At 70.1% G+C, this 113,034-nt stretch carries 104 protein-coding genes and 2 pseudogenes (2 of these 106 only partly in view); 59 read left to right on the plus strand and 47 right to left on the minus strand.

Annotated elements, in window-relative coordinates; genetic code table 11:
* Nucleotides 1-961 carry the 5' portion of a class II fumarate hydratase gene (locus ACH4YP_RS07115; protein ID WP_398489742.1) on the minus strand. Its footprint begins 425 nt before the window's first position, so only the first 961 of its 1,386 coding nucleotides appear in the window; its start codon is at nt 959-961; the stop codon falls past the left edge of the window.
* A gap of 229 nt (nt 962-1,190) precedes the next feature.
* Nucleotides 1,191-2,858 (minus strand): fumarate hydratase, encoded by a 1,668-nt coding sequence (locus ACH4YP_RS07120; RefSeq protein ID WP_361061562.1) that lies wholly within the window; start codon nt 2,856-2,858, stop codon nt 1,191-1,193.
* 158 nt (nt 2,859-3,016) lie between these two features.
* Here ACH4YP_RS07120 and ACH4YP_RS07125 point away from each other — a divergent pair, with 158 nt between their 5' ends.
* Both ACH4YP_RS07125 and ACH4YP_RS07130 read left to right on the plus strand, forming a co-directional pair.
* The gene (locus ACH4YP_RS07125) at nt 3,017-3,718 is read left to right on the plus strand and encodes a DUF1707 domain-containing protein (protein WP_361061560.1); all 702 of its coding nucleotides are present in this window, start codon (nt 3,017-3,019) and stop codon (nt 3,716-3,718) included.
* Between the two features lie 163 nt (nt 3,719-3,881).
* Complete coding sequence (locus ACH4YP_RS07130; protein WP_361061558.1) at nt 3,882-4,259, plus strand: WhiB family transcriptional regulator; 378 nt, start codon at nt 3,882-3,884, stop codon at nt 4,257-4,259.
* Between the two features lie 102 nt (nt 4,260-4,361).
* On the opposite strand, the gene glpX is transcribed toward ACH4YP_RS07130, so the two are convergent.
* Nucleotides 4,362-5,393: a class II fructose-bisphosphatase gene (glpX, locus tag ACH4YP_RS07135; RefSeq protein WP_189837419.1), complete on the minus strand. Its 1,032-nt coding sequence runs from the start codon at nt 5,391-5,393 to the stop codon at nt 4,362-4,364.
* Nucleotides 5,394-5,518: 125 nt separating this feature from the next.
* Between glpX and ACH4YP_RS07140 the strand changes: the two genes are divergently transcribed.
* Entirely contained in the window at nt 5,519-6,037 is a 519-nt protein-coding gene (locus ACH4YP_RS07140) for a DUF4245 domain-containing protein (RefSeq protein WP_361061556.1), read from the plus strand.
* A gap of 92 nt (nt 6,038-6,129) precedes the next feature.
* On the opposite strand, the gene ACH4YP_RS07145 is transcribed toward ACH4YP_RS07140, so the two are convergent.
* The 4 genes from ACH4YP_RS07145 to ACH4YP_RS07160 all read right to left on the minus strand — a co-directional run bounded on the left by ACH4YP_RS07145 (nt 6,130) and on the right by ACH4YP_RS07160 (nt 10,071).
* Nucleotides 6,130-6,720: a malonic semialdehyde reductase gene (locus ACH4YP_RS07145; RefSeq protein WP_143636673.1), complete on the minus strand. Its 591-nt coding sequence runs from the start codon at nt 6,718-6,720 to the stop codon at nt 6,130-6,132.
* A 265-nt stretch (nt 6,721-6,985) separates the two neighbouring features.
* Nucleotides 6,986-7,231, minus strand: a complete 246-nt coding sequence (locus ACH4YP_RS07150; RefSeq protein ID WP_361061554.1) for an exodeoxyribonuclease VII small subunit — start codon at nt 7,229-7,231, stop codon at nt 6,986-6,988.
* Nucleotides 7,232-7,240: 9 nt separating this feature from the next.
* Nucleotides 7,241-8,461: an exodeoxyribonuclease VII large subunit gene (gene xseA, locus ACH4YP_RS07155; protein ID WP_398489745.1), complete on the minus strand. Its 1,221-nt coding sequence runs from the start codon at nt 8,459-8,461 to the stop codon at nt 7,241-7,243.
* Nucleotides 8,462-8,682: 221 nt separating this feature from the next.
* Nucleotides 8,683-10,071 carry an APC family permease gene (locus tag ACH4YP_RS07160; protein ID WP_398489746.1) on the minus strand — a complete coding sequence of 463 codons (1,389 nt, stop codon included), beginning with the start codon at nt 10,069-10,071 and terminating at the stop codon, nt 8,683-8,685.
* 97 nt (nt 10,072-10,168) lie between these two features.
* Between ACH4YP_RS07160 and ACH4YP_RS07165 the strand changes: the two genes are divergently transcribed.
* Both ACH4YP_RS07165 and ppgK read left to right on the plus strand, forming a co-directional pair.
* Complete coding sequence (locus ACH4YP_RS07165) at nt 10,169-11,185, plus strand: 4-hydroxy-3-methylbut-2-enyl diphosphate reductase (RefSeq protein WP_361070787.1); 1,017 nt, start codon at nt 10,169-10,171, stop codon at nt 11,183-11,185.
* A 29-nt stretch (nt 11,186-11,214) separates the two neighbouring features.
* The gene (gene ppgK / locus ACH4YP_RS07170) at nt 11,215-11,961 is read left to right on the plus strand and encodes a polyphosphate--glucose phosphotransferase (RefSeq protein ID WP_361070790.1); all 747 of its coding nucleotides are present in this window, start codon (nt 11,215-11,217) and stop codon (nt 11,959-11,961) included.
* A gap of 80 nt (nt 11,962-12,041) precedes the next feature.
* Here the strand turns inward: ppgK and ACH4YP_RS07175 are convergent, their stop codons facing one another.
* Nucleotides 12,042-12,608 (minus strand): DUF6542 domain-containing protein, encoded by a 567-nt coding sequence (locus ACH4YP_RS07175; RefSeq protein WP_361070793.1) that lies wholly within the window; start codon nt 12,606-12,608, stop codon nt 12,042-12,044.
* A gap of 163 nt (nt 12,609-12,771) precedes the next feature.
* Between ACH4YP_RS07175 and ychF the strand changes: the two genes are divergently transcribed.
* Nucleotides 12,772-13,860, plus strand: coding sequence for a redox-regulated ATPase YchF (gene ychF, locus ACH4YP_RS07180; RefSeq protein WP_361070796.1), 1,089 nt, complete (start codon nt 12,772-12,774; stop codon nt 13,858-13,860).
* Nucleotides 13,861-14,085: 225 nt separating this feature from the next.
* On the opposite strand, the pseudogene ACH4YP_RS07185 reads toward ychF, so the two are convergent.
* From ACH4YP_RS07185 to ACH4YP_RS07215, 7 genes and pseudogenes are all read right to left on the minus strand, one after another.
* Nucleotides 14,086-14,301 (minus strand): annotated as a pseudogene (locus ACH4YP_RS07185) (Uma2 family endonuclease); the annotation flags it as partial.
* Between the two features lie 134 nt (nt 14,302-14,435).
* Nucleotides 14,436-14,741 (minus strand): type II toxin-antitoxin system RelE/ParE family toxin, encoded by a 306-nt coding sequence (locus tag ACH4YP_RS07190; RefSeq protein ID WP_398489749.1) that lies wholly within the window; start codon nt 14,739-14,741, stop codon nt 14,436-14,438.
* A gap of 75 nt (nt 14,742-14,816) precedes the next feature.
* Nucleotides 14,817-15,953 (minus strand): hypothetical protein, encoded by a 1,137-nt coding sequence (locus ACH4YP_RS07195; RefSeq protein ID WP_361070802.1) that lies wholly within the window; start codon nt 15,951-15,953, stop codon nt 14,817-14,819.
* A gap of 220 nt (nt 15,954-16,173) precedes the next feature.
* Entirely contained in the window at nt 16,174-17,373 is a 1,200-nt protein-coding gene (locus ACH4YP_RS07200) for a serine hydrolase domain-containing protein (protein WP_361070805.1), read from the minus strand.
* 152 nt (nt 17,374-17,525) lie between these two features.
* Nucleotides 17,526-18,125: a hypothetical protein gene (locus ACH4YP_RS07205; protein WP_398489751.1), complete on the minus strand. Its 600-nt coding sequence runs from the start codon at nt 18,123-18,125 to the stop codon at nt 17,526-17,528.
* The gene (locus ACH4YP_RS07210; protein ID WP_361070811.1) at nt 18,113-18,331 is read right to left on the minus strand and encodes a hypothetical protein; all 219 of its coding nucleotides are present in this window, start codon (nt 18,329-18,331) and stop codon (nt 18,113-18,115) included. The genes ACH4YP_RS07205 and ACH4YP_RS07210 overlap by 13 nt, the downstream gene beginning before the upstream one ends.
* A gap of 9 nt (nt 18,332-18,340) precedes the next feature.
* Nucleotides 18,341-18,475 carry a hypothetical protein gene (locus ACH4YP_RS07215; protein ID WP_361070814.1) on the minus strand — a complete coding sequence of 45 codons (135 nt, stop codon included), beginning with the start codon at nt 18,473-18,475 and terminating at the stop codon, nt 18,341-18,343.
* 158 nt (nt 18,476-18,633) lie between these two features.
* Between ACH4YP_RS07215 and ACH4YP_RS07220 the strand changes: the two genes are divergently transcribed.
* Both ACH4YP_RS07220 and ACH4YP_RS07225 read left to right on the plus strand, forming a co-directional pair.
* Nucleotides 18,634-19,242 carry a rhomboid family intramembrane serine protease gene (locus ACH4YP_RS07220; protein ID WP_398489753.1) on the plus strand — a complete coding sequence of 203 codons (609 nt, stop codon included), beginning with the start codon at nt 18,634-18,636 and terminating at the stop codon, nt 19,240-19,242.
* Between the two features lie 115 nt (nt 19,243-19,357).
* A complete protein-coding gene (locus ACH4YP_RS07225) occupies nt 19,358-21,616 on the plus strand; it encodes a DEAD/DEAH box helicase (RefSeq protein ID WP_398490031.1) in 2,259 nt (752 codons plus the stop codon).
* A 136-nt stretch (nt 21,617-21,752) separates the two neighbouring features.
* Here the strand turns inward: ACH4YP_RS07225 and ACH4YP_RS07230 are convergent, their stop codons facing one another.
* Nucleotides 21,753-22,859, minus strand: coding sequence for a threonine synthase (locus tag ACH4YP_RS07230; protein WP_361070820.1), 1,107 nt, complete (start codon nt 22,857-22,859; stop codon nt 21,753-21,755).
* A gap of 226 nt (nt 22,860-23,085) precedes the next feature.
* Between ACH4YP_RS07230 and ACH4YP_RS07235 the strand changes: the two genes are divergently transcribed.
* The 7 genes from ACH4YP_RS07235 to ACH4YP_RS07265 all read left to right on the plus strand — a co-directional run bounded on the left by ACH4YP_RS07235 (nt 23,086) and on the right by ACH4YP_RS07265 (nt 32,102).
* Nucleotides 23,086-24,705, plus strand: a complete 1,620-nt coding sequence (locus tag ACH4YP_RS07235) for a S8 family peptidase (protein WP_398489755.1) — start codon at nt 23,086-23,088, stop codon at nt 24,703-24,705.
* Between the two features lie 413 nt (nt 24,706-25,118).
* Nucleotides 25,119-26,372, plus strand: coding sequence for a DUF4190 domain-containing protein (locus ACH4YP_RS07240; RefSeq protein WP_398489756.1), 1,254 nt, complete (start codon nt 25,119-25,121; stop codon nt 26,370-26,372).
* A gap of 147 nt (nt 26,373-26,519) precedes the next feature.
* The gene (locus ACH4YP_RS07245; protein WP_361068957.1) at nt 26,520-27,272 is read left to right on the plus strand and encodes a GntR family transcriptional regulator; all 753 of its coding nucleotides are present in this window, start codon (nt 26,520-26,522) and stop codon (nt 27,270-27,272) included.
* Between the two features lie 345 nt (nt 27,273-27,617).
* Nucleotides 27,618-27,800, plus strand: a complete 183-nt coding sequence (locus ACH4YP_RS07250) for an SPOR domain-containing protein (RefSeq protein ID WP_361068960.1) — start codon at nt 27,618-27,620, stop codon at nt 27,798-27,800.
* Nucleotides 27,801-27,842: 42 nt separating this feature from the next.
* The gene (locus ACH4YP_RS07255; protein ID WP_361068963.1) at nt 27,843-28,262 is read left to right on the plus strand and encodes a (deoxy)nucleoside triphosphate pyrophosphohydrolase; all 420 of its coding nucleotides are present in this window, start codon (nt 27,843-27,845) and stop codon (nt 28,260-28,262) included.
* Nucleotides 28,263-28,708: 446 nt separating this feature from the next.
* A complete protein-coding gene (locus ACH4YP_RS07260; protein WP_361069818.1) occupies nt 28,709-29,116 on the plus strand; it encodes an ATP-binding protein in 408 nt (135 codons plus the stop codon).
* A gap of 319 nt (nt 29,117-29,435) precedes the next feature.
* Complete coding sequence (locus ACH4YP_RS07265; protein WP_361069821.1) at nt 29,436-32,102, plus strand: SpoIIE family protein phosphatase; 2,667 nt, start codon at nt 29,436-29,438, stop codon at nt 32,100-32,102.
* A gap of 21 nt (nt 32,103-32,123) precedes the next feature.
* Here the strand turns inward: ACH4YP_RS07265 and ACH4YP_RS07270 are convergent, their stop codons facing one another.
* From ACH4YP_RS07270 to ACH4YP_RS07285, 4 genes are read right to left on the minus strand one after another with little or no spacing between them, the layout of a single operon-like run.
* Complete coding sequence (locus ACH4YP_RS07270; RefSeq protein ID WP_361069824.1) at nt 32,124-32,903, minus strand: succinate dehydrogenase/fumarate reductase iron-sulfur subunit; 780 nt, start codon at nt 32,901-32,903, stop codon at nt 32,124-32,126.
* Nucleotides 32,900-34,843 carry a fumarate reductase/succinate dehydrogenase flavoprotein subunit gene (locus ACH4YP_RS07275; RefSeq protein WP_361069827.1) on the minus strand — a complete coding sequence of 648 codons (1,944 nt, stop codon included), beginning with the start codon at nt 34,841-34,843 and terminating at the stop codon, nt 32,900-32,902. Before ACH4YP_RS07275 ends, ACH4YP_RS07270 begins: the two co-directional genes overlap by 4 nt.
* Entirely contained in the window at nt 34,843-35,664 is an 822-nt protein-coding gene (locus ACH4YP_RS07280) for a hypothetical protein (protein WP_361069829.1), read from the minus strand. Before ACH4YP_RS07280 ends, ACH4YP_RS07275 begins: the two co-directional genes overlap by 1 nt.
* Before the next feature lie 18 nt (nt 35,665-35,682).
* Complete coding sequence (locus tag ACH4YP_RS07285; RefSeq protein WP_055615711.1) at nt 35,683-35,973, minus strand: hypothetical protein; 291 nt, start codon at nt 35,971-35,973, stop codon at nt 35,683-35,685.
* Nucleotides 35,974-36,348: 375 nt separating this feature from the next.
* Here ACH4YP_RS07285 and ACH4YP_RS07290 point away from each other — a divergent pair, with 375 nt between their 5' ends.
* From ACH4YP_RS07290 to ACH4YP_RS07330, 9 genes are all read left to right on the plus strand, one after another.
* Nucleotides 36,349-38,937: an ABC transporter family substrate-binding protein gene (locus ACH4YP_RS07290; protein WP_398489760.1), complete on the plus strand. Its 2,589-nt coding sequence runs from the start codon at nt 36,349-36,351 to the stop codon at nt 38,935-38,937.
* A 201-nt stretch (nt 38,938-39,138) separates the two neighbouring features.
* Nucleotides 39,139-41,046: a translational GTPase TypA gene (gene typA / locus ACH4YP_RS07295; protein WP_361069835.1), complete on the plus strand. Its 1,908-nt coding sequence runs from the start codon at nt 39,139-39,141 to the stop codon at nt 41,044-41,046.
* Nucleotides 41,047-41,437: 391 nt separating this feature from the next.
* Nucleotides 41,438-42,481 carry an ABC transporter permease gene (locus ACH4YP_RS07300; protein ID WP_398489762.1) on the plus strand — a complete coding sequence of 348 codons (1,044 nt, stop codon included), beginning with the start codon at nt 41,438-41,440 and terminating at the stop codon, nt 42,479-42,481.
* A 100-nt stretch (nt 42,482-42,581) separates the two neighbouring features.
* Nucleotides 42,582-44,375 (plus strand): ABC transporter substrate-binding protein, encoded by a 1,794-nt coding sequence (locus ACH4YP_RS07305; RefSeq protein ID WP_398489764.1) that lies wholly within the window; start codon nt 42,582-42,584, stop codon nt 44,373-44,375.
* 100 nt (nt 44,376-44,475) lie between these two features.
* Nucleotides 44,476-45,453, plus strand: coding sequence for an ABC transporter permease (locus ACH4YP_RS07310; RefSeq protein WP_361069844.1), 978 nt, complete (start codon nt 44,476-44,478; stop codon nt 45,451-45,453).
* A 15-nt stretch (nt 45,454-45,468) separates the two neighbouring features.
* Nucleotides 45,469-46,530: an ABC transporter ATP-binding protein gene (locus ACH4YP_RS07315; protein ID WP_361069847.1), complete on the plus strand. Its 1,062-nt coding sequence runs from the start codon at nt 45,469-45,471 to the stop codon at nt 46,528-46,530.
* Nucleotides 46,531-46,543: 13 nt separating this feature from the next.
* Nucleotides 46,544-47,656, plus strand: a complete 1,113-nt coding sequence (locus ACH4YP_RS07320; RefSeq protein ID WP_361069850.1) for an oligopeptide/dipeptide ABC transporter ATP-binding protein — start codon at nt 46,544-46,546, stop codon at nt 47,654-47,656.
* Nucleotides 47,657-47,968: 312 nt separating this feature from the next.
* Nucleotides 47,969-48,343 carry a VOC family protein gene (locus tag ACH4YP_RS07325; protein WP_398490033.1) on the plus strand — a complete coding sequence of 125 codons (375 nt, stop codon included), beginning with the start codon at nt 47,969-47,971 and terminating at the stop codon, nt 48,341-48,343.
* Nucleotides 48,344-48,817, plus strand: a complete 474-nt coding sequence (locus ACH4YP_RS07330) for a GNAT family N-acetyltransferase (protein WP_398489765.1) — start codon at nt 48,344-48,346, stop codon at nt 48,815-48,817.
* A gap of 97 nt (nt 48,818-48,914) precedes the next feature.
* On the opposite strand, the pseudogene ACH4YP_RS07335 reads toward ACH4YP_RS07330, so the two are convergent.
* From ACH4YP_RS07335 to ACH4YP_RS07360, 6 genes and pseudogenes are all read right to left on the minus strand, one after another.
* Nucleotides 48,915-49,283: pseudogene (locus tag ACH4YP_RS07335) on the minus strand (Uma2 family endonuclease); the annotation flags it as partial.
* A gap of 79 nt (nt 49,284-49,362) precedes the next feature.
* Complete coding sequence (locus ACH4YP_RS07340) at nt 49,363-50,418, minus strand: ABC transporter ATP-binding protein (RefSeq protein ID WP_398489767.1); 1,056 nt, start codon at nt 50,416-50,418, stop codon at nt 49,363-49,365.
* Between the two features lie 60 nt (nt 50,419-50,478).
* Nucleotides 50,479-51,507 (minus strand): ABC transporter ATP-binding protein, encoded by a 1,029-nt coding sequence (locus tag ACH4YP_RS07345; protein WP_398489768.1) that lies wholly within the window; start codon nt 51,505-51,507, stop codon nt 50,479-50,481.
* 14 nt (nt 51,508-51,521) lie between these two features.
* The gene (locus ACH4YP_RS07350; RefSeq protein WP_398489770.1) at nt 51,522-52,505 is read right to left on the minus strand and encodes an ABC transporter permease; all 984 of its coding nucleotides are present in this window, start codon (nt 52,503-52,505) and stop codon (nt 51,522-51,524) included.
* A gap of 23 nt (nt 52,506-52,528) precedes the next feature.
* Complete coding sequence (locus tag ACH4YP_RS07355; protein WP_361070194.1) at nt 52,529-54,313, minus strand: ABC transporter substrate-binding protein; 1,785 nt, start codon at nt 54,311-54,313, stop codon at nt 52,529-52,531.
* 152 nt (nt 54,314-54,465) lie between these two features.
* Nucleotides 54,466-55,497: an ABC transporter permease gene (locus ACH4YP_RS07360; RefSeq protein WP_361070197.1), complete on the minus strand. Its 1,032-nt coding sequence runs from the start codon at nt 55,495-55,497 to the stop codon at nt 54,466-54,468.
* 347 nt (nt 55,498-55,844) lie between these two features.
* Between ACH4YP_RS07360 and ACH4YP_RS07365 the strand changes: the two genes are divergently transcribed.
* From ACH4YP_RS07365 to ACH4YP_RS07385, 5 genes are read left to right on the plus strand one after another with little or no spacing between them, the layout of a single operon-like run.
* The gene (locus tag ACH4YP_RS07365) at nt 55,845-57,482 is read left to right on the plus strand and encodes an ABC transporter substrate-binding protein (RefSeq protein WP_398489772.1); all 1,638 of its coding nucleotides are present in this window, start codon (nt 55,845-55,847) and stop codon (nt 57,480-57,482) included.
* Between the two features lie 54 nt (nt 57,483-57,536).
* On the plus strand, nt 57,537-58,460 hold the full coding sequence (locus ACH4YP_RS07370; protein WP_143636607.1) for an ABC transporter permease: 924 nt from the start codon (nt 57,537-57,539) through the stop codon (nt 58,458-58,460).
* Nucleotides 58,453-59,466 carry an ABC transporter permease gene (locus ACH4YP_RS07375; RefSeq protein WP_361070204.1) on the plus strand — a complete coding sequence of 338 codons (1,014 nt, stop codon included), beginning with the start codon at nt 58,453-58,455 and terminating at the stop codon, nt 59,464-59,466. The genes ACH4YP_RS07370 and ACH4YP_RS07375 overlap by 8 nt, the downstream gene beginning before the upstream one ends.
* Nucleotides 59,467-59,471: 5 nt before the next feature.
* Nucleotides 59,472-60,455, plus strand: a complete 984-nt coding sequence (locus ACH4YP_RS07380) for an ABC transporter ATP-binding protein (protein WP_398489774.1) — start codon at nt 59,472-59,474, stop codon at nt 60,453-60,455.
* Nucleotides 60,448-61,524 (plus strand): ABC transporter ATP-binding protein, encoded by a 1,077-nt coding sequence (locus tag ACH4YP_RS07385; protein WP_398489776.1) that lies wholly within the window; start codon nt 60,448-60,450, stop codon nt 61,522-61,524. The genes ACH4YP_RS07380 and ACH4YP_RS07385 overlap by 8 nt, the downstream gene beginning before the upstream one ends.
* 161 nt (nt 61,525-61,685) lie before the next feature.
* On the opposite strand, the gene ACH4YP_RS07390 is transcribed toward ACH4YP_RS07385, so the two are convergent.
* Complete coding sequence (locus ACH4YP_RS07390) at nt 61,686-63,842, minus strand: prolyl oligopeptidase family serine peptidase (RefSeq protein ID WP_398489777.1); 2,157 nt, start codon at nt 63,840-63,842, stop codon at nt 61,686-61,688.
* A gap of 176 nt (nt 63,843-64,018) precedes the next feature.
* Here ACH4YP_RS07390 and ACH4YP_RS07395 point away from each other — a divergent pair, with 176 nt between their 5' ends.
* The 9 genes from ACH4YP_RS07395 to ACH4YP_RS07435 all read left to right on the plus strand — a co-directional run bounded on the left by ACH4YP_RS07395 (nt 64,019) and on the right by ACH4YP_RS07435 (nt 73,016).
* On the plus strand, nt 64,019-64,213 hold the full coding sequence (locus tag ACH4YP_RS07395) for a hypothetical protein (protein ID WP_359719782.1): 195 nt from the start codon (nt 64,019-64,021) through the stop codon (nt 64,211-64,213).
* Nucleotides 64,214-64,235: 22 nt separating this feature from the next.
* Nucleotides 64,236-65,132: an N-acetyl-1-D-myo-inositol-2-amino-2-deoxy-alpha-D-glucopyranoside deacetylase gene (gene mshB, locus ACH4YP_RS07400; protein ID WP_398489779.1), complete on the plus strand. Its 897-nt coding sequence runs from the start codon at nt 64,236-64,238 to the stop codon at nt 65,130-65,132.
* A 40-nt stretch (nt 65,133-65,172) separates the two neighbouring features.
* Nucleotides 65,173-65,598 carry a DUF6113 family protein gene (locus ACH4YP_RS07405; RefSeq protein ID WP_361070218.1) on the plus strand — a complete coding sequence of 142 codons (426 nt, stop codon included), beginning with the start codon at nt 65,173-65,175 and terminating at the stop codon, nt 65,596-65,598.
* Between the two features lie 160 nt (nt 65,599-65,758).
* On the plus strand, nt 65,759-68,356 hold the full coding sequence (locus ACH4YP_RS07410; protein ID WP_398489781.1) for a hypothetical protein: 2,598 nt from the start codon (nt 65,759-65,761) through the stop codon (nt 68,354-68,356).
* Between the two features lie 135 nt (nt 68,357-68,491).
* Entirely contained in the window at nt 68,492-69,379 is an 888-nt protein-coding gene (locus ACH4YP_RS07415; RefSeq protein ID WP_398489782.1) for an ABC transporter substrate-binding protein, read from the plus strand.
* Nucleotides 69,380-69,518: 139 nt separating this feature from the next.
* The gene (locus ACH4YP_RS07420; protein WP_398489784.1) at nt 69,519-70,448 is read left to right on the plus strand and encodes an ABC transporter ATP-binding protein; all 930 of its coding nucleotides are present in this window, start codon (nt 69,519-69,521) and stop codon (nt 70,446-70,448) included.
* 59 nt (nt 70,449-70,507) lie between these two features.
* Nucleotides 70,508-71,248 (plus strand): ABC transporter permease, encoded by a 741-nt coding sequence (locus ACH4YP_RS07425; RefSeq protein ID WP_361073017.1) that lies wholly within the window; start codon nt 70,508-70,510, stop codon nt 71,246-71,248.
* Entirely contained in the window at nt 71,245-72,405 is a 1,161-nt protein-coding gene (locus ACH4YP_RS07430; protein ID WP_398489785.1) for a sensor histidine kinase, read from the plus strand. Before ACH4YP_RS07425 ends, ACH4YP_RS07430 begins: the two co-directional genes overlap by 4 nt.
* A complete protein-coding gene (locus tag ACH4YP_RS07435; protein WP_361072455.1) occupies nt 72,402-73,016 on the plus strand; it encodes a response regulator transcription factor in 615 nt (204 codons plus the stop codon). Before ACH4YP_RS07430 ends, ACH4YP_RS07435 begins: the two co-directional genes overlap by 4 nt.
* A 20-nt stretch (nt 73,017-73,036) precedes the next feature.
* On the opposite strand, the gene ACH4YP_RS07440 is transcribed toward ACH4YP_RS07435, so the two are convergent.
* Together ACH4YP_RS07440 and ACH4YP_RS07445 are read right to left on the minus strand one after the other, a co-directional pair.
* Nucleotides 73,037-73,888 (minus strand): transglutaminase-like domain-containing protein, encoded by an 852-nt coding sequence (locus ACH4YP_RS07440; RefSeq protein ID WP_398489787.1) that lies wholly within the window; start codon nt 73,886-73,888, stop codon nt 73,037-73,039.
* A gap of 17 nt (nt 73,889-73,905) precedes the next feature.
* Nucleotides 73,906-75,045 carry a GNAT family N-acetyltransferase gene (locus tag ACH4YP_RS07445; protein WP_398489789.1) on the minus strand — a complete coding sequence of 380 codons (1,140 nt, stop codon included), beginning with the start codon at nt 75,043-75,045 and terminating at the stop codon, nt 73,906-73,908.
* Nucleotides 75,046-75,186: 141 nt separating this feature from the next.
* Between ACH4YP_RS07445 and fdxA the strand changes: the two genes are divergently transcribed.
* Complete coding sequence (fdxA, locus tag ACH4YP_RS07450) at nt 75,187-75,507, plus strand: ferredoxin (protein ID WP_019058397.1); 321 nt, start codon at nt 75,187-75,189, stop codon at nt 75,505-75,507.
* 168 nt (nt 75,508-75,675) lie between these two features.
* Nucleotides 75,676-76,794, plus strand: coding sequence for a bifunctional succinyldiaminopimelate transaminase/glutamate-prephenate aminotransferase (locus tag ACH4YP_RS07455; protein WP_361072464.1), 1,119 nt, complete (start codon nt 75,676-75,678; stop codon nt 76,792-76,794).
* Between the two features lie 101 nt (nt 76,795-76,895).
* Here the strand turns inward: ACH4YP_RS07455 and ACH4YP_RS07460 are convergent, their stop codons facing one another.
* Nucleotides 76,896-77,303, minus strand: a complete 408-nt coding sequence (locus ACH4YP_RS07460; RefSeq protein WP_361072467.1) for an ATP-binding protein — start codon at nt 77,301-77,303, stop codon at nt 76,896-76,898.
* Nucleotides 77,304-77,667: 364 nt separating this feature from the next.
* On the minus strand, nt 77,668-78,693 hold the full coding sequence (locus ACH4YP_RS07465; RefSeq protein WP_398489791.1) for a heavy metal transporter: 1,026 nt from the start codon (nt 78,691-78,693) through the stop codon (nt 77,668-77,670).
* A gap of 85 nt (nt 78,694-78,778) precedes the next feature.
* Between ACH4YP_RS07465 and dapE the strand changes: the two genes are divergently transcribed.
* Both dapE and ACH4YP_RS07475 read left to right on the plus strand, forming a co-directional pair.
* Complete coding sequence (gene dapE, locus ACH4YP_RS07470) at nt 78,779-79,858, plus strand: succinyl-diaminopimelate desuccinylase (RefSeq protein WP_398489793.1); 1,080 nt, start codon at nt 78,779-78,781, stop codon at nt 79,856-79,858.
* Nucleotides 79,859-79,964: 106 nt separating this feature from the next.
* Entirely contained in the window at nt 79,965-80,723 is a 759-nt protein-coding gene (locus tag ACH4YP_RS07475) for a TIGR00730 family Rossman fold protein (protein WP_361072476.1), read from the plus strand.
* Nucleotides 80,724-80,992: 269 nt separating this feature from the next.
* Here the strand turns inward: ACH4YP_RS07475 and folP are convergent, their stop codons facing one another.
* On the minus strand, nt 80,993-81,853 hold the full coding sequence (folP, locus tag ACH4YP_RS07480; RefSeq protein ID WP_398489795.1) for a dihydropteroate synthase: 861 nt from the start codon (nt 81,851-81,853) through the stop codon (nt 80,993-80,995).
* Nucleotides 81,854-82,047: 194 nt separating this feature from the next.
* On the opposite strand from folP, the gene ACH4YP_RS07485 reads away from it, so the two are divergent.
* Both ACH4YP_RS07485 and ACH4YP_RS07490 read left to right on the plus strand, forming a co-directional pair.
* Nucleotides 82,048-82,401, plus strand: a complete 354-nt coding sequence (locus ACH4YP_RS07485; protein ID WP_055614046.1) for a DivIVA domain-containing protein — start codon at nt 82,048-82,050, stop codon at nt 82,399-82,401.
* On the plus strand, nt 82,398-83,009 hold the full coding sequence (locus ACH4YP_RS07490) for a DNA-3-methyladenine glycosylase I (protein WP_398489797.1): 612 nt from the start codon (nt 82,398-82,400) through the stop codon (nt 83,007-83,009). Before ACH4YP_RS07485 ends, ACH4YP_RS07490 begins: the two co-directional genes overlap by 4 nt.
* A 22-nt stretch (nt 83,010-83,031) precedes the next feature.
* On the opposite strand, the gene ACH4YP_RS07495 is transcribed toward ACH4YP_RS07490, so the two are convergent.
* Nucleotides 83,032-83,838 carry an enoyl-CoA hydratase-related protein gene (locus ACH4YP_RS07495; protein ID WP_361057328.1) on the minus strand — a complete coding sequence of 269 codons (807 nt, stop codon included), beginning with the start codon at nt 83,836-83,838 and terminating at the stop codon, nt 83,032-83,034.
* A gap of 370 nt (nt 83,839-84,208) precedes the next feature.
* Between ACH4YP_RS07495 and ACH4YP_RS07500 the strand changes: the two genes are divergently transcribed.
* Nucleotides 84,209-84,376, plus strand: coding sequence for a DUF3117 domain-containing protein (locus ACH4YP_RS07500; RefSeq protein ID WP_003966491.1), 168 nt, complete (start codon nt 84,209-84,211; stop codon nt 84,374-84,376).
* A 145-nt stretch (nt 84,377-84,521) separates the two neighbouring features.
* On the opposite strand, the gene ACH4YP_RS07505 is transcribed toward ACH4YP_RS07500, so the two are convergent.
* On the minus strand, nt 84,522-85,220 hold the full coding sequence (locus tag ACH4YP_RS07505; protein WP_398490034.1) for an O-methyltransferase: 699 nt from the start codon (nt 85,218-85,220) through the stop codon (nt 84,522-84,524).
* Between the two features lie 227 nt (nt 85,221-85,447).
* Here ACH4YP_RS07505 and sigE point away from each other — a divergent pair, with 227 nt between their 5' ends.
* The 5 genes from sigE (at nt 85,448) to ACH4YP_RS07530 (ending at nt 91,022) form a co-directional block, all read left to right on the plus strand.
* On the plus strand, nt 85,448-86,149 hold the full coding sequence (gene sigE / locus ACH4YP_RS07510; RefSeq protein ID WP_361057331.1) for an RNA polymerase sigma factor SigE: 702 nt from the start codon (nt 85,448-85,450) through the stop codon (nt 86,147-86,149).
* On the plus strand, nt 86,146-87,102 hold the full coding sequence (locus tag ACH4YP_RS07515) for an anti-sigma factor (protein ID WP_361057334.1): 957 nt from the start codon (nt 86,146-86,148) through the stop codon (nt 87,100-87,102). The genes sigE and ACH4YP_RS07515 overlap by 4 nt, the downstream gene beginning before the upstream one ends.
* A gap of 138 nt (nt 87,103-87,240) precedes the next feature.
* Nucleotides 87,241-89,286, plus strand: coding sequence for a trypsin-like peptidase domain-containing protein (locus ACH4YP_RS07520; RefSeq protein ID WP_398489798.1), 2,046 nt, complete (start codon nt 87,241-87,243; stop codon nt 89,284-89,286).
* Nucleotides 89,287-89,549: 263 nt separating this feature from the next.
* Nucleotides 89,550-90,014: a sec-independent translocase gene (locus ACH4YP_RS07525; protein WP_361057340.1), complete on the plus strand. Its 465-nt coding sequence runs from the start codon at nt 89,550-89,552 to the stop codon at nt 90,012-90,014.
* A gap of 351 nt (nt 90,015-90,365) precedes the next feature.
* Nucleotides 90,366-91,022: a hypothetical protein gene (locus ACH4YP_RS07530; protein WP_055610562.1), complete on the plus strand. Its 657-nt coding sequence runs from the start codon at nt 90,366-90,368 to the stop codon at nt 91,020-91,022.
* A gap of 284 nt (nt 91,023-91,306) precedes the next feature.
* On the opposite strand, the gene ACH4YP_RS07535 is transcribed toward ACH4YP_RS07530, so the two are convergent.
* Genes ACH4YP_RS07535 through ACH4YP_RS07545 form a run of 3 tightly spaced genes read right to left on the minus strand, consistent with a single transcriptional unit; the run spans nt 91,307 to nt 94,379 of the window.
* On the minus strand, nt 91,307-92,440 hold the full coding sequence (locus ACH4YP_RS07535; RefSeq protein WP_361057344.1) for an Mrp/NBP35 family ATP-binding protein: 1,134 nt from the start codon (nt 92,438-92,440) through the stop codon (nt 91,307-91,309).
* A 42-nt stretch (nt 92,441-92,482) separates the two neighbouring features.
* A complete protein-coding gene (locus ACH4YP_RS07540; protein ID WP_361057347.1) occupies nt 92,483-93,082 on the minus strand; it encodes a DUF1003 domain-containing protein in 600 nt (199 codons plus the stop codon).
* On the minus strand, nt 93,072-94,379 hold the full coding sequence (locus tag ACH4YP_RS07545; RefSeq protein ID WP_361057350.1) for a magnesium transporter MgtE N-terminal domain-containing protein: 1,308 nt from the start codon (nt 94,377-94,379) through the stop codon (nt 93,072-93,074). The genes ACH4YP_RS07540 and ACH4YP_RS07545 overlap by 11 nt, the downstream gene beginning before the upstream one ends.
* A gap of 201 nt (nt 94,380-94,580) precedes the next feature.
* Between ACH4YP_RS07545 and ACH4YP_RS07550 the strand changes: the two genes are divergently transcribed.
* Nucleotides 94,581-95,339 (plus strand): hypothetical protein, encoded by a 759-nt coding sequence (locus tag ACH4YP_RS07550; protein ID WP_398489800.1) that lies wholly within the window; start codon nt 94,581-94,583, stop codon nt 95,337-95,339.
* Nucleotides 95,340-95,512: 173 nt separating this feature from the next.
* Here the strand turns inward: ACH4YP_RS07550 and ACH4YP_RS07555 are convergent, their stop codons facing one another.
* Nucleotides 95,513-96,064 (minus strand): hypothetical protein, encoded by a 552-nt coding sequence (locus ACH4YP_RS07555; protein WP_398489801.1) that lies wholly within the window; start codon nt 96,062-96,064, stop codon nt 95,513-95,515.
* A 43-nt stretch (nt 96,065-96,107) separates the two neighbouring features.
* Nucleotides 96,108-97,217, minus strand: a complete 1,110-nt coding sequence (locus ACH4YP_RS07560) for a magnesium and cobalt transport protein CorA (protein WP_361057359.1) — start codon at nt 97,215-97,217, stop codon at nt 96,108-96,110.
* 515 nt (nt 97,218-97,732) lie between these two features.
* On the opposite strand from ACH4YP_RS07560, the gene ACH4YP_RS07565 reads away from it, so the two are divergent.
* Nucleotides 97,733-98,329 (plus strand): suppressor of fused domain protein, encoded by a 597-nt coding sequence (locus ACH4YP_RS07565; RefSeq protein WP_361057362.1) that lies wholly within the window; start codon nt 97,733-97,735, stop codon nt 98,327-98,329.
* 50 nt (nt 98,330-98,379) lie between these two features.
* Here the strand turns inward: ACH4YP_RS07565 and ACH4YP_RS07570 are convergent, their stop codons facing one another.
* The gene (locus ACH4YP_RS07570) at nt 98,380-99,645 is read right to left on the minus strand and encodes an MFS transporter (RefSeq protein ID WP_361057365.1); all 1,266 of its coding nucleotides are present in this window, start codon (nt 99,643-99,645) and stop codon (nt 98,380-98,382) included.
* A gap of 184 nt (nt 99,646-99,829) precedes the next feature.
* Between ACH4YP_RS07570 and ACH4YP_RS07575 the strand changes: the two genes are divergently transcribed.
* The 3 genes from ACH4YP_RS07575 to ACH4YP_RS07585 all read left to right on the plus strand — a co-directional run bounded on the left by ACH4YP_RS07575 (nt 99,830) and on the right by ACH4YP_RS07585 (nt 102,352).
* The gene (locus ACH4YP_RS07575) at nt 99,830-100,471 is read left to right on the plus strand and encodes a DUF6758 family protein (RefSeq protein ID WP_055610553.1); all 642 of its coding nucleotides are present in this window, start codon (nt 99,830-99,832) and stop codon (nt 100,469-100,471) included.
* A gap of 142 nt (nt 100,472-100,613) precedes the next feature.
* Complete coding sequence (locus ACH4YP_RS07580; protein WP_398489803.1) at nt 100,614-101,480, plus strand: PHP domain-containing protein; 867 nt, start codon at nt 100,614-100,616, stop codon at nt 101,478-101,480.
* Nucleotides 101,481-101,746: 266 nt separating this feature from the next.
* Nucleotides 101,747-102,352, plus strand: coding sequence for a MarC family protein (locus tag ACH4YP_RS07585; RefSeq protein ID WP_361057372.1), 606 nt, complete (start codon nt 101,747-101,749; stop codon nt 102,350-102,352).
* Between the two features lie 138 nt (nt 102,353-102,490).
* Here ACH4YP_RS07585 and ACH4YP_RS07590 read toward each other — a convergent pair whose 3' ends face one another.
* Nucleotides 102,491-102,643, minus strand: a complete 153-nt coding sequence (locus ACH4YP_RS07590) for a hypothetical protein (RefSeq protein ID WP_007384531.1) — start codon at nt 102,641-102,643, stop codon at nt 102,491-102,493.
* Between the two features lie 214 nt (nt 102,644-102,857).
* On the opposite strand from ACH4YP_RS07590, the gene ACH4YP_RS07595 reads away from it, so the two are divergent.
* Nucleotides 102,858-103,760: an NYN domain-containing protein gene (locus ACH4YP_RS07595; RefSeq protein WP_361057375.1), complete on the plus strand. Its 903-nt coding sequence runs from the start codon at nt 102,858-102,860 to the stop codon at nt 103,758-103,760.
* Between the two features lie 101 nt (nt 103,761-103,861).
* Here the strand turns inward: ACH4YP_RS07595 and ACH4YP_RS07600 are convergent, their stop codons facing one another.
* Entirely contained in the window at nt 103,862-104,743 is an 882-nt protein-coding gene (locus ACH4YP_RS07600; RefSeq protein ID WP_398489804.1) for an alpha/beta fold hydrolase, read from the minus strand.
* Nucleotides 104,744-105,065: 322 nt separating this feature from the next.
* Nucleotides 105,066-107,597 (minus strand): DEAD/DEAH box helicase, encoded by a 2,532-nt coding sequence (locus tag ACH4YP_RS07605; protein WP_398489805.1) that lies wholly within the window; start codon nt 107,595-107,597, stop codon nt 105,066-105,068.
* 479 nt (nt 107,598-108,076) lie between these two features.
* On the opposite strand from ACH4YP_RS07605, the gene ACH4YP_RS07610 reads away from it, so the two are divergent.
* Complete coding sequence (locus ACH4YP_RS07610) at nt 108,077-108,814, plus strand: ferritin-like fold-containing protein (protein WP_361057384.1); 738 nt, start codon at nt 108,077-108,079, stop codon at nt 108,812-108,814.
* A gap of 121 nt (nt 108,815-108,935) precedes the next feature.
* On the opposite strand, the gene ACH4YP_RS07615 is transcribed toward ACH4YP_RS07610, so the two are convergent.
* From ACH4YP_RS07615 to ACH4YP_RS07630, 4 genes are all read right to left on the minus strand, one after another.
* Entirely contained in the window at nt 108,936-109,205 is a 270-nt protein-coding gene (locus ACH4YP_RS07615) for a hypothetical protein (RefSeq protein ID WP_361057387.1), read from the minus strand.
* Nucleotides 109,206-109,385: 180 nt separating this feature from the next.
* Nucleotides 109,386-109,613, minus strand: a complete 228-nt coding sequence (locus ACH4YP_RS07620; RefSeq protein WP_055610545.1) for a DUF3107 domain-containing protein — start codon at nt 109,611-109,613, stop codon at nt 109,386-109,388.
* Between the two features lie 176 nt (nt 109,614-109,789).
* Nucleotides 109,790-110,431 (minus strand): TetR/AcrR family transcriptional regulator, encoded by a 642-nt coding sequence (locus tag ACH4YP_RS07625; RefSeq protein WP_361057390.1) that lies wholly within the window; start codon nt 110,429-110,431, stop codon nt 109,790-109,792.
* Nucleotides 110,432-110,626: 195 nt separating this feature from the next.
* Nucleotides 110,627-110,842: a hypothetical protein gene (locus ACH4YP_RS07630; protein WP_361057393.1), complete on the minus strand. Its 216-nt coding sequence runs from the start codon at nt 110,840-110,842 to the stop codon at nt 110,627-110,629.
* Between the two features lie 222 nt (nt 110,843-111,064).
* Between ACH4YP_RS07630 and ACH4YP_RS07635 the strand changes: the two genes are divergently transcribed.
* Nucleotides 111,065-112,054 (plus strand): alpha/beta hydrolase, encoded by a 990-nt coding sequence (locus ACH4YP_RS07635; RefSeq protein WP_361057396.1) that lies wholly within the window; start codon nt 111,065-111,067, stop codon nt 112,052-112,054.
* 842 nt (nt 112,055-112,896) lie between these two features.
* Nucleotides 112,897-113,034, plus strand: partial view of a DUF3152 domain-containing protein gene (locus ACH4YP_RS07640; protein WP_398489807.1) — the beginning only. 954 nt of this gene lie beyond the right edge of the window; only the first 138 of its 1,092 coding nucleotides appear in the window; its start codon is at nt 112,897-112,899; the stop codon falls past the right edge of the window.

Genomic DNA, 113,034 nt, shown 5'->3' on the forward strand with positions numbered 1-113,034 from the left:
GATTCACCTTGCCGGGCATGATCGACGAACCGGGTTGGAGGTCGGGCAGGCTGATCTCGGCCAGACCGGTGCGGGGCCCGGAGGCCATCCACCGAAGGTCGTTCGCGATCTTCGTCAGCCCGACCGCGATGGTCCGCAGCTGGCCACTGGTCTCGACGATCCCGTCCCGCGCCCCCTGCGCCTCGAAGTGGTCGCGCGCCTCGGTGAGCGGCAGCCCGGTGCTCCGCGCGACCTCCGCGATCACGGCGGCGGAGAACCCGGGCGGGGTATTGATCCCGGTCCCGACGGCGGTCCCCCCGAGAGGCAGCTCGGCAAGCCGGGGGAGGGACGAGTGAAGCCGCTCGATCCCGTACCTCACCTGGGCGGCATACCCGCCGAACTCCTGCCCGAGCGTCACCGGCGTCGCGTCCATCAGATGCGTACGCCCGGACTTCACGACGTCGGCGAACTCCTCGGACTTACGGGTGAGCGCGTCCGCGAGGTGCTCCAGGGCGGGGACGAGATCGCGGGTGACGGCGGCGGTCGCGGCGATGTGGATGGACGAGGGGAACACGTCGTTGCTGGACTGCGAGGCGTTCACATGGTCGTTCGGATGTACGTCCCTGCCGAGCCGTTCCGTCGCCAGCGTGGCGATGACCTCGTTCGTGTTCATGTTGGAGGAGGTCCCGGAGCCTGTCTGAAAAACGTCCACCGGGAAGTGCTCGTCCCACTTCCCGTCCACGACCTCCGCGGCCGCCTCCTGGATCGCCTCCGAGACGTCCTTGTCCAGCACCCCGAGCCCGGCGTTCACCTTGGCCGCGGCCGCCTTGATCCTGGCGAGGGCCTCGATGTGCGCCCGCTCGATCCGCTGCCCGGAGATGGGGAAGTTCTCGACGGCACGCTGGGTCTGCGCCCGCCATTTCGCGTCCGCGGGCACGCGGACCTCACCCATGGAGTCGTGTTCGATCCGGTAGTCACTCATGAGACGTACAGCGCCCCCGCCGCCCCTACCCATTCCCGTCCCCTGGAGGCTCCGCCCCCAGACCCACGCATCGGCCTAGCGGCCTCGTCCTCAAACGCCGGACGGGCTGAATTGGGGGCGCGGGGAACTGCGCAATCTTTTGGCGGGGGTTCGGGGGCGGAGCCCCTGAAAAGGGACGGGAATGGGTAGGGGCGGCGGGGGCGAAAAAAGTCCTGCCGTGACCAACCGGCTAGCCCAGCCCAGGCCCCCGCACAGGAATAGACGTGAACGTGGGCGCCGGCGCCGGATCCTTGAAGAAGTCGTTGCCCTTGTCATCGACCACGATGAACGCCGGGAAGTCCTCCACCTCGATCTTCCACACGGCCTCCATCCCGAGCTCCTCGTACTCGACGACCTCGACCTTCTTGATGCAGTCCTGCGCGAGCCGCGCCGCAGGCCCCCCGATGGACCCGAGATAGAACCCACCGTGAGCGTCACACGCGTCAGTGACCTGCTGCGACCGATTCCCCTTGGCCAGCATCACCTTGGACCCACCGGCCGCCTGGAACTGCGACACGTACGAGTCCATCCGCCCGGCCGTGGTGGGCCCGAACGACCCGGACGCGTACCCCTCGGGGGTCTTGGCCGGCCCCGCGTAGTACACGGGGTGGTCCTTCAGGTACTGCGGCATCTCCTCGCCCGCGTCCAGCCGCTCCTTGATCTTGGCGTGCGCGATGTCGCGCGCCACGACGAGCGGCCCGGAGAGGGACAGCCGGGTCTTCACCGGGAACTTGGTGAGCTCGGCGAGGATGTCGTCCATGGGCTGGTTGAGGTCGATCTCGACCACGTCGGACGCCTCGTCGAGGTGCTCCTCGGTCGTCTCCGGCAGGAACCGCGCCGGGTCGGTCTCCAGCTGCTCCAGGAAGACGCCCTCGGCGGTGATCTTCGCGACGGCCTGCCGGTCCGCCGAACAGGAGACGGCGATGGCGACCGGGCAGGACGCCCCGTGCCGCGGCAGCCGCACCACACGCACGTCGTGGCAGAAGTACTTGCCGCCGAACTGCGCGCCGATCCCGATCCGCTGCGTCAGCTCGAAGACCTTCTCCTCCAGCTCCTTGTCCCGGAAGCCGTGCCCGAGCTCGGAGCCCTCGGCGGGGATCTCGTCCAGGTAGTGCGCGGAGGCGTACTTCGCGGTCTTCAGGGCGTACTCCGCGCTCGTACCGCCGACGACGATCGCCAGGTGGTACGGCGGGCAGGCCGCGGTCCCCAGGGAGCGGATCTTCTCCTCCAGGAACTTCATCATGGAGGTCTCGTTCAGAACGGCCTTCGTCTCCTGGTACAGGAACGACTTGTTGGCCGAGCCGCCGCCCTTGGCCATGAAGAGGAACTTGTAGGCGCCGCCGTCGGCCGCGTACAGCTCGATCTGCGCGGGCAGGTTCGACCCGGTGTTCTTCTCGTCCCACATGGTGAGCGGGGCCATCTGCGAGTACCGCAGGTTGAGGTTCAGGTAGGCGTCGTAGATGCCGCGGCTCAGCGCGGCCTCGTCGCCGCCCTCGGTGAGCACGTTCTGCCCGCGTTTGCCCATGACGATCGCCGTGCCGGTGTCCTGGCACATGGGCAGGACGCCCGCGGCGGCGATGTTCGCGTTCTTCAGGAGATCCAGCGCGACGAACTTGTCGTTGCCCGACGCCTCGGGGTCGTCGATGATGCGCCGCAGCTGGGCGAGGTGCGCCGGCCGCAGGTAGTGCTGGATGTCGTGGATGGCCTCGGCGGCGAGCTTGCGCAGAGCCTCCGGCTCCACCTTGAGGAACGTGCGTCCGTCGGCCTCGAAGGTGGAAACACCCTCGGCGGTCACCAGCCGGTAGGGGGTGGTGTCCTCTCCCTGGGGGAGCAGATCGGTGTACACGAACTCAGGCATCTCGCCCACATTCCTTCATCGACAGACAGCGGCCGGCCTCCGTTGGCGGGCGCCCACCAGCGTAGAACCTGCTACTGACACCGAGCTTGTGAGGTAAGGCTCAGTTCGCCGTCCACACCCTCTAGTCGCGATCTATCGCGTTTGGGTACGCTGCTGTCGTGGACCTAGAGAAGCGCACCTCACCCGCACCCGACCTTCGGAAGCAGACCGACCTCCGGGCGTCCGACGCCGACCGCGACCGGACGGCGGACATCCTGCGCGAGGCCCTCGCCGAGGGCCGCCTCACCGCGGAGGAGCACTCCGAGCGGGTCGAGGACGTCTTCCGCGCCAAGACCGTCGGCGAGCTGGAACCACTCGTGGCGGACCTGCCGGTGGCCCACCGGTCCCACCCGGCGGCGACGTTCGCCCCGGCGCCGAACCGCCCCACCCCGGGCACGGTCCCCCCGGTCGCCGAGGAGAACGTGGTGGCGGTGTTCAGCGCGGCGGTCCGCAAGGGCCGCTGGCGCATAGGCCGCCGCACGCACGCGTACGCGATCTTCGGCACCGTGGACATAGACCTCAGCGAGGCGGTCTTCGAGCACCAGCAGGTAGTGATCAAGGTGATCTCGGTGTTCGGCAACGTCGAGATCCGCGTCCCGGAGAACGTGTCGCTGCGCGGCAACGGCGGCGGCGTCCTCGGCAACTTCGAGGTGGACACGCTGGATTCGCCGGACCACGACGCACCCGTGGTGTACGTGGACGGGCTGGCCATACTGGGAAATATCGAGGCAAAACCCAAGCGCGGCAAGCTGATCGAGGACATCCTCGACCGGGTCGGGGACCGGGTGAACGCCAAGTTGCGCAAACACCTCGGGCATTGACGGTCGCGAATTTCCCGGCGAGCGGAGGGTATTGGTCCAGTAGTGACGGTCCAGTGCCGGTCGGGATCTCCCGCGCTTCGGAACTGAGTGCATAGGCGCGCGTACAGCGGGTAGGCCTTGCTGCATCGTCTCTCGCTCGCGAAGCCGTCGTCAGGAGTAGACCGTGCTGCATCCGCCGCATCAGTCCCTGCAGGTCGCTGCCGTTCCGCCCCAGTCGGTGCCGGTGCGCGAGAGGGACCAGGACGCCCCTTGGCACACGGAGGCCGTGTGCCGCCGGGACGAGGCCGGGCTGTTCTTCGCGCCCTCGAAAGAACCAACCGCGGCCCGGCTGTCCCGGGAGGAGGCGGCCAAGCGGGTCTGCGCACGCTGTCCGGTGATGGTCGAATGCCGCGAGCACGCGCTGCTGCAGCCCGAGCCGTACGGGGTATGGGGCGGCCTCACCGCCGCCGAGCGCCGAGTGGTCCTGGCCCGGCGCCGCCGCCGCGACCTCGAACTGCAGAAGGCGGCCCGTGCCACAGGCCCGATAGCCGCCGCCGGCTGACTCTCACACCGATGGGGCGCCCCTCCGCACAAGGGGCGCCCCATCGGCGTACGAGAATCAGCCGTTGCCGTACAGCGCCGGTGAACGGCGCAGCCGGCGAACCTACTTGGCGCGATCGAAGTCGATCGCGCTGTACGCCCGCAGCTTCGCCAGCCGGTGCTCCGAGTTGATCTGCCGCACCGTCCCCGACTTGGACCGCATCACGATCGAGTCGGTCGTCGCGGTCTCGGGGCGATAGCGAACCCCCCGCAGCAGCTCACCGTCGGTGATCCCGGTCGCGACGAAGAAGACGTTCTCGCCGGAGACCAGGTCGTCGGTGAACAGGACGCGGTCGAGGTCGTGCCCCGCGTCGACGGCCCGGGCGCGCTCCTCGTCGTCCTTGGGCCACAACTTGCCCTGGATCGTGCCGCCCAGGCACTTCACCGCACAGGCGGAGATGATGCCCTCGGGCGTACCGCCGATACCGAGCAGCAGGTCGATGCCGGTGCCCTCGCGCAGCGCCAGGATCGAGCCCGCGACATCGCCGTCGGAGATGAGCTTGATACGGGCGCCGGTCTCCCGGATCTCCTTGATGATGCCGTCGTGACGCGGCCGGTCGAGGATGACGACCGTGACGTCCTCGGGCGTGACGCGCTTGGCCTTGGCGACCCGGCGGATGTTCACGGACACGGGCGCGTTGATGTCGACGAAGTCGGCGGCCTCCGGGCCGGTGACCAGCTTGTCCATGTAGAAGACCGCGGACGGGTCGAACATGGTGCCGCGGTCGGCGGCGGCCAGCACCGCGATCGCGTTCGTCATGCCCTTCGCGGTGAGCGTGGTGCCGTCGATCGGGTCGACGGCGATGTCGCACTCGGGGCCCGTCCCGTCTCCGACGCGCTCCCCGTTGTAGAGCATCGGGGCCTCGTCCTTCTCGCCCTCGCCGATGACGACGACGCCGTTCATCGAGACGGTGGAGACGAGGGTCCGCATGGCACGTACGGCCGCGCCGTCGGCGCCGTTCTTGTCGCCGCGGCCGACCCAGCGGCCCGCGGCCATGGCGGCGGCTTCGGTGACCCGGACGAGCTCAAGGGCGAGGTTTCGGTCGGGGGCCTCGGACGGGACCTCGAGTTCGGACGGCAAGTGATGCTCGGTCATCGGAGCGCACCTTTCTGATACGGCGACGGCCGGATGAGGGTTCGGCCCGACTCTATCCTCAGTCCGACAAAATGAGCAGGGGGGCCCACGGATGAGCAGACCAGTACACCTGCGACGATGGGGACGTGGCAGGTATGAAAGGCAAGCAGTCGGTCCGGGACATGGTGTTGTCCCTGGGCCTGATCGGCATGGTCGCGGGATTCATCTACGTCTTCATTCCCAATGACGACTCGGAGCCCCCTCTCAAGCGGGTCGACTACCGCGTGGAACTCCTCACGGCACGCCGCGCGGCCGCCTATCCGGTGGCGGCGCCCGAGGGGCTGTCCAAGGAGTGGAAGGCGACGTCGGTGCGGTTCCAGGGCGCCGACTTCGACGCGTGGCACCTCGGCTTCCACGACCCCGACGGTGAGTACGTGGCGATCGAGCAGTCGACTCAGAAGCCCGTCACGTTCATCGACGACGCGAGCCAGGGTGCCGAGGAGACGAACGAGACGCAACGCATCGGCGAGCACTCCTGGCAGCGGTACGAGGGCCCGAAGTACGACGCTCTCGTCCTCCAGGAGAAGGGTTCGACGACGGTGGTGACAGGCACGGCGTCCTTCGCTCAGCTGACGAAGATGGCCCAGGCCCTGAAGACGGAGTAGGCCCGCTGGGCCCGTACGCATGACGACGGCCCCCGGCGTTCGTGCCGGGGGCCGTCGTCATGCGTACGGAGGGGGTCGGACCGTGGAGAGGGTCAGACCGTCGTGATGACCTGGTCGGCCTCCAGGCGCGGGGAGCGCGGGAACCAGGCGTCCTCGGCCGGCCGGCCGATGTTGACCACCATCAGCGGGGTGTGGTCGCCGTCGAGGAACTCCTTCTGGACGCCCGCGAAGTCGAAGCCCGTCATCGGGCCGGCGGCCAGGCCGGCGGCGCGGACACCGATGATGAAGTACGCGGCCTGCAGCGCGGCGTTGAGGGAGGCGGCACCCTCACGGGCCGGGCGCTCGGCGAAGAAGACGTCCTTGGCCTGCGGGAAGTGCGGGAAGAGGTGCGGGAGTTCCTCGTGGAACTCGTTGTCCGCGGAGAGGATCGCGACGAGCGGGGCGGTGGCCGTCTTCGGCTGGTTGCCCTCGGCCATGTGCTGCACGAGGCGCTCGCGGGCCTCGGCGGAGCGGACCAGGGTGATGCGCAGCGGGGACTGGTTGAAGGCGGTCGGGCCGAACTTGACCAGGTCGTAGATCGCCTGCACCTGCTCCTCGGAGACCGGCTCGTCGGTGAAGGCGTTCGCGGTGCGGGCCTCGCGGAACAGCAGGTCCTGGGCGGTGGGGTCAAGGACGAGGGACATGAATCAACCTTTTCGGGGAGGGCGTCGAACCCCGTCGGGGGATCGCCTTGCACTCCCGAAGGTACGTCGGTGAAGTTTAGTGTTCAACCAAAACTGGAGCATGGTGATCCGATTCACAGGCGCGAGGGTTGGCGAAGCGGCTGTGAACGTGAGCACGAAGGGTGTTCTTGGGAGGGGTTTCCCATGGCTGACGGCCACCAGCTATTCGGAGCCGGAGCCGGCCACAGGACCCCGAGCTACCCGGAGCCAGCCGCGGGACCCCGCGCTACTCGGAGTCGGAGTCGCCGGACTCCTCCCCGGCTTCCTCCCCCGCTCCCGCCAGAGCCGCGTCGAGGCGGGCGCGGGCGCCGTCCAGCCACCGCCGGCACACCTTGGCCAACTCCTCGCCCCGCTCCCACAGGGCGAGCGATTCCTCAAGCGTCGTACCGCCCGCCTCCAGGCGTCGTACGACCTCGATGAGCTCGTCCCGTGCCTGCTCGTACCCGAGCGCCTCGTCCGTACTGCTGGTCATGCGCCCACCCTAGGGTCTGTCTCGGACATCGACTCGTACCGTGAACTCGCCCTCGGCGACCCGCGCCCGCAGGGACTCGTCCGCCGTCACCTCGTCCGGGGACCGGACCGCGTGGCCGTCGGACGTCTGCAGCACGGCGTAACCCCGCTTGAGGGTCGCGGCGGGGGAGAGGGCCACCACGCGCGCGTGCGTGTGCGACAGCTCCGAATCGGCTCGGTCGAGGAGGTGCCCGAGCGTGCGGCGGCCGCGGTCGAGCAGCGAGGCGACATGGTCGGCGCGCTCGTCGACCATCCGGTGCGGATCCTCTATCGAGGGGCGGGCCAGCGCGTGAGCGAGGCCTCTCTCCTCCCGGTCGATGAGGGACTCGACGCTGCGGCGGGCGCGGTCCCGCAGGAACTGGACGCGCTCGTACTCCTCGCCGACGTCCGGAACGACCTTCTTCGCCGCGTCGGTGGGGGTGGAGGCGCGCAGGTCGGCCACGTGGTCGAGCAGCGGGTTGTCGGGTTCGTGCCCGATGGCCGAGACGACCGGTGTACGGCAGGACGCGACCGCCCGTACGAGCTGCTCGTCCGAGAACGGGAGCAGGTCCTCCACGCTGCCGCCGCCGCGCGCCACGATGATCACGTCCACGCCGTCGAGCGCGTCCAGGTCCTTCACCGCCTGGACGACCTGGGGGACCGCGTGGACGCCCTGAACGGCGACGTTGCGCACCTCGAAGCGGACGGCGGGCCAGCGGTGGCGCGCGTTCTCCAGCACGTCCCGCTCGGCGGCGGAGGCACGGCCGCAGACGAGTCCGATGAGCTGGGGAAGGAAGGGCAGCGGCTTCTTGCGTTCGGCGGCGAACAGCCCTTCGGCGGCGAGGGACTTCTTCAACTGCTCCAGCCTGGCGAGCAGTTCACCCACACCCACCGGCTTTATCTCGGCGGCCCGCAACGACAACTGCCCACGCGGCGCGTACCACTCGGGCTTTGCGAGCACGACGACCCGGGCGCCCTCGCTCACCACGTCGGCGACCGCGTCGAACACCTGGCGGTAGCAGGTCACGCTCACCGAGATGTCGTACGACGGATCGCGCAGCGTCAGAAACACCACCCCCGCCCCCGGCCGCCGCGACAACTGGGTGATCTGCCCCTCCACCCACACCGCCCCGAGCCGGTCGATCCACCCCCCGATGAGCCGCGACACCTCACCGACGGGGATGGGGGCGTCCGAGGACGTGTTGAGAGCCATGCGGCGAGCGTAGCCGCCACCTCGGACATCGCGGTCGAGCACCTTCAGCCCGTCCGGCGTTCGAGGACGAGGCCGTTCAGCCCGATCGCCCACCCACCCCCGTCCCACCCAGCCCGTCCGGCGTCTGAGGACGAGCGCGTCAGCGCGATGCGGGGGTCTGGGGGCGGCAGCCCTCAGAAGGGACGGGAACGGGTAGGGCCGGCGGGGGCGAAATCCCCAGGTCAGCGATCCGCAGGCGCTCGCCCTCGCTGTGCCACCAACACCCCCACCCCGACAACCAGCCACACCGCCCCCACCACCTGCGCAGTCCCCGAAGCCTCGACGATCACGGCCACAGTGATCGCCGCCCCCACAACCGGCATCAGCACATGCCGCCACCACACCACAGCCCCACCCCGCCGCCGCACGGCGAACCACCCCACCACGCTCGCGTGCAGCAACGTGAACGCGGTCAACGCCCCGATGTCGACCACCGACACCAGATGGTCCATCCCGTCGTCCCGACGAGCGGCCCACACCGCGGCCACCATCGTGATGACGGCCGCGAAGAGCAGAGCCACCCGCGGCACCCCGGAGTCCGTCCGGGACAGAGCCCGCGGCAGCCGCCGGTCCCGGGACATCGCGAACAGCAGCCGCCCGGCCGCCGCCTGCCCGGCCAGCGCCGCGAACGCCGCCCCGATCGCCTTGCTCACGGCCACCAGATCGTGCAGCCACGTCCCGACGGAGGCGTCCACGGCGTCGTAGAACGCCGACCCCTGCTTGCCCGGATCGGCGGCGAGCTGCGCGGACGACAGTGGTTCGAGCAGGGCGATGAGATACGTCTGCGCGATGAACAGCACACCGGCGAGGGCGAGGCAGAACAGCACCGCCCTGGCCACCTTCTCCGAACTCCCGGTCACCTCCTCGGCGAAGGAGGCGATCGCGTCGAAGCCGAGATAGGAGAGCACGGCGATCGACACGGCCCCGACGACGGCGGACAGCGCGAACGCCCCCTGGGAGCCGTCCCCCGACAGCGGCGACAGCCACCCCCGCTGGGCCCCGTCGCGCGCGAGGACGACGACCGCCGACACGACGAAGACAAGGAGGACCACGATCTCCATCGCGAGCACCAGGAAACCGACGCGCGCGGCGGCCCGTACGCCCCACAGGTTGAGCAGTGTCGTGACGACGACGGCGAGTGCCGTCCACACCCACCGCGAGACCTCCGGGACCAGGGCGTTCATCGCGATCCCGGAGAAGAGGTACGCCACCGCGGGGATGAGGAGGTAGTCCAGCATCGCCATCCAGCCGGCGACGAACCCCGCCTCCTTTCCGAGCGCCGCGCGCGCGTAGGCGAACACCGAACCCGCCTGGGGGACCACGCGCACCATCTGGGCGTAGCTGAAAGCGGTGAACGCCATCGCGACCGTGGCGACGACGTAGACCAGCGCGACCGCCCCGTGCGACCTGGCGTCGAGGGTCCCGAAGATGCCGACCGGCGCCATGGGGGCGATGAACAGCAGCCCGTAGACGACCAGATCGCGGAAGCCGAGATTCCGCCGCAGGCTGTGTTCGTCGCGGTCGCCGTGTTCGTCGTCGGCCGCGCGGGCTGAGGCATCCGTGCCGGACATCCGTACCTCCCGAGAGTCGCGCCTGGCCCCACCCCTCCCAGCTCCCGACCAGTCTCCCCAAGGCGGCGATCTTTGACGCGCAGGGCGCGGCCTTACGATGGGACACATGACTGCTTCGACTGGCCGCCGTGTCCTCCTCGCCGCCCCCCGTGGCTACTGCGCGGGAGTCGACCGTGCCGTGATCGCCGTCGAGAAGGCCCTGGAGCAGTACGGGGCCCCGATCTATGTCCGCCACGAAATCGTCCACAACAAGTACGTCGTGCAGACCCTGGAGAAGAAGGGTGCGATCTTCGTCGAGCGGACGGCGGAGGTCCCCGAGGGGTCCATCGTGATGTTCTCGGCGCACGGCGTCGCCCCGGTCGTCCACGACGAGGCCGCGGCCGGAAAGCTCGCCACCATCGACGCGACCTGCCCGCTGGTCACCAAGGTCCACAAGGAAGCCGTCCGCTTCGCCAAGGAGGACTACGACATCCTCCTGATCGGGCACGAGGGCCACGAGGAAGTCATCGGCACGTCCGGTGAGGCGCCCGAGCACATCACGCTCGTCGACGGCCCCGAGGACGTCGCCAAGGTCGAGGTGCGCGACCCCTCCAAGGTGGTCTGGCTCTCCCAGACCACGCTGTCGGTCGACGAGACCATGGAGACGGTCGACGCCCTCAAGGACAAGTTCCCGCAGCTCATCTCCCCGCCCAGCGACGACATCTGCTACGCCACGCAGAACCGCCAGATCGCGGTGAAGAAGCTCGCCGAGGACGCTCAGCTGGTGATCGTGGTCGGCTCGAAGAACTCCTCGAACTCGATCCGCATGGTCGAGGTCGCCCTGGACGCGGGTGCCTCCGCCGCGCACCTGGTGGACTTCGCCGCCGAGATCGACGAGGCCTGGCTGGAGGGCGTCACCACCGTCGGCCTGACCTCCGGCGCCTCGGTCCCGGACGTACTGGTCGACGGCGTACTGGAGTGGCTGTCCGAGCGTGGCTACGGCGATGTGGAGACGGTGAAGACGGCCGACGAGTCGATCACGTTCTCCCTCCCCAAGGAACTGCGCCGCGACCTGCGCGCCGAGGCCGCCGCCCTGGTGGCGGAGCGCACCGCAGGCACCCCCTCGGCGGAGTGACTGTCCGTCGTACGACGTAACGTAGAGCCATGCAGATCTTCGGTGTGGACATCGGCGGCTCAGGGATCAAGGGCGCTCCCGTGGACCTGGACGTGGGCGACCTGGCGGAGGAGCGCCACAAGGTGCTCACGCCGCATCCCGCGACCCCCGACGCGGTGGCGGACGGCGTGAAGGAGGTCGTCGGCCACTTCGGCTGGACGGGCCCGGTCGGGATCACCTTCCCGGGCGTGGTCACCGGCGGCGCCACCATCCGCACGGCCGCCAACGTGGACAAGGGCTGGATCGACACGGACGCCCGCGCGCTGCTCGGCGACCGGCTGGGCGGACTGCCGGTGACCGTGCTGAACGACGCGGACGCGGCGGGCGTCGCCGAGATGCAGTTCGGCGCGGGCCGCGACCGCCAGGGCACGGTCATCCTGCTCACGTTCGGTACGGGGATCGGCAGTGCCGTCTTCGTGGACGGCGTCCTGGTGCCGAACACGGAGCTGGGCCACCTGGAGCTGAACGGCCACGACGCGGAGAAGCACGCGTCCACCAAGGCCAAGGAGGACCACGACCTCTCCTGGGAGCACTGGGCCCACCGCGTCCAGAAGTACCTCGCCCATGTGGAGATGCTCTTCTCGCCCGAGCTCTTCATCATCGGCGGCGGAGTCAGCCGCAAGTCCCAGAAGTTCCTGCCCCTGATCGAGGGCGTCAAGGCGGAGATCGTCCCGGCCCAGCTGCAGAACAACGCGGGGATCGTGGGCGCGGCGATGCGGGCGGCGAAGGCGGACTAGCGACCACCGTCGGCGACGCCGGGCGCCGACCGCCCCAGGGGGATCCAGGGAGATCCGGGGGGACCCAGGGGGCTGGAACCTCAGGCGGCTGCCCGGCGCCGCTGCGCCGCACGGCGGCTCATCATCCGTACCTTGCGCACGGTGACGATGAGCCCGGCGACCAGCGTGCCCCCGTACAGCCACCCCGCGTGCAGCGCGAGAGCGGTGACCAGCCCCATCACCCGCCCGAAGAATCCTCCACTGCTGTCCGCGATCGGCAGCAGCCCGACGGCGAAGGCGATCGGCACGGCGACGACCGCCGTGACGAGGTCGGCCCGCCGCACCCACACCGCCGTCAACGCGCACACGGGCAGGAACAGCACCCCGTAGACGACGAGCGAAGACCCGAACAGCAGTGCGTCGAGACAGGCCAGCGCGAACATCACCGCGGCACAGAACAGCCCGCTGCCCAGCCCGGTGAGCCGGGGGTTGGGGAACCGGCGTACGGCCTGCACCAGCGGTGACCCGGCCGTCGCGGTCCTCGGGACACCGGCCCCGGCCCCGGGCTGTCGGGCCGTGCGGGTCCCGCCCCGTCCGGCCTGCGGGGGAAGGGGCGTGCCGCGTCGCTGCGGCGGTGACTGAGGGGGACGAGTTCTGTGTTGCTCCACAGGTCCAACTTAGGTCGGGTTATGTGCGGAATAGGTCCCGGGACACGCGCTTTGGCCGACCTTGGCCAAGCGTTCGATACGTCGCCGGTACGGGGCGCGGAACGCCGTAGACTGGTGGATCGTCTGGATCGTCCTCCACCCTTACGTACCGGGAAGTCGCAACGTGTCGCTCACGATCGGAATCGTCGGTCTGCCGAATGTCGGCAAGTCGACCCTGTTCAACGCCCTGACCAAGAACGACGTGCTGGCGGCCAACTACCCGTTCGCCACGATCGAGCCGAACGTAGGCGTGGTCGGCGTCCCCGACGGCCGCCTGACCAAACTGGCGGAGATCTTTGGCTCCCAGAAGATCCTCCCGGCCACGGTCGACTTCGTGGACATCGCGGGCATCGTGCGCGGCGCGAGCGAGGGCGAGGGCCTCGGCAACAAGTTCCTCGCGAACATCCGTGAGTCCGACGCGATCTGCCAGGTCATCCGTGCTTTCAAGGACGAGAACGTCGTGCACGTGGACGGCAAGGTCTCGCCGAAGGACGACATCGAGACGATCAACACCGAGCTGATCCTCGCCGACCTGCAGACCATCGAGAAGGTCCTGCCGCGCCTCCAGAAGGAGTCGCGGATCAAGAAGGACGTCGTGGCGAAGGTGGCGGCGGTCGAGGCGGCCAAGGAGATCCTGGACGGCGGCCAGACCCTCTTCGCCGCGGGCATCAAGCAGGACTCGGACCAGGAGGCCCTCCTCCACGACCTGCACCTGCTCACCGTCAAGCCGTTCCTCTACGTGTTCAACGTCGACGAGGACGAGCTGACCGACGACGCCTTCAAGGCCGAGCAGAGCGCACTGGTCGCCCCCGCCGAGGCGATCTTCCTCAACGCCAAGCTGGAGGCGGACCTCGCCGAGCTGGACGACGAGGAGGCCCTGGAGCTCCTCCAGTCCGTCGGAGTCGAGGAGCCCGGCCTCGCCACGCTCGCCCACGTCGGCTTCAACACCCTCGGCCTGCAGACGTACCTCACCGCCGGCCCCAAGGAATCCCGGGCCTGGACCATCAAGAAGGGCGCCACCGCCCCCGAGGCCGCCGGAGTCATCCACACCGACTTCCAGAAGGGCTTCATCAAGGCGGAGGTCATCTCCTTCGAAGACCTCGTCGAAACGGGTTCAGTAGCCGAGGCCCGCTCCAAGGGCAAGGCCCGCATGGAGGGCAAGGACTATGTGATGCAGGACGGGGACGTGGTGGAGTTCCGCTTCAATGTGTAACCGCTCGCGTGCTTTGCGTTAATTGATTCGTTAAGCGTGCAGGTCAGAAGGGGTCGGGCTCTGTCGAGTCCGACCCCTTCCGCCTTCCCGTGCTGACTTGGTGCTGACTTGGACTCGCGATGTCAGTTCGACCGGCCCGGCGCGAGCTTGTCGAGATCAAGGCTGATCTCGAACGGCAGGGGCCGTTGGAGGGTGTGGCGGAAGATTCCTGCCGGCGCGTACGATCCGCTCGACTTCGATGCCGTCGGGGGCCTGAGCCGTGAGTGCCACTGTGAGGCCAGTGACGAGGCGGCCGTGCCGCGACCGCTGCGGGGACATCATGAAGACGAGTGCTCCGTCGATCAGCTCTGTGTGGCGTGGTGCCTCGGGGAGGTGGTCCAGGTCCTCCGCGAACCAGCCTTCCGCGCGTGGCGGGCGCATCCAGTCGGGCAGAGCGGTCATGGCTCAACCGTAGCGACTCGGGGAGGCCCGGGCCGCGAGATCGCCGACGGTGGAATCGCCCTCCTGTCCCCGCGCCGTCCGAACCGCTGCCGCCAGTGCTGATTCTGGGCGGGCGGCGGTCTCGTGCACGGTGCTCATGGCGGGTTCTGACCGACCGCATGTGCTCCTGGCGCAGTGGCAGGTGTCATGGAAGTGGAGCGGTGCCCGAGGTGCACGACCCGCACGACCCGCACACCGTCGTCGATTGTGTGGACGACGTGGTGGTCACCCACGCGTAGGCGGCGCCGTTCGGGCTGGGACACGAGTGTGGTGGTGTTGAAGCCGAGTGGGTCGCTTTCCAGCTCGGTCGGCCTGGTCAGGATGTGGAGCGCCATGTCACGGGGGATCTTGTGCGGCTCCGCCTGGACCTCGGGCCGGAAGACGGTGCGTTGCTCGCTCATCGCGCTCCGACGTCCCACTGATGGCCCCGATAGCCGCAGACTCCGGTGACCGGGACCCGGTGCCCCTCGGCTCGGCTACCGGATCGCCGGGTCCCGGTGCTCGCGGACCGTCCAGCCGATCGTGCCGGGCTGTTCGCCGGCGCGGCGGGTGACGGCCAGGCCTGAGGCTGCTGCGGCGAAAGCCGAGCCGAGGCAGAGCAAGGAGCCCAGGAAGCCCGTCACTTGGCCGAGCAGGGTCGGTGCGGTCAGTGCGAACGCGGCCGACAGCCACAGGAGTTGGCGTCCGTGCACGTCCTGGCGGAACTTCGCGCGGCCGGGCAGGGCGACACTCGGCCGGTCGGGGGAGGTGGGGTGCAGGTTCACGGCGGCGCCGTTGACGGGGTCGGTGAGGTACCGGCGGGCGGCGTCGCGGGAGAGCTCGCCCCACACCACGTGCCCGGTGGAGGCGACGAGAGCTGCGGGAAGCCCCTTCTCGATCAGCTTCCAGCGCGTCGGCAGGCACAACCAGGCCTCATGACCGGCGAGTTGGAGTCCGGCCTGAAGCAGGTCCGTGCTGGTGCGACCAATGCCGGTGCCGTTGCCCGCCGGATACATGGGGTAGACCCGCAGTTGGACGCCGTCCTCGATCGATGACACTTCGAGCCACTGCGAGTGCTCGGCTTCGATCGTGCCGGGTTTGTCGCCACGCTTCTCGTACCGTGTCCAGACGGGTGCACCGATCCGTACGCGCACGGCGTGCACCTGCCCCTCGGCGGCGTCCGCGAACAGGACGCGCTGGAGGGGCCCCAGCCGGTGCCCCAGCAGGTCGGTCGCGACGTAGACGAACATAAAGAGGCCGAAGCCCAGGGCGAGGATGCCGACGAAACCCGTCAGCGGTCCCTCGTGCAGGGAGAATCCGAATCGCAGCATGGCGATCGGAGTGACGATCGTCAGTGCGGCGCCCGCCGCCAGTCCCCAGTCATGGGGCGGTTTGCGCAGCGAGCGCGGGATGGAGGCCGGCTCCGGCACAGGCGACTCGGCCCGCACCGCGGGCGCCGCCCGGCACGCCAGTATCCATCCGCCGACGGCCAGGGCGGCGACCCCGAGTGCCACGACGACGTCCCACCGGGGAGTGGGCACGCCGAGCCCTACAAGGGTGAGACCGATCGCGACGGCGGCCGCGACGAGTGCGAAGCCGCCGCATAAGCGGGTCAGGACGGTGGTACGTCGCATGGCGCGCACCTTTCTCCGGGAGCTCCGGTGACTGTGCTGTCAGGGGAGTGGGGGGAGGGGCGCGCTGTTTCGTCTGGTTCAGGGGGTGAGACGACATTCTCGACGGGCCGACCTGCATAAGTAAAGGGTCGGCCGACCCGGACAAGCAGGGTCGGCCGACCTGAAGTGCCAGTCTCTTCGAATTGTTCTCTTCGACTCGCGGGGCTCTCGACTCGCGGGACTAGCGCGGCGGGACCGGGCGGTCGTAGATGTTCTTCGGGGTCACGATTTCGGTGATCTTCTGGGCGAGGACCGAGGACGGCTCCTTGCCCTCGTAGGAGATGTCGGTGTTGAGGAGGACCACCAGGGTGGCCTTCTTCGACGGCAGGTAGACGGTCACGCTCTCGTAGCCGGGGATGGAGCCGTTGTGACCGATCCAGCCGTCGGACTCGAAGATGCCGAGGCCGTAGTTCGTGCCGGGGAAGCCGGTCGGCAGGGTCTTGAGCCGTTCCTTCTGGGTCTGCGGGCTGAGCAGTGTTCCGGTGGCGACGACCTTGGCCCAGCGGCGCAGGTCGTGCAGGTTCGAGATCATCGCCCCGGCCGCCCAGCCCCAGCTCGGGTTCCAGTCCGTGGCGTCCTCGACCTCGCCGCTCAGCGTCTGGTTGGTGTAGCCGCGCGGGTGCGGCTCGGGGAACTCGGCGTCCAGGGGGAACAGCGTGTGGCGCAAGTGGGCCGGGCGGAGCACACGCTTGTCGATGAAGTCGACGAGGTTGTGACCGCTGACCTTCTCGATCACCAGGCCGAGGAGGACGAGGTTGCTGTTGGAGTACTGGAACTGCTTGCCCGGCTTGAAGGTGTTCCTGTGCTTGAAGCCGTACGCGAGCACCTCACGCGGGGTGAACGAGCGAGTCGGGTCGCTCAGCAGATCGTGCTCGAAGTCCGGGTCGGCGCTGTACGGGAACAGGCCGCTGCGCATCTCGGCGAGGTGGCGCAGCGTGATCCGCTTGCCGCCCGGCACGCCGTGGATGTACTTGGAGATCGGGTCGTCCAGGCGGATCCGTCCGTCGTCGACGAGCTGGAGCAGCGCGGTGACCGTGAAGGTCTTGGTCTCGCTGCCGATCCGCATGTACGGGTCGGTGGTCATCGGCCTGCCGGTCGCGGTGTCGGCGACCCCGGTCGCGCGTACGTAGCATCCCTTGCCCGGCATCCACAGTCCGACGATGACACCGGGGATGTCGGCCTCCCGGCGGACGCCCGCGATGGCCTTGTCCAGCCGGGCGTTCAGCTTGTGACCGAGACCGTCCGACCGGCACTCGTCCTTGTCGTGCCGGTCGACGCCTGTGGCGGGGACCGCCGTGGCGGGGATCGCCGTCATCGGCGCCAGTACCGACGCCACGAGGAGGGCCGCGGTGAACAGCCGGCGGGAGGGGGTACGTCGCATTTCGGGGCGCCTCTTCCAGGTCAGGGGCTCGGACGGCAACGTCACCATCCGGACCCCGCGCGGAGGTCCCTGTCCGGTAATCGTTCCGGCGAGTCCACTCGTTCGGCGCCACCCCGGTTTCCCGGGTGGCCCACCCCGGAGCCCCGCGGGCGTCAAACGGGGCCGGTCCGATCAGGGGTCGGATCAGGGGCAGGCCCCCTTCGTGCGGGTGCGGGCGAAGGCGCGGGAGAAGGCGTGGGCCGGCGTGGAGCAGGTGTCACCGGGGGAGCGGGCGGGGGAGGCGCCGGCTCGGCGAGGGTGTGCAGGATGGCTCTGCGGACCGCCGCGATCCTGGGGTCCCTGCGGTATCCGTTGTGCCGCTCCAGGGGCCAGAAGACGGGCTGTGCGCGGGTGCGGGCATGCGACCGCCCGGTGTCGAGGTCCATCGGTGCCACCCCGTCCTTCCACTCCTGGTCGACACCGACGACCCACTCCTGGTCGACACCGCCGACGCCGGTCGGGCCGGCCAGCAGGTCGGTCTCGCGGTGGATGTTGACCCACGTCCTGAGCAGGCGGGTCCTGTCAGTGTCGCTGTCGCTGTCGCCGTCGTCCTCGTTGTGGACCAGGGCGTCGAGGGACTCGGCCGTGACATAGCCGGGGTAGTGGCGTGCGAACACCGCGCCGATCGGGCTTCCCGTGGTCAACAGGCCGATACGAGGCCGCAGTTCGGGCGGGATCTGCCACAACGCGGCCACGGCGATCACCGACCCCATGGTCCGAGCAGCCGGGCCCCGAAGTCGTACAGCCAGCCCGACACCCTGCTGTGCCGCGGAAGCCGGGGCTGCATCCACGTCACCAGGTTGATCAGCAGAAAGGGCAGCAGGAGCAGCCACATCGCCCGGCCCGCGCCGCCGATCGTGAGCCGGTTCCAGTCGTACACCTGCCGTTCGACGGGCGGATCGGTGTCGTCCTCCGCCACCGCCGCGTATCAGCCGGCGGCCTCGTCCCCGCTGATCCGGTGGACGACCGGTGGCTCCAGCGCCTCCGTGCGGTCCACCGGACCGATGCCCGGCACGACCAGCTCGACCAGGCGGGTCTCCCACGCCTGTGATCCGTTGTCCATGGCAGATCACAGTGAGGTCATGGGCGCACGATCACAATGCGTAAAAAGTACGAGACCGAGAGTGGTCGTCGTGATTCCGCTTCGGCCGGCCGCGGGGCGGGAACCGGGCGGAGCCTTCCGTGCGTTGAGGAGTACACGAGGGAAGCCAGGAGGTTCTCATGGCGTACGGGCCGTACGGCGTGGCTGTTCCCGCTCCGGCGTCGCGCGGTGAGCGGGTCAAGAACGCGGCCCTGCTGACGGGCGGCTGGGTCGCCCTGCTCTGGGTGATCGAGGCCATCGACGTGGCGACGGGCCACGCCCTGGACACGTTCGGCATCACGCCGCGCGAGTTCGGCGAGCTGCGGGACATCGTGCCCGCCGCCTTCGTGCACTTCGGCTGGGACCATCTCGCGGCGAACAGCGTGCCGTTGCTCCTCCTCGGCTTCCTCGCCGCGCTGTCCGGGATCCGCCGCTTCCTCGCCGTCGTCACCGTGACGATCCTCGTCAGCGGCCTGGGCGTCTGGCTCACCGCGTCCGAACATTCCATAACCGCGGGCGCGTCCGGCGTCGTCTTCGGTCTCTTCGGCTATCTGCTGGTCCGCGGCTTCGTGGACCGCCGGATCGGTGACGTGGTCATCGGGCTCGTCGTCGGCGCGGTCTACGGCTCGATCCTGTGGGGCGTCCTGCCGACGACGGCCGGAGTCAGCTTGCAGGGGCATCTCTTCGGCCTCATCGGCGGGGTGGCCTCGGCGTTCGTGTTCCGCCGCCCTCGCGAAGCCCGCGCATAGCCGAAGTGCCTCGGCGGACCGGGCGGCCGACCGGCCCGTTCGACGTCCGGCGCGACTGTCGGTCCCCCGTGGAAGGATGACCGCTCATCGCGGCGTACGGCACACGAGGGGCGTCATGGCGGAGGGTGAGGGGGCGGCCGACAGCCCCGTACCGGTGGGGCGGAGGACCCGTACGGTCGTCGGGCGGGCCGAGCGGCTGCGCGGGCTCGCCCGAGGAGTGCTCGACGATCACGCGCGGGCCGTCGACCAGGTGCGTACGGCCCTCGCGCCGGTCCTCGCCGAGCTGGTCGCCCAGGAGCTGGAAGGCATCCCGGTCTCCCGCCTGAAGGACGTCACCGAGGGACGGCTCAGGCTCGGGGCCCTTGAGGCGGCGGGGCTCGGATCGGTGCGCGGCGTGTTCGACGCGAGCCGGTACGAGCTGCGGCAGATACCGGGCGTCGGAGCCCAGACCGCCGACCAGGCGCTCGCCGCCGCCCGGCAGATCGCCCGCGCGGTCGAGGAGACCGTGTCCGTACGGATCGACGTCGACCACCCCGAACCGCGGACCACCGCCCTCGTCATCGCGCTGCGCCGGCTCGTCGAGGCTGGACCCGAACTGCGCCGGGCCGTGGACGCCGCCACGGAGCTCGACCGCGGGTTCAAGACGCTTCTCCCGGCGGCCCGTCCGGCCACCGGGCGGCTGCGGATGGCCCTCACGGGCCGGGTCAGACGTGAGAGCGCCCTCGCCGCCGTCGCGGAACTCCGCGCGCTGACGGGCGACGCCGTCGCCAAGGGCGTACCGCTGCTGCTCACCCAGGCGTCCACCGACCTGCTGCGGGAGTCCGCGTCCGACGCCGAGGCGTGGGTGGACTTCGAGCTGCGGTCGCCGGAGTACTACAGCCAGCTCGCCGAGATCGCCGGGAGCGCGCCCGATGTCGAGGCCGCCGAGGGGTTCCTGCCTGCCGAGGTCGCGGACCGGGTGCACGCGCAGGGGCTCGACGACACCCACCGGAGGGTCTCGCTCCGCGGATACCAGTCCTTCGGCGCGCGGTTCGCGCTCGCCCAGCGCCGGGTGGTCCTCGGTGACGAGATGGGGCTGGGCAAGACCGTCCAGGCCATCGCCGTGCTCGCACATCTCGCCGCCGACGGGCACAAGCACTTCCTCGTGGTGTGCCCGGCGAGCGTACTGATCAACTGGACGCGCGAGATCCGCTCCCGCAGCACTCTGCGCGCGGTCCCCGTGCACGGCCCCGACCGGCTCGACGCGTACGCAGAGTGGCGCGAGCGCGGTGGCGTCGCGGTCACCACCTTCGACGTGCTGCACAGCCTGCCGGACCCGGACCCGGACCCGGACCCGGACCCGGCGAAGGGTGCGCGGGGCGGGAAGAGTGCGAAAGGCCCGGCCGGGGTCCCCGCCGCCCCCGCCGCGCTCGTCGTCGACGAGGCCCACTACGTCAAGAACCCCGACGCCCGTCGCTCCCGGGCCGTCGCGCGCTGGACCGACCGGTGCGAGCGCGTCCTGTTCCTCACGGGTACGCCGATGGAGAACCGCGTCGAGGAGTTCCGCACCCTCGTCCGCTACCTCCAGCCCGAGCTGGTGCCGAGGATCCAGGGCAGCGACGCCGTCGCGGGCCCGCACACCTTCCGCAGGTCCGTCGCTCCCGCCTATCTGCGGCGCAACCAGCAGGACGTGCTCACCGAACTGCCCGCGCTCGTCCAGGTCGACGAGTGGGAGGAGTTCAGCGCCGCCGACCAGGACGCCTACCGCGAGGCGGTCGCCGCCGGGAACTTCATGGCGATGCGCAGAGCCGCGTACGCGCACGCCGAGAAGTCGGCGAAGCTCCAGCGGCTGCGCGAGCTCGTCGCGGAGGCCGCCGTGAACGACCTGAAGGTGGTGGTCTTCTCCTACTTCCGGGACGTCCTCGCCACCGTCCAACAGGCCGTCGGCGAAGGGGTGTTGGGGCCGCTGGCGGGCGGTGTGCCCGCCACCCGGCGGCAGCAGCTCGTCGACGAGTTCACGGCCGCGTCCGGGCACGCCGTGCTGCTCTGCCAGATCGAGGCGGGCGGCGTCGGGCTCAACCTCCAGGCCGCGTCCGTCGTGATCCTCTGCGAGCCGCAGGTCAAGCCGACCCTGGAGCACCAGGCCGTCGCCCGCGCCCACCGCATGGGCCAGGTCCGCTCGGTCCAGGTGCACCGGTTGCTCGCCACGGACAGCGTGGACGACCGGCTGCTGCGGATCCTGGAGAGCAAGTCCCGCCTCTTCGACGCGTACGCCCGTCGCAGCGATGTCGCCGAGGCGACGCCGGACGCGGTCGACGTGTCGGACGGGACGATCGCTCGGCGGATCGTGGAGGAGGAGCAGGAGAGGTTGGCTGCGGGGCGCCCCGCGGGGTGAGTCGGGGTTGGGCGGAGGTTGATCTTCAGGTGCGGGTGGGTCGGGGTTGCTCGCGCAGTTCCCCGCGCCCCTGAAAGACGGGGCTGCGCCCCTGTTTCAGCCCCCACCCCCCGCACCTGAGCGGCGACCTGAAGCCCTACGAATCCGCGAGCCCCGTTTTCAGGCCCGCCCCGCACAGGGGCACGACAGCTGTGCGCGCCCCCAGCGCCCCCTCCCGTACCGCCGCCCAGCACGCCACCCCCGTCGACTCCACGTACAGCCCCTGCGAGGCCAGGTCTCTCTGGGCGTGGCGGAGTTGGTCCTCCGTCACGGTGAGGAAGGTGCCGCCGGACTCCCGGACCGCGCGCAGGATCTGCCGGGCCCGGGGCGGCCGGGGGATCGCGATGCCCTCGGCGAACGTGGGGGCCGCCGGGGTGACCCCGACCAGGTCGTCGGCGCCCTCGTGCCAGGCATGGGCGAGCGGGGCGACCGCCGCGGACTGGACCGCGTACAGGGCGGGCCGGCGGTCGATCATTCCCGCCGCGTGCAGCTCGGCGATCGCGAGGGACGCGCCGAGCAGGAGCGTGCCGTTGCCGACGGGGACGACGATCACCTCGGGGAGCCGTCCGCCGAGGTCCTCCCACAGCTCGTGGACGTACGTCTTCGTGCCGTGCAGGAAGTACGGGTTGAAGACGTGCGAGGCGTAGAAGGTGCCCTCCTCGTCCGCCGCCTCCCGGGCCGCCCGCGCGGCCGTCTCCCGGTCGCCCGGGACGACTTCGAGGCGGGCCCCGTGCGCCCCGATCTGCTCCAGCTTCTTCGCGGACGTACCGTCGGGTACGTAGACCGTGCAGGGCAGTTGGGCCCTGGCGCAGTACGCGGCGACCGCCGTGCCCGCGTTGCCGCTGCTGTCCGCCACGACCCGGTCCGGTCGCAGCCGCAGGGCCAGCTCGGCGAGCAGGACGGCCCCGCGGTCCTTGAAGGAGAGCGTCGGCATCAGGAAGTCCAGCTTGGCCGAGACGCCGTCCTTGAGCGGGACCAGTGGGGTGCGGCCCTCGCCGAGCGACACCGACGGGGACGACAGGGGCAGGCACTCCGCGTACCGCCAGAGTGAATTCACCCTGCCCGCGAGGGACTTGAGGGAGGCGGGCGTGGGCGCGAAGTCCAGGTCGAGCGGGCCGCGGCAGACCGGACAGCACCACGCGAGCGAATCCATGGGGACGCGCGTGCCGTCCACCGGGCAGAAACAATCCGGCAAGGGAGTCATGTCGGCAGGTTAGATGCACCGATTGGTGACGGAGTGTCATGACTGGCATATGGCACCTGCGTTACGTGTGTGCAGGGCTCTTGTGCAATTCCTGGGGAAGCCTCAATCTTTCGGCTGAGCGCAGGGGTGATGTGGCCTTTTCTTGACATGACCCTGTCGCCTTTGTGTGTGTACGACCGCACTACCCCCCACCACCCGCGCACCACCGATTGAGGAGGATCCTCAGATGGCAGTGATGCGTCATGCCCGGCGAAGACTCGCCGGTATCACCGGATTCACCGGTACTCGCCGATTCGCCGGTATCGCGGGCATCGGTACGGCGGCCCTCGTCGCCGGTCTCGTCTCCGCCCTCCCGGCGCAGGCCGCCGCGGGCCCGGGCCCCGAAGGCCGGATCCAGTACGCCGGCGCACCCGGCGCGATCGCGAACAGCTACATCGTGACGCTCCACCCGGACGCCGCGACGTCCGGTTCGGCGGAGGGCAGGGCCCTCGCGAAGGAGTACGGCGCCACGATCGAGCGTACGTACAAGAAGGCGCTGAACGGTTACGCCGTCGAGGCCACCGAGGCCGAGGCGAAGAGGTTCGCCGCCGACCCGGCCGTCGCCTCCGTCGTCCAGAACCGCGTCTTCTCCATCGAGGCGACCCAGCCCAACCCGCCCTCCTGGGGCCTCGACCGCATCGACCAGGCGGCCCTCCCGCTCAACCAGAGCTACACCTACGACGACACCGCCGGTGAGGGCGTCACCGCCTACATCATCGACACCGGTGTCCGGATCACCCACACCGACTTCGGCGGCCGGGCCTCCTACGGCTACGACGCCGTCGACAACGACAACACCGCCCAGGACGGCCACGGCCACGGCACGCACGTCGCGGGCACGGTCGCCGGCACGTCGTACGGCGTCGCCAAGAAGGCGAAGATCGTCGGCGTGCGTGTCCTCAACAACTCGGGCTCCGGCACCACCGCCCAGGTCGTCGCGGGCATCGACTGGGTGACGACCAACGCCGTCAAGCCGGCCGTCGCCAACATGAGCCTCGGCGGGACCGTCGACACCCTGATCGACACCGCCGTACGCAACTCCATCACCTCCGGCGTCACCTACGCCGTGGCGGCGGGCAACGAGACGACGAACGCCTCGACCCGCTCGCCGGCCCGTGTCACCGAGGCCATCACCGTCGGCGCCACCACCAGCACCGACGCCAAGGCGAGCTACTCCAACTACGGCACGGTCCTCGACCTCTTCGCCCCCGGCTCCTCCATCACCTCCGCCTGGGGCACGGGCGACACCGCGACCAACACCATCTCCGGTACGTCGATGGCGACTCCGCATGTCGCCGGGGCCGCCGCGCTCTATCTGGCCGACAACCCGACCGCGGCGCCGGCCGCCGTCCAGACGGCGCTGGTCGGCTCCGCCACCACCGGAGTCGTCACCAGCCCCGGTACGGGCTCGCCCAACCGTCTGCTGAACGTCGGTGGCGGCGGTACCACTCCGCCTCCGACGGGTGACCTCTTCGAGAACACCGCGGACTACGCGATCGCCGACAACTCCACCGTGAACTCGCCTGTCACGGTGAGCGGCGTCACCGGCAACGCGCCCGCCGCGCTGAGCGTGCCGGTGAACATCGTCCACACCTACATCGGTGACCTCCAGGTCCAGTTGATCGCTCCCGACGGGAGTGCCTACACGCTGAAGGCGTACGGGACCGGTGGCTCGACGGACAACATCAACACCACGTACACGGTGAACGCCTCGTCCGAGGTCGCCAACGGGACGTGGACACTCCGAGTGAGCGACAACGCGTCCCTCGACACCGGGTACATCAACTCCTGGGGGCTGCAGTTCTGACCGACGGCCGCGTGGCGGTAGCGGCTTGTCGGTAGTCCTCCTCGCCCCCGCGGCACGGCTCATGGTCTTCGACCTGGCGTGCGGCGGGGGTGAGATGTGCGTTGCGGCTGGTGGTCGGCGTGGGGTTTTTCGCCCCCGCCGCCCCTTCCCATTCCCGTCCCTGGGGCTGCCGCCCCCAGACCCCCGCTATCGCGCTGACGCGCTCGTCCTCAAACGCCGGACGGGCTGAAATCAGCCCCTCCGGCGTTTGAGGAGCGGGGGTTCGGGGGCCGGCCCCCGAAAAGGGACGGGAATGGGTAGGGGTGGCGGGGGCGAAGAAAATGGGGTCCCTGTCCGGGCCGCGCTTACGATGCGGCCTGGCGTACGTCACCGCACCACCCGGACACAGCACTCGGACGAGGAGCACGGTACTAGTGGAGATACCCCCGCCCTCCGGACCCCAGCAGCCGCAGGGGCACCCCCAGGGGCCGTACCCGCCGCCGGGCCGGCCGCAGGGCCCGTACGGCGCGTACCCGGGCCAGCCGCAGGGACCGGTCCAGGGGCCGGGCCCGTACGGCTATCAACCCTGGGGGCAGGGCTACTCCCCGTACAACACTCCGGCCCCGGTCAACGGCCTGGCCATCGCCGCACTCGTGCTCGGCATCCTCTGCTTCCTCCCCTTGGTCGGCCTGATCCTCGGTTTCTTCGCGCTGTCGCAGATCAGGAAGAAGGGCGAGCGCGGCAAGGGCATGGCGATCGCCGGGATGATCCTGTCGGGCATCGGCGCCGCGATCCTCGCCCTCGCGCTGGCCACCGGCGGAGCGGCCGAGTTCTGGGACGGCTTCCAGGAGGGGGCGCGCGAGGCGCGCGAGAACGGCACCACCTTCTCCGTGGACGAGGGCGAGTGCTTCGACACGCCGGGCGGCTCGCTGGAGGGCATGGCGTACGACGTCGACACGGTGCCCTGCGACGAGGAGCACGACGGCGAGGTCTTCGCGAACTTCAGCATGGCGAGCGGCGGTTACCCCGGTGACAGCGAGATTACCGAGGCCGCCGACGACAAGTGCTACACACTCCAGTACGCCTACGCCATGGACACCTGGGCCATCCCGGACAACGTCGACATCTATTACTTCACGCCGACCAGGGACAGCTGGAGTCTCGGAGACCGCGAGATCAGCTGCCTGTTCGGCAACGTGGACGAGAGGGGCGGCCTGACCGGCTCGCTGCGCCGGGACGAGACGACCCTCGACGCCGACCAGCTCACCTATCTGAAGGCGGCCCATGTCCTCAACGAGGCCATGGACTCGGCGCCCGAGGAGGAGTACGTCGAGGACGACCTGCCCGGCCACAAGGAATGGGCGAACAGGGTCTCGGCCGCCCTCACCGAGCAACTCGGAATGCTGCGCGGCCACGACTGGCCCGCCGATGCCAAGGAACCGGTCGCCGCGCTGGTCAGGGACCTGGACAAGGCGCAGGGGGAGTGGGCGAAAGCGGCGAAGGCCGCCGACGCGGACGTCTTCTACGAGCACTACGACAACGCGCTGGCACTCACCGACGCCAAGAAGACGGTCACCACACGCAAGGCTCTGGGCCTCGCCTCGGTGTCGCCGGAGTCGTACGAGGGCGACAGCGGTGAGGGCGCCGGTACGGGAGGCGGCACAGGAGGCGGCGGCGCAGAGGTGTGACGGCGGCCATAGCGGGGAGAAAGTGCCTGCGTAATGCCTTGAGCGGCCGCAAGTCATCACATCGAGTGATTCTCTGGCCTGCACTTGCCTGACACAACCCACGGTTGCCACCCTGTAGCTGTCTGTACAACCTGACGGGAGTGGCCAGTGACATTCGGTGAGCAGCCGGCGTATCTGCGCGTCGCAGGTGATCTTCGCAAGAAGATCACCGACGGATCGCTGCCACCGCACACACGGCTCCCGTCACAGGCCAGAATCCGCGAGGAGTACGGAGTCTCGGACACGGTCGCCCTGGAGGCCCGCAAGGTGCTGATGGCCGAGGGGCTGGTCGAGGGCCGCTCCGGGTCCGGGACGTATGTGCGCGAGCGCCCGGTGCCGCGCCGCGTCGCCCGCTCCGGATACCGGCCGGACAGCGGTGCGACGCCGTTCCGCCAGGAGCAGGCCGACGCCTCCGCGCGCGGTACGTGGGAGTCGCACAGCGCGCAGGCCGAGGCGAGCGGTGCCATCGCCGAGCGGCTCGGCCTCCAGGCCGGCGACCGCGTGATGTGCACGAAGTACGTCTTCCGGGACGCGGGTGAGGCGATGATGCTCTCCACCTCCTGGGAGCCCCTCGCCGTCACGGGCCGCACGCCGGTGATGCTCCCCGAGGAGGGCCCCCTGGGCGGCATGGGCGTCGTCGAGCGCATGGCCGCCATCGAGGTGATCGTGGACAACGTCACGGAGGAGGTGGGCGCGCGGCCCGGGCTCGCCGAGGAACTGTCGGCGCTGGGGGGTGTGCCCGGGCATGTCGTGGTCGTCATCCAGCGGACGTACTACGCGTCGGGGCGGCCGGTGGAGACGGCGGACGTGGTGGTGCCGGCGGACCGGTACCGGATCGCCTATCACTTGCCGGTGAAATAGGCCGCAGCCGACGTAACTGCCGTAACTGTCCGTGACTTGGGTCGGTTGCTGGTTGCTGGTTGCCGGGGGCCGTGCCGGTGGAATCCGGTCGTTCTCGTCGGGGGTGTTCGGCGCGGTCTCCGGGCTGTCGGCGGGAGCCTGAGGGGGGCTAGGGGGCGTGTCCGTGAGGATGCGCCCCCTTAGTGCTGGCCGATTGCGTACCTCTCGGGCATCTCGCGCATACCTCTTTGTGAAAAGCCGTATTCGCTGCGTGAAGGTTAGGCGTAGGCTCGGGCATATGCGGATTGCGGTTTCCTTATGTGGCGGGGCAGGACGCGAGCCGGGGGCGGGGAGCGGAGGGGCGCGATGAACGACGGCACCATCACACTTCCCTGGCTCGTCATACGGCAGGACGACAACGGCGATCGCTATCGCGTCGGCAGGTATGCGACGAGGGCCGAGGCCCAGAAGATCGCGGACAGCCTCGACGACCGTGGGCACAAGCAGCTCTACTGGGTCGAGCGGATCGGGCAGAACGGCTCGAAGTGACGCGTGCGGGTGTGTCGGTGGGGCTCCCGTAGGCTCCGGCGCATGACCGAACGGATCGTGGTGGTGGGAGCCGCCGTGCTGAGCGACGGGTGTCTCCTTGCCGCGCGTCGCAGTGCGCCCGCGGAGTTGGCCGGGCGGTGGGAGCTGCCCGGGGGGAAGGTGGAGTCCGGGGAGACCCCCGAGGGGGCGCTCGTGCGGGAGCTTCGTGAGGAGCTCGGGGTTGAGTGCGAGGTGCTTGACCGGGTTCCGGGGGAGTGGCCCTTGAGGTCGCCTTACGCCCTCCAGGTCTGGACCGTGCGGCTCCAGTCCGACTCGCCTGCGCCCAAGCCGCTCCAGGACCACGACGAGCTCCGCTGGTTGACCCCCGACGAGCTCTGGGACGTGGAGTGGCTGGAGCAGGATGTGCCGGCCGTGATGGAGGTTGCGCGGGGGGTTTGGGGGAGCGGGGCGGCTGCGGGGTAGTGGCTTTTTCCGCCCCCGCCGCCCCTTCCCGTCCCGTCCCTGGGGGCTGCGCCCCCAGACCCCCGCTATCGCGCTGGCGCGCTCGTCCTCAAACGCCGGACGGGCTGAATGGGTCGGCCCGGGCTGCGAAATCTTCAGCCCCTCCGGCGTTTGAGGAGCGGGGGTTCGGGGGCTGGCCCCCGGGACGGGACGGGACGGGTAAGGGCGGCGGGGGCGAAACAAAAGGTGTGACCATCACAACTTCGCGCACTCGGACCTGCGGGGGGTGCGGGACGCACACCGTACGTGGGACGCTCGGGCTCGCGAGGCGCATGTGGCGGCTGAGACGAGCGCCGAGTACGCCGTTCGTGCCACAGTGCGCCCTCGCGCACGGTACTCCGCCCGGGATATCGGGTATGTGCCCATTAACCCCATGAAACCGGACACGGTCCGCTTCTGGCCTGGGAGTGATCTGCGTGATCCACACCGAGGGCGACATCGCCGAGTGGACCTTTCCCGCGGATCCAGGCGCCGTCCGGACCGCCCGAACCGCCGTCCGGGGCCAGCTCCACGCCTGGGGCCTCGACTCCCTCGGAGACGTGACCGCGCTGTTGGTCAGCGAGCTGGTCACCAACTCCCTGCGGCACGCCACGGGCCCCATCGGGGTTCGCCTCGTACGCCCCCCGGAACCGATGGGCGTCCTGCTCGTCGAGGTCTCCGACCCCCTCCCGGATCCACCGCGGGAACGCGACGCGGAGCCCGAGGACGAGAGCGGCCGGGGCCTTCAGCTCGTGGCGAACTCCTCCCGCCGCTGGGGCACCCGACCGGGCGGCAAGGGCAAGACGGTGTGGTTCGAACTGGCGCTCCCGAGCTGACAGGCAGCGGCTCCGCAGCCAATCCCAAGCCATTCCACAGTCCTTGCGCAGTCGTTGCGCAGCCGTTCCCCAGTCGGCCCCAAGCGTCCCCCGAACCACCCCCGTCACCTCGGACACACGAGCCACCCCCAAGTCCGGGGTTCGACGGGGTCCCACTTGGTTAGAAGACTGGGAGTGTTTGTCGTGGCCGGTCCTAAAAGCATCGGGACCGTGCTGTGATCGTGAACACCGTGTTGTGCGGCACCGTAGTGCTGGATACTGCGGGCAGCCGCCTCCGGTGACCGGTGCCGGGCGCGGTGAGCTGGAGGGGACGGTTCGCGTGAGCGAGATACCAGCGAAGGCCACGGAGTCCGAGGACCCGTCGGGCGGCGCGATGGCTGATGCGACGACAGGCGATGGCGCGTTGCCGGTGCCGGGCGGGGCGCGGGGCGCGGGGCGCGGCGGAATATCCGGTGTGCCCGTCGAGGCGCCGGGCGAGGTGCCCGGCGAGGTCGTGTGGCAGAGCAGTCCGCCCGGATCGATCTACGACTACATCAAGGTCGCCTCGTTCTCCATCGGCCCCGACGGCCTCGTCGACCAGTGGAGTCTGCGCGCCGAGCAGCTTTTCGGGATCTCGACCGAGCGTGCCGTGGGCATGGATCCCATCGAGGCCTTCGTCGCCGAGGACAAGCGCGAGCTGGGCCAGCGGAAGATGGCCGAAGTCCTCGACGGCCGCGAGTGGACCGGTGTGGTCCCCTTCCGGCTGCCCGACCCCGAGGGCACCGGCCTGGCCGCCGAAGGACTCGCCGAGGTCTACGTCATGCCGACGCGGACCGAGGAGGGCGAGCGGGCCGCCGTGTGCATAGTGGTGGACGTACGCATTCTGCGCAGGATCGAGACCGATCTTGCCGCCTCGCAGGCCATATTCGGCCAATCTCCTTTCGGTTTCCTGCTGATCGACCCGGACCTGCGCATCCGCCGGGCCAACGAGCGGTTCGCCTCGGTCTTCGGCGGCACCGTCGAAGACCATCGCGGACGCACTGTCAAGGACTATCTGGCACCGGGCGAGGCGGAGCGGGTCTCCGCGATACTGCGCCGGGTCCTGGAGACGGGTGATTCGGTCAACGAGCTGCTGGTCACCGGTACCGTGCCCGGTTCCAGCGAGCGCCGCCACTGGTCCATCAACCTCTATCGCGTACACAGCGGTTCGGGCCGTCCGATCGGTATCGCCTGGCTGGGCACCGACATCACCTCGCGCCGCGCCGCCGCCCGCGAGGCCGCGCAGGCGCGGCGCAATCTCGCCCTTCTGAACGAGGCGGGCGCGCGCATAGGCAACTCGCTCGACCTGGAGACCACGGCCCGCGAGCTCCTCGACGTGGCCGTCCCCGGCTTCTGCGACCTCGCCTCCGTCGACCTCTACCAGGGCCTCCTGGCCGGCGACGAGACCCCGCCGGGCCTCGCCGACGGCAGCGCCGAACTGCGCCGCGTCGCCTACGCCAGCGCCGTGTCGGACGCCCCCTTCATGGGCGGTCCGGAGCCCGTGAACGTCGGCGCGGTCCACCACTACGCCTTCAACTCGCCCTTCGCGGACGCCCTGCGCACCGCCCGCCCGCAGAGCGTCGCCGCCGAGGAGGGCGGCCTGATCCAGTCCACGCTCGCGGTACCGATGGTCGCCCACGACACGGTCGTCGGCCTGGTCCAGTTCTCGCGTACGAAGGGGAGCGAGCCGTTCGGGGAACGCGACAGCTCCCTCGCGGTCGAACTGGCCTCGCGCGCCGCGGTCTGTATCGACAACGCCCGCCTCTACCGCCGGGAGCACGAGCGCGCCCTGATACTGCAGCGCTCCCTGCTCCCCCCGGGCGACCCGGAGGCCTCCGGCCTGGACATCGCCTGCCGCTACCTCCCCGGAAACGCCGCCACGGAGGTCGGCGGCGACTGGTTCGACGTCATCGAACTCCCCGGCCACCGCACGGCGTTGGTCATCGGAGACGTGATGGGCCGCGGTCTGCGCGCGGCCGTCGCGATGGGCGAACTCCGCACGGCCGTACGCACCTTGGCGCTGCTCGACCTCGAACCGGCCGAAGTCCTCTCCGCGTTGGACGAGATCGCCCGCGGGCTGGGAACACCCGGCGGGGTCCAGCAGTCTACGCGCGGTGCGCGCCAGTCCCGGGACGCCGACCTCTCCGAGGTCTACCTCGCCACCTGTGTGTACGCGGTCTACGACTCCGTCACCCGTCGCTGCACCTTCGCCAACGCGGGCCATCTTCCGCCGGTCATCGTCGAACCCGGCGAGAGCGCGCTCATGCTCGACGTACCGCCGGGGATGCCGCTGGGCGTCGGCGGCGAGCCGTTCGAGGAGGTGGAGGTGGAGCTGCCGGAGGGCGCCCTGCTGGCGCTCTACACGGACGGACTGGTCGAGTCCCGCGACCACCCCCTCGACGAGGGCCTACAGGCCTTCGTGGGCGCTCTAACCGACCCCTCCAGCCCTCTGGAGGACGTCTGCGACCACATCCTCAACACGCTCGACACGCATCACGGCGAGGACGACATCGCGTTGCTGATGGCACGTGTCCAGGGGCTGCCGGCCGATTCCGTCGGCGACTGGACGCTGCCGCGCGAGCCGCGCAGCGTGGGCCGCGCCCGGGAGTACGCCCGGGCCCAGCTCCTCAGCTGGGACCTCGAACCCCTCGTCGACACGGCCGAGTTGCTGGTCAGCGAACTCGTCACCAACGCCCTGCGCTACGGCGAGGGCGAGATCCGCCTGCGTCTCCTCCTCGACCGCACCCTGGTCTGCGAGGTCTGGGACGCCGGCCTCGTGCAGCCCCGCCGCCGCCGTGCCCGCGACACGGACGAGGGCGGCCGCGGGCTCCAGCTCGTCGGCCTCCTGAGCGCCGGCTGGGGCTCCCGCCGCACACCCCGCGGCAAGACGGTGTGGTTCGACCTGCCCCTGCCCAACGGCGGGACAGGCCTCACGGACCCGGCAGAGGCGCTACTGAGCCTGTTCTGACCCCGGCCGGGTCCCGCCCCACTACACCGACCCGGACGGCCGCCTGCGGATCTTGTCGCCCAGCCACACCAGCGGATCGTACTTACGGTCAACCGCCCGTTCCTTCAAGGGAATCAGCGCGTTGTCCGTGATCTTGATGCCCTCGGGGCAGACCTCCGTACAACACTTGGTGATGTTGCAGTAGCCGAGGCCGTGCTCGTCCTGGGCGGTCTTCTTGCGGTCCAGGCCGCTCTCGTCGGCCGCGTCCAGGGGATGCATGTCCAGTTCTGCCACCCGCATCAGGAAGCGCGGGCCGGCGAACGCGGTCTTGTTCTCCTCGTGGTCGCGCACCACATGGCAGGTGTCCTGGCACAGGAAGCACTCGATGCACTTGCGGAACTCCTGCGACCGGTCCACGTCCTCCTGCATCATCCGGTACTCACCGGGGCCCAGGTCCTGAGGCGGCACGAACGCGGGCACCTCCCGCGCCTTCGTGTAGTTGAAGCCGACGTTCGTCACCAGATCCCGTACGACCGGGAACGCCCGCAGCGGGGTCACGGTGATCGTCTCCTCGCGGGTGAACACCGACATCCGCGTCATGCACAACAGCCGCGGGCGTCCGTTGATCTCCGCAGAGCACGAACCGCACTTGCCCGCCTTGCAGTTCCAGCGCACGGCCAGGTCGGGCGCCTGGGTCGCCTGGATGCGGTGGATGATGTCGAGCACCACCTCGCCGTCGTTGACCTCGATCCCGAAGTCCTCCAGGCCGCCGCCCTCGGCATCCCCGCGCCACACCTTGAAGCGGGCCTCATAGCTGCTCACTCGTAGAGCTCCTCTTCGGCGAGGTACTTGACCAGCTCCTCCTTGTCGAACAGGGCGAGCAGGTCGGGGCGGATGGGTTCGGTGGTCTCGCGGACCAGGTCGATCTGCCCGCGCACGGGGTCGGTAGCCGCCAACCCGCCGGTGGGATCGACCAGTTGGCAGAGCAGGTTCACGCGCCGCCAGGCCCGGTCCATCGCCGGATGGTCCTCCCGGGTGTGGCCGCCCCGCGACTCCGTACGCTCCAGCGCGGCCCGTGCCACGCACTCGCTGACGAGGAGCATGTTCCGCAGGTCCAGCGCGAGGTGCCAGCCGGGGTTGAACTGCCGGTGCCCCTCGACCCCGGCCCGCCGGGCCCGTACGCGCAGGTCGGCGAGTTTCTCCAGGGCCGCCTCCATCTCCGCCTCGCGGCGGATGATGCCGACGAGATCGTTCATCGTCTGCTGGAGTTCCTGGTGGAGGGTGTACGGATTCTCCGGCGGCCGGCCGACCTCGGCGCCGGGCTCGGGGCCCTCGGCGGAGAAGGGCCGCAGGGCCTCCGCGGCCGCCGTGGCCACCTGGACCTCGTCCACGAGGGGGCGTGCCCCGGTGAACCCTGTGGCGTACTGCGCCGCGTGCAGCCCGGCCCGCCGTCCGAACACCAGCAGGTCGGAGAGGGAGTTGCCGCCGAGCCGGTTGGAGCCGTGCATGCCGCCTGCGACCTCCCCGGCCGCGAACAGACCGGGCACGCCACGCGCCGACGCGCTGTCCGACTCGACCGCGATCCCGCCCATCACGTAGTGACAGGTGGGCCCGACCTCCATCGCCTCGGCGGTGATGTCGACGTCCGCGAGTTCCTTGAACTGGTGGTACATGGACGGCAGTCGGCGCCTGATGACCTCGGCGGGCATCCGGGTCGACACGTCCAGGAAGACGCCTCCGTGCGGGGAGCCGCGGCCGGCCTTCACCTCGGAGTTGATGGCCCGCGCCACCTCGTCCCGGGGGAGCAGCTCAGGGGGGCGGCGGTTGTGGTCCGGGTCCTCGTACCACCGGTCGCCCTCCTCCTCCGACTGCGCGTACTTCTCCTTGAAGACGTCGGGGATGTAGTCGAACATGAACCGCTTGCCCTCGGAGTTCCTGAGGACCCCGCCGTCCCCGCGCACGGACTCCGTGACGAGGATGCCCTTCACGGACGGCGGCCAGACCATGCCCGTCGGGTGGAACTGCACGAACTCCATGTTCAGCAGGGGCGCACCCGCGAGCAGCGCCAGCGCGTGCCCGTCGCCCGTGTACTCCCACGAGTTCGACGTCACCTTGAAGGACTTGCCGATGCCGCCGGTGGAGACCACGACCGAGGGGGCTTCGAGCACGAAGAAACGGCCGGACTCGCGCTCGTAGCAGAAGGCCCCGGAGACCTTGTCGCCGTCCTTGAGGATCCGGGTGACCGTGCACTCCTGGTAGACCTTCAGGCGCGACTCGTAGTCGCCGGTCTCCTTGAAGTCCTCCTGCTGGAGGGAGACGATCTTCTGCTGGAGCGTGCGGATCAGCTCAAGTCCCGTACGGTCGCCGACGTGCGCGAGCCGCGGGTACTCGTGCCCGCCGAAGTTGCGCTGTGAGATGCGCCCGTCCTTCGTGCGGTCGAAGAGGGCGCCCCAGGTCTCCAGCTCCCAGACGCGGTCGGGGGCCTCCTGGGCGTGCAGTTCGGCCATCCGCCACTGGTTGAGGAACTTGCCGCCGCGCATGGTGTCGCGGAAGTGGACCTGCCAGTTGTCCCCGGAGTTGACGTTGCCCATGGCTGCCGCGATGCCGCCCTCGGCCATCACCGTGTGCGCCTTGCCGAACAGGGACTTGCAGATCACCGCCGTACGCGCCCCGCGTTCACGTGCCTCGATGGCGGCACGGAGGCCGGCGCCCCCGGCACCGACCACGACGACGTCCCACTCCTGTCGGTCGACCACGGACATCAGAAGAACCTCGGATCGTCGAAAGCGCCGGAGGCGACCAGGTACACGTAGAAGTCGGCGAGCGCCACGCTCACCAACGACGCCCAGGCCAGCTGCATGTGACGGGCGTTCAGCTTCCCGACCAGCTGCCAGGTCCTGTAGCGCACAGGGTGCTTGGAGAAGTGCTTGAGCTTGCCGCCGACGATGTGCCGGCACGAGTGGCAGGAGAGCGTGTACGCCCAGATCAGCGTGATGTTGACCAGGAACACGACCGTGCCGAGCCCCATGTGGCCCCACTCGTAGTGCTCGTCACGGAAGGCGAGCACGGTGTCGTACGTGAGGATCCCGGCGACCGGCACCGCCGCGTAGAAGAAGTAGCGGTGCATGTTCTGGAAGATCAGCGGGAAGCGGGTCTCGCCGGTGTACTTCTTGTGCGGCTCGGCGACCGCGCAGGCCGGCGGCGAGGCCCAGAAGCCGCGGTAGTAGGCCTTGCGGTAGTAGTAGCAGGTCAGCCGGAAGCCGAGCGGGAAGATCAGGACGATCAGCGCGGGGGACAGGCCCCACCAGCTGCCGAAGAGCTCCCAGTTCGGCCCGCTCCGCATCGGCTCGCAGTTCTCCGCCAGACAAGGCGAGTAGAACGGCGAGACGTACGGGGCCGCGTAGTAGTCGCTGTTCGCGAACGCCCGCCAGGTCGAGTAGACGACGAACGCCAGCAGCCCGGCCGCGGTGGCGGCGGGCGCCAGCCACCAGCGGTCGGTCCGCAGATGCGGGGCGGCGATCGCGGCGCGCGTACGGGTCCGTACGCCGCCGCTGTTCATTTGGGGTTCCGTACCAGTGGCCAAGGAAAGCTCCGGTCGGGTTCAGGGTGCGTGGCGGTCGCGGGCGCCGAGACCCTCGTCGTCGGAGTCCGTCCACAGGGTGTTGTCGTACGGGGTGTCGGGGATGGACACGAGGTCGGGGCGCCGCGGTTTGCCGAGGCCGGGTGCGGCCTCGCGGAGCAGCGCAACGCTCTCGCGGAGGTGGTCGGCGTCGGTGCGCACCCTGCGCATCTCCAGGCCGCCGCCACCCATCTGCTGTTCCAGACGCTTCACGGACCTCACCAGGTCGTCGAGACAGCGCTGGACTGACGTCAGGTCATCGTGCACGGACATGACTTGCCCTCACTTCCGCGGACCTCCGGCCCAAGGCGGCAACGTTCATGCGCCTGCGAGTGTCGCGCGTCACATCGGCCCCTGTGAAGGGATCTGCATGGATTACCGGATCGTGTCGCTCCCCGCGCCCCGCTCGCGCGCCCCCTGCCGGGAGGGTGCGCGCCCGGTGACACGGAGCTGTTGGGCCGCACGGGTGGGCTTCCGTGGGCCGGTCGCCGTGTCGCCGCCCGGAGGCGGCGACTCTCCCCTTCAGTGGGGCGATAGATCAGATCAACTCCATTATACCGCCAAAAGTGATCTACATCACAGTGTCTGACCTGCCCCGTCCTGTCCGTACTGCTCATCGTGATCAGCACCGCCCCGGAGGTACCAGTCATGTCCCACGACGGCGTCGGACCCCGCGCGGTGATGCGCTCGGTCGCGTTCCTCACGGCGGGCGTGCTCGCGGTGCCCGCCCTGGCCGGATGCAGCGAGAAGGACCCGGCGGGCAAGCCCACCGCGGGTCAGGAGATCGCCCCCGCCGAGCGCGGACAGATCGCGGACGGCGGCACCCTGCGCTGGGCCGTGGACGCACTCCCGGAGACCCTCAACGCCTTCCAGGCCGACGCGGACGCCGCCACCTCCAAGGTCGCCGGCGCCGTGCTGCCCTCCATGTACCGGCTCGACGCGAACGGCCGGCCGCAGCGCAACCCCGACTACCTGGAGTCCGCGAAGGTCGTCGACCGCGAGCCCAGACAGGTCGTGCTCTACAAGCTCAACCAGCAGGCCGTCTGGAGCGACGGCCGGGAGATCGGCGCCGCCGACTTCGCCGCCCAGTGGCGCGCCCTGTCCGGCAAGGACACCGCGTACTGGACCGCCCGCAACGCCGGCTACGACCGCATCGAGAAGATCGAACGCGGTGCCAACGACCTGGAGGTGCGGGTCACCTTCAGCAAGCCGTACGCCGACTGGCAGTCGCTCTTCTCGCCGCTGTACCCCAAGGACGTCATGGGCACCCCGGACGCCTTCAACGACGGCGCCCGCCGCAAGCTGAAGGTCACCGCCGGGCCCTTCGCCCTCGACAGCGTCGACAAGGACTCCGGCGAGGTCACGCTGAAGCGCAACCCGCGCTGGTGGGGCCGCCCCGCCAAGCTCTCCGAGCTGGTCCTGCGCGCCGTACCCCGCGACAAGCGCACCGCCGCGCTCGCCGAGGGCAAGGTCGACCTGGCCGAGATCGACTCCACCGAGGCCCACCGGATCACGCTCGCGGCCCGCGACAAGGACAAGGGCAACGGGGCGCCGCTCGCCCACGGCCCCGGCGCCGCCCTCACGCCCGGCAGGTCCCTGCGCTCCTGGGCGATCGCGCACGGCTCCGACGAGGAGGCGGCCGACGAGGAGATCCTGGCCCGCAAGAAGCGGGGCAAGGCCGTCGCGAAGTACGCGGACGAGCAGTCCTCCCTGCGCGGCTTCGAGGTCCGCAAGTCCCTCGAACCCGCCTTCACCCAGCTCGCGTTGAACGGCGAGGAGGGGCCGCTCGCCGACGAGCGGGTCCGCCGGGCCGTGGCCCGCGCCCTCGACCGGGACGAGCTCGCCAGGGTCGTCCTGCGGCCGCTCGGCCTGCCCGCCGAACCGGTCGGCAGCCATCTCGCGCTCTCCGGACAGCACGCGTACGCCGACAACAGCGGAGCGCTCGGCGGCCAGGACACCAAGGAGGCGCGGGCCCTGCTGGCCGACGCCGGATGGCTGCCCGGCGGTCCCGTCAAGGAGGAGCAGAAGGAGAAGGCGGCCGGCACCGGGACCTCGAAGGAGACGGCCGACTCGGAGGCGTCCGAGGCGTCGGGGACCCCAGCGGACTCGGACTCGGACACGGATTCGGATTCGGATTCCGGCTCCGACGAAGGCTCGGCCGGCTCCGAGGATTCCGGCAGCTCCGGCAGCTCCGGAAGCTCCAGCAGTTCCGACGGCTCCGGCAGTTCCGACAGTTCCACGAGTTCCGGCAGCTCGGACAGCTCCGACAGCTCCGGGGACGACGGTACGTACATCGTCGGTGAGGACGGGAAGCCGGGCGACGACAAGCCGGGCGACAGCCGCGCCCCGGCCCTGCTCGTGCCCGCGCCCCTGGCCGAACTGCAGCGGGTCGCGCTCCTCGACCAGGCCTACGTCCTGGGCGTACGCGGCCAGGCCGAGAAGGCGAGCAAGGCGAAGAAGGACAAGCAGCGGAAGGCCGGGAAGAAGCAGCGGGCCGGCAAGAAGCAGAAGGCCGAGACGGAGAAGAAGTACAAGAAGGACGGGCCGGGCACGTCCGGCAAGGTGGAGAAGAATCTCGCCCGCGAGGGCAAGTCGCAGTTGCAGCACGGTGGCGCCCCCGGGGCGTACGCGCCGAAGGGCACGGCCGCCCCGGGACGTGCCGCGGCCGGACCGCTGGCCAAGAACGGCAAGCCGCTGACGCTGCGCTTCGTGCTTCCGTCCGGCCCCGGCTCCCAGTCGCTGCGGGCGGTCGGCGAGCGGATCTCGCGGATGCTGGAACGTATCGGCATCCGTACGGAGATCTCCAAGGTCGCCGACGAGAGCTACTTCAAGGACCACATCGCCTCGGGCCAGTACGACCTGGCGCTGTACTCCTGGCCCGCGTCCGCGTTCCCCGCGACCGACGCCCGCCCGATCTACTCCAAGCCGGTCCCGGCCGCCGACGGCTCCCTGAACGTCGAGCAGAACTACACCCGGGTCGGTACCGACCAGGTCGACCAGCTGTTCGACCAGGCGATCGCCGAACTCGACCCGGGCGAGTCCCGCTCCCTGGTCCGCAAGGCGGACGCCCGCATCTGGGCCGCCGCCGGCTCGATCCCCCTCTACCAGCGCCCCCAGCTCACCGCCGCCCGGACCAACCTCGCCAACGCGGGCGCCTTCGGCTTCCAGACCCCTCTCTACGAGGACATGGGCTTCCTGAAGAAGGGCGCAAAGCCGCAGGCGAGCCCGTCGTCCTGAGCGGGGCCGCGGCCCCGTAAGGGGCGCGGGGAACTGCGCGATCGGCCCCCACAGCCCGCACTGTGAGAGCCGGCCCGCCCAGCCCCGCGGAGCCCGAGCGGCGGCGTGCCCGTACGATGGGGTAAGGCCGTGGCACGTTTCAGCCCGGCAGGGCCCCGCGCAGCGGAGGCCGTTCACTCACTCCGGGAGAAGCGCCTCAATATGGCCACGCGCCACGACATCCGCAACGTCGCCATCGTCGCCCACGTCGACCATGGCAAGACCACCCTGGTCGACGCCATGCTCAAGCAGGCCGGTGCCTTCGCCGCGCACGCCGCCGAGTCGCTCGACGACCGCATGATGGACAGCAACGACCTGGAGCGTGAGAAGGGCATCACGATCCTGGCCAAGAACACGGCCGTGAAGTACCACCCGAAGGATGGCGGCGACGTCATCACGATCAACATCATCGACACCCCGGGCCACGCCGACTTCGGCGGCGAGGTCGAGCGCGGTCTGTCGATGGTCGACGCGGTCGTGCTGCTCGTCGACGCGTCCGAGGGCCCCCTGCCCCAGACCCGCTTCGTGCTGCGCAAGGCGCTCCAGCAGCGTCTGCCGGTCATCCTCTGCATCAACAAGACCGACCGCCCGGACTCCCGGATCGACGAGGTCGTCAACGAGACGTACGACCTCTTCCTGGACCTGGAGGCGGACGAGGAGCAGATCGAGTTCCCCATCGTCTACGCGTGTGCGCGGGACGGTGTGGCCTCGCTGACCAAGCCGGAGAACGGCACGGTCCCGGCCGACAGCGACAGCCTGGAGCCGTTCTTCTCGACGATCCTGTCGCACGTCCCGGCTCCGCAGTTCGACACCGAGGCCCCGCTCCAGGCGCACGTCACCAACCTGGACGCCGACAACTTCCTCGGCCGTATCGCGCTGCTCCGCGTCGAGCAGGGCGAGCTGCGCAAGGGCCAGACCGTCACGTGGATCAAGCGCGACGGCACGATGTCCAACGTGCGCATCACCGAGCTGCTGATGACCGAGGCGCTCACCCGCAAGCCCGCCGAGATGGCGGGCCCCGGTGACATCTGTGCCGTGGCCGGTATCCCGGACATCATGATCGGCGAGACCCTCGCCGACCCCGAGAACCCGATCGCGCTGCCGCTCATCACGGTCGACGAGCCGGCGATCTCCATGACCATCGGCACCAACACCTCGCCGCTGGTCGGCCGTGGCGGCACCGGCAAGGGCGCCTCCGCGAAGGCCGCCGTCAAGGACCGCAAGGTCACCGCCCGCCAGGTCAAGGACCGTCTGGACCGCGAGCTGATCGGTAACGTCTCGCTGCGGGTCCTGGACACCGAGCGCCCCGACGCCTGGGAGGTCCAGGGCCGTGGTGAGCTCGCGCTCGCCATCCTGGTCGAGCAGATGCGCCGCGAGGGCTTCGAACTGACCATCGGCAAGCCGCAGGTGGTCACCCAGGTCATCGACGGCAAGGTGCACGAGCCGGTCGAGCGCATGACGATCGACGTGCCCGAGGAGCACATGGGCGCGGTCACGCAGCTCATGGGCGTCCGCAAGGGCCGGATGGACAACATGTCCAACCACGGTTCGGGTTGGGTGCGTCTGGAGTTCGTCGTGCCGTCCCGCGGCCTCATCGGGTTCCGTACGGAGTTCCTGACCGGCACGCGCGGCACCGGCATCGCGCACTCCATCCACGAGGGCCACGAGCCCTGGTTCGGCGTGCTGACGACCCGTAACAACGGTTCGCTGGTCGCCGACCGGGCGGGCGCCGTCACCGCCTTCGCGATGACGAACCTCCAGGAGCGCGGTGTGCTGTTCACCGACCCCGGCACCGAGGTGTACGAGGGCATGATCGTCGGCGAGAACTCGCGCTCCGACGACATGGACGTGAACATCACCAAGGAGAAGAAGCTCACCAACATGCGGTCGGCCGCGGCCGACTCGTTCGAGGCGATCGTCCCGCCGCGCAAGCTCTCCCTGGAGCAGTCGCTGGAGTTCTGCCGCGACGACGAGTGCGTCGAGGTCACCCCGGAGTCGGTCCGCATCCGCAAGGTGAACCTGGACGCCCGCGAGCGCGCCCGCTCCGCGAGCCGCGCCAAGCACGGCTGACGCCTCCTCAGGGCTGCTGAACGCCCGGTTCTCCGCTCAAAGGTGGGGAGCCGGGCCTTTGGCGTGCCCGGACGCCGAAACCGTGTCAGTTCGGACAACGGTGCACTGGAAGCGGCGGCGTTCGCATATCGGGCATTGGCCAATCAAGTTTCGGACACGTAAACGAAATTATCGTCAATCATGTCTGATTTGCCGGATTCTCGTCTCACCTGTCAAGCGCGACCAGGTGTCAATCTTTGCAATTTTTGCTCAAAATTTCGACGGTAGGGAGATCCCTATGTCTTCCGCCCTTGACGCGCGTTGACCCACTTGGTGAAAGTTCCCTGAAACCACAGAACCTGCCGGTATCTGTGCTGCGCTCAACTCTCCATCCCCCGGGGGAAGAACAAAGATGACCAGTCCAACCAAGGCCGAGGGCTCCGGGCCGTCGATCGCCTTGGACCCCGAGCTTGAGACGAACGCCGAGGCCGCCAAGAGCGGGAAGCTCGAAGGGCGTTCGCCTGGGCAGTTGATGTGGCAGCGCTTCAAGCGTGACCGTACAGGGATGTTCTGTGCCGGCGTAGTTATTTTCTACTTCGTCATCGCCCTGCTGGCGCCGGTGATCGCGGCGGTGTACGGCAAGGACCCGTACACGCTGTACGGCCAGGACTCCACGTACGCGGATTCGCCCGTGCTGGACGACTTCGGGCTTCCCCTGGGCTACTTCGGCGGTGTCTCGGCGGATCACTGGTTCGGTGTCGAGCCGCAGTACGGTCGCGACCTCTTCACCATGCTGCTGTACGGCATGCGCACCTCGCTGTTCATGGCGCTCGGCGTGACCACGTTGATGATGATCACGGGTGTGATCGTCGGACTCGTCGGCGGTTACCTCGGCGGCAAGACCGACTACTGGCTCGGCCGCCTCACCGACTTCTTCCTCTCGTTCCCGCAGCAGCTGTTCTTCATCGCCTTCATGCCGGTGGTGACCGCGTTCTTCGTGGACCCCCGGGAGGAGACCCCCACGTACTTCCGGGCGTTGGCGATCCTGATCGTGCTGTGGCTGCTGGGCTGGATGGGTATGTCGAGGCTGGTCCGTTCCACCGTGCTCTCCCTGCGGGAGCGGGAGTTCGTGGAAGCCGCCAAGGTGTCGGGCGCCTCGCCCTGGCGGATCGTGCGCAAGGAGATCCTGCCGAACGTCGTGACGCCGATCCTGGTGCAGACGACGTATCAGCTGCCCAGCACGATCCTGTCCATCGCGTTCCTGTCCTTCGCCGGTGTCGGTTTCGTCGAACCGACCCCGGACTGGGGGCGACTGTTCGCCGCCGGTGCCAAGTACGCCGAGCAGGACCCTGCGTTCATGTTCTTCCCGGGCGTGGCGTTGGTGATCTTCGTCCTGTGTTTCAACCTCCTCGGAGACTCCGTACGGGACGCTTTCGACCCCAAGTCCGGGCGGTAATCGTCCATTGGTGGGGGGTGACTGCCGCCCCCGCGTCGGCCTACCAGCCGCGTCAGGCAGTACTCATGGATATCAACCGACAGGTAGGTGCATTCGCCTCATGAAGTCCCTCAACTCGCGCAGAACGCGGGCCATGGTCGTCGCGATAGCGGCCGGTTCGCTCGCGCTCACGGGCTGCTCCGAGAACAAAGGCGGCAGCTCCGACAAGGACTCCAAGAAGGATCAGAAGGAGGCGGCCGTCCAGTCGAAGGCCGTCACCTACGGCGACGCCGCCGCGTCGACCGGCCCCGCAGAGCCGGTTGCCGGGGCCAAGAGCGGTGGGACCATTCAGGTCTATCAGGAGCAGGGCCTCACGCACCTGGACCCGGGCCAGATCTACGTCTCGGACGCCGGTCAGGTCGCCAACCTGCTCTTCCGCGGTCTGACCAACTTCGAGGAGGACGGCAAGGGCGGTGTCTCGGTCGTGGGTGACCTCGCGACCGACTCGGGCAAGTCCTCCGACGGGGGCAAGACCTGGACGTTCACCCTCAAGGACGGCGTCAAGGACGAGAACGGCACCGCCATCACCTCGGCCGATGTCCGGCACACCGTCGAGCGCCAGTACGCGTCGTTCATCTTCGACGGTCCGACCTACCTGCAGACCTGGCTGAGTGGCCCCAAGTACCGCGAGGCACTGCCGGACGGCGGCTTCGGCAAGAAGCACCTGCCGGACGACGTGCTGGAGACTCCGGACGCCAAAACGGTCGTCTTCCACTTCAAGACGCCGCAGACCGACCTCCCGCAGACGCTGGCCATGCCGGGCTACACCATCGTGCCGGAGAAGACCGACACGAAGGCGAAGTACGACAAGGCCCCGGTCTCGACCGGCCCGTACAAGATCGCCGAGTACAAGGTCGGCAAGACCCTCAAGCTCGTGAAGAACGAGAACTGGGACCCGAAGACCGACTCCGTGCGCCAGCAGTACGTGGACGGCTTCAACTTCGACTTCGGTGTGACCGAGTCGACTCAGACCAGCCGTCTGATCGCCGACCAGGGTGACAGCAAGGACGCCATCCAGCTGACCGGCAGCGTCGAGGCCACCAAGATCCAGGACGTCATCAAGACCGCGTCCGTCAACAAGCGCACGATCAAGGGCTACCAGCCCTACGTCATGGCGCTGAACTTCAACCTGGACCGGGTCAAGAACAAGAAGGTCCGCGAGGCCATCGCCTACGGTGTGAACTCCAAGTCGCTCATCGCCGGTGAGGGCGGTGCCTATGGCGGTGACGTGGCCCCGAACCTGTTCGCCCCGACCCTGCCGGGCTACGAGGCCAAGTACGACCCCTACGGCCGTCTGAAGACGCCGAGTGGCAACATCGCGAAGGCCAAGGAACTCCTGAAGGGCGTTCCGGCCGCCGAGAAGAAGCTCGTCTTCGCCTACAGCAACAACGAGCAGGGCCAGAAGCGCAAGGTCGCCATCGAGGACGCGCTGAGCAAGATCGGCATCGACGTCGTCTCCAAGGAAGTCGACGCCGCCAGCTACAGCGAGCAGGTCGGCAAGCTCGACAACCCGTACGACATGTACATCAACGGCTGGGGCCAGGACTGGCCGTCGCCGGCCACGGTCGTCACGCCGATCTACGACGGTGACCAGGTCGCCGACGGTTCGCCGAACTACTCGCACATGAACGACTCGCACGTCAACAGCCTCATCAAGAAGGCGCTGACCCAGGAGCCGACAGAAGCTGCGGCGACTTGGAAGGAAGCGCACCACTACACCCTGGAGAAGGTCCTCCCGGGCGCTCCGCTCTGGTACACCAAGCAGTTCCAGCTCTACGGTTCGAACATCGGCGGTGCCCGCTACAGCACCGAGTCGAGCTACATCGACGTCACCCGACTGTTCCTGAAGTCGTAACTCTGTACGGCTGATCGCGGGGGTGCGCACCAGGCGGAGCGCACCCCCGCGGTTCCGTGAAACCGCCCCCACCGTCTCCGCAGAGAGCAGCCCTCCCGCCATGTTTCAGTTCATCCTCCGGCGCACGGCCGGTGCCGTCATCACCCTGTTCCTCATCGGCGCCGCCACGTTCTTCCTCTTCGTCGCCGCACCGTCCGACTACGCCTCCCTGGCCTGTGGCAAGGACTGCTCGCCCGCGAGACTGGAAGACATCCGTCACGCGCTCGGGCTCGACCAGCCCATCGCGCAGCAGTTCTGGGACTTCATGTCCGGCATCATCGTCGGCCGCGACTTCCCCGACGGTCACTGCGCCGCTCCCTGCCTCGGCCAGTCCTTCTACTCGGGCGACTTCGTCTGGGACACCATCATGGACCGCTTCCCGCTGACCGTCTCGCTGACCATCGGCTCCATGGTCGTCTTCCTGGTCGTCGGTGTCGGCGCGGGCATGCTGGCCGCGTACAAGCGTGGTTCCACGGTGGACAAGGTCGCCACGGGCGCGTCCATGGTGCTCAGCTCGTTCCAGATCTACTTCCTGGGCCCGATCGCGCTGACGGTCCTCGTCTACAGCACAGGCTGGATGGAGGACCCCAAGTACGTACCCATCACCGAGGACCCGGTCGGCTGGCTCGTCGGGCTGTCCATCCCCATGGTCGTGATGGCCACCATTTTCACCGCGCAGTACACGCGTATGGCACGCTCCTCGATGATCGAGCAACTGCAGGAGGAGCACGTCCGCACCGCCCGTGCCAAGGGCATGGCCCAGAAGTACGTGTTCTTCCGCTACGCCTGGCGCGGCTCGCTCATCCCGATTGTCACCGTCCTCGGTATCGACATCAGCGCTCTGCTCGGTGGTGGCGTCGTCACCGAACTGACCTTCTCCCTCCAGGGGATCGGCCGCCTCGCCGTGGACGGCGCACAGCACAAGGACCTCCCGCTGACGATGGGCGTCATGCTGTTCGGGGCCTTCTTCATCCTGATCCTGAACATCCTCGTCGACATCGTGTACGCCGTCGTCGACCCGCGCGTCCGGCTCTCCTAGGAAGAACGAACCACCGTGACCACACTGACCAAGACCGAGGGCTCACCGGCCCCGACCGGCCCGGAGAAGTTCGTCTCGGTCCGCGATCTGAAGGTGCAGTTCTCCACCGAGGACGGCATCGTCAAGGCGGTCGACGGGCTCTCCTTCGACGTCGAGCGCGGTAAGACCCTGGGCATCGTCGGCGAGTCGGGCTCCGGCAAGTCCGTCACCAACCTGACGATCCTCGGCCTGCACAACCCGAGGAGCACCACCGTCGAGGGCGAGATCGTCCTGGACGGCAAGGAACTCGTCACGGCCACGGAGAAGGAACTGGAGCGGCTCCGCGGCAACAAGATGGCGATGATCTTCCAGGATCCGCTGACGGCTCTCTCGCCGTTCTACACCGTGGGCCGCCAGCTCTCCGAGCCGTACATGAAGCACACCGGCGCCTCCAAGAAGGAGGCCAAGGTCCGGGCCGTCGAGATGCTGGAGAAGGTCGGCATCCCGCAGCCCAAGACCCGCTTCGACGACTATCCGCACCAGTTCTCGGGCGGTATGCGTCAGCGCGCGATGATCGCCATGGCGCTGATGTGCGACCCCGACCTGCTGATCGCCGACGAGCCGACCACCGCGCTCGACGTGACCGTGCAGGCGCAGATCCTCGACCTGCTCAGAGACCTCCAGCAGGAGTTCGGCACCGCGATCATCTTCATCACCCACGACCTCGGCGTCATCTCGAACATGGCAGACGACCTGCTCGTGATGTACGCGGGCCGGGCCGTGGAGCGCGGTAGCGTGCGCGACGTGCTGCGCTCGCCCAAGCACCCGTACACGTGGGGCCTGCTCAGCTCGATGCCGCGCCTGGACGGCGACATCCACGAGATGCTGACGCCGATCCCCGGCTCGCCGCCCTCGCTGCTCAACCCGCCCTCGGGGTGCCCCTTCCACCCGCGCTGCGCCTTCAAGGACGAGGTGCCGGGCACCAGTTGCACGGACGACCGTCCTTCGTTGGCCGACGGCCGTGCCGCCGCGTGCCATCTCACGGCCGAGCAGAAGCAGACCATCTTCATCGACCAGATCCAGCCCCGGCTGCGCTAGGGAGAACCGAGACATGAGCGACAACCTCACCCTCCCGGCACAGCAGGGTCCTACCGACACGGCGAAGGAAACGCTGCTCAAGGTCGAGGGTCTGACGAAACACTTCCCCATCTACGGTGGGTTCCCGATCAAACGGAAGGTCGGCGCGGTGCAGGCCGTCGACGGGGTCGACCTGACCGTCGGCGTCGGCGAGAGCGTCGGCCTGGTCGGCGAGTCCGGCTGCGGCAAGTCGACGACGGGCCGGCTCATCACCCGCCTCCTGGAGCCGACCGCCGGCAAGATCACCTATGCGGGCCAGGACATCTCGCATGCATCGCGCAGGCAGATGGCACCCGTGCGGTCCGAGATCCAGATGATCTTCCAGGACCCGTACTCCTCGCTCAATCCGCGGCAGACCGTCGGCACCATCATCAAGTCGCCGATGGATGTCAACGGGATCAACCCGGAGGGCGGCGTCGAGAAGCGCGTACGTGAGCTGCTTGAACTCGTCGGCCTCAACCCCGAGCACTACAACCGCTTCCCGCACGAGTTCTCCGGCGGTCAGCGTCAACGCATCGGCGTGGCACGGGCGTTGGCACTGAACCCGAAGCTGATCGTGGCGGACGAGCCGGTCTCCGCCCTGGACGTGTCGATCCAGGCGCAGGTCGTGAACCTTCTCCAGAAGGTCCAGGAAGAGATGGGCATCGCCTTCCTCTTCATCGCCCACGACCTGGCGATCGTGCGGCACTTCACTCAGCGGCTCGCGGTGATGTACCTCGGCAAGGTGGTGGAGGTCGGCGACCGCGACTCGATCTACAACCGGCCCCGTCACCCGTACACTCACGCCCTGCTGTCGGCGGTTCCGGAGGTCGCCCTCGACGACGAGCCCCTTGACCGCGAGCGGATCCGGCTCTTCGGTGACGTCCCCTCGCCGATCCACCCGCCGTCCGGCTGCCGCTTCCGCACCCGCTGCTGGAAGGCGCAGGACAAGTGCGCCACGGAGGAGCCCCCGCTGGTCCAGATCTCCGGGAACCGCGCGGGCCACCTGACGGCCTGCCACTTCCCGGAGGACCCGACGACGGAGGCCCGCGAAGAAGACATCGTCCTGGACCCGGCGCTGGTGGCGCTGGAGAAGGACGCGGAGTAGTCGACCTTCGGCCGCGCGGAGCAGGGAGGGGTTGAAGGTGTTCGCCCCCGCCGCCCTTACCCATTCCCGTCCCTTACTCAGGGGCTCCGCCCCCGAACCCCCACTCCTCAAACGCCGGACGGGCTGATCTTCAGCCCGTCCGGCGTTTGAGGACGAGGCCGTCCAGGCCGATTCGGGGGTCTGGAGGTGGAGCCCAAGGGCTGGGACGGGTAGGGGCGGCGGGGGCGGAAACCGTTCGACATTCCCAGGACTGTCGGCGATGCTCCTCGCGATGACTCGCGACGAGGCCCCTGGAGGAGCCAGTTGAGCCGGCTGAACCCCAGCATCCACAGCCTCACCTTCGACTGCACCGGAGACCCGTACGACCTCGGGCTGTTCTGGAGCGAACTGCTAGGCCGGCCACTGGCCGACGACGACAAGCCCGGTGACCCGGAGGCGCTCATCCAGGACCCCGACGGCGGCCCGAGGCTGCTCTTCGTCCGGGTCCCGGAGGGCAAGACGGCCAAGAACCGCATCCACTTCGATCTCAGGCCGAGGGGACGCACGCGGGCGGAGGAGGTCGAGCGGGCTCTTACCCTCGGCGCCCGCCAACTTGCCGACCACACACGGCCGGACGGTGGGGGCTGGGTCATGATGGCTGACCCCGAAGGCAATGAATTCTGTGTGGAGCGAGGGGAGTTGGGCTGAGTGCCTGATCTCCGCCTGGAGAAGGTGACACCGGACAATGTCGACGCCGCGTGCCGCCTCGCGGTGCGCTCCGACCAGGAGCGGTTCGTGGCTCCGGTGGTGAAGTCGCTGGCCGAGGCCTATGTGCAGCCGGAGGTCGCCTGGCCTCGCCTGGTCTTCGCCGGCGAGGAACTCGTCGGCTTCGTGATGGCCTTCTTCGATGTCCGCTTTGACCCGGAGAACTCGGACGACCGTCCCCGTTCCGGCCTTTGGCGGCTGAACATAGCCGACGGCCAACAGGGGCGTGGGTACGGCCGCTTCGCCGTGGAGTCCGTGCGCGAGGAGATCCGCAGGCGTGGCCAGTCGCGCGTCACGGTGACCTGGGCGCAGGGGGAGAGAGGACCGGAGCGGTTCTACGTCAAGCTCGGATTCCGCCGCACCGGTGAGATGAGCGGAGACCAGGTCGTCGGTGAACTGGACCTGCCCACGAGCTGAGTGCGCCCGAGAGGCCCGAGAACGATGGCCCGTGCGTCTCCAGAGGGGCCCGACGGGATCTTCACTCTGGGGGACCTGACGTTCGAGGGCTACCCCTTCAGCTCGACCCCGCCTTGCCGTAACGGCGGAAGGCTCCGGTCTCCACACTCCACGGGCCGAAGGGCGCCGTATCGCCGAAGATGTACGGGTCCTTGACCTGGTAGCGGTCCTTGCAGGGGGCCGAGTGCACTTCGATGGTGCCGGTGCGCGGGTCGACGATCATGTAATGGCCGATGCCCATAGCCGGATACTCGGCCAGTTTCTCCGTGTAGTCGTTGTCCGGGTCGGAAGGCGAGACGATCTCGACGACCGCCAGCACCTGAGTGGCGTCGACGGCGAGGCCCTCCTCGTCGAGCACGTCTTCGGGGATGACGACCGCGTCCGGGCGCCGCATGCGGCCGATCGACGGGTGCTCGATCTCGGGCCCTCATCAAGTGTGCGCTGAGTCCCAGCGACACACCGTGAACCCGGCGTGTCGCTGGGACTCTCGCGACAGTTGCCTCGCCCTACGGATTCGCCGCGAGCGTCTGCCGGGGTTCGGGAGCCTCGTCCCTGACCTCCGGATAGTGGCAAGCCGTAAGATGCCCCACCCCATCCCCCTCGACCCGCGCCAGCGTCGGCGTCTCCGTCGCGCATCTCTCCGTCGCCTTCCAGCAGCGGGTGCGGAAGCGGCAGCCGGAGGGTGGGTTGAGGGGGGAGGGGACGTCTCCGGTCAGGCGGATGCGTGTGCGGGCGGCCGGGATGTGTGATGCCGTCGCCTCCGGGACCGCGGACAGGAGCGCCCGTGTGTACGGGTGCCGCGGATTCTCGTACAGGTCGTCGCGGTCGGCCGTCTCGACGATGCGGCCGAGGTACATCACGGCGACGCGCTGCGAGAAGTGGCGGACGATCGCAAGGTCGTGGGCGATGAAGACGAACGCGATGCCCAGGTCCCTCTGCAGGGTCTGGAGGAGGTTCACCACTTGGGCCTGGATCGACACGTCCAGGGCGGAGACCGGCTCGTCCGCCACGATGAGCCTCGGGTTCAGAGCCAACGCCCTTGCCACGCCGATCCGTTGGCGCTGGCCGCCGGAGAACTCGTGCGGGAAGCGGTTGTAGTGCTCCGGGTTGAGACCGACGATCTCCAGGAGTTCGCGGGCGCGCGTCTCGCGGCCGCCCTTCGGGTCGATGCCGTTGATCTCCATGGGGGCGGAGACGATCTTCCCGACCGTGTGCCGCGGGTTCAGCGAGGCGTACGGGTCCTGGAAGATCATCTGGATCTCGGAGCGGACCGGCGCCAGGTCCTTGCGCGAGGCGTGCGTGATGTCCTGGCCCGCGTACGTGATCCTCCCCGCCGTCGGTTCCAGGAGGCGGGTGATGAGCCGGCCCGTCGTCGACTTGCCGCAGCCGGACTCGCCGACCAGGCCCAGGCTCTCTCCCTCGGCGACGCGGAGGTCGAGCCCGTCGACCGCCTGCACCGCGCCCACCGTACGGCGGACGGGGAAGCCGCCCCGTACCGGGAAGTGCTTGGTGAGCCCGGTGACGTCCAGGAGGGGCACCGGGTCCGGGTCCGTGCTGATCATGATCGTGAAATACCTTCTCTCGTAAGCCGGTTGGACGTGTGCGTCAGTTGGACGTGTGTGTCAGTGGGGCTGCGGCGTCGCGTAGTCGACGAAGAACTCGCGGCGCTGGTCGGCGGTGAGGTGGCAGGCCGTGCCGCGACCGCCGCCGTTGATCTCCAGTGGCGGGCTGTCCGTGGCGCACTGCCCGCCGTGGACCTTCTCCGCGAACGCGCACCGCGGGTGGAAGCGGCAGCCGGAGGGCGGGTTGAGCAGCGAGGGCGGCAGACCCGGGATCGGCGACAACGGCACGTCGACCGGTCCGTCGAGGCTCGGCATCGAACCCAGCAGACCCCAGGTGTACGGGTGTTGGGGCGTCCGCAGCACCTGGTTGCGCGTACCCCGCTCCACGCAGCGGCCGCCGTACATGACCAGTACGTCGTCGGCGATGTTGGCGATGACGCCCAGGTCGTGGGTGATGAAGACGATCGCCGTGCCGAACTCCTGCTGGAGGTCCTTGAGGAGGTCCATGATCTGGGCCTGGACCGTCACGTCCAGGGCCGTGGTCGGTTCGTCCGCGATCAGCAGTTGCGGGTCGCAGACCAGGGCCATGGCGATCATCGCGCGCTGGCGCATACCGCCCGAGAACTGGTGCGGATAGTCGTCCACCCGGAGGTCGGGCTGCGGGATGCCGACCCGCCGGAGCATCTCGACCGACCGTGCCCGCGCCTCGTGCCGGGACGCCCCGGTGTGCTTGCGGTACGTCTCGCCGATCTGCTTGCCGACCGTGTGGAAGGGCGAGAGGGAGGCCAGCGCGTCCTGGAAGATCATGGACATCGTGTTGCCGCGCAGCCGCTCCAGTTCCCGCTCGGTCGCGGTCAGGAGATCCTTCCCGGCGAGCAGGATCTCGCCGTCCACGTCGGTGTGTTCGCGGTCGTGCAGGCCGAGGACCGCCATGCTGGTGACGGACTTGCCCGAGCCGGACTCGCCCACGATGCCCAGCGTCCTGCCCTCGGCCAGGTCGAAGGAGAGCCCGTCGACGGCCCTGACGAGGCCGTCCTCGGTGGAGAAGGCGACCCGCAGGTCGCGTACGGAGAGGAAGGGGGTGCTCATGAGGTCGACCTCTCCTAGGCGAGCCGGATCCGCGGGTCGATGAGGGCGTACACGGCGTCGACGACGATGTTGGCGACGACGATCGCGGCGGCCGCGGTGAGGACGACACCGAGCAGCAGCGGCAGGTCGTTGTCCCGTACGGCCTTGATGGACAGCGCGCCGATGCCGTGCAGTCCGAACGTCTCCTCGGTGATGATCGCGCCGCCGAGGAGATAGCCGATGTCGAGGCCGAAGATCGTGACGATCGGGCCCATCGCACCCCGCCAGGCGAACCGGAAGAACACCGTCCGGCGGGACAGGCCCTTGGCGCGGGCCGTGCGCACATAGTCCTCGCTGAGGGTCTCCACGAGCTGGGAGCGGGTCATCCGCGTGTAGTTGGCCGTGAAGATCAGTGCGAGGACCAGCCACGGCAGCAGCAGCCCCTTGAACCAGGCAGCCGGATCCTGGGTGAACCCCGTGCTGTCCTGCGGCCGGGGGAGCAGATGCCACTGGTCGGAGAGGTAGTACATCGCGACCACACCCACGATGTAGATCTGCAGCGACGAACCGACCAGCGAGGCGGAGGACGCGATCTTGTCCAGCGCCTTGCCCTGCTTGACCGCCGCGATCATGCCCGTACCGACACCGAAGACGACGAACACCACCGTGCTGCCGATGGAGAGCGAGAGCGTCGTCGGGAAACGGTCGGTGATCAGGCCGAGCACCGGCTCGTGGTTGGTGAACGAGTAGCCGAGACACGGGGCGGGACAGTGCCCGAGCCCCGAGTAGTCCCGGCCGGCGAACACGCCCACGAGCCAGTGCCAGTACTGGACCGGCAGCGGGTCGGAGATCCCGAGGTTGTGCCGGACCAGCGCGAGTGTCTGGGGCGTGCAGAGCTTGCCGCAGGCGGCGCGGGCCGGGTCCCGCGGGGCGACGTAGAAGAGCACGAAGGTGAGGGCGCTGATGATCAGGAGGATCAGCAGCGCGCCGAGCGTCCGACGGACGAGGAAGCGGAACATGGCGATGCGATTCCCTGGTGGCCTCAGGCCTTGGCGTACAGCTTGTAGAGGATGAACGCCGAGAACAGCGGGTCGAACTCGGCCCCGCCCACCTTGTCCCCGTACAGGTAGTAGCGGCGCTTGTACGTCTCGGGGATGATCGGCGCCTCCTTCTCCATGATCTGCCGGTCCAGCGCGGCCCAGGCGGCGTTGGCCTTGGTCGCGTCCGGGATGACGGCGTCCTTCTTGATCGCCGCGTTCACCCAGGGCACGTTCAGCTGGGAGACGTTGTTGGCGCCGTTGGCGATCGTGGTGCCGTCGAAGAGGGGCTGGAGGAGGGTGTAGCCGGTGGGCCAGTCCGGGGACCAGCCGAACCACATCACGTCGAACTGGTTGTCTATCTGCTGCACCTGGTCGTAGTAGCTGGTCGACTCGACCGGCTTCACGACCGGGTCGAAGCCTGCCTCCTTGAGGGCGGCGGCGATGACGACCTTGGTCTTGTCGTACGCGTCGTCGGCGCCCTGCGGATAGGTGTAGACGATCTTCTGGCCGAGCTTTCCGGCCTCCTTGAGCAGGGCCTTCGCCTTCGCCGTGTCACCCTGCGGCTTGGTCAGCTTGCCGTAGATGTCGAACTTCACCCGGCCGGCGATGTCGGGGGAGAGGACGGTGGTGGCGTAGTCGCCCGCGGACGGGCCGCCGTAGATCCGGCGGATCTGCTCCAACGGCCAGGCGTAGTTGAGCGCCTGACGCACCTTCACATCGGTGATCCGCTTGCAGTTGATGGCGTAGTAGTAGAGGCCGGTCAGCAGTCCGTTGACGCTACGGGCCTTCAGGTCGGCCGTGCCGAGCACCTTCTGGATGCGCTCGGCCGGCACCCCGCTGTACGCCATGACCGCGTACTGGTCGTCCCCGGAGTCGGCGATCAGGCGGTCCGTGGCCTGGAGCGCCTCGGGGCCGAACTCGAAGACGAAGGAGTCCGGGTAGGCGTTGCGGATCGCGTCCGTCGCCGGGTCCCAGTGGGTGTTGCGCACCAGCGTCAGGGACTTGTCGACCGAGTGCTGCTTGATCCGGTACGGGCCGCAGGAGACCGGGTCCTTGTCGTACTTCTCCTTGGTGTCGTGCTTGACGGGCACCGCGCCGTAGGACTGCATCGCCAGCGTCCAGTTGAGGTCCGGCCGGGCTTCCTTCAGGTGGAAGGTGATGGTCTTCTTCGCGGTGTCCGTGACGACCGAGCTGAGGTGCTTGCCGCCGTACGGGCCCTTGTAGACCGAGCGGAAGTCGTTCGTGCCGGTCAGCGCGGACTGGAGGTAGGTGGCCCCCTCGGTGGTGAAGCTCGCGAAGCCGCGCTCGATGCCGTGGCGTACGTCGTCCACGGTGAGCTCGCTGCCGTCCTCCCACTTCAGCCCGTCCTTCAGGGTGAAGGTCCAGGTCTTGCCGCCGTCGGACATGGTGCCGGTGTCGGTGGCGAGGTCGCCGACCAGCTTCATGGCGCCGCCGGAGGCGATCTTGTAGCCGGTCAGACAGCGGATGTAGAGGTTGCCGACCGTGGAGTTCCACGCGAAGTAGATGCGCTGCGGGTCGAGGTGGGAGAAGTCGTCCGGCCCCAGCGGGTGGATCGTGCCGCCCTTGCGCGCCCCGGTGATCTCGGGGGCGGGGCCTTTGGAGTCGTCCGCCGTGCCGACGGTCACCGCGGAGTACTTGGCGGTGCTCGTCGAGCCACCACCACCCGTACCGCCACCGCCCCCACCACTGCTGCAGGCCGAGAGAACCATCGACCCACCGGCCGCGACCGAGGTGGCGATGACGAAGTTTCTGCGCGAGATAGACATGGGTGTCCTGCCTGAATCAGGGAGAGGGGAGGAGAGGAGAGGGGGGCGCCCCTGAAAAGGGAGGGGCGCGGGGATGTATCGATGTGCGGCTCCGCCGCGTGGCCGCGATCGGCCACAACGGACCCGCAGGTACGTGACGGCGACCGGCGGAGCTATCGGCGGCGGGTCTTCGGATCCAGCGCGTCCCGAACGGAGTCGCCGAGAAGGTTGAAGGCGATCACGAAGATCACCATCGTCAGTCCGGGAAAGAGCATGTAGGTGATGTCGTTCTGATAGACCTGCGCCCCGCGCTGGATCATCACGCCCCAGTCGGGGGTGGGGTCGCTCAGTCCCACCCCGAGGAAGGCGAGCGCCGCCTCCGTGGTGACGTACATCGGCAGCGCGAGAGTCGCCTGGATGAGGATCGGCGTCCACAGGTTCGGCAGCAGCTCCTTGAAGATGATCCGGGCCGGCGACGCACCGGTCACCTTGGACGCCTCCACGAACTCCCGCTCGCGCAGGGCCAGTACCTCGCCGCGCAGCAGCCGGGCGATCGGCGCCCAGCCGAACGCGGTCATCACCGAGATCAGGCTGACCACCGTGAGCCAGGTCGGGGTGGCGTCCTCCGGTGAGACGAGGATCGAGATCATCACGGGCCAGAAGGCGATGAAGAAGAGCGTGGAGGGGAAGGCCAGCAGGATGTCGATGACCCGGCCCACCAGGTAGTCGGTCCGGCCGCCGAGATAGCCGGCCGTGAGCCCGACGACGATGCCCAGCAGGGTGACCAGCACGGTCGTCACCGTGGCGATCAGCAGCGAGTTGCGGATGCCGTAGAGCAGCAGCGTGAAGACGTCCCGCCCGAGCTGCGGTTCGACGCCGAACCAGAAGTCGCCGCTGATACCGCCGTTGGGCCGGACGGGGAAACCGAAGTCGTTGAGCAGACCCGCCGTGTTCTGGCCGTACGTCGTGTACGGATTCTTGCCGTACAGCCTGGCGATCAGCGGGGCGCCGATTCCGGCGACGAAGAAGACCACCACCACGTAGGCCGAGACCACACCTGTGCGGTCGCGCTTGAAGCGCAGCCAGGCGAGCCGGCCGGGGGAGCGGCTGTCACCGCCTCTGGGCGGGGTCTTCGGCGCCGTGGGTACGGCGTCTTCGGCCACCACCATGGGTGCGGTCGTGGCAGAGGGTGTAGGCGAGGTCATCGTGCTCCTGGCCCGAACTGTCATGCGGGTCTGCGGGATGCGACCCACGGGCTAGCGCGACCATTTCAACGCCGTTCAGGCAGCGTCAATGGAACGTTGACGGCTTTGATCTGGTCTTTTGCCGTTTGACCTGAGGGTGGCCGCCCGCTTGGTGTGGCTTGGTACTGCCATGACCAAAGCGAGGTCCGATATGCGGTTCGCCATGTTTCGGCATACGTGCATTCGGAGGGTGTTCCCACTCGTAAGAGTGGGATGAATGGGCGTTAAGTACTTTATGCCCCGATATTGGGCGCTGAAGGCACAGCGCTCCCGCGCCGGAGCCACAGCGCACGAAGAGGAGGCACTCCATGCGTGGAGCCACGCACGCCAGATGGGCCGCATGCGCGGCGGCGGTAGCTCTCGCCGCGACGGCCTGTGGGGACGACGGGGGCGGCGACAGCGGCGGTGGCGACGGCTCCGGGATCGTGAGCTCCTCGTGGGGTGACCCGCAGAACCCGCTGGAGCCGGCCAACACCAACGAGGTGCAGGGCGGCAAGGTCCTCGACATGCTCTTCCGCGGTCTGAAGCGCTACGACGCCAAGACCGGCAAGGCCAACGACATGCTCGCCGAGAAGATCGAGAGCTCGGACTCGCAGAACTTCACCGTCACCGTCAAGACCGGCTGGAAGTTCAGCAACGGCGAGGCCGTCGACGCCAAGTCGTTCGTGGACGCCTGGAACTACGGCGCCAGCCTCAAGAACAACCAGAAGAACGCGTACTTCTTCGGGTACATCGACGGCTACGACAAGACGCACCCGGAGGACGGCAGCAAGCAGACGGCCGACACCCTCTCCGGTCTCAAGGTCACGGGGCCCAACACCTTTACGGTCAAGCTCAACCAGAAGTTCTCGACCTTCCCCGACACCCTCGGCTACTCGGCCTTCTCCCCGCTGCCGCAGGCGTTCTTCGACGACCACGCGGGCTGGCTGAGCAAGCCGGTCGGCAACGGCCCGTACACCATCGACTCGTACGCCAAGGGCTCGGTGATGAAGATGCGCCAGTGGGTGCAGTACCCGGGCGAGGACAAGGCGGAGAACGGCGGTGTGGACCTCAAGGTCTACACCGACAACAACACCGCCTACACGGACCTGATGGCCGACAACCTCGACCTCGTCGACGACGTGCCCGCCTCCCAGCTCAAGAACGCCAAGAGCGACCTCGGCGACCGGTACATCAACACGCCCGCCGGCATCATCCAGACCCTCGCCTTCCCGTTCTACGACAAGGCCTGGGACAAGGCCGGCATGGAGAAGGTCCGCACGGGCCTGTCCCGGGCCATCGACCGCGAGCAGATCACCGAGACCATCTTCCAGAAGACGCGCACGCCCGCCACCGACTGGACCTCGCCCGTCCTCGGCGAGGCAGGCGGCTTCAAGGAGGGGCTGTGCGGTGACGCCTGCGAGTACGACCCCGAGGAGGCCAAGAAGCTGATCGAGGAGGGCGGCGGGCTGCCCGGCGGCCAGGTCAAGATCTCGTACAACGCGGACACCGGCTCCCACAAGGAGTGGGTGGACGCCGTCTGCAACTCCGTCAACAACGCGCTGGACAACGACAAGGCCTGCGTCGGCAACCCCATCGGCACCTTCGCCGACTTCCGCAACCAGATCACCCAGTCCAAGATGTCGGGCCCCTTCCGGGCCGGCTGGCAGATGGACTATCCGCTGATCCAGAACTTCCTGCAGCCGCTGTACTACACCAACGCCTCGTCCAACGACGGCAAGTGGACCAACGCCGAGTTCGACAAGCTCGTCGACGAGGCCAACGCGGAGACCGACCAGGCCAAGGCCGTCGACCTCTTCCAGCAGGCCGAGGAGGTCCTGCGGGACGACATGGGCGCCATCCCGCTCTGGTACCAGAACGGCAGCGCGGGCTACTCGGAGCGGGTCTCCGACGTGGCGCTCAACCAGTTCAGCGTCCCCGTCTACAACGAGATCAAGGTCAGCTGAGCCGCGGGGGCACCCGTCGACACACGGGTGCCTTCGCCTACCTCCGGAGCCCTCATGGGACGGTATGTGATCCGGCGTCTGCTGCAGATGATCCCGGTCTTCTTCGGCGCCACCCTGTTGATCTTCCTGATGGTGAACGTGATGGGCGACCCCATCGCGGGCCTGTGCGGCGACCGGCAGTGCGACCCCGCCACGGCCACCCAGCTGCGCAAGGAGTTCGGCCTCGACAAGCCCCTGTGGCAGCAATACGTGACGTACATGGGCAACGTCTTCACCGGGGACTTCGGCACCGCGTTCAACGGTCAGGAGGTCACCGAGCTGATGGCGTCCGCCTTCCCGGTCACCATCCGGCTCACGATCGTCGCGATCCTCTTCGAGATCGTCATCGGCATCACGCTCGGCGTCGTCACCGGACTGCGCCGCGGCCGTCCCGTCGACACCGGCGTCCTGCTGGTCACCCTCGTCGTCATCTCCGTGCCGACCTTCGTCACCGGTCTGCTGCTCCAGCTGCTGCTGGGCGTCGAGTGGGGCTGGATCAGTCCGTCCGTCTCCCCGGAGGCCCCCTTCGACGAGCTGATCGTGCCGGGCCTGGTGCTCGCGTCCGTCTCCCTCGCGTACGTGACCCGGCTGACCCGCACCTCCATCGCGGAGAACCGCCGCGCCGACTACGTCCGTACGGCCGTCGCCAAGGGACTGCCCCGGCACCGGGTCATCACCCGGCATCTGCTGCGCAACTCGCTGATCCCGGTGGTCACCTTCATCGGCACCGACATCGGCGCGCTGATGGGCGGCGCGATCGTCACCGAGCGCATCTTCAACATCCACGGCGTCGGCTTCCAGCTCTACCAGGGCATCCTGCGCCAGAACACCCAGACCGTCGTCGGCTTCGTGACCGTCCTCGTGCTCGTCTTCCTGGTGGCCAACCTGCTGGTCGACCTCCTCTACGCCGTACTCGACCCGAGGATCCGCTATGCCTGAACCGATGCCGCGTGAGCCGCACCTGTCGGGCGGGGGCCGGGCCCCGGAGGACGGCGCCATCGCCGCGACGGGCATGGGCGGCGCGATGGACCTGGCCACGGCGGAGGCCGAGACCCTGGAGAAGCGACCGGACGGACCGGACGGCACGGGCCCCGGGGAGAAGCCGCGCTCCCTCTGGTCCGACGCCTGGCGCGACCTGCGCCGCAACCCCGTCTTCATCATCTCGGCGCTCATCATCCTGTTCCTGCTCTTCATCTCCCTGTGGCCCGGGGTGATCGCCACCCAGAACCCGCTCAAGTGCGACCTCGCCAAGGCCCAGGAGGGCTCCCAGCCGGGACATCCCTTCGGCTTCAACGGCCAGGGCTGCGACGTCTACACCCGCACGGTGTACGGGGCCCGGGTGTCCGTCACCGTCGGTGTGTGCGCCACGCTCGGGGTCGCGATCCTCGGCTCGGTGCTCGGCGGGCTCGCCGGGTTCTTCGGCGGGGTGTGGGACGCGATCCTGTCCCGGATCACCGACATCTTCTTCGCGATCCCCGTCGTCCTCGGCGGTCTGGTGCTGCTGTCCGTGGTCACCAGCTCCACGGTCTGGCCGGTGATCGGGTTCATGGTGCTGCTCGGCTGGCCGCAGATCTCCCGTATCGCCCGGGGGTCCGTCATCACCACCAAGCAGAACGACTACGTCCAGGCGGCCCGGGCGCTGGGCGCCTCCAACTCGCGGATGCTGCTGCGGCACATCACGCCCAACGCCATCGCCCCGGTCATCGTCGTGGCGACCATCGCGCTCGGTACGTACATCTCGCTGGAGGCGACTCTCTCGTACCTCGGGGTCGGTCTGAAGCCGCCCACCGTGAGCTGGGGCATCGACATCTCATCGGCGTCCCAGTACATCCGCACGGCGCCGCACGCGCTCCTGTGGCCGGCCGGGGCCCTCGCTGTCACCGTCCTCGCGTTCATCATGCTCGGCGACGCGGTGCGCGACGCCCTCGACCCGAAGCTGAGGTGATGGCCGTGCTGCTCGAAGTGCGCGATCTGCACGTGGAGTTCAGGACCAGGGACGGAGTGGCCAAGGCCGTCAACGGCGTCTCCTACAGCGTCGACGAGGGCGAGACGCTCGCCGTGCTCGGCGAGTCCGGCTCCGGCAAGTCCGTGACCGCCCAGGCCATCATGGGCATCCTCGACACCCCGCCCGGGAAGATCACCGCGGGCGAGATCCTCTTCCAGGGCGAGGACCTCCTGAAGTTCAAGGAGGAGGAACGGCGCAGGGTCCGCGGCGCCCGGATGGCGATGATCTTCCAGGACGCCCTGTCGTCCCTGAACCCGGTGCTCAGCGTCGGCGCCCAGCTCGGCGAGATGTTCACCGTCCACCAGGGCATGTCCAGGAAGGCCGCCAAGGCCAAGGCGATCGAGCTGATGGAGCGGGTGCGCATCCCGGCCGCGGCCGCCCGCGTCGGCGACTACCCCCACCAGTTCTCCGGCGGAATGCGCCAGCGCATCATGATCGCCATGGCGCTGGCCCTCGAACCGGACCTGATCATCGCCGACGAACCCACCACCGCCCTCGACGTCACCGTCCAGGCCCAGGTCATGGACCTCCTCGCCGAGCTCCAGCGCGAGCTCAACATGGGGCTCATCCTCATCACCCACGACCTCGGCGTGGTCGCGGACGTCGCCGACCGGATCGCCGTGATGTACGCGGGCCGGATCGTCGAGTCCGCCCCGGTCCACGACATCTACAAGGCCCCCGCGCACCCCTACACGAAGGGCCTCCTGGAGTCGATCCCGCGGCTCGACCAGAAGGGCAAGGAGCTGTACGCCATCAAGGGCCTGCCACCGAACCTCATGCGCATCCCGCCCGGCTGCGCCTTCAACCCGCGCTGCCCGCTCGCCCAGGACGTCTGCCGGACCGACGTACCGCCGCTGTACGAGGTGACCGAGGCGGGCACGGACCGCGTGAGCGCCTGCCACTTCTGGCGGGAGTGCCTCCATGGCTGAGCCGATCCTCCAGGTACGGGGCCTGGTCAAGCACTACCCGCTCACCCAGGGCATCGTCTTCAGGAAACAGATCGGCGCGGTGAAGGCCGTCGACGGCGTCGACTTCGAACTCGCCGCGGGCGAGACCCTGGGCATCGTCGGCGAGTCCGGCTGCGGCAAGTCCACGGTCGCCAAGATGCTGGTCAACCTGGAGAAGCCGACGGCCGGCGAGATCGCGTACAAGGGCGAGGACGTCACCAGGCTCTCCGGCCGCGCCCTGAAAGCCGTGCGCCGCAACATCCAGATGGTCTTCCAGGACCCGTACACCTCGCTCAACCCGCGCATGACCGTCGGCGACATCATCGGGGAGCCGTACGAGATCCACCCCGAGGTCGCGCCGAAGGGCGACCGGCGCCGGAAGGTCCAGGACCTGCTGGACGTGGTCGGGCTCAACCCGGAGTACATCAACCGCTATCCGCACCAGTTCTCCGGCGGCCAGCGCCAGCGCATCGGCATCGCCCGCGGCCTGGCCCTGCGCCCCGAGATCATCGTCGCCGACGAGCCGGTGTCCGCCCTCGACGTGTCGGTGCAGGCCCAGGTCATCAATCTGATGGACCGGCTCCAGAGCGAGTTCGACCTGTCGTACGTGTTCATCGCGCACGACCTCTCGATCGTGCGGCACATCTCCGACCGGGTCGGCGTGATGTACCTCGGGCGGATCGTGGAGATCGGCAGGGACGCCGAGATCTACGACCACCCGACGCATCCCTATACACAGGCCCTGCTGTCCGCCGTGCCCGTCCCGGACCCCGAGGCCCGCGAGCACCGGGAGCGGATCATCCTCTTCGGCGACGTGCCCTCACCGGCGAACATCCCCTCCGGCTGCCGCTTCCGCACCCGCTGCTGGAAGGCCCAGGAGCGCTGCGCCCTGGAGGTGCCGCTGCTCGCGGTGCCCGCGGAGTTCCGGTACGAGGCGGCCGGTGCCGCGGCCCACGACTCGGCGTGCCACTTCGCGGAGGAGAAGCAGGTGGTCCCACCGGAGGAGCCGACGGACGAGACCCCTGACGAGCCGACGGACGGCATGAAATAGCATGACAAATGCGCATCAACTTCGTTAACACGCAGGCAACTTGGCCGACCCGATACCGATATACGGACGCGTCAGTCTGAACAGCGTACGGCCGTGCGGGTGCCGTAGACCGGCCGGGGCGCGCCATGTCTCCCCGGCCGGTCGCATCTCCGCACCAGTCTCTACACCAGGTTGAGGGACCGCTTCAGGAAGTCCACCTGGAGCAGCAGCAGATTCTCCGCGACCTGCTCCTGCGGGGTCATGTGCGTGACCCCCGACAGCGGCAGCACCTCGTGCGGACGGCCCGCGGCCAACAGCGCGGAGGACAGCCGCAGCGAGTGCGCGACCACCACGTTGTCGTCGGCGAGACCGTGCACGATCATCATCGGCCGGACCGGCTCGGCGGCCCCCACCAGGCCGTCGTCGTCGATCAGCGAGTTCGCCGCGTACACCTCCGGCTGTGTGTTCGGATCGCCCAGATACCGCTCGGTGTAGTGGGTGTCGTACAGCCGGTGGTCCGTCACCGGCGCGCCCACCACGCCCGCGTGGAAGACGTCCGGGCGGCGCAGCACCGCGAGCCCCGCGAGATAGCCGCCGAACGACCAGCCGCGGATCGCCACCCGGCCCAGGTCCAGCGGGAAGCGTTCGGCGAGCGCCCGGAGCGCGTGGATCTGGTCGTCGAGGACGACCGCCGCGAGATCATCCTTGATCGACTTCTCCCAGGCCGGCGAGCGGCCCGGCATGCCCCGCCCGTCCGCGACGATCACGGCGAACCCCTGGTCGGCGAACCACTGAGGGGTCAGATACGCGTTGTGCGCGGCCAGCACGCGCTGCCCGTGCGGTCCGCCGTACGGGTCCATCAGCACCGGCAGTGGACCGTCGGTGTAGTCCGTGGGGAGCAGAACGGCGCACGGCACACGGCGCTCGCCCGCCTCCGTGAGCGTCACGCGCGGGCTCAGGCCGGGGTCTTCGGCGTACGAGGCCACGGTCGCCGCGGTCCCCCAGCCTCCGGCCGGGGGGACCCCCATCTCCCTTCGGTCGCCGCCCCGCAGCACCTGCACCTCGGCGCCCGGTTTGCCCGGCACGGCCGACACGAGCACGGTCACACCGCCCGCGCGCACCGCCGAGTGGACGCCGGGTTGCTGTGAAATCCGTTCCACACCAAGGTCGTTGACCCGGTAGACGTGCACCTCGCCGATCTCCGGGGCGGCCGCCGCCTCGCCGGCCGACGCGGAGACCAGCACGTCGTCGTCCGACACGTCGAGCACCGCTCGCACATGCAACTGCTGTCCTGTCAGCGGGCGTTCACCCACCGCCAGCACGCGCGCCCCGCCCTCGTCGGCGATCCGCACGAGTTGTCCGCTCGGACTCCAGCTCGGCAGCCCGGGGAAAAGATCAAGCCATTGTGGATCTTCGTCCGCGTGCACCATCCGGGTCGCCCCGGTGTCCGGGTCGACGGCCAGATAGAGCTGGCTCTTCTGGTCGCGCGCCTGGACGAGCAGCAGCGGCGCTCCGGCCGCCGACCAGTGCACCCGCGCGAGATAGGGGTAGCGCGCCCGGTCCCATGCGACCTCCGTGCGCGCCCCTTGGAGGCCGATCACGAAGAGCCGCACCTCCGCGTTGTCCGTCCCGGCCGCCGGATAGGCGACCTGCTGCGGATCCCGCTCGGGATGCGCCGGATCGGAGATCCACCAGCGGCGTACGGGGGCGTCGTCGGCCCGGGCGACCAGCAGCCGGTCCGACTCCGGCGACCACCAGAAACCGCGCGAACGGCCCATCTCCTCGGCCGCGATGAACTCGGCGAGACCGTAGGTGACCGTGTCGGACTCCGGCTCCACGAGCGCCCGGTCGTCCTCCCTCTCGGCGCCGACGACCCTGAGGGCACCCCCGGAGACGTACGCGACGAGCCGTCCGTCGGGGGACGGGCGGGGGTCCAACACCGGCCCGGGAACCCGCAGTTCACGTGCCGTGCCCGCCCGCAGCTCCGCGGTGAACAGTCTTCCCGACAGGGCGAAGGACGCCAACTCCACGGCCGCGTCGGTGGCATAGCCGACGATGCCCGCCCCGCCCTCACGGCTGCGCTCGCGCCGGGCCCGCTCCGTCACCGACAACCGCTCCGAGCGGCCTCCGAGCAGCGCCCCCGGATCCGCGGCGGGGCGTTCCTCGCCGTCCGCCACATCGAGAACCCACAGCTGGTTCACCCGGTCCGTACCGGACGAGGACCGCAGGTACACGACACGGGAACCGTCGGGCGCCACGGTGAACGCACGGGGTGCGCCGAGCGTGAAGCGCAGGGTGCGCGCCTGCCGGCGCGGAAAGGAGAGAGGCTCGGTCGTCATGCTCCGACCATATTGGCCATGCGCCCCCTTGTGCGGCCGTGCGCCGATCAATGCGCACGTACGAATAGTTATGATCACTACTGCTGCGTGGGTATCAACCTGCTGGCCGTTGTACGGATTTACTGCCCCCATAGTCCGACCCCCCGCGTCCCTGGGATCCTTGGAGGTGAGCCGCCGTGGCACTCTCGATTTCGGCGGTGGTGCTGCTGGCGATCATCGTCTTCATCCTGATCAAGAAATCAGGGCTGAAGGCGCCTCACGCCATCGTCTGTGTCCTGTTCGGCTTCTATCTAGCCAGCTCGACGATGGCCCCGACGATCAGCGAGGTGACCACGAACATCGCGGACATGGTCGGAGGCATCAAGTTCTGACCCGCCTCGTAGGGTGGGGTCCATGACGGAACTGCCCTCCCGGCGTCTTCTCCTGGTGCACGCGCACCCGGACGACGAGGCGATCAACAACGGCGCGACCATGGCCAGGTACGCGGCCGAGGGCGCCCACGTCACGCTCGTGACCTGCACCCTGGGCCAGCGGGGCGAGGTCATCCCGCCCGGCCTCGCCCACCTGTCGGGCGAGGCCCTCGGCGATCACCGCCGGGCCGAGCTCGCCGAGGCGATGCGCGAGCTCGGGGTGAGTGACTTCCGCTCCCTCGGCGGCCCCGGCCGCTACCACGACTCCGGGATGATGGGCCTGCCCGACAACGACGACCCGCGCTGCTTCTGGCAGGCGGACGTCGACGAGGCGGCCGTGGACCTCGTCCGCGTGATCCGCGAGGTGCGCCCCCAGGTGCTCGTGACGTACGACACGAACGGCGGCTACGGCCACCCGGACCACATCCAGACCCACCGCGTCGCCATGCGCGCCGCCGACCTGGCCGCGGAGCCCGGCTTCCGTCCGGAGCTCGGCGAACCGTGGGCGATCGCAAAGATCTACTGGAACCGCGTACCGCGCACGGTCGCCGAGGAGGGCTTCGCCCGCCTGAAGGACATGCTCGACGAACTGCCGTTCCCCGCCTGTGCCGCCGTCGACGACGTGCCGGGCGTGGCGGACGACTCCCGGATCACCACGGAGATCGACGGCACGCCCTTCGCCGCGGCCAAGGCCGCCGCGATGCGGGCGCACGCCACCCAGATCGAGGTCGTCGAGCCGTGGTTCGCGCTCTCCAACGAGCTCGCGCAGCCGCTGTTCGTCGTGGAGTACTACGAGTTGGTACGTGGCGAGCGCGAAGGACCGGCCCGGGAGACGGACCTGTTCGCCGGGACGGTCGAAAAGGATGAGGGTGTCCGATGAGTCGTCGTGGATGTCCGACACGTAATGAAGTGAGTGGCTGATGAGTACGGCGAACAGGCCGGGTGCGGGCAGCATGCTCGCCGAGCCCCTGCGAGCGCCCTCGGTCGGACGGATCCTCGTCCACCTGGGGCTCTTCGTGCTGGGCGCCGTGGTCGGGGCGGCCGGCGCACTGGTCCAGTCGGGCCTGTTCCCGGGCGGGCTGCTGCTCGCGCTGGTCGGCGCGGCCGGGCTCTTCGTCGGCGGGGGACGCGCGACCGGTGGCCGGGGCGGGGCCGTCGCGCCCGCCGCCGGCTGGATGATCGCCGTCGTCCTGCTCACCGCGAGCCGGCCGGAGGGAGACTTCCTCTTCGCCGCGGGAGCGGGCTCCTACCTCTTCCTGCTCGGCGGAATGGCCGTGGCTGTGATGTGCGCCACCCTTGGCCCGGGGCGGCAACCAGGTGGGCCCGCCGCCCGACTTGGCAAGTGACGTACCACTTCGCCGCGGTGCGCAGGTGCAAGTCCGGTGTGGGTTTCCCCTACGGCCGAAGGTTGCGGGCGACAAGTGGCCAGTATGGTGGTGCGCGCCGCCGAGCCGCCCGAAGCGAGGTCGAGTACACGGGCGGTGGAGCCAACCAGGAGAACCTGCCTTGAGTCGTGAAACTGACAGTCCGTCCTCCGGGCCCAACGGGCGTGGCGGAACCGCATACCCGTCGGGGACTCCGCCGTACGGAACGCCCAAGGCTTCCGACGGCGCCGCCGACAATGGGCGTTCCGCCGGTGACCGGCCGGAACAGCCCAAGACCGAGACCACGCTGACGACACGGATCCGCATCAACATCCCCGGATCCCGGCCCATTCCACCGGTCGTCGTACGCACGCCCGTCGCGGGCGGAGAGTCCTCCGACAGCACGAGTGTGCCCGGACCGGCCCCCGTGGACACCGGGCCGAGCACCGGCGTGGGCGGGCCCGTGGACTCCGACACCGGGTCCCATCCCATGCCCACGGGCTCAGCCGAGGACAAGACCAGCGACTGGTTCGCGCCACGCAAGTCCGGTGCGCCCAAGGGCGGTCCGGGCGGTGGCGGCACCAACGGCGCCGGGACGCCCGGCGGTTCGGGTGCGCCGGGCCCCGGCATGGGTGCCGGAGCGGGAATCGGCGGCTCCGGTGCGCGGCCCTCCGGCTCAGGTGCGCCCAAGGGTGCCGGTGGCGCGGCCAGGCCCGGTGGCTCCCGGCCCGGCGGCACCAACGGCGCGGGGCTGGCCGGCGCGGGCGGTACCGGGCCCGTGGCTCCCGGCCACGGCGGCGGTACCGGTTCCTTCGACGTGTCCGCGGCACTGGCGGCGGGGCCGCTGGGCAGCGGCCCCGGCAACTCGCCGTATCCGACGGACGGCACGGGCGACGGCGGCGGTGAGCAGCGGCGCGACGGGCTTCCCTACTTCTCCGGCGGCGGCCAGGGCGGACCTTCGGGCCCGACCGGCGGTCCGGCCACCGGCGACGGCCTCCTGACACCGCCCGGCGCTGTGCGCGGCGGAGTACCTGGTGGTCCCGGCGGTCCGGGTCTCCCCGGCGGTCCGGGTGGGCCCGGTGGACAGGGCGTTCCCGGTGGGCCCGGCGGTCAGGGCGGACCTGGCGGTCCGCGTGCCCGTGGTGGCATGGGCGACCAGAACGGTCAGGGTGCCGCCGCGTTCCACGGCGCTTCCGCGGGACCGGGCGGTCCGGGCAGCCCCGGCGGACCCGGAGCACCGGACGGCTCGGGCTTCCCCGGCCCCAACGGTGCCCAGAACGGCTCCGGCTTCCCGGGCGGACCCGGCGGACCTGGCGGTCAGAGCGGCTTCCCCGGCCCCAACGGTGCCCAGAACGGCTCGGGTTTCCCGGGTTCCAACGGTGCCCAGAACGGCTCCGGCTTCCCCGGTGGACCTGGTGGTCCCGGCGGTCCTGGAGCCCCCGGCGGTCAGGGCGGCGGACCGGGTGGCCCCGGCGCCTCCGGCTTCCCCGGTGGCAAGGGCGCCCAGCACGGCTCGTCCTTCTCCGGAGGACCTGGTGGCGGGATGAGCGACGACACCGCGATCCTCACCCCGCAGAAGCCCGCCCCCGAACCTGATACGCCGGGCTACGGCACCCCCGGTGAGAACGTCTCCGGACACACGCTGACCAGCGGCATCCCCGTCGTGTCGCCCGCCCCGAACTCCCCGTTCGGACCGGGCGCGCACACCGACGGACCGCTGCCGCACCAGCCCCCGAAGCTGCCCGAACCGGTCTCGCCGGCGGCGCCCGCCGCCTCGCGGACCAAGAAGAAAAAGGGCCGCAACAAGCTGGTGCTCCTGGTCACCGGCGTGGTGACCCTGGGCGGCATCGCGTACGGAGCCGGGCTGCTCATGAACCACTCCGACGTGCCCAAGGGCACCACCGTGCTCGGCGTCGACATCGGCGGCGGCACCCGTGACGAGGCCGTCAAGAAGCTCGACGACGCCTTCAAGGAGCGGGCGGCCAAGCCGCTGCAGCTCTCGGTCGAGGGCGACACCGTCGCGCTCAGGCCGGACCAGGCCGGTCTCCAGCTCGACAGCCAGGCGACGGTACGGTCCGCGGCGGGCAGCGACTACAACCCCGTCTCGGTGATCGGCTCGCTGTTCGGCAACCACCGGGTCGTCGACCCCGCGATGCCCGTCGACGAGGAGAAGCTGACGGCCGCCCTGGAGCGGGCAGCGGGCGGCTCCGGCTCGGCGACCGAGGGCACGATCAAGTTCGAGTCGGGCAAGGCCGTCGCCGTCTACGGCAAGGCGGGCAAGGGCATCGACACCGGACAGTCGACGGAGGCCGTCGAGGAGGCGTACCGCGCCCAGGTGGAGACCGGCAAGGCGGCGACCGTCAAGGTCCCCACCACGGCCAAGGAGCCCAAGGTCACCAAGGCCGAGGTCGACCGCATGATGAAGGCGTTCGCGCAGCCGGCGATGTCGGCCAACGTGACGATCAGGGCCGGCGGGGTGGAGCTCCCGTTCAGCCCGGAGAACTCCCTGTGGAAGTTCCTCGGTGTCAAGGCCAACGCCCAGGGCAAGCTGGTCGAGTACTACGACCTGGAAGCGCTGAAGGAGTTGTACGGCGGCGCGTTCGACGGCGTACTGATCACCCGGGGCAACGGCAAGAAGACCCCCGTGACGCCCCAGGACGTGGTCGGCGCGATGCGCCCGGCGCTCCTCGGCAAGACGGCGGCGGACCGTGTCGGAGTGATCGAGACCAACCCCAGCTAGTCGGCGACCGGTTGAGCGGACCGGTCGAAGGGGGCACCCGGTGATGGCCGGGTGCCCCCTTGTCTCGTTCCTGCGTCCGGCTCATCGTGGCCCGAGTGGCCCGCGCCGGGCGGGTGCCGAAGGGGCGGGTGCCGTATGGGCTGGGAGTTCACGGACGACCGGGGGATCACGTTACGGCGTGTCGGGCGGCCCGAGAGGGTGGCCGCGTACGTCCGCGCGGGCGCGGCACTGTGGGATCTGGGGGTGCGGCCCGTCGGGGTGTACGGATCAGGCCACGACGGCGACGAGCCCGACCGCGCCAAGTCCGGCGCCCTGGCCGACGTCCCGTACCTGGGCGCGGGCCAGGCACTCGACGACAGCGCCATTCTCCCCCAGCCTTCGGCCGGGGGGACCCCCATATCGCTTCGCTCCGTACGGCCCGACCTCGTCGTCGATGTCACGTACGACCGGGAGAAGCCGTACGCCGTCCCGGAGGCGGCGGCGAAACGGGCCGGCGCACCCGTCCTCGCCCTCGCGGTCGGCGGCGACACCTCGCTGCCCGGCATCCTGGCGCGCTTCGCGCAACTGGCGGTGGCCCTCGGCGGCGAACCGGCGGGCGGGGAGGGCGAACTGGCCGCCGCGGAGGACGCCGTACGGTCCGCCGCCTCCGCTCCGCTGAAGGTGCTCGCGCTGTCGGCAGCCGGAGCCCGCCAGGTGCATCTCGCCCGGCCCGGGACCTGGCCCGAACTGCGTCATCTGGCCGAACTGGGCGTGGAGTTGGTCGAGCCCGGCGCCGGGGGCGCGAACTGGGCCACGACCACCTGGGAGCACGCCGTCGGTCTCGCCCCCGACCTGGTCCTCGCGGACGCCCGCGGGAACGCCGTACCGGCGGGGGAGTTGGACTCCGTGCCCGCCTGGCACACCATCACCTCGACGGCCACCGTGGAACCCTGGAACCCGGAACTACCGTGCAGCGCCCACGCGTACGCCGCCTTTCTCCGCTCGGTGGCGGACGCACTTGAGGTGCTGGGGGCCAAGAGGTGAGTTTCATGTGACCCGCGGATCGCCTCAGCGGGTCACCCCTGCCGATGACCTCCGCGCACCCGCACATGACATCTGTCATCCGGGAGTGACGACTGCCGGCACTGCCGGGCGGGGTCCGCCCGGCGCCACGCTGGGACACATGACAGCGACTGCGACAGCGGAGGCCACCGGCTCGGTGGTCGGGTTCGATCAGGTGACCAAGACCTACGGAAGCGTACGGGCCGTGGACGGGCTCACGCTGGCCCTGCACCCGGGCGAGACCGTGGCCCTGCTGGGGCCGAACGGGGCGGGCAAGTCCACCACGCTCGACCTGCTGCTCGGCCTGAAGCACCCGGACAGCGGCTCGGTGCGGGTGTTCGGCGGCAGCCCGCGGGACGCCATCGTCGCCGGGCGCGTCGGCGCGATGCTACAGAGCGGCGGGCTGATGGACGAGGTCACGGTCGGCGAACTGGTGGGGCTGGCCTGCGACCTGCACCCGAAACCGTTCCCCGTACCGGAGGTGCTCGCCCGCGCGAGCCTCACGCAGCTGGCGGACCGCAAGGTCAACAAGCTCTCGGGCGGCCAGCAGCAGCGCGTTCGCTTCGCGCTCGCCACGGCCGGGGACAGCGACCTCGTCGTCCTCGACGAGCCGACGACCGGCATGGACGTCTCCGCGCGCCAGGCATTCTGGGCCACCATGCGCGAACAGGCCGACCAGGGGCGGACGGTCCTGTTCGCCACGCACTACCTGGAGGAGGCCGACGCCATCGCCGACCGCGTGCTCGTCCTGCACCGGGGGCGGCTGCTCGCGGACGGTACCGCCGCCGAGATCAAGGCGAAGGCCGGCGCCCGGCGGATCGCGTTCGACCTGGAGGGGCCGATCGACGAGCCCGCGCTGCACGCCCTGCCCTTCCTCACCTCGCTCGACGTGTCGGGCCACACGGTCCGCGTCCAGTCCTCCGACGCCGACGCGACCGTCCACGCCCTGTACGGGCTCGGCGTCTACCCCCGCAACCTCGAAGTGGCCGGGCTCGGTCTGGAGCAGGCCTTCGTCGCCATCACCGCCGCCGAGGAGGCGCGCACCTCATGAACGCCATGAACGGCATCAAGTCCACGAACCCCATGAAGGCCATGAACGGCATGTCCGGTATGCGCGGTCTGATCAAGCTGGAGATCACCCGCGCCCTGCGCAACCGCAAGTTCCTGTTCTTCTCGGTGATCTACCCCTCGGCCCTGTTCCTGCTGATCGCGGGCAGCGCCGACGGCACCACCAAGGTCGACGACACCGGGCTCACCCTGCCGACGTTCTTCATGGTCTCCATGGCGTCCTTCGGCGCGCTGACCGCCGTCCTCATGGGCAACAGCGAGCAGATAGCCAAGGAGCGCGCGAGCGGCTGGGTACGGCAGTTGCGGCTCACCACGCTGCCGGGGCGCGGCTACGTCTTCGCGAAGACCGCGAGCGCGGCCGTGATCAGCCTGCCGTCGATCGTCGTCGTCTTCGTGGTCGCGGCAGCCGTGAAGGACGTACGCCTGGACGCCTGGCAGTGGCTCGCGCTCACCGGCGCGATCTGGGCCGGCAGCCTCGTCTTCGCCGCGCTCGGAGTCGCCATCGGCTACCTGGCGAGCGGTGACGCGGTCCGCCCGATCACGATGATCGTGTACTTCGGCCTGTCCATGCTGGGCGGCCTGTGGATGCCCACGACGACCTTCCCCGACTGGCTGCAGGACATCGCGAAGTGGCTGCCCACGCACGCGTACGCTGCCCTCGGGCAGGCCATCGAGCAGAGCCGGGCCCCGCACGCGACGGACCTCGCCATCCTCGCCGTCTCCTTCGTCCTGTTCGCGGGCGGCGCGGCCTGGCTGTACAGGAAGGACACGCTGAAGGCGTGAGCGGCGTGGAGATCGGCATCGGGCAGCGCCCGCAGAACACCAGGCAGCGGGCGGTCAAGTTCCTCTGGACCGGTATCTGGCTCGCCTATCTGAGCGCGCCCGTGAGCGACCTGCTGCACGGCGGGCACAGCGACGGCGTCCGCGTCCTGGGCGCCGTCGGCCTGGTGGTCTTCGTCGCCTGGTACTTCGCCCTGGTCTTCCGCGCCGGACGCGGAGCGGCCGACGGGGTCGTACTCGGCTCACTGGTCGTGCTCGCGGCCCAGTCCTCGATCCTCTCCCTCTCCCTCGGCCGCGAGTGGCTCGTCCTGTTCGTGTACGTGTCGGTCGCGTCCGGCGCCGCACTGCCGCCGAGGTTCGCCCGGGTGACCATCCCGGCCGTGTCCGCGCTGATGACGGTGATCGCCCTCTCCGTACCGGAGGGGAACGAGTACCTGGCCTCGCTGCTCCTCCCGGCGCTCCTCGGCGGCTTCTCCATGGTCGGCGTCCGCGCCCTGATCCGTACGACGATCGAACTGCGCGAGGCCCGTGCCACCGTCGCCCAGCTCGCCGCCAACGAGGAACGGCTGCGGCTCGCTCGCGACCTGCACGACCTGCTCGGACACTCGCTCTCGCTGATCACGCTGAAGAGCGAGCTCGCGGGCCGGATGCTGCCCGAGCAGCCCGACAAGGCGGCCCAGCAGGTCGCCGACATCGAGAACGTCAGCCGGCAGGCCATGGTCGACGTCCGGGAGGCGGTCACCGGCTACCGGCGGCCCCGGCTGCCCGGCGAACTGGCGGGCGCGCGGGTCGCCCTCACGGCGGCGGGCATCACGGCCGAGCTGCCCACCGAACCGGACCTCACCGGTGTCACCTCGGAGACCGAGTCCGCGCTGGCCTGGGCGCTGCGCGAGGCGGTCACCAACGTCGTACGCCACAGCGGGGCCCGGCGCTGCGCGGTGGAGCTGGTGCGGCGCCAGACACTGGACGGGCCGGTGCTGGAGCTGAGCGTGGAGGACGACGGGGGCGGCGCGGACAACGGTCCGGGCAACGGGCTGACCGGACTGCGGGAGCGGCTGGAGAAGGTCGGCGGAGAGCTGGAGGCGGGCAGCGGACGGCACGGGTTCCGGCTGGTGGCCCGCGTCCCGGCGGCCGCGGCCGCCGTAGGATCCGGGGCATGAGCCGAACGATCAAGGTCCTGCTCGCCGAGGACCAGTCGATGGTCCGCGAGGCGCTGGCCGCCCTGCTCGGCCTCGAACCGGACATCGACGTGGTGGCGCAGGTCGCCCGCGGCGACGAGGTGCTGGCCGCAGTACGCGGGCACGACGTGGATGTGGCGCTCCTGGACATCGAGATGCCGGGCGCCACCGGCATCGAGGCGGCGGCCGAGCTCCACCGGGAGTTCCCCGCGCTCAAGCTGGTCATCCTCACGACCTTCGGCCGCCCCGGCTATCTGCGCAGCGCCATGGAGGCGGGCGCCGACGCGTTCCTCGTGAAGGACGCCCCCGCCGCCCAACTCGCCGAGGCGATACGCAAGGTCCTCACCGGCGAACGCGTCATCGACCCCGCCCTGGCCGCGGCAGCCCTGGCGGAGGGCGCCAACCCGCTGACCGACCGCGAACGCGAGATCCTCCGCGCGGCGGCCGACGGCTCCACCAACGCCGACCTGGCGACGGCCCTGCACCTCTCCCCGGGCACGGTCCGCAACTACCTCTCCACGGCGATCCAGAAACTGGCAGCGCGGAACAGGGCGGAGGCGGTCCTCATCGCGAGGGAGAAGGGCTGGCTGTAGGGCCCCGGCAGGGGCCGGACTCAGTTGAGCATGGCCCGGGCCGCCCGGGCCTGCCGCCGGACCCGATCGGCGGCAGGCTCGTCGACGGCGGCCACGACCTCCGCGTACGCATCGAGTTCCGTCGCCCCCGTGAGGAAGTCGCCCCGCTCGACTAGCAGTTGGGCCCGGTCGTACCGAAGCCGAGCGGGATGGGAGGGCAGCAGCAGGGAGAAGTCGACGGCCCAGAGGGCCACATCGGACCGCTCGGGCCGGGCCGTGGCCCAGGCACGGACGTTGTTGAGGATCCGCAGCACGACATCGAGCGGATCGGCGGGCGACAGCATCGAGGGATCCAGCGGCGCGCCCGTCGCACCGGCCACCAGCAACTCGGCGTCGGTCCCGGTCAGCACCCGGCCGCCGTCGAAGGGATCGGCCAGCACCTGCTGCTCCGGCGGACCGAAGCCGACGACGAAGTGCCCGGGCAGGGCGACCCCGTACACGGGTGCGCCGGCCCGCCTCGCGACCTCCATCCACACCACCGAGAGCAGGATGGGTAGCCCGCGCCGCCGCCGCAGCACCTCGTGCAGCAGCGAGGAGTCCAGCCGCTGGTAGTCGCCGGGCGTACCCCGGAACCCGCAGCGGCCGCCCAGGTGCTCGGCGAGCGCCGTGGCCCAGGACCGCGGTCCGCCGGGCCGGAACGGCAGCTCCCCGGCCAGCCGGTCCAGCTCGATCTGCGCCGCGTCCAGCCCGGCCTCGTCCAGTTCCCCGTCGGCCTGGGCGCCCACCAGCAGACACAACGCCGACAGATCGGGCCGCTCGGCCCGCGCCTCGTCGCCGAACCGCCGCCGCCACTCGGCGCTCCGCTCGGGCCCGGGAGGATGAAGAGGACGCATAGCTGCCTCGTGCCCTTTCACGCCGATCGATACCGCTCTGTGGCCCCGCCACGGATTTCGCCGCCGGAAGCGTGGCCGACCTGTTCGTCGGCGCCCGTGGAGCTCCCGCCGCCCGTTTCCTGGGGCCCGCGATAGTGGTGATACGCGTGATGAGCCGCGAAGCCCATGCCGGCGTACAGGGCCCGGGCGCCCGCGTTGTCGGCCTCCACCTGGAGCCATGCCGCCGAGGCACCCTCGGAAAGGGCCCGGCGGGCCAGGGCCGTCATGACCGTGGTGGCAAGACCCTGGCGACGCAGGGACGGATCGACCTCCACCGCCGCGAACCCGGCCCAGCGCCCGTCGATCACACAGCGGCCGATCGCCGCCGGTACGCCCGGCTCGGCTCCAGGCACGGTCGCGAACCACACCGAGGGCCCTCCCCCACTCTCGGCTTCGATCGAGCGGGGGGACCCCCCTCCCAGTACCTCCAGAGCCACCCCGCTCACGCCCTTGCGCTGATAGCGGCCGAGCCACGCCTCGTCCGCCTCGCGCGCCAGCACGACGGGCCGGTCCGGGCCGGGGTCCGGGAGATCACCGATCGGCGCCAGAGCGCCGATCCACATCTCCGCGGTCACCTCGCGCCTCCACCCCCGCGCCTCCAGCTCCGCGCACAGCAGCTCCTGCGTGCCCGCGGCTCCGGTCGCGGTCTGCACGTACGCGGGCAGCCCCCGGGTGGCGTACCACTCCTGTACGAGTGACAACGCGTCGTCAAGCGGTACGCCCGGGGCGCCGAGCGGCAGCACCGAGTTGGCACGCCGGGTGAACCCCGCGGCGGCCCGCAGCTCCCACTCGCCGAGCCGCTCCCGCTCGACCGGCTGCCAGGCCCGGGCGGCGACCCGCGCCAGCTCCTCGTACGAGGCGGCCGGGCCTCTGCGTCGGGCCGGCGCGGACGGCACGACCTTGCCCGCCACCAGCGCTGATTCCGGAATGCGGACGCTCTCCCCGGACCGTCGTGTGATCAGCAGCACACCGTCGTCCCATGATGTGAGAACGCCAACCGTGTCGGTGAACTTCTCACTCTCAGGAGGGTCTTCGCGCAACCGTCGCACCGAGACGCGTTTCCCCACGTCAGCGGGGGTAACACGGACTTCGAGACGGAAGTGTGCGGAGAATTCCACAGCTCAGTCCAACCCTCCTGTTCGGATCATGCCCAGGAACGGAGATACTAGGTGCGGGCATCGACGACGCCGCGCTCCCGCGCGCCAGGTGGCGGAGCCTGAAGACGGCTCGCCAGCGCCCTATCGAGGAGGAACGACAGCGTGACCTACGTCATCGCGCAGCCTTGTGTCGACGTCAAGGACAAGGCGTGCATCGAGGAGTGCCCGGTCGACTGCATCTACGAGGGCTCCCGGTCCTTGTACATCCACCCGGACGAATGCGTCGACTGTGGTGCCTGTGAGCCGGTCTGCCCGGTCGAGGCGATCTTCTACGAGGACGACACTCCCGAGGAGTGGAAGGACTACTACAAGGCGAACGTCGAGTTCTTCGACGAGCTCGGCTCGCCCGGCGGTGCCAGCAAGCTGGGACTCATCGAGCGCGACCACCCCTTCGTCGCAGCGCTGCCGCCGCAGAACCAGTAAGCGGTACGTACGCCGGGGCCCGCCCAGCGACGCTGCGGCCCCGCCCCAGCGGCAGAACGCCGCCTCGGTCCCGTACGGCCTGCCGCCGTACGGGACCGAGGCGTTTGCCGTACGTGCCACCTGTCCGTACGGACGCCCCCGTCCGTGCGAGAAAGTGAGCCAGAACCCGTGTCCGCAGTCTCCGACCGGCTTCCCACCTTCCCCTGGGACAAGCTGGAGCCCTTCAAGGCGACGGCCGCCGCTCACCCGGGCGGCATCGTCGACCTGTCCGTCGGCACCCCGGTCGACCCGGTGCCCGACCTGATCCAGAAAGCCCTGGTCGCGGCAGCCGACTCGCCCGGCTATCCCACGGTGTGGGGCACGCCGGAGCTGCGGGACGCCCTGGTGGGCTGGTGCGAGCGACGGCTGGGCGCACGGGACCTCACCCACCGCAACGTCCTGCCGGTGGTCGGCTCCAAGGAACTGGTGGCCTGGCTGCCGACGCAGCTGGGCCTCGGCCCCGGCGACCGGGTCGCCTACCCGCGCCTGGCGTACCCGACGTACGAGGTCGGCGCACGCCTGGCCCGCGCGGACCACGTGGCCTACGACACGGAGACATTTGCGGCTGCCGCCGAGGGGACGGACCTGGACCCCACCGGCCTCAAGCTGCTGTGGCTCAACTCCCCGTCGAACCCGACCGGCCGGGTGCTGTCCCTCCCGGAACTGACCCGGATCGTGGCCTGGGCGCGCGAGCACGGCATCCTCGTCTTCTCCGACGAGTGCTACCTCGAACTGGGCTGGGAGGCCGACCCGGTCTCGGTCCTGCACCCCGAGGTGTGCGGCGGCTCGTACGAGGGGATCGTGTCGGTCCACTCGATGTCGAAGCGGTCGAACCTCGCGGGCTACCGCTCGGCGTTCCTGGCCGGTGACGGCGCGGTCCTCGGCGACCTCCTCCAGATCCGCAAGCACGGCGGCATGATGACCTCCGCGCCCACTCAGGCCGCTACGGTCGCCGCCCTCTCCGACGACACCCACGTCCAGGAACAGCGCGCCCGCTACACGGCCCGCCGCACCGCCCTGCGCGACGCCCTCCTGGCCCACGGTTTCCGCATCGAACACAGCGAGGCCAGCCTCTACCTCTGGGCCACCAGGGACGAGCCCTGCTGGGACACGGTGGCCCACCTGGCCGACCTCGGCATCCTGGTGGCCCCGGGCGACTTCTACGGCCCGGCGGGCGACCGGTTCGTCCGCGTGGCACTGACGGCAACGGACGAACGGGTGGGGGCAGCGGTAGCCCGCCTGACCTGACACAACCCGCACCCGCCCACCCACCGGGCAAGAGGGAACACAAGAGAAGGGGTCCAGGGAAGAACTCCCTGGACCCCTTCTCCGTAAAGCCCCCGGGGGGCTTAGCCGAGCGGCAGGCCCTGAAGCGGCAGCTGCCCCGCTCCGGGCAACCCGCCACCGGTGGCCCCCGCGGCGTCACCGAGCACCTCACCCGCGGTCCCGGCGGCATCGCCGGCGGTCTTCTGCGCGGCGGGAGTCGTGGTCTTGACGGCCTTGCCGCCGGTCTTGCCCGCGGTCGGCACGGCCTTCTTGACGGCCTTGCTGCCCGCGTCACCCGCGAGCCCGGTGGCGTTCTGCGTGGCGCCGTCGACGGTGGTGCCCGCGTTGTCCAGCGCGGTCAGTCCGCCGAGGTCGGGGGTGGCCGGGAGTTCGGCCGCGCTCGCGGAGCCGGCCGCACCGACCCCGGCTGCCGCTCCCGCTGCGACGAGCAGCGCGGCACGGGCGATCCGGCGGGTCAGGGGGAGGGACATGATGCTCCTTTGACGGAAGAGAACGGTGAAGTGTCGTGCCGTGCCCGGCAGTTGACCGACTGGCTGTCGGTCTGCCGTCGATCGACCGGCTGTTGATCGTTCCGGGCTCGGACGCAGTGACTACCGCTCGAAGTCCGCGAAGGTTGCGGTGGCCCAACGTAAAGAGTTGGCAATGCGTCGCATTATCGGCTGTGGAGAAACCCGGGCAAAGAACGCACGGTGAGAAAGTCTGCCGAATCGCTACGGCCCTTTGACCCCAAGGGATTTGGCGGATTCGCCGGAGGCGTGGGAAGGGTCGGAGGAAATACCTGGCCGGCCGTCGACATGCCGCGCCGGGCGTACCCCCAACGGGTGACGGCCCGTACTACTGTCCGGTGACGATTCGGACTTCGCCCGTGGAGTTCCACGCACCCGAGTCGTCGCGCCACTCGCTCCGCGTGTTCCCGGCCGTCCATGCCCGGCCCGCGTACGAGACGCGCTCGACGTGCAGCGCCGACGAGTTGGCCACCGCCCAGTGCGCCAGGGCCCAGCCGCGCCGCCGCTCCCCGCCCTCCGCGGCCGGGGTCTTCGGAACGGTCACGGTCACGGTGCGCGTGCCGCCGGGGCCGTTGGTACCGGTCGACGAGGTCGACGGCACGGCCGACGGAGCCGACGGGGAGGTCGACGGCGCGGCGGCCACCTCGGCGCCCGTCTCCTGGAACGCGTCGCGCCCGAAGTCCCGTACGAGCGCGGCACGCACCGCGTCCGGGCCCTCGGGTGCCGTGCTCATCCGCCCCTCGCAGGTGAAGGTGGCGGCCGCGCGCCCGGTCAGGGCCGCGGCGAGGAGTGTGGCGTCCGGCTCGTGCTTCGCGTACGCCTCCGGGAAGCCGCTGCGCTGGACGCGCTGCGCGGCGACGGTGAGTGGGAGTTTCGTGTAGTCCGGCACCTTCTCCAGGTGCTCGTAGAACTCGCCCGCCGCGTACGCCGGGTCCAGGATCTCCTTCTCGGTGCCCCAGCCCTGCGACGGCCGCTGCTGGAACAGGCCCAGCGAATCACGGTCGCCGTGGCTGATGTTGCGCAGGGCGGACTCCTGGAGAGCCGTAGCGAGGGCGATCGTGACGGCACGCTCGGGCACGCCGAGGTTGGTGCCGACGGCCGTGATCGTCGCCGCGTTCACCGCCTGTTCCGCCGTGAACTCGTACGACGCTCCGTCGCCCTTGCCTGAGACGACCGTGCACTTCGGTTCTCCTGTGCTCCCTGTCAGGTACTGCACGGCGAGATAGCCGGCGAGGGCGAGCAGCACGGCGAAGGCGGCTCCGGAGCGGAGGAGACGGCCACGGCGTACGGACCTGGCGGAGGTGGAGGACGGCTCTGGCACGCGTACAAGGTACTGGAGAGTACTGTCGGCCATCCGTGGGACTGTGGACAAGCCAGTGACGGCAGAGGTATCAGGCCACCGACCTGGCCGGGACGCGTGCCGCGTTAGGGTCGACGGCATGGCCGACACCCAACTTGACCTCGCCCTGGACGCCGCCCGGCTCACCGCGCAGCTCGTCGACTTCCCCTCCGAGAGCGGCACCGAGAAGCCCCTCGCGGACGCGATCGAGGGCGTGCTGAGGGCCCTGCCGCACCTGACGGTCGACCGGTACGGCAACAATGTCGTCGCGCGTACGAACCTGGGCCGGGCCGAGCGCGTGATCCTGGCCGGCCACATCGACACGGTCCCGATCGCAGACAACGTGCCCTCGCGCCTCGACGAGGACGGCGTGCTGTGGGGCTGCGGCACCTGCGACATGAAGGCGGGCGTCGCCGTCCAGCTGCGGATCGCGGCCACGGTCCCGGCCCCCAACCGCGACCTCACCTTCGTCTTCTACGACAACGAAGAGGTCGCCGCACACCTCAACGGGCTGAAGCATGTGTCCGAGGCACACCCTCAGTGGCTGGAGGGCGACTTCGCGGTCCTCCTGGAGCCCTCCGACGGCCAGGTCGAGGGCGGCTGCCAGGGCACCCTGCGGGTGCTGCTGAGGACGAAGGGTGAGCGGGCGCACTCCGCGCGCAGCTGGATGGGCTCCAACGCCATCCACGCCGCCGCCCCGATCCTCGCGCGCCTCGCCGCCTACGAGCCGCGCTACCCGGTCATCGACGGCCTGGAGTACCGCGAGGGCCTCAACGCCGTCGGCATCTCGGGCGGGGTGGCGGGAAACGTCATCCCCGACGAGTGCGTGGTGACCGTCAACTTCCGTTACGCGCCCGACCGCACGGAGGCCGAAGCGCTGGCCCACGTCCACGAGGTCTTCGCCGACTGCGGTGTCGAGGAGTTCGTGGTCGACGACCACAGCGGCGCGGCACTGCCGGGCCTCTCCCACCCCGCGGCCGCCGCCTTCATCGAGGCCGTCGGGGGCACCCCCCAGCCCAAGTACGGCTGGACGGACGTCTCCCGCTTCAGCGCGCTCGGCGTCCCGGCCGTCAACTACGGCCCCGGAAACCCGCATCTGGCACACAAGCGGGACGAAAGGGTGGAAACCGCGAAGGTCCTCGCGGGCGAGGAGCGGCTGAGGGCGTGGCTGACCGCCTGACCCGTACCTGACGGCGGTTCACGGCGGACATGTCGGCGTCCCCCCTCCGTAACCCGCGTAGATCTACGCTGGGGTGGAACGACCCGCACGTCTGAAGGGAGCGGACATGGCTACTGGCAACCCGGAGGGCAAGAAGCGGCCACCGGAGGAGCAGCGGCTGGGCCCCGTGCTGCGCAGGCGGGAGCAGGTGCAGGCGAGCACGACGGACCAGCGGCTGCTGGACGCGGGCGGGCCCTCGGACTGGGTCCACACCGATCCCTGGCGGGTGCTGCGCATCCAGTCGGAGTTCATCGAAGGCTTCGGCACGCTGGCCGAACTCCCGCCCGCGATCAGTGTGTTCGGCTCGGCGCGGACGCCGGCGGACTCTCCGGAGTACGAGGCGGGGGTCGCGCTCGGACGCGGTCTCGTCGAGGCGGGCTTCGCCGTGATCACGGGTGGCGGCCCCGGCGCCATGGAGGCCGCCAACAAGGGCGCCTGCGAGGCTAAGGGCATCTCCGTCGGCCTCGGCATCGAGCTGCCCTTCGAGCAGGGGCTCAACCAGTACGTCGACATCGGGCTCAACTTCCGCTACTTCTTCGTACGGAAGATGATGTTCGTGAAGTACGCCCAGGGGTTCGTGGTCCTGCCCGGCGGGCTCGGCACCCTCGACGAACTCTTCGAGGCCCTCACCCTCGTCCAGACCCAGAAGGTCACCCGCTTCCCGATCGTCCTCTTCGGTACGGAGTACTGGGGCGGCCTTGTCGACTGGCTCAAGAACACCCTGATCGCCCAGGGCAAGGCCTCCGAGAAGGACCTCCTCCTCTTCCACCTCACGGACGACGTGGACGAGGCGGTGGCGCTGGTGTCGAAGGAGGCGGGGAGGTAGGGGGCTTTTCCCTCGCCCCCGCCGCCCCTTCCCGTCCCGTCCCTGGGGGCTGCGCCCCCAGACCCCCGCTATCGCGCTGACGCGCTCGTCCTCAAACGCCGGACAGGCTGAAATCAGCCCCTCGGGCGTTTGAGGAGCGGGGGTTCGGGGGCGGAGCCCCTGAGTAAGGGACGATGGGGGTCCCCCCGCTCTGGGGGCACCTCCCGGCCGGAGGCTGGGGGAGAAGCCGAGAGTGGGGGAGGGTAGGGGCGGCGGGGGCGAAAAAAGCCCTACGCCAACCCCCGCCGGGCAACGGCAGGCGGCCGGTGGCCGGCGATGGACGCCACCATGTCCAGGACCTGCCGCGTCTCGGCAACCTCGTGGACCCGGTACACCTGCGCCCCCAGCCACGCCGAAACGGCGGTCGTCGCGAGCGTCCCCACCACCCGCTCCTTCACCGGCCGATCGAGCGTCTCACCCACAAAGTCCTTGTTGGACAGGGAAACCAGCACGGGCCAACCGGTGTCCACCATCTCCCCAAGACGCCGCGTCGCCTCAAGACTGTGCCGCGTGTTCTTCCCGAAGTCGTGCCCGGGATCGATCAGCACGGACTCCCGCGCCACCCCCACCGCAACGGCCCGCTCGGCCAGCCCCACCGTCACCCGCAGGATGTCGGCCATGACGTCGTCGTAGGCGATGCGGTGCGGACGGGTCCGAGGCTGCGTCTCACCGGCGTGCGTGCACACCAGCCCCACCCCGTACCGCCCGGCGACCTCCGCGAGCCGCGGATCGACCCCGCCCCACGCGTCGTTGAGCAGGTCCGCACCCACGTCGCACACGGCCTCGCCCACCTCGTGCCGCCAGGTGTCCACGCTGATGATCACGTCGGGGAACCGGCGCCGAACCTCGGCGACGAAGCCGACCGTCCGCCGCGCCTCCTCCTCGGCCGTGACCTCCTCGCCCGGCCCCGCCTTGACCCCGCCGATGTCGATGATGGCGGCGCCCTCGGACACCGCCTGCTCCACGCGCGCGAGCGCGGGCTCGTCGCGGAAGGTGGCGCCCTGGTCGTAGAAGGAGTCGGGGGTCCGGTTCACGATCGCCATGATCACCGGCTCGTGCGCCCCGAACTCACGCCTGCCCAGCCTGAGCATCCCCTGTGACCTCTCCCAGTAGTCGGCAGCGGATGTCGCCGTTCCGCCGCCTGCGACCCTAACTGTCAGAGCCGCATGGCACGATCGGGGTCTGACACTTTCCGCGCCGACGCGTCCGCGTCGGCACCAGAGCGCGGCGGCACCGGCTGAGGCGCCCCGGAGGCACAGCACAATGGAAAAGGGGTACCTCAGCGATGTTCATGTTCTTGTTCCTGGTCGTCGCCCTCGTCGTCGTGGTCGGCGCGGTGACACTCTCCGTGGTGGGCGGCGGTGAGAGCGGAGCCCTTCCCGAGACACCGCCGGAGCGCCTCCAGGACCCGTTGCCCCTGGACCGCCCCGTGCACCGCGGTGACGTGGAGGCACTGCGCTTCCCGCTCACGATGCGCGGCTACCGCATGGCGGACGTGGACGACGCCCTGGGCCGCCTCGGTGCCGAGCTGGCCGAGCGGGACGCCCGGATCTCCGACCTGGAGGCCGCGCTGGCCGGAGCGGCCCACGCGGCCCGGTCCACCTCTCTGGAGAAGCCCGCCGAGGAGGACCACCGGTGAGCGACGCCCTGAAGGGCCCCGACGGCGCCCTGCGCTGCCCCTGGGCCCTGTCCACCGAGGACTACGTGGCGTACCACGACGAGGAGTGGGGCCGCCCGGTCCACGGCGACGACGAGCTGTACGAGCGGCTGTGCCTGGAGGCCTTCCAGTCGGGTCTCTCCTGGATCACGATTCTGCGTCGCCGCGAGGGCTTCCGTACCGCCTTCGCGGGCTTCAAGATCTCCGAGGTCGCCACGTTCACGGACGCCGACAAGGAGCGCCTCCTCGCCGACCCCGGCATCATCCGCAACCGCGCCAAGATCGAGGCGACGGTGGCCAACGCGCGCGTACTCACGGAATGGGCGCCGGGCGAGCTGGACGAACTGATCTGGTCCTTCGCCCCGGACCCGACGACCCGCCCGGCCCCGAAGGCCCTCGCCGACGTCGCCGCGGTCACCGACGAGTCGACAGCCCTCTCCAAGGCCCTCAAGAAGCAGGGCATCCGCTTCGTCGGCCCGACCACGGCCTACGCGTTGATGCAGGCCTGCGGCCTGGTCAACGACCACTTGCGGGACTGCGTGGCGAGGGCCCACCGCCCCGCACCCTCTGAACCGGCCCGATCCAGCTGAACCGGCCCGATCCAGCGAAGCGTCACCGCCCCAAGTACTTCGGCTTCTCCTTGTCGACGAACGCCTGCACAGCGATCACGTGATCCTCGGAGGCCCCGGCCCGCGTCTGCAGCTCGTCCTCCTTCTCCAACGTCTCGTCCAGGGAATGCGAGAGGCCGAACGCAAGAGACTCCTTGAGCGCGGCGTACGCCGAGGTCGGCCCCTCGGCCAGACTCCGAGCCACCTTCACCGCCTCGGCCGCCAGCTCGGCAGACGGCACGATCCGATTGGCGATCCCCAGCTCGTACGCCTCCTGGGCGGTGATGCTGCGCGGAAACAGCAGCAGATCCGCGGCCCGCGAAGGCCCGACGACCCGGGGCAGCGTCCACGAGACCCCGGAGTCGGCGGTCAACGCGACTCCGGCGAACGACGTGTTGAAGGCGGCCGTGTCGGCAACGATGCGATAGTCCGCCGCGAGCGCGAAACCGAAGCCGGCACCGGCCGCGACGCCGTTGACCGCCGCCACGACCGGCTTCGCCGCACCGGTCAGGGCTCGCACGATCGGGTTGTAGTGCTCCTTGACGGTGGTCATGACACGCTTGCCCGAGCCCGGCTCGCGCGCCGCCAGCAGCACGCCGATGTGCTCCTTGAGGTCCTGGCCCACACAGAAGGCCCGGTCTCCGGCGGCGGTGAGCAGCACGGCCCGTACGGAGTCGTCCGCCGCGGCCGCCTGTGCCGCCTCGCGGAAGGCGACCTTGGTCTCGGTGTTCATCGCGTTCATCGCCTCGGGGCGGTTGAGCGTGATCGTCGCGAGTCCGTCGCTCACCTCGTAGAGCACGGTGTCGGCCATGGGGGTCCCCTCCGGTTCGCGGCTCCGTCGTACCCATCGGTACGTCCTGGTCTGAGGACAGCATGGCGGAGATCACGAGCGACGGAGGGGTTCGGACATGTGACCTGCGTCAAAGAATTCCGGGGTCCGAAAGTCCATGCGGCGGCGCGTCGGCGGCGCAGTATCGCAGCCACTTCGGCGAATTGAGTGGTTTTGCTCAAGCGCGTTGCGCAAGCGATGCCGACTGATGTTGGTCATCGGGTCCTGAGATGCGGGATAATGGCCTGGAAGCAATGTGTTCGATGCCGGTGACGCGTGTCCGACGAGAGGATGCGTGCCCTTCAGTGGGGCCGTCGGCGACGATGAGCTGGTTTCAGGAAGGGGAACGAGCATGGCGGCCATGAAGCCGCGGACGGGCGATGGCCCGCTCGAGGTGACCAAGGAGGGGCGGGGCATCGTCATGCGCGTTCCGCTCGAAGGCGGCGGTCGGCTCGTCGTCGAGCTGACCCCTGACGAGGCCGACGCGCTCGGCGACGCCCTCAAGAAGGTCGTCGGCTGACGCGGAACGCGACCATACCTGTCCACTGCCCCGGCATCCAAAGTGATGCCGGGGCAGTGGGTTTTCAGGGGTACGTCAGTGACGTATGCCGTGTGTGTTCGTGCAGGTCAGCAGGGGTTTAGGGGCGGTCCGGCGTAGGGCCGGATCAGCGTTTGACCGCGCACAGCAGGCCGTCGCCGACGGGCAGGAGCGAGGGGATCAGCTCCTGGCTCTCGCGGACCGCGCGCAGCAGCTCGCGCAGCCGCAGGACCTCCGTGGGCTGCGGGCCCGACTCCACGGTCCGGCCGTTCGCGAAGACACCCTCGAAGACGACCAGGCCACCGGGCCTGAGCAGGCGCAACGATTCAGCGAGGTAGTCGAGGCTCTCGAGACGGTCGCCGTCGCAGAAGACGAGGTCGTATCCCGCGTCCGCGAGCCGGGGCAGGACGTCCAGCGCACGGCCCGGGATGAAGCGGGCCCGGTTGCTCGCGAAGCCGCACGCGCGGAAGGCCTGGCGGGCGAACTGCTGGTGCTCCGGCTCCGGATCCACGGTCGTCAGTACACCGTCCGGCCGCATGCCGTGCAGAAGATGCATTCCGGAGACCCCGGTACCGGTCCCGATCTCCGCGACCGCCTTGGCGTCCACGGTGGCGGCGAGCAGTCGCAGCGCGGCGCCGGTGCCGGGCGACACAGAGCGCAGCCCTGCGTCCCGGGCCCGGTCCCGGGCCCAGTGCAGTGCTTCGTCCTCGGCGACAAAGGCGTCGGCGAACGCCCAGCTCGTCAGCCGGTTGCCGGTAATGGCCCTCTCCCGTCCCCGTGGTTGCCTGGGCGTGACTGTATCCGTTGCCGCCGGGAACCCGCAGATGGGACCGGGCGTTTAGAGGGGGTGGGGAACTACGCGGGGGGTGGCAGATGGATCAGGACGCAGGGACAGCGACACAGCAAGTGCTGACGCGCCCATATGAGCGCGTATCAAATTCTCGTAAAACCGCTTATCCGGAGCTAACGGGCGAGGTGGCTATGGTAGGGGCTCCACCGGACACCACCAGAGCCGACAGGGGAGGTGCGGCTGCGCCTGTGGATCGAGGAGGGGTGCTGAGGCGCCTGCTCAGATCGGCGGGTGAGCCGAAATCTGTGAACAACACCGCTGACCATTCCCGTACTGCTGACTCCGCTCAGACCGCGACCTTCACGTCCGAGGCGGACTCGCAGGCGTGGACTCCGCCCACCTGGGAGGAGATCGTCAGCACGCACAGCGCCAGGGTCTACCGTCTCGCCTATCGTCTGACGGGCAACCAGCACGACGCCGAGGACCTGACCCAGGAAGTCTTCGTCCGGGTCTTCCGTTCCCTGTCGACGTACACGCCGGGCACCTTCGAGGGCTGGCTCCACCGCATCACCACCAACCTCTTCCTGGACATGGTCCGCCGCAAGCAGCGCATCCGCTTCGACGCCCTGGGCGACGACGCGGCCGAGCGCCTGCCCAGCCGCGAGCCCTCCCCGCAGCAGGTCTTCAACGACACGCACTTCGACGCGGACGTCCAGCAGGCCCTCGACACACTCGCCCCGGAGTTCCGCGCCGCGGTCGTCCTGTGCGACATCGAAGGGCTTTCGTACGAGGAGATCGCCGCGACCCTGGGCGTCAAGCTCGGCACGGTCCGCAGCCGCATCCACCGCGGCCGATCCCAGCTGCGCAAGGCGCTCGCCCACCGCTCTCCCGAGGCCCGTGCCGAGCGCCGCGGTTTCGCGGTCAGCGGAGTGCCCGCTCTGGGAGGAGGGGGCGCGAGCGCGTGAGTGGATCACGGCTTAATCCTGCCGATCGGCCCCTTACCGAGCAGCACCTCGGCGACCGGCTCTCCGCCCTCGTGGACGGCGAGCTCGGTCACGAGGCGCGCGAGCGTGTCCTGGCACACCTCGCCACGTGCGCGAGGTGCAAAGCCGAGGCCGACGAGCAGCGACGACTGAAGAACGTGTTCGCGGAGGTCGCCCCGCCGCCCCCCTCGGAGAGTTTCCTGGCCCGTCTGCAGGGGCTCCCCGGAGGAGGCGACTCGGACGGCGACGGTTCCGCGCTGGGCGGGGGAGGGTTCGGCACGTCCGGAGTCTTCGGCATGAAGCCGGACTCCTTCGGCTATGTGCCGTCCGGCCCCCACGCCGCCGTGCTGCCCTCCGAGCAGCGCGGGTTCCGCATCCATGACATAAGCCGGCGTGAGGCCGAGCGGTCGGCCTCACGGGGACTGCGTTTCGCGGCCGCCGCGGCCGGTGCCGTGTCGCTCGCCGCGATCGCGCTCGGCGGGGTGTCGACCGGCATGCCGACGGACACCACGGACGCGCGCGGCGGGTCGGGCTCCGGAAGCAATGTGACCCCGATGCGGACGACGAACGCGGGCGGGGCGACCAACCCCGACTCGCAGCGCCGCCGGTCCCTGACACCGCTGCTCGCGCAGGGACAGCGCTCCTTCACCGGGGAGGGGGGCGCGCAGACCGAGCTGTCCGCGCCGCTGCTGCCCGGGGTGCCCGCGCCCCTCACGCCCTCGCCGGCCGAGCACGGTGCGCGCACGCTGCACGCGCTGACCACCCCCGTGGTGGCCGGTGCCGCCGCGATGTCCCCGCTCATACGTCCTTTCAGCCCCGCCCCGCCGGTCGCGCTGACCGCGTTCTCGACGGCGTCGGAGCTGGAGACGTCCCTGCTGCCACTGCTGCCGCCGTCCGACTCGTCCGCCTCACCTTCGCCTTCCTCTCCCGGCTGAACCGGCCCTCTGCGCGGCGGCCCGTGAACCTGGTTGAATCCAGGGATGGGCCGCGCCCGCGGTAGGAACCCGGGCGGGGAGTGGACAAACCGCGGTGACCGCCGACGCGTCGAGCCGCGGGTCAGGTGTGGGGAGAGCATGGACGAGGGCAAGCCCACGAAGCCGAAGTGGTGGAGCCGGCCCCGGACCGACGTGCCGGAATCCGCTCCGGCGGACCCGGTTTCCACGGGGGACGGCACGAGTGGGTTCCACGGGGGCGACATGGACGGCGACTTCGAGCTGGAGAAGCCGATCGGTGCCGGTGCCGTTGCAGGTGCTTCAGGTGCTTCAGGTGCTTCAGGTGCTTCAGGTGGCTCCGGTGGTGCTGGTGTCCCGGATGGCGCGGGCGTTTCCGGTGGTGCGGGTGCAGCCGGCGTCGCGGACACCCTGGGCGGCGAGGTCCCGACCGGTTCCACCGCGGCGCCGGGCCGGGTGCCGGGCCAGGCAGCGGGCCGGGTACCGAGCCAGGTGCCGGCCGACGCGAGCGGTGGCGCCGACGTGCCCGGCGAGCGGCCTGAGCCTCTCGGTGAGCGGCCCAGGCCTCTGCACGATCCGGATCCCTACAGCACGCCGCCCTACGGCGGGCCCGGTCCCTGGGCGCCCGCGCCCCCGGTCCAGCACCCGGGGACGACTCCCGCGCAGGGCACGGCCGTCCATGCCGTGACTCCGCCCCAGGGCACTCCGGCAGGAGCCGGGCCCGAGGACTCCGCCCCGCGGCCGGCCGCCACGCAGGGCATCCTCGGACCGGCGCTGCCTTCCGGCTACCGCCAGGCGGCGGCCCCTCTCCACGGCGCTCCCGACCACGGCCCCGCCGACCACGGCGCCCCCGCGCCGGCCCCGGTTCCCCACCCCTCGGCCCCGCACGCCCTGGCGGCGCCCGCCCCCGTGCCCCACCCCGACGCTCAGGCCCACCCCCAGGCGCATCCCCAGACCCACCCCCAGGCGCCCCACGCCCCCTGGCAGAACTACGACCCCTGGGCCGCCGCACCCCTCCAGCAGAACGGGGCGGCCGTCGAGAGCACGACCGGGCGGCGTCGGCGTACGAGGCGGGCGCTGGTCCTCGGGGCCGCGCTCCTCGCCCTCGTGTCCGGCGGCGTCGGCGGGGCCGTAGGGGCGTATCTGGAGCGCAACGGCGGGATCGACGACGTCGAGCTGCCGCAGGCCGGGACCGAGGCCAAGGGACGGGCCGCGGACAGCGTGGCCGGGATCGCGGCCAGCGCGCTGCCCAGCGTGGTGACCCTGCATGTGAGCGGGTCGGAGGCGCAGGGCACCGGCACCGGGTTCGTGCTCGACCAGCGCGGCCACATCCTCACCAACAACCACGTCGTCGACCCGGCGGACGGCAGCGGCGAGATAACCGTGACCTTCAGCGGCGGCCAGACCGCCAAGGCCGAGGTCGTCGGTAACGACAGCGGCTACGACCTCGCCGTCGTGAAGGTGAGCGGTGTCAGCGGCCTCAAGCCCCTGGCCCTCGGCAACTCCGACAACGTCCAGGTCGGCGACCCGGTCGTGGCCATCGGCGCCCCCTTCGACCTGGAGAACACCGTCACCGCCGGCATCATCAGCGCCAAGGAGCGCCCCATCACGGCGGGCGGCGAGGAGGGCGACGGCAGCGACATCTCGTACGTGGACGCGCTGCAGACGGACGCCCCGATAAACCCCGGCAACTCGGGCGGCCCGCTGGTCGACTCCAAGGCCCGGGTCATCGGCATCAACAGCGCCATCCGCTCCGCCGACAGCGGCTCGGACCTGGAGGGCGGCCAGTCCGGCTCGATCGGCCTCGGGTTTGCCATCCCGATCAACCAGGGCAAGCGCGTCGCCGAGGAGCTCATCAACACCGGCAAGGCCACCCATCCGGTGATCGGCGTGACGCTCGACATGGACTACAGCGGCGACGGCGCCCGCGTCGGCACCAAGGGCAACGACGGCAGCCCCCCGGTCAACCAGGACGGGCCCGGCGAACGGGCCGGCATCAAGCCCGGCGACGTCATCACCGAGGTCGACGGACAGCGCGTGCACTCCGGCGAGGAGCTCATCGTCAAGACCCGGGCCCACCGCCCCGGCGACCGCCTGGAGCTGACGCTGGAGCGCGACGGCAAGGAGAAGAAGGTCACGCTCGTACTCGGCTCCGCCGACGGTGACTGACGGAACGGCTGAGCGGGGGCGGACGGGCGGATGGGCGGACGGACGGCACGAGTGGGCCGATCGCGCGCGGCAACCGACAGGAACTTCACAGGAAGCGGGCCGAACCCGGGTCCCATCAGGCAAACATCCTGGAAAACCCGGCGTTTACACGCGGTCGGAGGGCCCGGGACAGTACCGGACGGACAGGATCGCCGGGTACCGTGGACCCGGCCCGGACCACGGAAAGACCTGCCGAGGGCCGAGGACATCGCAAGGAGCTGAAGGTGTTCAATGACATAGGACCGCTCGAGCTCGTGACGCTCGTTGTCCTTGCCGTGCTCGTCTTCGGCCCGGAGAAGCTCCCGAAGATGATCCAGGACGTCACGCGCACCATCCGCAAGATCCGTGAGTTCTCGGAGAGCGCCAAGGCGGACATCCGCGAGGAACTCGGCCCGGAGTTCAAGGACTTCGAGTTCGAGGACCTCAACCCCAAGACGTACCTCCGCAAGCAGCTGGACAACGACGAGCTGGGGCTCAAGGAGATCCGTAACGGCTTCGACCTGAAGAAGGAGATGGCCGACGTCACGGACGCGGTGCACGGCCGCGAGTCCGACTCCTCAGCCGCCGACTCCTCTTCCTCGTCGTCCTCCTCCTCGTCCGGTTCCACCGGCGGCACCGTCGACATGACGAAGAAGCGCGAGAAGCTCGCTCAGGACGAGCGCCCGCCGTTCGACGCCGACGCGACCTGATCCGGCCCCGGCCGCTCGGCCGACCGGCTCTGACCTGGGCCGACTCGGGCCGCTTGGCACGGCCCGAGTCCTGGGCGTACGCCCGCGGGCCTTCGACATGCGGCACGCCCGCCGTCCGGAACGCGCTTCGTCCGGGTTGCCCGGTCGCCCGCACCCGTTTCCCCCGTACGCCGCCTGCGTTCTGCCTGCTCAGAGCGGGCCGGAGCTGACGCGTACGCGACCCGTCGGCCGACCGGTTTCCCGGGTCGCCGCGGACCTGTGGCTATCCTGCCTAGTTGTTGTGCGGACCGGAAGGACGCCCGAAGGGGGGCGGGCCGCCCGGTTCGACTAGAGCGAGGAGGCGTCCGGGCGATGGAGACGACAAGTCGGGTAGGCGCGCAGGCGCCGGCTGCGGAGGGCGGACAACAGGTCCCCTCCGCCCGGCGCACGGTCGACGGCTACCTGCTGGCGCCCTTCCCGTGGTACGGCCTCGACGAGGCCTTCACGGGACCGCGCTGGCTGATGCAGGTCGGTGCTTCGGCCGACGGAGCCATCGAGCACGGCTCGATCGGGCACGGCGACGAGCCCTCGGTACGTGGCGAGACGACGGAGGACAAGGAGCGGTTCGCGGTCGTGGTGACCGTGGCGGCCAGCCCGGTGCGGCGCAGTGCCGACGGCACGGGGCTGTTGGAGGCCACCTCGGTGTCCTCCGCGGCCTGGCTCGCGGGGGTGGGGCTGCTGTCCTTCACCTGGCCCGGGCAGATGGACCACACGCTGCGGGACGACTGGCTGGACCAGCAGACCGAGACGGCGTGGGTCCTGGCCGACGATCTGGACGGCACCGACTGGACCACGCTCTCGCTTCCCGTGGACGGCGTTCCGACGCCGTTCCACTACCGGGAGTCCGAGTTCGGCTGGGTCCTTGCGGGGTCCACGCAGGAGGGGGTCCACCTGGGGGCGTACGGGCGGGGGATGAGCGCGTACGGTCTGGGCTTCGCCGTGATCAAGGACATCGCCACGTACGCCTAGCGGCGGGCTGAGCGGGGAGGGCACCGTCTGTTGGCGGTGCCCTCCCCGGTGTCGTTCGTCGGCTGCGGGTCCGTCGGGGCTGCGTGCGCGGTTCCCCGCGCCCCTGAAGGGGGTTGCTGAGACCGGTGGATACAAGCGCGGGTGAGTCGTGGCCGAGTGCGCGGTTCCCCGCGCCCCTAAAAGGAGACGGGCCCGTTTTTAGGGGCGCGGGGGAACCGCGTGACCAGCCCCGACGGACCCGCAGCCGCCCTACAAGAAGCAGCCGCGGTGCCGAACGTGACGTCCTAGAACTTGTTCCGCGGGGTGATTCCCAGGGACATGCCCGACAGTCCCCGCTGGCGGCCGCCCAGCTTGCCCGCGATGGCTCGCAGGGCCGAGCCGGCGGGGGAGTCGGGGTCGGTGAGGACGATCGGCTTGCCCTCGTCGCCGCCTTCGCGCAGGCGGACGTCGATGGGGATGGAGCCGAGGACCGGGACGGTGGCGCCGGTGGTGCGGGTCAGGCCGTCGGCGACCGACTGGCCGCCGCCCGTGCCGAAGATGTCGACCATCTCGTCGCAGTGCGGGCACGGCATGCCCGACATGTTCTCGACGACGCCGACGATCTTCTGGTGGGTCTGGACGGCGATCGAGCCGGCCCGCTCGGCGACCTCGGCGGCGGCCTGCTGGGGAGTCGTCACGACCAGGATCTCCGCGTTCGGGACGAGCTGCGCGACCGAGATCGCGATGTCGCCCGTACCCGGCGGGAGGTCCATGAGCAGCACGTCCAGGTCGCCCCAGTAGACGTCCGCGAGGAACTGCTGGAGGGCGCGGTGGAGCATCGGGCCGCGCCACACGACAGGTGTGTTGCCGGGGGTGAACATGCCGATCGAGATGACCTTCACGCCGTTCGCCGACGGCGGCATGATCATGTTCTCGACCTGGGTCGGGAGGCCGTCGGCGCCGAGCATACGGGGCACGGAGTGGCCGTAGATGTCGGCGTCCACGACACCGACCTTGAGGCCGTCGGCGGCCATCGCCGCCGCGAGGTTGACCGTCACGGACGACTTGCCGACGCCGCCCTTGCCGGACGCGACCGCGTACACACGCGTCAGCGAACCAGGCTTGGCGAACGGGACCTCCCGCTCGCCCTGGCCGCCGCGCAGCGCGGCCGCCAGCTCCTTGCGCTGTTCGTCGCCCATCACGTCCAGCGTCACGTCGACCCGGGTGACGCCCTCGACCGCCGCGACGGCGTCCGTGACGTTCTTCGTGATGGTCTCGCGCATCGGGCAGCCGGAGACAGTGAGGTAGACGGTGACCGCGACAGCACCGTCCGCACCGATCTCCACCGACTTGACCATTCCGAGCTCGGTGATCGGGCGATGGATCTCGGGGTCGTTCACTGTCGCCAGTGCTTCACGCACCGCGTCTTCCGTAGCCATGGGTCGATGGTACGGCGCTTCCCACCGGCCCCGGAAAGCCTGTCACCGGTCGTCTACGTCACGTCCCCGAGGGTGTTCCGCCGGGAATACGACCCGAGAGTCGCCGCGCGCCCCGGGACGCCGCTCGTCCAGCTCCCTGACCAGGTCCTCCAGCTCCGAGCGGATCCAGTCACGGGTGGCGACCTCGCCGAGGCCCACGCGCAGCGCGGCGATCTCCCGCGTCAGGTACTCGGTGTCCGCGATGGACCGCTCGTTCTGTTTGCGGTCCTGTTCGAGGTTGACCTTGTCGCGGTCGTCCTGCCGGTTCTGCGCGAGGAGGATCAGCGGGGCGGCGTACGAGGCCTGGAGCGAGAGCATCAGCGTCAGGAAGATGAACGGGTAGTTGTCGAAGCGCAGGTCACGCGGCGCGGACACGTTCCACACCACCCACAGGATGATGACGACCGTCATCCAGACGATGAACCGCCCGGTGCCGAGGAAACGGGCGATCCGCTCGGACAGCCGGCCGAAGGCCTCCGGGTCGTACTCGGGCAGGAACCGGCGCCGCGGCGGCTGCGGCTGGTCGAGCCGGGTGCGCGGCCGGGGGGCGGCGGTCGCCCCGGTGGCGGCCCGTTCGCGGGCGGCCTCGCGCTCAGGAGCCATCAGAAGCCCCCTCACCGGCCGTCTCCGCCGGTGTCTCCCCGTCCAGGTGGAACTCCGTCTCGCGCCAGTCCTCGGGCAGCATGTGGTCGAGTACGTCGTCCACGGTGACCGCGCCCAGCAGCGAGCCGCTCTCGTCGACGACGGGCGCCGCGACCATGTCGTACGCCGCGAAGAAGCCCGCCACGACGGGCAGTACGGCCTCCGGGTCCAGCGGCTGCAGATCGTCGTCGATCATCGAGCCGACGAGCGTGTACGGCGGATCGCGCAGCAGCCGCTGGAAGTGGACCGTGCCCAGGTACTTGCCGGTCGGTGTCTCGTCCGGCGGGCGGCACACGTACACCTGGGCGGCCAGCGCGGGGGAGAGGTCCGGGTTGCGCACTCGCGCGAGCGCGTCCGCGACGGTCGCGTCCGGACGCAGCACGATCGGCTCGGTCGTCATCAGACCGCCCGCCGTGCGCTCCTCGTACGCCATCAGCCGCCGTACGTCCGCCGCGTCGTCCGGGCGCATCAGCGCGAGCAGACGCTCCTTGTCCTCCTCCGGCAGCTCGCCGAGCAGGTCGGCCGCGTCGTCGGGGTCCATCGCCTCCAGGACGTCGGCGGCGCGCTCCTCCTTGAGCTTGCCGAGGATCTCGATCTGGTCGTCCTCGGGGAGCTCCTCCAGGACGTCCGCGAGCCGGTCGTCGTCCAGGGCGGCCGCGACCTCCGCGCGCCGCTTGGGGGACAGATGGTGCAGCACGTTCGCGAGGTCGGCGGGCCGCAACTGCTCGAAGGTGGCGAGCAGGCTCTCGGCGCCCTGCCCGTCCTCCTCCAGCGAGAACCCGGTGACGGACGACCACTCGACGGTCAGCGTCTCGCCCCTGGCCCGCCGGAACGTGCTGCCGGCCCGGCCCTTCCGTACGAAGACCCGGTCGATCTCCCAGTCGCGGCGGGCGGGCAGCTGCTGGATGGAGATGTCGAGGACGGTGACCTCCTCGTCCGTCTCGACGAGCGTGACCCGCCGGTCGAGCAGTTCGCCGATGACCAGCCGCTCGGTGGGCCGCTGCTCGAAGCGGCGGACGTTGAGGACACCGGTCGTGATGACCTGACCGGACTCGATGCCGGTCACGCGGGTCATGGGCAGGAAGATGCGGCGGCGGGTGGACAGTTCGACGACGAGGCCGAGCAGCCGAGGGGGCTTGCGCCCGACGCGCAGCATGGCGACCAGGTCGCGCACCCGGCCCACCTGGTCGCCGTTCGGGTCGAAGACGGCGATGCCGGAGAGGTGTGAGACGTAGATCCTGGGGGCGCCTGCCGCCATGCCCGCGCCTCCTTCTTCGTACGGGCTCCACTACGGGTTGTTTTGATGTGTCATGTCCGCTCGGGTGGGCTTCAGGCTAGCCCGTCCCGGTCGGATACGCCCTGGTGAGCGGTGCGGACGGACTGACTCCGAGTGGCGTGGGCGGCCCCGGTACGCTGCGGTACGCCGTTGAGGTCACCCGCATGAGAGGCAGCGCCACCTGTGACTGCGATTCCCCAGGGACGTACCCGTAGGGCCGCGTTGGCGAGCGCCGTGTGTGCGCTGGTCGTGACGGGGACAGGGGTGACGGGGTGTGGCGGGGACGACCCGGACGCGGGTACGAACGGGGTCGGGAAACTGCCCCCGGCCAAGATCCAGAGCAGAACGCAGTCGGCCGCCCAGGCCGCGGACACGGTACGGCTGTCCGGTGCCGTGATCAGCGGCGAGCGCACCTACAAGCTGGACATGCAGCTGAAGGGTGACGGCGGCACCGGCTCGGTCACTTCGAAGGGAGTGACGTTCCAGCTGCTGCGGGTCGACGAGCACCTCTTCATCAAGGCCGACGCGGACTTCTGGGACCACCAGGACGGCAAGGGCGACGACGGTACGTCCGACGCGACGGCCGCGGGCAAGCTCGACGGCAAGTACGTGAAGGTCCCCAAGGGCGATCCCGCCTACAAGCAGCTCAGCGTCTTCACCGACAAGGACGTGCTCCTCGACGGCCTCCTCACCCTCCACGGCGAGCTCGCCACCGACGGCCACCACGAGCAGCGCGGGCTCCGCACGATCCGCATCACCGGTGACAAGGGCTCCGGCGGCGAGCTGGACGTCTCCCTTGAGGGCAAGCCGTACCCTCTCCTCCTCGTCCGCGCAGGCGGCGCGGGGACGCTCCGCCTGACGGACTGGGGCAAGGGGTTTGCCCTGGAGGCCCCGGACAAGGACGCCACGGTGGACTACGGGCAGCAACTGCCTTCGTCCTGAGGGGGTTACGGGGTCGTGTGTCGGCTTGCGGGTGCGCGGGGGCTTGTCGGCGCAGTTCCCCGCGCCCCTAAAAGCCCGGCCCCGCTTTTCAGGGGCGCGGGGAACCGCGCACCCCCGCTCCGACTCACCCGCACCCGAAAAGCGACCTGCCGTACCCCGCCCCCGCGGGGCGCTCAGCCGCGCTTGCGCCTCTTGAAAAGCAGCCGAGGCAACCCCGCAGGAATCGGCAGCCGCGTAGTCGCAGACGTAGGCAACGGCGGTGCGGCCAACGACCCGTCCGGCAGCGACGCGGTCGCCCCCGTCGGTGCGAGCCGAACCACCCGGCACTCCCGGGCCCACCGCCCGGTCATGGCCTCCCCGTCCGGCGCGTTCAGCCGCTTGCCCTTCAGCTCGCCGACGGCCGCGTCCCACTCCTCGGACCCGGGAGCGAGCTCCACCACCTTCGCGGACCAGGAGACAAGGCGACCGCCCTTGTCCTTGCTGCGTACGGTGACGACCGCCTCGCCCCCGTCCACGAGCCCGGGCAACGGCTGCTCACCGGGCCCGTCGCCGACCAGGCACATCGCCCCGTTGTGCCACACGTGCCACAGGGCCTGGGAGAACGCCCCGTCCCCCCGGAGGGGACCCTGCACGGGACCTTGGACGGGAAGCCCCCGCACCCAGACGAGCCCGGACTTCTTGGTGGCCTCCTCGACGAGGGCCTGGTCGAGCAGCTGATCCGTCATGAGGGTCAGCCTAGTTGCCGGGCTCCCGCCAGGTACCGGGCCCTCAGAGCCAGCCGTTGCGCTTCAGGGTCCGGTGGATGCCCAGGCAGAGCACCACGGTGACACCCATGATCACCGGGTAGCCGTACCGCCAGTGCAGCTCAGGCATGTGGTCGAAGTTCATGCCGTACACCCCGCACACCATCGTCGGCACGGCGATGATCGCCGCCCAGGACGTGATCTTGCGCATGTCCTCGTTCTGCGCGACGGAGGCCTGCGCGAGGTTGGCCTGGAGGATCGAGTTGAGCAGCTCGTCGAAGCCCACGACCTGCTCCTGGACCCGCGCGAGGTGGTCGGCGACATCGCGGAAGTACTTCTGGATGTCGGGGTCGACCAGCCGCATCGGCCGCTCGCTCAGCAGTTGCATGGGCCGCATCAGCGGCGACACCGCGCGCTTGAACTCCAGCACCTCACGCTTGAGCTGGTAGATCCGCGCCGAGTCCACGCCGCGCGACACCCCACCGCGGGGCCCGGGCGAGAACACCTCGGTCTCGACCTCGTCGACGTCGTCCTGGAGGGCGTCCGCGACCGCCACGTACCCGTCGACGACGTGGTCGGCGATGGCGTGCAGCACGGCCGAGGGGCCTTTGGTGAGCAGCTCGGGGTCGTCCTGCAGCCGGTGCCGCAGCGCCCGCAGCGAGCCCTGGCCGCCGTGCCGCACGGTGATGAAGAAGTCCCGTCCGGTGAAGCACATCACCTCGCCGGTCTCGACGACCTCGCTGGTGGCGGTGAGCTCGTCGTGCTCGACGTAGTGGATGGTCTTGAAGACGGCGAACAGCGTGTCGTCGTACCGCTCCAGCTTGGGCCGCTGGTGGGCGTGGACGGCGTCCTCGACGGCCAGCGGGTGCAGCCCGAACTCGGCGGCCACACCGGCGAATTCGGCCTCCGTCGGCTCGTGCAGGCCGATCCAGGCGAACCCGCCGTCCCGCCGCGCCTGACGGATCGCCGCACGCGGCGTGAGGCCGTCGTCGGACGGGAGGCGGACGCCGTCGCGGTAGACCGCGCAGTCCACGACGGCCGAACTGTCCCCGGCCGCGCGGGTGGTGTCGTACGCGCCGCCGTCCTTGCGCAGCGAGGGACGGACCGCGGCACGCAGGTTGTGGATCATCGACATGGGTGGCTCCTTCGCGAACGAAGGCCGCCGACGACGGTTGGAACTGCCCGGAATGGGGACGTCCTGACTGCGGATGTTTGGCACGTCCACAAAGCGGGGAGCACCGCACCGTCACGGTGGCGGCTTCGCTACTGATACAGATCAGAAAAATTCAGACAGATCAGGGAAAACGAAGTGCTCTTCCGTTGTGTACCGGACCGGCCATGACGCGAGTGCGAGAGGTGGCAGCCAGTAGAGCGTGAGCTCGGGAAGCCGAGACGAGCTCAGCAGCCGGAAGAGCGGGTGGTACTACCTGGTCGACTTCGATCCATGGAGCCCCACCTCCTCCGGCCGGTCCCCCGTAGGGGAGGTCCATCCCCCGTAGGGGAGTCTCATGCGTCGAGACTGTCGAGACTTGGGCCGGGACTCGAGAGCGACGCTTCTGCGTGCTGCCCCGGCCAGCGGCCAAGACTATCAGCCGACTGAAGTGTCAAGCCGTCGCTTTGCCCGTCACTGACGAGTTCTATGCTCGGCGCATGGCTGATGTTCTTCCTCTGGTCGAGGCCCGGTTGCGTACCGCGCTGGGCGAACCGGACGCGCGTGCCGCGGTGACGTTCCTCGGCACGGACCGCATCGAGGTGCTCCGCTTCAGCGACGCGGAGGCCGGCCGGGGAATCGTCCGCTACGCGACGCTCGGCATGTCCGCCCAGCCGATGGCCGACCCCACGGCGGTCGTCGCCGACCCGGTCGCGGGCCCGCGCGCGGAGCTGGTCCTCTCGGTACGGGCCGGCGCCGTCGACACGGACAAGGTGCTCCGCCCGCTCGCCGTACTGGCCGCGTCCCCGCAGGTCGAGGGCCTGGTCGTGGCCCCGGGCGCCTCGCTCGACGTGGGCGAGCCCCTGTGGCCGGGCGCCCCCTTCACCTCCGTACTGGTCGCCGAGGCGGGCGGCCTGATCGAGGACCTGGAGCTCGACGCGCCCCTCGATCCCGTACGTTTCCTGCCGCTGCTCCCCATGACGCCGAACGAGGCCGCGTGGAAGCGGGTGCACGGCGCGGGGGCCCTCCAGGAGCGCTGGCTCACGAGCGGAACGGACCTGCGCGATCCCTCACGCAAGTCCGTACCGCTGGACTGATCCGGGCGGCCCGGGGGTGAGTAACGTCACCAACCCGTGGCCGGAATCCGTCAGTTGGCGAACACGGCGACACTGTCCTCGCTCGCGTGCCGCGTCTCCAGTTCCTCGGCGTCGTGGGTGAGGGACTTCCGGCGTACGAGGACGACGAGCGCGCCCAGTACCGCGGTGACCGCCGCGACCACGAAGGGGATGTGGATGTCGGTCCACCCCTCGATCCTCGGCGCGAAGAAGGGGGCGGCGGCGGCCGCGAACCAGCGGACGAAGTTGTAGCCGGCGCTCGCCACCGGGCGCGGGGCGTCCGAGACACCGAGGGCCAGCTCCGTGTAGACGGTGTTGTTCACGCCGATGAACGCGCCGGACAGGATCGTGCAGACGACGGCCGTGGTGTGGCTGCCGTAGCCGAGGACGAGCACGTCGGCCGCGAGCAGCACCAGCGAACCGCCGAGCACCTTCAGCGACCCGAACCGCGCTTGCAGGCGCGGTGCCACGAGCACCGAGAACACCGCGAGCAGCAGCCCCCAGGCGAAGAAGACCGCACCCGATTTGTACGGGCTCATGTCCAGCACGAACGGCGTGAAGGCCAGCACGGTGAAGAACGTGTAGTTGTAGAAGAACGCGGAGGCCGCCGCCGAGGCGAGCCCGCCGTGGCCGAGCGCCTTGATCGGGTCGAGCAGGCCCGTCTTGCGCGCGGGCTTCGGCTGCTCCTTCAGGAACGCCGTGATGCACAGGAACCCGATCGCCATCAGGACCGCGGTGCCGAAGAACGGATAGCGCCAGCTGGCGTCCCCGAGCAGCGCGCCCAGCAGGGGCCCGCAGGCCATGCCGAGGCCCAGGGCGGACTCGTACAGCAGGATCGCTGCGGCGCTGCCGCCGGCCGCCGCGCCGACGATGACGGCGAGGGCCGTCGAGACGAACAGCGCGTTGCCGAGCCCCCAGCCCGCCCGGAATCCGACGAGTTCGCCGACCGAACCGGACGTGCCGGACAGGCCCGCGAAGACGACGACCAGGGCGAGGCCGAGGAGCAGGGTCCTGCGGCCGCCGATACGGCTGGAGACGAAGCCCGTGACCAGCATCGCGACGGCCGTGATCAGGAAGTACGAGGTGAAGAGCAGCGAGACCTGACCGGCGGTGGCGTCCAGCCCCTTGGCGATGGAGGGCAGGATCGGGTCGACGAGGCCGATGCCCATGAAGGCGACGACGGATGCCCCGGCGGTCGCCCACACCGCCTTCGGCTGACGCAGGAGGCCGCCGGCACCCGCGTCGAACGTGTCCCCTTCGGTGGGACCTCCTGTGTGCTCTGCCGTACCGCTGTTCATGCCGGCTCCCTCACTCCTCGCGTCGAGATCGTTGGCGTATGCACATAATAAGTTAGCTCGACTAATAAATGCAAGCTACATCTAATTTTCGGAGGTGATCCGAGGTGAGGGGAAGGTGACAGGCACACGCCGGACGGGTGATCGTCCTTGACGCGACGAAATACGGGGAGGACCGTTGGGCCCTATGAGGGGCGAACCCAGTTGCCCGAAGTGTGGTGGCCGGGTCAGGGCTCCCGGCCTCTTTGCCGACTCCTGGCAGTGCGATGTGCACGGCATCGTGCATCCGCTGCAGCCCGTGATCCCGCCCAGCGTCGAAGCCCTCGGCGTGGTCGTGCACCGTGCGCGCGTACCGGTGTGGATGCCGTGGCCGCTGCCCGTCGGCTGGCTCTTCACGGGCGCCGCGTTCGCCGGGGACGACCGCAGTGGCGGTCGCGCCACGGCGGTGGCCTGCTCCGGGCCGGGGCCGCTCGGTGGCATAGGGGAGCTGGTGCTCATCGCAGAGGAACTCGGCGTCGGGCTCGGCGCGCGGTACGCGGGGATCGACGGGCCCGATCCGGGGCCCTACATGAGCGTCGAGAAACCCGCCCAGGCGAAGCTGCTCGCCGCCGGGCGGCCCACGCCGTTGTGGCACGTCGCCGGGACGCCCGACGACCGGGCCGTCTTCGCCGGGGAGGCGCGGGGGTTGTGGCTGTGGGCCGTCGTGTGGCCCGAGCAGTCGGGGCTGCTGATGTACGACGAGCTGGTGCTCACGGATCTGCGGGACGCGGGGGCGGAAGTGGACCTGTTGCCTTGCGGGGCGCTGTCTCCGCGGATTCTGGAACCGTAGCGCTCCGCTGATGGGGCGGGCGGCCATGGGAGTGGGGTGTCTGTAGGGGGTGACCCCCTACTGCGGGTGTGACAGAGGGGGTTCCCGCTCCCGTTATCCTTGAGCGGTCCCTCTCGTTCCGTCCCTGTCTGGAGTTCGTGTCGTGCGCATCGATCTGCACTGCCACTCCACGGCGTCCGACGGTACGGACACCCCCGCCGAGCTGGTGCGCAACGCCGGCGCCGCCGGACTCGACGTCGTCGCGCTGACCGATCACGACACCACCCGCGGGTACGCGGAGGCCCTCGCGGCCCTGCCCGCCGGGCTGACGCTGGTGACGGGAGCCGAGCTCTCCTGCCGTCTCGACGGAGTGGGGCTGCACATGCTGGCGTACCTCTTCGATCCCGAGGAGCCCGAGCTGCTGCGCGAGCGCGAGCTCGTACGCGACGACCGGGTGCCGCGGGCCCGGGCGATGGTCGGCAACCTCCAGGAACTGGGCGTGCCGGTGACCTGGGAGCAGGTGGAGCGGATCGCGGCCGGCGGTTCCGTGGGGCGGCCGCACATCGCCACCGCGCTGGTCGAGCTGGGCCTCGTGCGCAGCGTCTCCGACGCGTTCACCACCGAGTGGCTCGCCGACGGCGGGCGTGCCTACGTCGAGAAGCACGAGTCGGACCCCTTCGAGATGATCCGGCTCGTCAAGGCCGCGGGCGGGGTGACCGTCTTCGCGCATCCCGCCGCCTCCAAGCGCGGGCGGACCGTGCCGGAGTCCGCGATCGCGGAGCTCGCGGCGGCCGGGCTCGACGGGATCGAGGTCGACCACATGGACCACGAACCGGCCACCCGGGCCCGACTGCGGGGCCTCGCGGGCGAGTTGGGGCTGCTGCCGACCGGCTCCAGCGACTATCACGGCAGCCGGAAGACGTGTGTGCTCGGGGAGTTCACGACGGATCCCGAGATCTACGGGGAGATCACCCGGCGGGCCACCGGCGCGTTTCCCGTGCCGGGGGCCGGCGGAGGCGCCGAGCGGTAGGCAGTAGGCAGTAGGTGGCGAGCGGTCGTGAGTGGCCCCGCCCGGTTTCCGCTCGGGTCGCTTTGAATGCGCCTGCTCCGGGCTGTGCCGAACGCTTCCGGACACTTCCGGGCCGCGCCAACACCTTCCACTACGCTGCGGCCACCCCACCCGGGCTGTGTAACGCCTGCCCGGTAACGCCTGCCCAGAGCGACGCACGGTAGGCCGTACGGCCCGTCCCCGTTGTTCCACTCCCTCGTCGCGTCCCTCTTCTCGCAAGGCTCACCATGTTCGACCTCGCCGTCTTCGGCTCTCTCTTCCTCACCCTCTTCGTCATCATGGATCCCCCCGGGATCACCCCGATCTTCCTCGCGCTGACGGCCGGACGGCCTGCCAAGGTGCAGAAGCGGATGGCGTTCCAGGCCGTCTGCGTGGCCGGCGGAGTCATCACCGTCTTCGGGCTGCTCGGGCACCAGATCCTGAACTACCTGCACGTGTCCGTCCCCGCGCTGATGATCGCGGGCGGGCTGCTGCTCCTGCTCATCGCGCTCGACCTGCTCACGGGCAAGACGGACGAGCCCAAGCAGACGAAGGACGTCAACGTCGCCCTCGTACCGCTGGGCATGCCGTTGCTCGCCGGGCCGGGCGCGATCGTCTCCGTCATCCTGGCCGTGCAGAAGGCCGACGGGGTGGCGTCGCAGGTGTCCGTGTGGGCCGCGATCGTCGCCATCCATGTCGTGCTGTGGGTGGTGATGCGGTACTCGCTGCTGATCATCCGGGTCATCAAGGACGGCGGTGTCGTACTGGTGACGCGGCTCGCGGGCATGATGCTCTCCGCGATCGCCGTGCAGCAGATCATCAACGGCGTCACTCAGGTCGTCCAGAGCAGCTGAAGGCCCTCGTACCCGCGCTCTCCGCGGCGTTGTCGTACGCGTCGTACAGCGCAGAACCCCCGTACGGCGTCGTGCCGTACGGGGGTTCTGAAGTCTGTCGGTCAGCCGGTCGGTGCCGGTCTGCCGAGCGTTTCGGTGTTATGAAGCCGAGGTGTCGGCCGGGCGGATCCAGAGGCGCTGCCCGATGGCTGCGGCCTGCTGAACGATCCGGTTGACGGAGGCGGCGTCCACGACGGTGCTGTCCACGGGGGTTCCGTCGACGTCGTCAAGGCGCATGATTTCGAAGCGCACAGGCTTCTCCCTTCGTCTGGTCATCCTCCTGAGGAGAACTACTTGGTTACATAGGGATCCAACGGCATGCGTGTTACAAACATTCCCTACGCTAAGGAAATTTTTCGAACGGCTAACTACTGACTGGTATCCGACCGGTAACCAGACCAGTCTTCAGATCGATTTCCGGACCGGTTGTGTTCGTCCCGTGACCGCCTGCGACAATGAGGCGTATATGAATGACGACCTCGATCCAGCGGTGCTCGGTGCGCGTATGGACCGCACGAACGAGCTGCTCCAGCGCATGCTCGCCGAGGTGGCGAAGACACCGTCGACCCACGCGATCTTCGTCGACGCGGGGTATCTCTACGCGGCCGCGGGCCGGCTCGCCGCCGGGACGGAGGACCGCCGGGCCTTCGATCTGGACGCCGAGGGACTCATCGAGGCGCTCATCGACCGGGCCCGCACGATTTTCGCGGACAGCAGGCTGCTGCGCGTCTACTGGTACGACGGGGCGCGGCGCCGCATCCACACCGCGGAGCAGCAGTCCATCGCCGAGCTGCCCGACGTGAAGGTCCGCCTCGGCAACCTCAACGCCAACAACCAGCAGAAGGGCGTCGACTCCCTGATCCGTACCGATCTGGAGTCACTGGCCCGGCACCGCGCCATCAGCGACGCGGCGCTCATCGGCGGCGACGAGGACCTGGTCTCGGCGGTCGAGGCGGCGCAGGGGTACGGGGCCCGCGTGCACCTGTGGGGCATCGAGGCGCCGGAGGGGCGCAACCAGGCGGAGCCGCTGCTCTGGGAGGTCGACAGCCAGCGCACCTTCGACCTGGAGTTCTTCAAGCCGTACGTCGCCCGGCGCACCGCCGCCTCGTACGACACCTCGGCGGCGGGCCGGCCCACGCGCGAGGACGTGCGGTTCGTGGGCGCGCAGATCGCCGCGAAGTGGCTGGCCTCGCGGGGGCGTGAGGCGCTGGCGGAGCTGCTGCCCGGGCATCCCTACCTGCCGGGTCCCGTCGACCAGGACCTGCTCGTGGAGGCCGAGGGGCTGTTGCAGTACTCGCTGCGGGGGCAGGCGGACCTGCGACGGTCACTGCGGGACGGCTTCTGGGAGCACTTGCAGGGGCAGTACTAGAGCCGCGGCCGGGCAGTACTGGAGCTCTGCGGCCGGCTGCGGCTGGTCGTGCCCGGGCGCGGAGGCGGATACCGACACAGCCCCGCGCCGCTTGTGGGGCGTCAGCTCAGCCTGTCCCAGAACGCCGCGAGCGCCTCCGCCGTTTCCCGCGGACGGTCCGAGTTCGGTGAGTGCTCGGCCCCGCCGACGATCGAGCGGTGCGCGTCGAGGCGTACGGCCATGTCGTCGAGGAGCGGCACCGGCCAGGTGTCGTCGCTCTCGCCCGACAGGACGTGCACGGGCAGCCGGACGGCGGCCAGCTCGGCCACGCGGTCGGGTTCCTCGCACAACTGGCGCCCCGCGGCGATGAGTTGGGCCGGGCTGTTGCCGAGCCAGCGGTGCTTCAGGTCGTCCTGGGCGTCCAGGCCGGCGTCCAGGCCGCCCTCGGCGTCCTCCGGGGGTTCAAGTGCCTGGATCGCCTCCCACACCTGGCCCATGTCCATCACCGCGAGCGCGTCCCGCAGGAGCTTCACACGCTGCTGCTGGGAGGGTGAGATCTCGGCGGGCCCCGACGACATCAGGGTGAGCGACCGGAAACGGGGCGGATCCAGCAGCACGGCCGCCCGGGCGACCTGCCCGCCGAAGGAGTGGCCCACGAGGTGGACGCGCTCCTGCGGGCCGCCGGTCGGGGTGCCGGTCAGCGCGTCGATCTGTGCGAGGACGTCCTGCGCCAACTCGGCCTGCGCGTAAGGCGTTTCGTCGTCCGTCGGGCCCGGCGTCTCGTACTGGCCCCGCCCGTCCACGGCGACGGTCCGGTACCCGGCCGCGGCCAGCGGTTCGTGCAGCGAGATGAAGTCCTCCTTGCTGCCGGTGAACCCCGGCAGCAGGAGCGCGGTGCCCTTCTCGGGGCTGCCCGCCTCGATCACGGCGAACTCCCCGCGCGCGGTGCCGAGCCGATACGCGCGGGTTCCGGGGGGCGGGACGAAGGTGGCGGGCCTGCTCATGAGGAGGAGGCTATCCGGGGAACCTTTCGGGCGGCATGCCGGGCGGCGGCCGGATGACGACGGACCGGGGACACGGGCCCGCGACCTGCACGGGAAGGCCGACGACGGGCGCGGGTCGTGTACGGGAACGTCGATGACGGGCGCGCGGTCGTGTGCGGGAGCGCCGACGAGGGCCCCGCAACCGTGCACCGGAGCATCGACGACAGGCCCGCGACCGCGACCCCGCCCGGGAACCCCGACGCCGGGTCCGCGACCGCGCACGGGAACGCCGACGGCCCGGCCCCACCGAAGGGGGACCGGGCCGTCAGGTGTGAGCTGAGCGTCAGCTCTCCGTCGTCTCGGCGGCCGCTGCCGTCTTGCGTGCACGGCGGCGGGGCTTGGCCTCGGGGGAGGCCTCGGCTGTGGCAGCGTCCGCGACGGTGGCCGTGGCCGCCGTCTTGCGGGTGCGGCGCGGCTTGACCGGGGCCTCGGCCGGGGCGGCCTCGGTGGCCTGGGCCGGGATGTCGGCCTCGGCGACGGCGACCTTGCGGGCGCGGCGGCGGGGCTTCGTCTCGGCTGCCTCCGCGGTGTCCACGGCGGCCTCCGCGGCTGCCGCGGTCTTGCGGGTGCGGCGCGGCTTCGTCGCCGTCGGCGCCTCGACCGTCGTGCCCTCGGCGGTGTCCACCGCGACCTCGGCCGCCTTGCGCGTACGCCGACGCGGCTTGGCCTCCGCGGCGGGCGCCTCGTCCGCCGGAGCGGCCACAGCGGCCTCCGCGACCGTGGTGGCCTTGCGGGTGCGGCGCGGCTTGACGGGGGCCTCCTCGGCCACCTGGGCCGGGATGGCGGCTTCGACGGCCTCGACGGCTGCGGCGACCTCGACGGACGCGGCGGCCTTACGAGTACGGCGGCGCGGCTTGGCCTCCGCGGCCTCGGCGGTGTCCAGGGCGGCCTCCGCGGCGGCCGTGGTCGTCGCCTTGCGGGTGCGGCGCGGCTTGGCCTCGACGGCCTCCACCGGCTCGACAGTGGCTTCCACCACGGCCTCGGGAGCCTGCGCGGCCTTCCGCGTACGGCGGCGCGGCTTCGTCTCGACGGCCTCCGCCGGCTCGACGACCGTGCTCTCGGCGGTGTCCACCGCGGTCTCGGCAGCCGTGGCGGCCGTCGCGGACTTGCGGGTCCGGCGGCGCGGCCTGGTCTCGGACGCCGGCTCGGACACCTCGACCGCCTCGGCGACGGGGGCCGCGGGAGCCGTGGGGGCCTCCTCGACGACGGCGACCTCGGGCTGCGCGGCTTCCGCGGTCCGGCGCGAACGGCGGCGACGCGACCTGGGCTCCGCGGCGACCGGCTCGGCCGACGCGATCGGCTCCGCGGCGTCCGCCACCGTGCCCTCGGCCGTGGCGACGGCCGTCTCGGCCGCCTCCGACCCGCCACCGGCACGCGTACGACGACGGCGACGCGGCGTGCGCGGCTCCGTTGCTGCGGCGGCCGGTGCCGACTCGGTGGTCTCAGGTGTGATCTGCTGCGTGGTCTGCTGCTCCGTGGCGTCGAGCGGCGTGCCGTTACGGGTACGGCGACGGCGACGCGGCGTACGAGCCGGGCGCTCGCGGTCGCGCTCGGCGACCGGGGCGGAAGCTGCGGCCGGGGCGCCGGAACGGCCACCGCGGCCGCGCGGGCCACCACGCCCGCCGGTCTCGCCGAGGTCCTCGACCACCTCGGCGGAGAGACCGGCGCGGGTGCGCTCGGCACGCGGCAGGACGCCCTTGGTGCCCGCCGGGATGCTCAGCTCCTCGTAGAGGCGCGGGGACGTGGAGTACGTCTCCGGCGGGTCGCTCAGACCGAGGTCCAGCGCCTTGTTGATGAGCTGCCAGCGCGGGATGTCGTCCCAGTCGACGAGGGTGATCGCGATGCCCTTGGCACCCGCGCGGCCCGTACGGCCGATGCGGTGCAGGTACGTCTTCTCGTCCTCGGGGGACTGGTAGTTGATGACGTGCGTGACGCCCTCGACGTCGATGCCGCGCGCGGCCACGTCAGTGCAGACGAGCACATCCACCTTGCCGTTGCGGAAGGCGCGCAGCGCCTGCTCGCGGGCGCCCTGGCCGAGGTCGCCGTGGACCGCGCCGGAGGCGAAACCGCGCTGCTGCAGCTGGTCGGCGAGGTCCGCCGCCGTCCGCTTGGTGCGGCAGAAGACCATCACGAGACCGCGGCCGTCGGCCTGCAGTATCCGCGAGACCATCTCCGGCTTGTCCATGTTGTGCGCGCGGTAGACGAACTGCTTGGTGTTGCGGACCGTCTGGCCCTCGTCGTCCGGCGCCGTGGCGCGGATGTGCGTGGGCTGCGACATGTAGCGGCGCGCGAGGCCGATGACCGCGCCCGGCATGGTCGCCGAGAACAGCATCGTCTGACGGCGGGCCGGCAGCATGTTGATGATCTTCTCGACGTCGGGCAGGAAGCCCAGGTCGAGCATCTCGTCGGCCTCGTCGAGGACGAGGGACTTGATGTGCTTGAGGTCGAGCTTCCGCTGGCCCGCGAGGTCCAGCAGCCGGCCCGGGGTGCCGACGATCACGTCGACGCCCTTCTTGAGGGCCTCGACCTGAGGCTCGTACGCCCGGCCGCCGTAGATGGCCAGAACGCGTACGTTACGGACCTTGCCGGCGGTCAGCAGGTCGTTCGTGACCTGTGTGCACAGCTCGCGCGTCGGGACGACGACGAGGGCCTGCGGGGCGTCGGTGAGCTGCTCGGGCTTGGCCCGGCCCGCCTCGACGTCCGCGGGAACGGTCACGCGCTCAAGGAGCGGGAGGCCGAAGCCCAGCGTCTTGCCGGTGCCGGTCTTGGCCTGGCCGATGACGTCGGTGCCGGTCAGGGCAACGGGGAGCGTCATCTCCTGGATGGGGAAGGGACTCGTGATGCCGACCGCCTCAAGGGCCTCGGCGGTCTCGGGAAGAATCCCGAGGTCTCGGAAAGTAGTCAGGGTGCTGCCTCTTCTGTGTACGCGGTGCGAGGCGAGCGCGGGGGTCGTGTCGGGACCGTGCCGGGGACGTCGGCCGCTCTTGACCAGCGGGCCGGGTGGCATGGGACCACTGCCGACGCTCGAGCTCTCGTACCGCTGAGGGTTCCCTCCGGGTGTCGTACGCAATGTGCCGTACCCACGTGGAGGGCTGTCTGGTCGGAGCCGATCGGGCCACCGACCGGGCATCCTCATTCGTGCGGCCCGTCGAGTTACGTAGATCAACTCAGCGAGCGCATTACCACCATACCCCGGAATCGCGCATATGCGATGGCCGATTTGGTCACGTAGTCGTCGTCACACTGATTGACCAGGGCCTTCCGTCGTACGGTGGGCGGGCTATTGTGCGCTTCATGACGACGCCTGACAACGCTTCCGACGCATCAGCCGCTCACACCGGAGTCGCCGCCCAGGACTGGGCCAAGGCCTCCGTCGACCCCCAGTACCGCGCCGCGGTCGTGGACCTGATCGGAGCGCTGGCGTACGGGGAGCTGGCGGCGTTCGAGCGCCTCGCGGAGGACGCGAAGCTGGCACCGACGCTCGCGGACAAGGCGGAGCTCGCGAAGATGGCGTCGGCGGAGTTCCACCACTTCGAGCAGCTGCGGGACCGGCTCACGGAGATCGGGGCGGAGCCGACGCAGGCGATGGAGCCGTTCGTCGCCGCGCTCGACGGTTTCCACAAGCAGACGGCCCCCTCGGACTGGTTGGAGGGACTCGTCAAGGCGTACGTCGGCGACTCGATCGCCAGTGACTTCTACCGGGAGGTCGCGGCCCGGCTCGACGCCGATACACGGGGACTCGTACTGGCCGTGCTCGACGACACCGGGCACGCGTCGTTCGCCGTCGAGAAGGTGCGGGCCGCCATCGACGCGGATCCGCGCGTGGGCGGGCGACTCGCCCTCTGGGCGCGGCGGTTGATGGGTGAGGCGCTGTCGCAGTCCCAGCGGGTGGTCGCCGACCGGGACGCCTTGTCGACGATGCTCGTCGGCGGGGTGGCCGACGGGTTCGACCTCGCCGAGGTGGGGCGGATGTTCTCGCGGATCACCGAGGCGCACACCAAGCGGATGGCTGCGCTGGGGCTGGCCGCCTAGCCTTTTTGGCGCCGGCTCGTTTTGTGGGGCGTTTGTTTCTGCGGGTGCGGGTGCGCGGCGGAGCCGCATATGACGCAGCCCCGCGCCCCTAAAAGCCAATCGGAACCGTCGGACTCGTCGCTCACACCGTCGCCGAGTGGCGGCCGAGTCTTCCCGCGGGGCGCAGGAGCAGGGAGACGGACGCCGCCGAGACCGCCACAGCGCCGAGCATCACGGGCAGGAAGCCGACGGAGCCCAGGGCGGTGTGGGTGAGGAAAGCGCCGAACAGGCCTCCCGCGACGCCTGTCCCGAGGACGAGGCGGCCAGCGGGCAGGCGGTGCGGCAGGCGATACGCGGCGGCCCAGGCCAGTGCCAGACCGAGGATCGCGGAGCCGAGCGCTTCCAAGAACATCAGGGGGTCCCTCCCGCACGGCCGTGTGCACTTCGGTCGTAGCCCGTCATACCCGTGACCTGCGGAATGCAATCCTCCTCTGTGAGCGAGTTGTGCTCCATCCGTGAAGCACGGACACCTGGGGCGAGAGCATGGAAAAGGGGCTCGACGGCAACTGCCGCCGAGCCCCTTCCCGTTGCCTTACAGCGCGCTGAAGCCCACCTTGCGCGTCGTCGGCTCGCCGAGCTCCACGTAGGCGAGGCGGTCCGCCGGGACCAGGACCTTGCGGCCGTGGTCGTCCACGAGGCTGAGCAGCTGCGACTTGCCTGCCAGCGCCTCGGACACCGCGCGCTCGACCTCTTCCGGGGTCTGACCGCTCTCCAGAACGATCTCGCGAGGCGCGTGCTGCACGCCGATCTTGACCTCCACGGCTATGTCCCTCCGACGGTCACTGATGTGCGCGTTCGTCCGCGCCGTACGCAGCACACATTAGCCCGGTGAGGGGACGCACATGCTCCGCCCGAGAACGCCAGGAGCGAACATCAGGCGGGAACAAAGCAGCGGTCGGTGGTGATCCCCCGTGGTGATCCCCGTGATCCCCGTGATCAGTGGGACTCGCTGCCGTGCAGCGGGAAACCGGCGATGCCCCGCCAGGCCAGCGAGGTCAGCAGCTGTACCGCCTGGTCGCGCGGCACGCTGCGGTCGCTGTGCAGCCAGGAGCGGGCCACCACCTGGGCGAGTCCGCCGAGACCGGAGGCCAGCAGCATCGACTCGGCCTCGGACAGGCCGGTGTCCTCCGCGATGACCTCGCAGATCGCCTCCGCGCACTCGAACGTGACCTTGTCGACCCGCTCGCGCACCGCGGGTTCGTTCGTCAGGTCAGACTCGAAGACCAGGCGGAACGCGCCGCCGTCGTCCTCCACGTACGCGAAGTACGCGTCCATGGTCGCCCGCACCCGCAGCTTGTTGTCCGTGGTGGACGCCAGGGCGGCCTGTACGGCCTGCAGCAGTGACTCGCAGTGCTGGTCAAGCAGTGCGAGGTAGAGGTCGAGTTTGCCGGGGAAGTGCTGGTAGAGCACCGGCTTGCTGACGCCCGCGCGTTCGGCGATGTCGTCCATCGCGGCCGCGTGATATCCCTGTGCGACAAACACTTCCTGGGCAGCGCCGAGGAGCTGGTTGCGTCGGGCACGGCGCGGCAGGCGTGTGCCCCGCGGGCGTGCCGCCTCTGTCTGCTCGATGGCTGTCACGCCGCCTCCCAAAATCGTCCACATTGCGGTGAGCGCCGCGCGGCCATCGTACTTTTCGGTAACCGTGGTGTGCGCGGTGCGAGCGCAGAATTTCACGGACCGGACGCCGGTGAAAACCCTGCATAACCCTGCATGGAGGGGCATACCGGGCGGTCGGGTCTTCTCCGACCCTGTCCCGGTTCGCCTCGCCTCGGCTCAGCGGTAGTCGTCCTCGTCGAGTTCGACGACTCTCGCCTGTTCCGCGAGGTCGGCCTCGTTGGCGCTGTCCGTGTCCGCGTCGGTCAGTGATTCGTCGCGGTGGGGTGCCAGGTCCGCGTGCTGTTCGGCCGCGTCGGCTTCGGGGGCCTCGACACCGATCTCGGTGTCGTCGGATTCCTCGATGGTCTCGGGGTCGGTGGGGTCGACGGTCATGTGTCCTCTTCCCGAGTGGGTGCGAGTGCGCTCTTGTGCGAGTAACGAGTGCCCTCGTCTATGAAGCGTATGAGAGTCGAGATCGGGACGCTATGCGATCGGGCCGTCGTCCGACTGTTCCCCGGCCGCCGCGCGGGGGTGTCGACCGGCCCGTCGCGCGACACCGGACCCTGTGACTGCGAACACACGATCCAGCGCGTGATCGTCTCGTAACATTGCCGCATGTCTTCGACCGAACTGCCGTCCGTACTGGCCACTTCCGTCGCTCCGAAGGTCGGGACCGTCAGGGTGGCCGCGGGGGAGCGGCTGCGCACGGTCGGGCTCCCCGGGATCACGCTGACGGTCCGGTCGAGACCGCCGGTGCGGGAGGGACTGCCGCCGGCGCTGTACGTGCACGGGCTGGGCGGTTCCTCGCAGAACTGGTCGGCGCTGATGCCCCTCATGGACGGCCTCGTGGACAGCGAGGCCGTCGATCTGCCGGGCTTCGGCGACTCGCCGCCGCCGGACGACGGCGACTACTCGGTGACCGGGCACGCGCGCGCGGTCATCCGCTTTCTCGACGCGGCCGAGCGCGGCCCCGTGCACCTCTTCGGGAACTCGCTGGGCGGCGCCGTCACCACGCGCGTCGCGGCCGTACGGCCCGATCTCGTCCGGACGCTCACCCTCGTCTCGCCGGCACTTCCGGAGATCCGGGTGCAGCGCTCGGCCGTGCCGACGGCGCTGCTCGCCCTGCCCGGCGTGGCGGGCCTGTTCACCAGGTTCACCAAGGACTGGTCGGCCGAACAGCGCGTACGGGGTGTCACGGCGCTCTGTTACGGCGACCCCGGCATGGTCACGCCCGAGGGATTTCGCAACGCGGTCGAGGAGATGGAGCGGCGGCTCGCCCTCCCCTACTTCTGGGACGCCATGGCACGCTCGGCACGTGGCATCGTGAACGCGTACACACTGGGTGGCCAGCACGGACTGTGGCGCCAGGCCGAGCGGGTGCTCGCGCCGACGCTCCTCGTCTACGGGGGGCGCGACCAGCTCGTCTCGTACCGTATGGCCCAGCGCGCGGCATGCGCCTTTCGCGACTCGCGGTTGCTGACGTTGCCTGACGCGGGACATGTGGCGATGATGGAGTACCCGGAGACCGTGGCCACGGCCTTCCGCGAACTCCTCGCGGACACCGGCGAGTTGGCCGACACCGGCCCTACCAGCGCGAGGAGCTGAGGCGGGACGTGGGACGTCACAGCCGCCGCGGGCCGGCCCCCAAGGGCGACACCGCCGACATACACGCGGTTCCCGCCGCCCGGCCGGAACCGGAGCCGGAGAAGAGGAAACGGACCGGGCGCCGACGTGGGTCCGCCGAGCGGCAGGCTCCTCAGCCGCCGACGGGCGGGACACCGGCCCAGGACGTGCCCCGGCTGCCCGACGGCTGGGCACCCCGAGGGCCAGAGGGCGTGCCGGGACAGGGAGTTTCGCGGTCGGGGGGCGGGATGCCTCCGGGCGGAGCCCCCGGCAGGACCTCGGGCGGGGCCCCGGGATTCGCGGGTGGCGCGCAGACCGGGGGGCCTTCGCGGTTCTCCGGCGGCCCGCAGGCGGGAGGTACGCCCGGTGGGGGAGCGCCCGCGGGGCGGCTTCCCGACGGCACGCCCGCGTACGGGTTTCCGCGCCTCCCCGACGGGACTCCGGCGTACGGATTTCCGCGGATGCATGACGGTCGGACGCAGGACGGGCGCTTGCAGGACGGCACTCCCGCCCACGGCTTTCCGCGGCCGCAGGGCGGCACCCCGGCCCATGGCTTTCCGCGGTTGCCCGACGGGACTCCGGCGCACGGGTTTCCCCGGCTGCCCGACGGGACTCCGGTCCGTGGCATGCCGCGTCACCCCGAGAGCACTCCCGCTCACGGCGTGCCCCGGGTCCGTGGCGGGCATCCCGAGCAGCGCGAAACCGGCGGTGCCTGGGGCGAGATGAGCGGTGGGCCGCGGGCGGGCGTCGGGTACGGAGCGCCCCAGGCGTCCCCGCAAGGGCCTCCCGGGGCAGGGCGGCCCGGGCCAGGGCAGGGTCAAGGCGTGCCGCAGCGGGACGGCCCCGGCCCGACGGTTCCCCGCCAGCGGTTCGCGCCGCCCCGGTCGGGATCCGGCGGACCCCGGCAGGCCTACGTGGACGCCTTCGACCAGGGCGACGGCTCCTTCGCGCCCCGTTCGGCC

Source organism: Streptomyces sp. NPDC020747 (assembly GCF_044334695.1).
GTDB lineage: Bacteria > Actinomycetota > Actinomycetes > Streptomycetales > Streptomycetaceae > Streptomyces.

What these genes read in the sequence shown, in the direction of transcription:
- ACH4YP_RS07340 (WP_398489767.1), bottom strand. Translation starts at nt 50,418, where the DNA reads ATGATCAGCACGGACCCGGACCCGGTGCCCCTCCTGGACGTCACCGGG.
- ACH4YP_RS07385 (WP_398489776.1), top strand. Translation starts at nt 60,448, where the DNA reads ATGGCTGAGCCGATCCTCCAGGTACGGGGCCTGGTCAAGCACTACCCG.
- ACH4YP_RS07275 (WP_361069827.1), bottom strand. Translation starts at nt 34,843, where the DNA reads ATGTCCGTGGTCGACCGACAGGAGTGGGACGTCGTCGTGGTCGGTGCC.
- ACH4YP_RS07605 (WP_398489805.1), bottom strand. Translation starts at nt 107,597, where the DNA reads ATGACGCTCCCCGTTGCCCTGACCGGCACCGACGTCATCGGCCAGGCC.
- ACH4YP_RS07225 (WP_398490031.1), top strand. Translation starts at nt 19,358, where the DNA reads ATGGCGGAGGGTGAGGGGGCGGCCGACAGCCCCGTACCGGTGGGGCGG.
- ACH4YP_RS07465 (WP_398489791.1), bottom strand. Translation starts at nt 78,693, where the DNA reads ATGGCCGACAGTACTCTCCAGTACCTTGTACGCGTGCCAGAGCCGTCC.
- ACH4YP_RS07475 (WP_361072476.1), top strand. Translation starts at nt 79,965, where the DNA reads ATGGCTACTGGCAACCCGGAGGGCAAGAAGCGGCCACCGGAGGAGCAG.
- ACH4YP_RS07190 (WP_398489749.1), bottom strand. Translation starts at nt 14,741, where the DNA reads ATGAGCGAGCAACGCACCGTCTTCCGGCCCGAGGTCCAGGCGGAGCCG.
- ACH4YP_RS07530 (WP_055610562.1), top strand. Translation starts at nt 90,366, where the DNA reads ATGGAGACGACAAGTCGGGTAGGCGCGCAGGCGCCGGCTGCGGAGGGC.
- ACH4YP_RS07145 (WP_143636673.1), bottom strand. Translation starts at nt 6,720, where the DNA reads ATGTCCCTCGTCCTTGACCCCACCGCCCAGGACCTGCTGTTCCGCGAG.
- ACH4YP_RS07290 (WP_398489760.1), top strand. Translation starts at nt 36,349, where the DNA reads ATGTCCCACGACGGCGTCGGACCCCGCGCGGTGATGCGCTCGGTCGCG.
- ACH4YP_RS07150 (WP_361061554.1), bottom strand. Translation starts at nt 7,231, where the DNA reads ATGACCAGCAGTACGGACGAGGCGCTCGGGTACGAGCAGGCACGGGAC.
- ACH4YP_RS07555 (WP_398489801.1), bottom strand. Translation starts at nt 96,064, where the DNA reads ATGACGGATCAGCTGCTCGACCAGGCCCTCGTCGAGGAGGCCACCAAG.
- ACH4YP_RS07435 (WP_361072455.1), top strand. Translation starts at nt 72,402, where the DNA reads ATGAGCCGAACGATCAAGGTCCTGCTCGCCGAGGACCAGTCGATGGTC.
- ACH4YP_RS07255 (WP_361068963.1), top strand. Translation starts at nt 27,843, where the DNA reads ATGACCGAACGGATCGTGGTGGTGGGAGCCGCCGTGCTGAGCGACGGG.
- ACH4YP_RS07120 (WP_361061562.1), bottom strand. Translation starts at nt 2,858, where the DNA reads ATGCCTGAGTTCGTGTACACCGATCTGCTCCCCCAGGGAGAGGACACC.
- ACH4YP_RS07535 (WP_361057344.1), bottom strand. Translation starts at nt 92,440, where the DNA reads ATGGCTACGGAAGACGCGGTGCGTGAAGCACTGGCGACAGTGAACGAC.
- ACH4YP_RS07165 (WP_361070787.1), top strand. Translation starts at nt 10,169, where the DNA reads ATGGGACACATGACTGCTTCGACTGGCCGCCGTGTCCTCCTCGCCGCC.
- ACH4YP_RS07230 (WP_361070820.1), bottom strand. Translation starts at nt 22,859, where the DNA reads ATGACTCCCTTGCCGGATTGTTTCTGCCCGGTGGACGGCACGCGCGTC.
- ACH4YP_RS07540 (WP_361057347.1), bottom strand. Translation starts at nt 93,082, where the DNA reads ATGGCTCCTGAGCGCGAGGCCGCCCGCGAACGGGCCGCCACCGGGGCG.
- ACH4YP_RS07310 (WP_361069844.1), top strand. Translation starts at nt 44,476, where the DNA reads ATGTTTCAGTTCATCCTCCGGCGCACGGCCGGTGCCGTCATCACCCTG.
- ACH4YP_RS07205 (WP_398489751.1), bottom strand. Translation starts at nt 18,125, where the DNA reads ATGGGGTCGGTGATCGCCGTGGCCGCGTTGTGGCAGATCCCGCCCGAA.
- ACH4YP_RS07560 (WP_361057359.1), bottom strand. Translation starts at nt 97,217, where the DNA reads ATGTCGATGATCCACAACCTGCGTGCCGCGGTCCGTCCCTCGCTGCGC.
- ppgK (WP_361070790.1), top strand. Translation starts at nt 11,215, where the DNA reads ATGCAGATCTTCGGTGTGGACATCGGCGGCTCAGGGATCAAGGGCGCT.
- ACH4YP_RS07200 (WP_361070805.1), bottom strand. Translation starts at nt 17,373, where the DNA reads ATGCGACGTACCCCCTCCCGCCGGCTGTTCACCGCGGCCCTCCTCGTG.
- ACH4YP_RS07405 (WP_361070218.1), top strand. Translation starts at nt 65,173, where the DNA reads ATGAGTACGGCGAACAGGCCGGGTGCGGGCAGCATGCTCGCCGAGCCC.
- ACH4YP_RS07220 (WP_398489753.1), top strand. Translation starts at nt 18,634, where the DNA reads ATGGCGTACGGGCCGTACGGCGTGGCTGTTCCCGCTCCGGCGTCGCGC.
- ACH4YP_RS07565 (WP_361057362.1), top strand. Translation starts at nt 97,733, where the DNA reads ATGGCTGATGTTCTTCCTCTGGTCGAGGCCCGGTTGCGTACCGCGCTG.
- ACH4YP_RS07425 (WP_361073017.1), top strand. Translation starts at nt 70,508, where the DNA reads ATGCGCGGTCTGATCAAGCTGGAGATCACCCGCGCCCTGCGCAACCGC.
- ACH4YP_RS07570 (WP_361057365.1), bottom strand. Translation starts at nt 99,645, where the DNA reads ATGAACAGCGGTACGGCAGAGCACACAGGAGGTCCCACCGAAGGGGAC.
- ACH4YP_RS07300 (WP_398489762.1), top strand. Translation starts at nt 41,438, where the DNA reads ATGACCAGTCCAACCAAGGCCGAGGGCTCCGGGCCGTCGATCGCCTTG.
- glpX (WP_189837419.1), bottom strand. Translation starts at nt 5,393, where the DNA reads ATGACCGAGCATCACTTGCCGTCCGAACTCGAGGTCCCGTCCGAGGCC.
- ACH4YP_RS07215 (WP_361070814.1), bottom strand. Translation starts at nt 18,475, where the DNA reads ATGGACAACGGATCACAGGCGTGGGAGACCCGCCTGGTCGAGCTGGTC.
- ACH4YP_RS07495 (WP_361057328.1), bottom strand. Translation starts at nt 83,838, where the DNA reads ATGGCCGACACCGTGCTCTACGAGGTGAGCGACGGACTCGCGACGATC.
- ACH4YP_RS07545 (WP_361057350.1), bottom strand. Translation starts at nt 94,379, where the DNA reads ATGGCGGCAGGCGCCCCCAGGATCTACGTCTCACACCTCTCCGGCATC.
- ACH4YP_RS07610 (WP_361057384.1), top strand. Translation starts at nt 108,077, where the DNA reads ATGACGACGCCTGACAACGCTTCCGACGCATCAGCCGCTCACACCGGA.
- ACH4YP_RS07375 (WP_361070204.1), top strand. Translation starts at nt 58,453, where the DNA reads ATGCCTGAACCGATGCCGCGTGAGCCGCACCTGTCGGGCGGGGGCCGG.
- ACH4YP_RS07635 (WP_361057396.1), top strand. Translation starts at nt 111,065, where the DNA reads ATGTCTTCGACCGAACTGCCGTCCGTACTGGCCACTTCCGTCGCTCCG.
- ACH4YP_RS07305 (WP_398489764.1), top strand. Translation starts at nt 42,582, where the DNA reads ATGAAGTCCCTCAACTCGCGCAGAACGCGGGCCATGGTCGTCGCGATA.
- ACH4YP_RS07420 (WP_398489784.1), top strand. Translation starts at nt 69,519, where the DNA reads ATGACAGCGACTGCGACAGCGGAGGCCACCGGCTCGGTGGTCGGGTTC.
- ACH4YP_RS07365 (WP_398489772.1), top strand. Translation starts at nt 55,845, where the DNA reads ATGCGTGGAGCCACGCACGCCAGATGGGCCGCATGCGCGGCGGCGGTA.
- ACH4YP_RS07440 (WP_398489787.1), bottom strand. Translation starts at nt 73,888, where the DNA reads ATGCGTCCTCTTCATCCTCCCGGGCCCGAGCGGAGCGCCGAGTGGCGG.
- xseA (WP_398489745.1), bottom strand. Translation starts at nt 8,461, where the DNA reads ATGGCTCTCAACACGTCCTCGGACGCCCCCATCCCCGTCGGTGAGGTG.
- ACH4YP_RS07575 (WP_055610553.1), top strand. Translation starts at nt 99,830, where the DNA reads ATGAGGGGCGAACCCAGTTGCCCGAAGTGTGGTGGCCGGGTCAGGGCT.
- ACH4YP_RS07285 (WP_055615711.1), bottom strand. Translation starts at nt 35,973, where the DNA reads ATGTCCGTGCACGATGACCTGACGTCAGTCCAGCGCTGTCTCGACGAC.
- ACH4YP_RS07350 (WP_398489770.1), bottom strand. Translation starts at nt 52,505, where the DNA reads ATGTTCCGCTTCCTCGTCCGTCGGACGCTCGGCGCGCTGCTGATCCTC.
- ACH4YP_RS07520 (WP_398489798.1), top strand. Translation starts at nt 87,241, where the DNA reads ATGGACGAGGGCAAGCCCACGAAGCCGAAGTGGTGGAGCCGGCCCCGG.
- ACH4YP_RS07250 (WP_361068960.1), top strand. Translation starts at nt 27,618, where the DNA reads ATGAACGACGGCACCATCACACTTCCCTGGCTCGTCATACGGCAGGAC.
- ACH4YP_RS07355 (WP_361070194.1), bottom strand. Translation starts at nt 54,313, where the DNA reads ATGTCTATCTCGCGCAGAAACTTCGTCATCGCCACCTCGGTCGCGGCC.
- ACH4YP_RS07615 (WP_361057387.1), bottom strand. Translation starts at nt 109,205, where the DNA reads ATGTTCTTGGAAGCGCTCGGCTCCGCGATCCTCGGTCTGGCACTGGCC.
- ACH4YP_RS07160 (WP_398489746.1), bottom strand. Translation starts at nt 10,071, where the DNA reads ATGTCCGGCACGGATGCCTCAGCCCGCGCGGCCGACGACGAACACGGC.
- folP (WP_398489795.1), bottom strand. Translation starts at nt 81,853, where the DNA reads ATGCTCAGGCTGGGCAGGCGTGAGTTCGGGGCGCACGAGCCGGTGATC.
- ACH4YP_RS07235 (WP_398489755.1), top strand. Translation starts at nt 23,086, where the DNA reads ATGGCAGTGATGCGTCATGCCCGGCGAAGACTCGCCGGTATCACCGGA.
- dapE (WP_398489793.1), top strand. Translation starts at nt 78,779, where the DNA reads ATGGCCGACACCCAACTTGACCTCGCCCTGGACGCCGCCCGGCTCACC.
- ACH4YP_RS07345 (WP_398489768.1), bottom strand. Translation starts at nt 51,507, where the DNA reads ATGAGCACCCCCTTCCTCTCCGTACGCGACCTGCGGGTCGCCTTCTCC.
- mshB (WP_398489779.1), top strand. Translation starts at nt 64,236, where the DNA reads ATGACGGAACTGCCCTCCCGGCGTCTTCTCCTGGTGCACGCGCACCCG.
- ACH4YP_RS07195 (WP_361070802.1), bottom strand. Translation starts at nt 15,953, where the DNA reads ATGCGACGTACCACCGTCCTGACCCGCTTATGCGGCGGCTTCGCACTC.
- ACH4YP_RS07360 (WP_361070197.1), bottom strand. Translation starts at nt 55,497, where the DNA reads ATGACCTCGCCTACACCCTCTGCCACGACCGCACCCATGGTGGTGGCC.
- ACH4YP_RS07370 (WP_143636607.1), top strand. Translation starts at nt 57,537, where the DNA reads ATGGGACGGTATGTGATCCGGCGTCTGCTGCAGATGATCCCGGTCTTC.
- ACH4YP_RS07390 (WP_398489777.1), bottom strand. Translation starts at nt 63,842, where the DNA reads ATGACGACCGAGCCTCTCTCCTTTCCGCGCCGGCAGGCGCGCACCCTG.
- ACH4YP_RS07415 (WP_398489782.1), top strand. Translation starts at nt 68,492, where the DNA reads ATGGGCTGGGAGTTCACGGACGACCGGGGGATCACGTTACGGCGTGTC.
- ACH4YP_RS07600 (WP_398489804.1), bottom strand. Translation starts at nt 104,743, where the DNA reads ATGAGCAGGCCCGCCACCTTCGTCCCGCCCCCCGGAACCCGCGCGTAT.
- ACH4YP_RS07485 (WP_055614046.1), top strand. Translation starts at nt 82,048, where the DNA reads ATGTTCATGTTCTTGTTCCTGGTCGTCGCCCTCGTCGTCGTGGTCGGC.
- ACH4YP_RS07630 (WP_361057393.1), bottom strand. Translation starts at nt 110,842, where the DNA reads ATGACCGTCGACCCCACCGACCCCGAGACCATCGAGGAATCCGACGAC.
- ACH4YP_RS07595 (WP_361057375.1), top strand. Translation starts at nt 102,858, where the DNA reads ATGAATGACGACCTCGATCCAGCGGTGCTCGGTGCGCGTATGGACCGC.
- ACH4YP_RS07585 (WP_361057372.1), top strand. Translation starts at nt 101,747, where the DNA reads ATGTTCGACCTCGCCGTCTTCGGCTCTCTCTTCCTCACCCTCTTCGTC.
- typA (WP_361069835.1), top strand. Translation starts at nt 39,139, where the DNA reads ATGGCCACGCGCCACGACATCCGCAACGTCGCCATCGTCGCCCACGTC.
- ACH4YP_RS07460 (WP_361072467.1), bottom strand. Translation starts at nt 77,303, where the DNA reads ATGTCCCTCCCCCTGACCCGCCGGATCGCCCGTGCCGCGCTGCTCGTC.
- ACH4YP_RS07320 (WP_361069850.1), top strand. Translation starts at nt 46,544, where the DNA reads ATGAGCGACAACCTCACCCTCCCGGCACAGCAGGGTCCTACCGACACG.
- ACH4YP_RS07500 (WP_003966491.1), top strand. Translation starts at nt 84,209, where the DNA reads ATGGCGGCCATGAAGCCGCGGACGGGCGATGGCCCGCTCGAGGTGACC.